Genomic DNA, 115,343 nt, shown 5'->3' on the forward strand with positions numbered 1-115,343 from the left:
TATTTATTTTATTCAATAAATAAACATTTCTATGGAATTATGATGGGACGAGATCCTACAAAAAACATACTGAAAGAGGGTTTAATTGAATGGATATTTGTATTGTAATAAAACTTAATTATCGATTGATTACCAGATTTTTATTATTAATTATACTTTATAACATTTGGTTTATGTAATAATTGTAGCTACTTTAAACAACACTTGGATAATTGAAGCAAAATCTAAAAACAGTTATAATCATTTAACTGTATCTATTTTAAATTGAGATACTTTGATAGCATCAAGTGAGAAAAAACACTTGATTCAACTCTTTCTAGCTTTTCACAAACTCAATATCAACTCCTTCTTTAGAACGTACATTCTTATTGCATCAATTTTCTTAGAATAAGCCATCATTTAACTAACGGCTATTCCTGTCGATAAATACAGTAGGAATAAACTTGGAATGTATGGAGGAAATCATTTTGAAATTAATTATTGGTGAACAAGTGATCGAGTGCAATAAACCAACAGCAGAAGACGTCATTGAACGGATAAATGAATGCGTAACAGGCGGGCACTATTTCAGTCATTTCATTGCTGATGGAACAGAAGTATATGACGAGCATGAAGAATTTTTGGAACAGAAATTAGAGTCCATTGAAGAGCTGCACGTAGTCATTAAGACGGAGAAGGAATTCATGAATGACGTTCTCTTGTCAGCAGAGGAGTATTTGCAACGGGCAATTCCTGAACTGAGTACACTGGCAGATGATTTCAACCGTGTTCCTACGGCTGATACATGGGATCGATTTGAACTATTGATAGGTGGAGCGGATTGGCTCAATGATATGTTAAAAGTAGTGAATAACAGCCAAGAACGCCCGTCAGATTGGAAGACGTTTCAGAAGCTGACGTCTACGCTACAAGCCGAAGTGTCCAAGCTTGGGAAGGCTTTAGAAAAGAAAAAGAATCGTGAAATTGCGTCTATCTTAAAGAATGGTTTCCTGCCAGTCTTTGAACAGCTAGAGAAGGCATTCGGTGAGACGATTGATTCGGAATTTATTCGTAAAAACTTGAATTAAGACGATGTGTTTTGGGCAGCTTCTATAGGCTGTCTACTTATTTTCTACACCACTAGCCACTATTAAACTTTGGATTTAAACATAATGAGATACATTTAGATTGCCCATCAACAATAATTGGTGAGCAATCTTTTTTATTCCCACAGATAGTAGCCAAGAAATGATATGCCATTGCCAACTCCAATGTTTTTCATTATTGTTAGAATATACATTTATACTTGAAGGAATGATTGCATGATTTACGAAATTCGAAAAGTAGATAAAGAAAATCATGAAGAAGTATTGTCTCTCCGTGTCACTGTTGAACAGCAAGGTTTCATCGAGTCTCCTGCAGAGTGTTTGAAGGATGCTGAGGAGTGGCCGGAGTTTCGGCCAGTTGGATTGTATGCTGATAAGCAGTTAGTCGGTTTTGCGATGTATGGTGCGCTGTTGGACAGTGTGGGCGGGCGGAATTTGTGGATGGATCGGCTTTTAATCGATGCACAGCATCAACGAAAGGGCTATGGCCGGCGGTTTACTGAACTGCTAATTGAGCGCATGCTATCTGAATATGGGGAGCAGCCGATTTACTTGAGTGTATATGAAGAGAACAAAGCAGCGATTCGTATGTATGAGGAATTTGGATTTGCTTTTATAGACGAATATGATTCGGATGGGGAGTTAATATTCAGAAGAGGCTAGCAGAGAGGAATGTGCACTCGATAGAGAAATACATAGAATTTGAAGGTTGTGTGCTTATTCAATATTTACGATTAGGCAAACTGGGTGAAACTCGGCAATTTAGATTTTGATAGCACAGCTGAAACAAGGAGGAATGAATGAAATGATGAAGAAAGCAATAAGGCCAACAAGGGAACAGTTGGAAATTTGGATGGATGCAATATTGCCAGATAAAGACTTGTTTTTTATTCGTGAAGAGGATCTTACCGTATTAGAGGAAAATCTAACAGGTACGCTTTTATTTCCACGTAAAGAATTTTTTAATCACTCTTCATATCAGCATGTTCAAATGGTAAGCAGCTATATGTATTGGACGATTGTTGCAGAAGCAGTTTATGTTGTCGTGGCAGAACCACGTTGGCTCACCGAATTAAATGACGAGACAAGGAGCTTCTTGCTTCTACAACAAACAGAACTTTGTAGTGGGTTGACGATCCCGCTTTCCAAGCTGCAAGATGTAGATTTGATTCCAAAAGAATATATCGTTTCTCAGGAAAGTGAATTATTTGTTGTTATCCGTCGTGCCATGTGGGATGCTCTCTCTTTTGAAGTGAAAGAGGAAATGATCAGATTAACGGGTCAGTTGTATGATGCTTGGGAAGGGAAGCCAGTTCCAGCTAATTTACCCGTTCATTTGAGGCGGTACGCGAATACTTTTTCTGACAAGTCCGGAGCGAACTGTTTGGCTGCTGTTCTTTTTGCAATTAGTACGGAGCCGGAATTGGAGGAATGGATCATCCATGAATGGGTGCATCCTGAGACGTTTGCACTTCACTTGCAACGCTCGGCGTTCGTTAAAACGGAGGATCGATTTATAGGAGGAGACGTTGTCGTCTGGGTGAATGATGAGGACGTTATTCAGCATGCTGCCTATTGCATTGATGGCGTGTTGTTCTTTAATAAAAGTGGTCAGATTTTTACTAACCCGTGGAAAATTGTTGATTGGTCGTATCTAGAAGAGGATTGGAAACGGTATACATCTATCGTTTATAGGAAACATCTTCCGTATCACAGTTAACACTCCCTCTAAAGTGTTAGGGTTTGTCATTTTGCAGAGTGGAGATTAAATCGTCAGAAGTCTGTTTTTATGTTAAAATGAGAAGGAATCGAATGAAAACTGTCGATTCTTGACAATTACACCTAAGGAACATCATATATAATCAATAAAAACAGAAGGAGGGATAAAAATGAGCCAAGTTGTCACCCAAGAAGTCATCTTACAAGCTATTCTCGAGTTAACTGCTCAAGTAAAAGCAAACAAAGATGAATGGAAGGCAGACATCAAAGAAGTAAAAGATGAAATAGGTCTGTTGAAGTCGGATGTAGCCTCGTTAAAAGAGGATGTAGCTACGTTAAAAGAAGATGTTGCCAGCATCAAGGACTGGATGGTAAAGATAGATGAACGTCTTGAAACCATCGATGCAAGATGGATGTCTTTACAAAAGGGTTGCTAGATACACAGGCTAAAGTCGTTAAATTGAAGAAAGTGTTGTAACAACGTGAAAAAGACTTTGCAGTTTCGTTAATTACTAGCCGTTATCTAGGAGAGAAGCCTGGAGTAACGGCTTTATTAATGGAACTAACCATTCTTAATGAAATAGAAAACGCCTGTTGCCATCGAACATGACGTTTCTAGTATGATCACAACAGATTCATTAACCTCTTGACTACATAAAAGTTATAGAAACAGCAATCACTCCCACTCATCCTCGTCATCCTCATCCCAATCAAAATACTGTTCTGGTCCTTCTCCTTTTTCCGCTAACACAAACGGTTCAATTCGATCTGTTCGCTCCCTATCAATTTGCTCAACTTCAACGATAAATGTCCATTCAGCTCCAAAATCATACACATAGAGAAAACGTTGGCCGACTTGTAAGCCGAGCGTATCGATGCGGATTAAGGAAGCATCTGTGTGTTCAAATTCATCGTTTGGAGAGCCAATGCAGTTGTGGGACCACTTTTTACCGTCCATGAAAAAACTGTATAAATGCCCATCTTCAAAGCCGTATGATTGGAGGATGAGTTGATGCAAATCATCCATTGTCGACTGGCCATTAAATACGAGTTTCCTCCATACCCGAGTCTCGTAAAGTACTTTGAATGTATAGGTCCCTTCTTGATAACGCTCCTGTTCACGAGGCAAGGTGTTTATTAATTCCCCTGCAGGAAAGTGTGGAATGAAAGGTTGATGGAACGGTTGATCGCTTTGATCGACTGATAAGTAATCATCCAGTTTGTCGTAATCCTCATCGTTTAGGAAAAATCCAATAATGTCTTCAGTTGGCGTGCCAGGAAACCAATCCGGTTCGTGGTTTTGTTTCCGATAAGCAATGTTCCATTGTTCCAAACTTCTTTTAAAAACAAGAATAGGCATGATTGCCGTCCCTAATTTGGTCAAAGTGATGCTCTTCGCAAAGTATGCGTCTTTCCGAAAGTACTGTTGAATCTGTTCTACATCGTCTTCACATTGCCATAAACCGAACCACTCTAAGTACAGTAAGAAATAATGCCAATTCCAAGTCGATGATTTAATCTCTTGACCTAATGGCGTTTTAGGGGGAGTAATCGAGACAGGCATGCCAGGACCAATTCGGTGTAGCGCAGCAAAAATGTAAGCGTGAGTTGCTTCAGGCGTAGCAGTCGTTAACGTTTGCCAATTCGTATCCACCCAGAAAATCTCTAGTAGAGCACAGTATTTTTCACTACGCGTCAACCGTTTGAATTGGTCAATACGTTCGGTGCTAAGAAGATAGGCACTTGCAGCGTTTCGCTTAATGAGTACCAGTCGGCCATTAATCGCTAAGTGATAAAGGAAATGAATGTAAGGATAAGATTTTTGATCAGAATGGACGGTCGCGAGCAGTGCTTTTACACTAAACAAATCATTCAAGGCTACCAAGTGTTTCCGCGTCATATATTCATTCGTTTTCGTCAAAGCAATCTTATGTTGTTGGCAATAGTCTATAAAACGTTCAAAGTCGGTAATCAAATCCTCTGGAAAATTGCCTTTCTCCTGATGCGTTATTTGAATAATCGGCTTTTCCACTTCGTCTTGAATTTCATCTAAAAATGATAATTGCTGAGGGTGCTTTCTCAATTGGCTACATCTCCTTATAGCATCTCGATGCGTTTTAGTTATGTACAGTTTAGCAATAGTACTCTATGAATTTCTACTACCCAATCAAATACCTAAATACGTTGACAATTTATTAACGTAAGATACTCTTGAATAAGAACGTACATTCCTGTAGGTGGTAAATTTATTCTAAGGATAAACACGTTCAAACATGCTATGATAAGTATAAAGAAAGTCGGACAAAAATTTGAAGGGAGGGAACCTGATGAACAACGAACTTAAAGAGATGTTGCAATCTGTCATTCATGAAGCCATTCAACCACTGTATGACCGATTTGACAAGTTGGAATCCAGGTTTGATGTGCTTGAATCCAGATTCGACCAATTTGAGACGTATACAAAAAACAAATTTGCCGAAGTGGATGCGAAACTTACGACGATTTCACAACAAGTTGCTCAGAACACTGAACAATTGGTGGATATGCGGGAACAGATGGGTATGAAGAGTGAATACATTCCGCAAATGGCCAGAATAAGTGCTCGCTTGGATGAGTTAGAAATTGATATGAAAATCCTTAAAAAAGTGATAGCGAATTAAATGAAATCTCTTCTTCCATTGCGGCTGCTCGCAGTGGTTTTTTTCTTCTTCAGACTATTATTCGAATTCTCCCTTACCACTCACATCATTTCACGATTTCTCCAACTATCAACCAATTCAGAACCTTCTTATGGTAAACTAGACTAAAAGATTCAGTAAAGAAGGTGATCGATACCAATGCAAGTGAAACCGGTCATACAATCGAAGCTTATGGCACCTATGCCAGCTGCTACGTATATGCGTAGAGCTTCATTCATAAAAAAGATGCGGCAAGCGGAGTACGTAAAGTTGACGCTTGTGCATAGTGGTGCGGGGTACGGAAAAAGTTCCGGGCTTTCGGCGTTCATTCATGATTTGAAAGCAGCGTCTAGCTGGTATTCTGTTGCGCAAGAAGATGATGACATCTTGCCGTTCCTCACCCATTTGACACATAGCATTCGCAGAGTCCATCCGGCATTGGATCGATCGCTTGTGGAATGGGAAGAGTCTGTCGTTCTGCCAAAAGACGTTGATATTGAGCAATGGCTCGCAAAATTCATGAATGCACTTTGTGAAATCGAAACACCGTTGTTTATCGTCATCGATGATTTTCATCACGTCGACCATGTGTTTACAATTAATTATATCCTCGAGAAACTCATTTCGTTATTGCCGCCACATGTCCACCTCGTCATCGCATCACGTACGCGGCCGAGGTGGTCGAGTCTCGTGAAATTAAAGTTGTCCGGGCAGTTATGTGAACTAACCGAAGCAGATCTGTTGTTTTCTGAAGATGAAGTTTCCGTGTTTTACGAAGACTATTTTCAACAACCGTTAACGACGGAAGAGGCGGCTTCCATTATACGATTGACAGAAGGATGGGCGATTGCGGTCAACTTATTGGCCATCCATCTGACAGGATCAAACGAAGACTTTTCCATTAAAATGAAACCCGCCTTACAAGACCTATTCGCGTATTTATCGGAAGAAGTGTTCAACCGGATGACACCGCACGAACAGGAATGTGCACTTGCGTTTTCCGTGTTCCAAACGTTTTCCCAAGACGTAATCGAAGCTTTTTATGGCGAGGAAGCAGTCATTGTTTTACGTGAACTTGCGAACCGCCACGTATTCATTCAATCGCTTGGTGAGGGGGTTTATCGTTATCATGCGCTGTTCCAACAATTTCTCGAACGTAAATGGCAATCGATTGATCCGTCTCAATACGTCACCATCCAAAAAAAAGCAGTCGCTTATTTTATTGACGAACGAGATGCGAACCAAGCCGTTTTACATGCTGTAAAGACTGGGGACGCGGATTTCATCGGAGCAGTCATTGTCGAAAATGGAGCTGCTCTCATTCAATCCGGCCAATTTGAATGGTTGCTTGATATTATAAAGACATTAGATGTGGAAATAAAAGACAAGCATTATCCGATTCACTTTTTTGAAGGGGAAGCACACCGCTACCGGGCTTTTTATGAAAAAGCACGTATCGCTTATACAAAATGCATCGACAACGCGACAGTTCAGCAAGATGATTACTATATCGGAAAAGCACATGCCGGGATTGCGCACATTTACTTAGATACGATTCAGCCAGGATTAGCGGACCCGCATTTATTAAATGCCATCGTCTATTCTGAAAAAAGCGAGCGGACCACTTGTTTGGAAAAAGAGCGGCTAAAACGGCAATTCGCTGAAAATCTCGTTAACTTAGGCAAAGCTCAAGCGGCGGAACAATGGGTAAACAGTGAAATCGCGGAGCAACAAATTTTACAAGAAGGAAATTTGGACGCCCGCATTGCATTGCGAACGGGAAAATTGACAGAAGCACAAGCGATCCTGACAACACGCGAACAGAATTCTAATTTACCCGATTCCCATCGAGAGTCCGATGTACTGTTATCGTTACTTTATTCGATGACGGGACAAGCGGAGCTGGCAATGGAATGTGCCGCAAACGGTATTCGATTAGGGGAGGAAGAAAAATCGGCTTTCATCGAAGCGGTCGGTTGGATACGAATGGGGCACGCGAAAGTTTTACATGATGCAAGTGAGACGGAAACTGCAAAAACGTATTATTTGCGGGCGATTGAACAGATGGATGATTTGAAAGTATCTCGTGGAAATGCCGAGCCGTATATGGGGTTATCGATTTTATTGGCAAGGCAAGGAAATTTTACGGAAGCAATTCAATATGGCAAAGCGGGCTTGTTGGAAACGGAACGCGTTCAAGATGGCTGGCTATCCGGCCTCATTCATATTGGACTGGCCATTGTCTATGTGTATGCACAGCAGGAAGATTTTGCGGAAGAACACTTGAAGAAAGCTGAAGCGCTCTTAATACAATGTGGTGATCGATATGGAGAAATGGTAACCGCATTTTGGTTCATGAAGATGTATGGCGCAGCTGGAACTGTCGATTCATTTTCAACTTACGCGAATCGCTTTTTCACAATCCTTGCAGAACGGAAATACGATTTTTATGTAACAACAGACACCATTTTTGGCCCATTTGATCGACAATCGATGCATCCGCTCGTTCTTCAAGCAGCAGAACAACTACCTGAACATGACGGCGTCCAGCATGCGATCCATGTCCTCCAATTACAAGACGTACAAACACATCCAGGTTACAAAGTGGATGTCAACATGTTGGGACCCTTTACTGTCCATCTAGGCATGGAGGAAGTGCATGAACGCAAGTGGCAGCGTGACAAAGCAAAAGAACTGTTCCTTTATTTATTGCTCAATAAAAATCGATTTGTCCCGAAAGAGGAAATCATGCTCGCGTTATGGACTGATGTCGAAGAGAAAACGGCTGATCGGGATTTCAAAGTCGCCCTCAATGCACTCTTAAAAGTACTGGAACCGAACCGGACAGCAAGGGAACCGTCCTTTTTCGTCCTACGGAAACAGACGATGTATCGATTGAACCCGAAAGCGGTCATACAAACAGACGTGGAACGGTTTAAAGTCTACATGGAGAGAGGATTAGCGGAAAAGTCGGCATCGAAAGTAGTAGAAGCTTTGCTGAAAGCCGCTTCGCTCTACAAAGGAAAACTTTTCGAGGAAAAAATGACGGTCGAATGGATTGTGCAGGAACGTGAACAAATGGAACAGCAATACATCCTCGTTCTCGAACGTATCGCGCAATCCTACACCCGTCTGCAGCAATACACCAAAACAATTGAATGGGCAGAAAAACTCGTCCGTCTTGATCCAACATGGGAAGAAGCCTACCGCTTGCTCATGTACGCCCATTACCAACTGCAAAACCGCCCTCAATCCATCAAGTGGTTCAAAAAATGTAAAGAAGTATTACAAAATGAGTACGCCATCAACCCGATGGAAACAACCGAACAAATGTATAAAATGATTATGAATGAACTGTAGGAAGCCTACTTACCGCTTCCTGCAGTTTAATGGAAATGAGAAAATACGCGTACAAAAACGTTAGCAATAGTTTAACAAACCTGTCCCATCAAAAACCGGGTAATGCATTAAAAACGAGCAAAACAAATAGAGAACCGCCAGCCTCGTCTATTGATTGTTTAACGAAATAAGAGTTTCACAATATGTTCTCACCTGTGCTCTTTACTTTCTTCCGTCAATCTCCGGATATCATTTCATACAGATACAACTCATCCCCGTCCAAAAACAGCAATTGATCCTCACGATTATTCACTAATTGTGGAATAACGGGTAGACCGTCTGGTTTTGTTAACTCAATTTTTCGGACAGTCTTAAATTCATTTTCTTTTCGTTTGAGCTCAAAAAGTATTCGTCCTCTAATTCCCTGGTGTGCTACAATTTTATCCCCTTTTACTGCAAATGCTCCTCTAAAAGCAATATCCTCGGTTGAATAGTACTCTGTCTGATTATCTTTTCGAATACCAAACTTTGCATCGATGCTGAAGAAAAAAATGATTTGTCCGTGTGCTGTACCATTCAGTGCTAAACATTCAAAAATAGCATATTGTTTGTCATCTTCTAATGAGTCGATTTGAACTCCAGATGCATTCCAACCGACTAAACCACTACGTCCAATTGGTTTCTCCCATCCGTAATTACCGAAAACACCTTCATCAAAGTACCCAGTCCAAATCTCTTGATCCTTAGTAACATAGACTTTTCCGATGCCGTCACCTAAACAAAATGAGCGTACGAAACTACCGTTCTTATCATAGACGCGAGCGTTTTCTTCAATATTGGATGCATCATGATAGTAAGATCTTGCACAAACCAGAAGTACATGATCATCATCAATGGGCTGTACGTGATGATAATTCCAAGTTTCATTTGGTAAATGAAGCACAGTCTTCTGTCCGTCTTTCACATGAATGACTTGATAATAGTAACTTTCTTCAGTAATCGTTGCAGGGAACGAACCGTTAACTAATGGTGGGTGCTCATTTACGAGTAGGATGTAAACATCATTATCGTGTCCTATTGCAATTGACAATGGTGTCATGTGTTTCAGCTCTTCTTGTAAGTTAGCTATGGGCTGTATAGGTATTTTGGTTATTGATACCAATCTTAATCAGCAACCTTTCATCTATTATTGGTAGGTCTTAGCAAAGCTTGAAAAGATGCGACTTATAAAACGTCCGCTTTGGCTTAGAAATTATTCATCATCTAGTTCAATAACTTCACCATCGTGTAATAACTACTTCCAGGGGGATAATCTTTCACTTCTCCAACGACAACATACCCGTGCAATTCATAAAATGTTTTTGCTTGAAAGTCAAACGTTGTTAACAGTACGTTAGTTGCGCCCTTTTTATAGGCAATGTCTTCGACTCTTTGTAATAACAAACGGCCCAATCCATTGCCACGTAAATTTGGATGGAGCCAAAAGTCATTAATTTCAACCCAATTCCAATAAACTTCCGCTGCAATTCCGCCAATCCAATTCCCGTCATCATCGCCTACAATCAAATGGATAGGTTGTATTGCACCTTGCTGTCTACTATTTTTATGATGGATCGAATGCTCATTATTAAACTCTCTAATTTTCGTTTTAAGAAAAGCCGAAAATTCCTCGTTGCTCTCCAATACGGTATCAATCGTGTAGTTCATCTCATTGTTCTCCAATCAAAGATTCATAGGTTGTTCATTCGAAAAACGACATATGCGGTTTCTCCTGCTTATAATAATCTATTCTTTCTTGCAAAGTACCTGTTTGAAATTCAAACTTGTGGCCATCAGGATCAGTAAAATAAATCGACTTTTTGTCTCGAGCATCTCGAGGTCGTCCTGAAAGAATCGTTACACCAAGCTTCTTCAACAGTTCATATGCATGCGTGAATTCAGCTTCTTCTATTGAAAACGCAATATGTGTATATGATTCGCTTATTTCATTTCGTGGAATATCCTTCTCTTCATTAAGCGCTAACCACAGCCCATTCAAATCAAAATAAGCAGTACTTTTTCCTTTAACGAGCAATTTTGCATTAAACACATCTTCATAAAACCGAATAGACTTCTCTAAATCGGAAACAGAAAACAATAAATGATTTAGACCTTTGACTTGCAATAAATTCACCTCATTTATTCACATATTTCAGCAATACGACAAACGTTTTTTTCAGTTTGATGTATCGTCCAAAGAGTAGAGAATTAATGAATTTGTGCTTAGAATTATTTAATGAGTATTTCTATTTGATCGCCATATTTTTCCATCAATTCATTTAGGTAGGCATTGTTTTTCTTATCAAATTCTTTTAGCTCTACTTCGTCAAAACTATCCGGATCACCAAAGGTTTCTCGGACATATGCATGTATATAGGCAATTTGTTCACTCCTACGTTCTACATAATTTGAATAATAATCTTCAGCATTCATCCCTAACTTCTTTGCTTGCGATGTAATAAATACTTGTATAGATTCTCGTAATGAATCGTTTTCATGTTGTGGTAGCTGCAACAACATTTCCTTTTGGGAAGCAATATCCTTAGAAACGTCTACCTTCATTTCTTTAGCTTCTTGAAGCAATAACTCGAGTTTCACAGCCCCTTCGATGTTTCCTATTACTTTTTCGTCTTCATACATAAACCGTAAATCGCCAATCGTAATTTCTTGTCCATTCACAATCGCAGCAATGTCCTCATCGTCATAATCGCTTAGATTACGACCGCTTCCTTGGCAACCCGCCAACGATATAAGTAATAAAAAAGTAATGACACTGTAGGCAAACCTTTTCATAATGCACCCCCAGTCCTTTGTTCAATTTAAATAATGAAAAGTTTCTCCATTTCAATTCCCGCAATTTTCAACTCCTCAGTTCACTAACTCCAATGTGTTTTTTGTTTCAATGAATGATTGCTAAGGAAGTAAAAGATTGTAATAACAACTGCGCAAACAAAAGGATAGCCAAAATAAACTGAAAAACGCATATGGTCCACTAAACTAAACTCTCCCCATTCAAGCCATAATCGCCAACCCATTCCTATGGAGCTTAGTATTAAGGCAAGCATAAAAACAACCCAAACTTTATCTAAAAATAAGCCTGCAAAAATATTAGCCGCAAGGAAATATAGGAATAATGTCAAACTCAAACTGAACAAGTTAAACCCTTTTAATCCTGGTATTACAAACGTGAATGTAATTCCCGAATAGAAAAGGATGATGCATACCGCGAGTAACAGAAATGCAGTTCTTGAATCTCCTACTCTTTCATAAAACTGTTCGCTTAACAAATGCAACCCCCCATACCTACTCTACATCGTCATTTCATTTGTATTGTACGTAACTTGCTCATTTCTTACACTCGAACGAATAGCTGCTCGTCACAGAATTATGGATTTCCAAAACAATACTTCCGCCAACCTCATAACACCCTTCACTCGCGAGTTTAATCTCTTTCGTATTAAAGTAACTCGTAGTCAATACCATAAACGCAACAATGAGCAATACAACTGCGCCCACTGACCATACTTTCGTCGTAACGGTTTTCCTTTGTTGCTCCATCTTTACCACTCCTTTCTCAGCAAGAACGTCAACAACAATAACTCTCCAATTTAACGGACAAACTTCTTACCATCTTCTACGTATTAAAATCATATAAGTTCCAATAATTCTTACGATAGTTAGCGGCATTGTTAATTTGGACATACCTTTATCTCGTAATTGTGTATAGAATTGTATTTTTCTTTTTTGGATTTCTTTCTAAGGATGTAATTTGAACATCACCAATCCCCTAATAGTTGAATGGAGCGAAAGGCGAAGTGCAAAGACGTGCTCTTTTGTTCGCAAGGCTGGAGCAAAACATGAAAATAGGCAGAAGTCAAATTTTTTATCATGCTTTTTTCTGCTTTTACAATGTTTCTTTTCGGTATTTAAGAGTGGATCGGAGCGGAAAAAGGCCGACTCCTGCGGGATTGTAGCGCGAATGTTGAGACCCCACAGGAAGCAAAGCGAAGCGACGCGGACGAGGAGGCTCAAGCGCGCCCCGCGGAAAGCGTGCCTTTTGGAGCGCAGAGGAACGGTTTTTTGAGCTTTGTCTTAGCCACTTTCAAGTGGGGGAAAAAGGGATAGGCAAGACCCTGCAGTGTCGTCCTCTGTAGCGTAAATCACCCTCCCTAGACTGGTATCTGTTCATTCTAAGACTTGCCTTAATTTCTGCACAGTTCGCAGAAATACGGCAAATCGAACCACCTTCGTGGTTCGATTTGTAACTGAAATGTAACTCGCATCCTTTACAGTAAGAACTAGAAAGAAAGCGGTTACAAAAACGACATGAAAAGAGGGGTTCACGTTGAAGAAAAAGCTATGGTTGTTCTCTTTACTTGCAATGATGCTCATCATCCTTGCCGCTTGTAACACTGACGAAGACACGGAAAAACCGGAAGCGTCCACTGGAGACGATAACGGTGAAGAAGTGCAAGGTACCATCAAAATCGGTGTCCTCGCTTCCTTGACCGGAGCACTTGAAGCGTATGGTAAGCAAACAAAACAAGGCTTCGAGTTAGGTCTTGAATATGCGACAGGCGGCACGATGGAAGTCGCAGGTAAGAAAATCGAAGTCGTCTTTGAGGACACAGAAACAAAGCCTGAAGTCGCTGTACAAAAAGCTACGAAACTATTAGAAGAAGACGAAGTGGACTTCATCGTCGGTTCTTCTAGCTCAGGGGATACATTGGCAGTTCTTCCGCTTGCTGAAGAATATGAAAAAATTATGATCGTTGAACCGGCTGTTGCGGACAGCATCACAGGTTCTGAATTCAACCCGTTTATCTTCCGTACAGCGCGTAACTCATCACAAGATGCTGTTGCTGGAGCTGCAGCTATTGCAGGACCGGGCGTGAAGATTGCTACGTTTGCACCGGATTATTCTTTCGGTTGGGATGGCGTCGCAGCGTTTAAAAAAGCAGCTGAAGATTTAGGGGCTGAAGTTGTCCTTGAAGAGTTTGCAGATCCTGCAGCTACAGACTTCACATCCAACCTACAAAAAATTATTGAAGAAGATCCAGATTTCTTGTATGTCGTATGGGCGGGTGCCAACTCCCCTTGGAACCAAATTGCAGATTTGAAGCTCCAGGAAAAAGGCATCAAGATTTCAACAGGTGCACCGGATATCGCGGCACTTTCTGTGATGGAACCACTTATCGGGATGGAAGGGTTCACGGTTTATTACCATACGCTGCCTGACAATGAAGTGAATGACTGGCTCGTGAAAGAACACAAAGAACGTTTTAATGGCGAAGTTCCGGATTTATTCACACCGGGGGGCATGTCAGCGGCGATTGCTATTGTTGAAGCGTTGAAGAAATCTGAAGGGGATGCAGACGGTAACAACTTGATTAGCATTATGGAAGGGATGTCCTTTGAAACTCCTAAAGGAACGATGACATTCCGAGAAGAAGACCACCAAGCGATGCAATCCCTGTATTCCATCAAGCTTGAAAAACAAGACGGTGTCCCTTATCCAGTGCCAGTTCTTATTCGAGAACTCACACCGGATGAGACGGAGCCACCGATTAATAACTAAATAAGATGGACAGTGCGCGTACTGTCCTTCTCAATCGGATGAACCGTGCATTCATCCGATTGAGAAGGATGGAACAGGTGGGAGGAGAGGGAAAGATGGATCCAATTTTAAAGACCGATCAGTTAACGATCCGTTTCGGCGGACATACAGCAGTTTCCAACGTCAGTTTTGAAATGCCTGCGCGACAATTAAAATCAATTATTGGCCCAAATGGTGCGGGCAAGACGACGTTTTTTAATTTGCTAAGTGGTGAATTAAAACCGACAGAAGGCGAAGTGTTCTTTAAAGGAAAACGGATTACAACGATGTCTGCAGTTGCACGCACACGTCTAGGACTTGGCCGTTCCTTTCAAATTACAAACGTCTTTCCGAATTTGACGGTGCTTGAAAACGTTCGGCTTGCTGTGCAATCAAAAAAGAATATCCGGTACCAGATGACGCGCCACTTCTTTCATTACAAGGCGTTAATGGAAGAAGCGCAACAGCTCATCGATCTCGTGTTGTTACAAGGTAGGGAGCACGCAATTGCGAGCCAATTGTCTCATGGGGAAAAGCGGAAATTGGAAATTGCGATGTTGTTAGCACTTGATACCGAAGTATTGTTGCTGGATGAACCGACGGCAGGGATGTCACTTGAAGAAGTGCCGGCTATTTTGGATGTCATTAAGAAAATCAAACAAAAAGGCGACAAGACGATTTTATTAATTGAGCACAAGATGGACATGATTCTTGATTTGTCGGATTCAATCATGGTGCTGTTTAACGGCAAATTACTTGCTGATGGCAGTCCGCAAGAAATTATGGACAACGAAACCGTGCAAAATGCGTATTTAGGAGGTCTCTATGATGAAAACGCTGTTGAAAGTTGACGATATCCATACGCATATTGGGCAGTACCATATTTTGCAAGGCATCTCGTTTGAAGCACGCGTTGGGGAAGTAAGTGTTTTGCTCGGCCGGAATGGAGCTGGCAAAACGACGACATTAAAAACGATTATGGGGCTAACGCCAGCTTCTAAAGGAAGTGTCACGTTTGACGAACGGGACATTACGAAACGGGCTACATACGACATTGCGAATTCAGGCATCGGTTACGTGCCGGAAGACCAGGGAATCTTCGGTGAGTTAACGGTCGAAGAAAATATGAAAGTTGCGATGCGAAAAGAGGACGACGAAACGTTGGCGAGACAAGAATATGTCCTGGAGTTATTCCCGGATCTAAAAACGTATTGGAAGAAAGACGGCGGACACTTGTCAGGTGGGCAAAAACAAATGCTCGCGATGGCGCGAGCGTTTGTACATGAAAACAAATTGCTGCTGATCGATGAACCATCGAAAGGGCTTGCCCCGATTGTCATTGAAAAAGTGATGGAAGCCATTATGGAAATGAAAAAGAAGACGACGATTGTCCTCGTTGAACAGAATTTCATCATGGCGAGTCGAATTGGGGATCGCTACACGTTGATCGATGACGGAGCGACTGTGCAAACGGGCGCCATGAAAGAACTGATTCATGATGAAGAAGTGAAACGCAAATATTTAGGGATTGGATGAAGGAGGCGGAACGATGGAGTTACTAATCAATTTGACGATAAATGGTTTAGCTACGGGGATGCTCATTTTTCTTCTCGCTTCCGGATTGACGTTGATTTTTGGCTTGATGAGTGTACTGAACTTTGCACATGGCGGCTTATTTGCTTGGGGAGCCTATTCGGGTGTGTGGTTTTACGCATTGACGGATAGTTTCGTGCTGGGCATTGTCGGTGCGATTATTACTGGAATCGTTCTAGGGTTTATTACAGAAAAGCTCATCATTACACCCGTGTATGGCAATCACGTTCAACAAATCCTTATTACACTCGGGTTCATGCTCGTGTTGACGGAGTTGCTGAAAGTTGTTTGGGGGCCCAATCAAATCGCAGCGAAAGTACCGCCTTATTTAGCGGGAAGTTGGGAGTTTGGGGATGTCCTCATTATTAAATACCGACTGTTCATCATCATCGTCGGCTTTGTCATTTTTGGTTTGTTTCAGTACATGTTACAAAAAACGAAAATTGGTCTCATTGTTCGTGCAGGGGTTATGAACAAAGAGATGGTGCAAGCACTCGGCATTAACATTAAACGCGTGTTCTTGTATGTGTTCATGGCTGGGGCTGCACTTGCGGCGTTAGGTGGAGCGTTAATGGCGCCGTATTCAGGTGTTGTGTACGCAGAGATGGGGTTTGAATTTGCGATTTTGGCTTTCATCGTCGTTGTTATCGGCGGTATGGGGAGCTTTCCGGGTTCATTGCTGGCGGCGATTCTTGTTGGTTTGGCAGGAAGCTATATGGCTTATTACGTTCCGGCACTTTCACTTGCGGTCAATATGATGCTCATGGCGATTGTATTAATATTCCGTCCGCAAGGGCTATTTACGGCAAAGGGGTGACGGCATGAAACAGAAATTTCAATGGAACAACTATTTACTTGGCGTTGTCGTTTTGGCACTTGTCATCTTCCCGTTCGTATCGGATTCCAGGACGTGGACGATCTTATTGACCCAAATCTTCATCTTTTCGATTCTAGCAATGAGTTACGATATTTTGCTTGGTTACACAGGGATCGTATCGTTCGGGCATGCGATGTTTTTCGGGATGGGTGCTTATACGACAGCCATTATGCTGAAAAAAGCAGAGCCGACGATGACCGTGTTTTTCCTGTCGATTGGGGTCGGCATGTTGTTGGCAGGCGTCATCAGTTTTTTTATCGGTTTGTTGACATTACGGTTGAAGAGTCACTTCTTTGCGATGCTTACACTCGCCGTATCGGGCTTGTTTTTGGTGCTTGCTGAAAAGTGGCGAACGTTAACGTATGGGAATGACGGCTTTACGTTTAAAGCCCCAGAATTTTTCAAAGACCGTATGATGTTTTATTTCTTAGTGCTCGCTATGTTAGTGCTTGTGTATATCTGCTTACGCCGATTTGTCAATTCGCCGTTTGGGCGCGTGCTTGTTGCGGTTCGTGAGAATGAACAACGGACACAATCACTCGGTTTTAACCCGCTGCATTACAAAGTGATTGCATCGGTCGTTGCTGGGGTTATCGCGAGTTTGGCAGGTTCGTTATATGCCGTTTCTTTACGGTTTGTCAATACGAGTGTGCTCGCAATGGACATTACGTTGGACGCGTTGCTGATGACAATCATCGGTGGTGTCGGTACGTTGATCGGCCCGATTGTCGGTGCGGGCATTATTGAGTTAACGCAACATTATTTGTCAGGCCTTGCAAAAGAGTATCCGATTTTTGAACGATGGATCATTTTCTTCGGCATCATTTATATTTTAGCCGTTATCTTCTTTCCGAGAGGTGTCGTCGGTACAATACGTGAAAAAATGTGGAAAAGGCAGGCGAAGAAGAGTGAAGTGAAACCGGTCACGAAGAAGGAGGGATTAGGATGACTGTGGGGATTGTCAGTACAGGCATGTATATTCCTTCTTCCAAAATGACTGGTGAGGAAATTGCTGAACGTGCGAATTTACCGATTGAAGTTGTGAAAACGAAGATGGGCATTTCGGAAAAGCCGATTCCGGGTGAACAAGATCATACGGTTGCGATGGCTATATGGGCTGCGCAGGACGCGATGCGAAAAGGCGGCGTTGATGCAAAAGAAATTGATGTCATCATTTACATTGGTGAAGAACATAAGGAATATCCATTATGGACGGCGGCTATTAAGATCCAAGAAGAAATTGGTGCCCATCATGCATGGGGATTTGACGTAGCACTTCGTTGTGGAACGACGATTATGGCGATGAAGGTCGCGAAAAGCCTACTACTCACGGATCCTTCCATTCAGACGGTCTTATTGGCGGGCGGTTATCGAAATGGCGATTTTATCGATTATGAAAATGAACGTACGCGCTTCATGTTCAATTTAGGTGCTGGTGGTGCTGCAATGATACTTCGCCGCGATCACCCGACGAACCTCATTTTAGAAGCAGAAATCATGACAGATGGGTCATTTTCAGAAGATGTCGTCGTTCCGATTGGTGGTACGAAGCACCCGTTGACACCGGCTGATTTGGCGAATGGCTTGTATCGATTGGATGTGTTAGATCCGGTCGGCATGAAAGAGCGGCTTGAACAGAAATCCATGCAAAACTTCTTAAAAGTCATCCGCAGTTCATTGCAAAAAAGTGGGTATCACGAAAAGGACCTCGATTATTTGGCCATTTTGCATATGAAGCGGTCTGCTCATGACTATGTGTTGCGAGAACTCGGTCTAGCGGATGAACAATCAATCTACTTGCACGAGTTCGGGCATATCGGCCAGATGGATCAAATCCTATCATTGGAGCTTGCGCAACAAGCAGGCAAACTGAAAGACGGAGACATTACAGTTCTTGTCAGTGCCGGAATCGGGTATGCTTGGGGGGCAGTCACTGTGAAATGGGGAGGAGAGAAATGATGGAATTGAAAAAAGTCGCTTTGGCAAATGGGGAACAGATTGCGTATCGTGAACGCGCTGGCGGTGAGCGAGTTGTCGTACTCGTCCACGGCAATATGACGTCTTCCAAGCATTGGGATATGCTCTTGGAAAAGTTGGACGACAAGTTTACGGTATTTGCACCAGATCTGCGTGGATTCGGGGAGTCTACGTATCATGAACGGATTACGAGTATAAGAGATTTCTCAGAGGACGTGCATCATGTAATTGAAGCGCTGAACTTGGAGAAATTCGACATGGTTGGCTGGTCGACAGGCGGTGCAGTAGCGATGCAATACATCGCGGATCATCCAGGAAAGTGTGAAAAACTCGTCTTACTCGCTTCTGCTTCGACACGCGGTTACCCGTTTTTCGGCACGAATGAAGACGGCAGTCCAAATTTAGAACGACGGTTAGTTTCACTTGCAGATGTCGAACAGGACGCTGGAAAAACAAAAGCGATTCAAGGCTTGTACGATTCCGCCAATCGAGAAGGGTTAAAAGCAGTTTGGAATGCGTTAATTTATACGCATAACACGCCAGACGCAGACAAGTACGAGGAGTACGTTGACGATATGTTGACACAGCGAAATTTGGCAGATGTGTATTATGCATTAAATACATTCAACATCAGTTCAATGCATAATGGAGTAACAGAAGGGTCAAATCAAGTGAAGGACATTCAAATACCGACACTTGTTTTAAGAGGCGATAGAGATTATGTGGTCACGGAACAAATGACGAATGAAATAATGGAAGATTTCGGAGACAATGCGCAATTTATCGCTTTAACGGATATGGGGCATTCTCCACTCGTCGATGATATAGATACGTTAACAAAAACCATTGAAACGTTTTTAGATTAAGGAGATGGCAACATGCGACTACAAGGGAAAGTAGCAATTATTACAGGTGGTGCAAACGGAATCGGCCTTGCTGCTTGTCACAGATTTGCTGAAGAAGGGGCTTCTGTCATGATGGCAGATTTTGATGAAACAGCAGGGAAGGAACAAGTTGCGGCTTGTAAGGAAAAGGGCTATGACGTAACGTTTTGCCAAGTAAATGTAGTGGATCGCGACAGTGTCGCACGATTAGTGGAAGAAACGATTGCTCGATTCGGCAAAATTGATGTGTTAATTAACAATGCGGGCATTACAAATGATGCAACGTTGTTGAAAATGGATCCGGCAGATTTTCAACGCGTGCTGGATGTGAATTTGACAGGAGTTTTTAATTGCACGCAAGCGGTTGTTCCGAAAATGATTGAAGCGGGTGCAGGGAAAATCATTAATACGTCTTCCGTCAGTGGCGTTTATGGGAATTTCGGACAGACGAATTACGCGGCGACGAAAGCGGCAGTCATCGGCATGACGAAAACGTGGGCAAAGGAATTTGGACGCAAGGGCATTAATGTCAATGCGGTCGCGCCTGGCTTTACTGCGACGGCAATGGTGAAGAAGATGCCTGAGAAAGTGATCGACCAAATGGCGTCTGCTGTTTCACTGCAACGACTTGGCAAGCCGGAAGACATTGCAAATGCGTATTTGTTTTTAGCGAGCAATGAATCGGATTATGTACATGGGCATGTGCTACACGTGGATGGCGGCATCATGATGTAATGGAAGGAGGAAGTCCAATGTTTCATACGTGTAACTGGATCATTGAAAGAACAGCGTTATCAACTGAACACATTGCTTTGATAGATATTCACACAGGTGAACGTGTGTCGTATGGCGTGTTACAAAATCGGATTGATCGATGGGCTTCCTTTTTCCATACGAAAGGGTTCACGAAGGGTGAACGGATTGCTGTTTATTCACCGAATAAGCCTGAGTTGTTTGCCATTTTGTTTGCATGTGAGCAAGTCGGTTTAATCTACGTGCCGTTGAACTGGCGATTGAGCCAAGCGGAGTTACAAGGTGTTTTGGACGATTGTAAACCAATTCTTACGCTATACGATGAGGGGTTCGAAGCATCCGTTCAGCAGTTAAAGATGAATGAGGCACATCGGTTAACGATCGTTGAGCAAGTGCCGATCACGACAGATTGGACCCCGAATGTACTTAATCAAGCTGAAGATCCGTGGATGATCATTTATACAGGCGGTACGACCGGTGCACCTAAAGGGGTAGTTCTCTCCTATACATCCATTAACTGGAATGCGTTAAATACGATTTCTACATGGGGATTAACAGAAAACGACGTGACGATCAATTACATGCCATTGTTTCATACAGGTGGATTAAACGCATTAAGTATTCCTTTATTCATGGCCGGTGGAACGGTTGCGATTGGCCACCAATTCGATGCTGAAGAAGCTTTACGTGCCACTAATCACTATGAAGCAACCATTTCGTTGTTCGTGCCAACGATGTACCAAATGATGATGCAGACGGATTATTTCAAGCATGCTTCCTTTCCGACCATGGATTGTTTTCTGTCGGGTGGAGCACCTTGTCCTGAAACCGTCTACCGTGCATTCCATAAAAAAGGATTGTGTTTTAAAGAAGGATACGGTTTGACGGAGGCGGGGCCAAACAACTTTTTCATCCGACCGGAAGATGCTGCGCGAAAAATAGGTTCGGTCGGCAAGAGCATGCTTTTTAACGAAACAGTTGTGCGAGATGAGAATGGTAACCGTTGTGCTCCCGGTGAGATTGGTGAACTTTTCGTGAAAGGTCCGCACATGTTCAGCGGTTATTGGAACAATCCCACGCAAACGTCAGAAACGATTCAAAATGGCTGGATACGGACGGGTGACTTGGCAAAAGTGGATGCAGACGGAGATACATACATTGTCGGCCGAAAAAAGGATATGATTATTACAGGCGGTGAAAACGTCTATCCGCAAGAAGTCGAACAGTGTTTGATCACTTTTGATGGAATTCGGGAAGTGGCTGTAGTTGGGATGTCAGACGACGTCTGGGGCGAAAAAGTCGTCGCATTCGTGGCTGTTTATGATGAGGTGGAAGTTGACCGAGAATCGCTCTTGTCGCATTGCAAACATAAATTGGCTGCATACAAGATTCCAAAAGAAGTTATCGTCGTACCCGAATTGCCGAAAACCCATGTCGGGAAAATCAATAAAAGTGAGTTGCTTGCACGGTTGTGAAACGCATGTCTATTTGTCAGTAGCCCTAAATGGTTACTGGCAATTTTTTGTCTGGATGTGCCAATGAAATAGGATGGCTTGTATGGTATCCTTATGCTAATTGCTGTCGACGTGAACGAGGATGGAAACAATATAGAATAGTAATATCAAATCGGAAAATTGGAGTGATAAAGATGAATCCCAATAACGAAAATACAATTATGCAAGCAATCATGCAATTATCCGGTCAACTGAAAGAGATGAAATTGGAGTTGATTGGGGAAATGCAAGCGATTAGACAAGATTTGAACAGGGTGGAGGAAAGACTTAGCCAAGATTTGAAAGAACTAGATGAAAAGGTTGACCTCGTTGATGCAAAACTGGATGTATTATCTAAAGCATTGATAACGACGCAAGCGGATGTTCTTCGATTAAAACAAGCGAAATAAATCAAATAGAAACTGCAACTACTTCTACCATTTGTCCTCGTGCCAATGGTGTTTTTTTAGCTAAAATAAATTGATTAAATGTTCGAATGGTTTACTATATAAGATACAACGATGAATAGTCTACTAGGGAGGGCTGCTCGTTTTTTAGTAAAAGGGGGAAAGTGTGTGAAGCCGATTATTGGGGTGACGACGGATGTGGATAATGCGGGAAACCACCTGACGAATGCGAGTTATATTGACGCGATTCTAAAAGCAGGAGGGGTACCAATTATCCTGCCGACTGGAATTGATCGAGATGTGCAACAGCTTTGCAACATGTTGGATGGTTTGCTATTGACGGGCGGAGGAGATGTCGATCCCGTCCATTTGGGTGAAGATCCCCATCCGAAATTAGGTGAGGTAACGCCTGAACGTGATTCTGTTGAATTGTTGCTAGCGCGGCAATTCTTGAATGCGAATAAACCGATTCTTGGAATTTGCCGGGGAATGCAATTGTTAAATATCGTTTTTGGCGGCGGGATTTATCAAGACATGCAAGCGCAGTATGACAAACCGTTACTCCAACATATACAGCAGTCAAAAAGGTGGTTTACTTCACATGAAGTGAAAGTGACACGGCAAACGAAGTTCCATGCGATTGTAGGAATGGATGTTATTCGAGTCAACTCTTTTCATCATCAAGCGGTTAAAGATATTGGTCGACCGCTCGTTGTATCGGCAATTGCAAATGATGGCATTGTTGAAGTGATTGAAAGTACAGCGCATGCATTTGTCATCGGGGTTCAATGGCATCCTGAAATGCTAATGATGAAGGGAGACGTTTATTCTAACCGTTTGTTCGATGCATTTGTGCGAGCGTGTAAAAAGTAGATTTGTAGACAACTTGGGGGAATGCATTATGGACTATTTATACAATCCGTTTCAAACGACTCGGCATGCAGCATTTGCAAGAAGAGGAATGGTGGCGACGTCTCAACCACTCGCTGCACAAGCAGGCATTGAAATAATGCGACGTGGCGGCAATGCAATTGACGCAGCGATCGCGACAGCTGCGACGTTGACCGTTGTAGAACCAACGTCTAACGGAATTGGCGGGGATGCGTTTGCACTCGTTTGGATGAAAGATCAGTTATATGGATTAAACGCATCTGGACCCGCGCCTGAATTACTCACAGTGGAAGCTGTGAAAGCAGCTGGTCACGAGAAAATTCCTACGTATGGCGTGGTGCCCATTACCGTACCAGGCGTTCCCGCAGCATGGGCAGAACTTTCGAGCAAGTTTGGTAGGCTTTCTTTGTTAGAAACATTGGAGCCTGCCATCCGCTATGCGGAAGAAGGTTTTCCATTAACGCCGATTCTCGGGAAGTATTGGGAAATTGCTTATCATAAATTCAAAAATGCGTGCAATGGTTCAGAATTTGAGGCGTGGTTTAATACGTTTGCTCCAAATGGACGTGCTCCTCAAACGGGGGAGATTTGGCGTTCGCCCGATCACGCGAAAACGTTACATGCAATTGGAGAGACGAATGCTAATGCATTTTATCATGGACATCTTGCGGATGAAATTGATGCTTTCATGCAACAGCACGGAGGGTTTTTGCGCAAAAGAGACTTGGCGAATTACAAAGTTGAGTGGGTTAAACCGCTTTCGGTGAACTATAAAGGGTATGACGTATGGGAGATGCCGCCGAACGGGCAAGGAATGATTACGTTAATGGCGCTCAACATCTTTTCTGAAATGAACTCCGCTGTCCCGAATGATGTGCGCTCGTTACATGAACAAATTGAAGCGATGAAACTCGCCTTTATCGATGGGAAAGCCTTCATTTCCGAAGAAACGGACATGCCTGTTTCGGTTAAGACGTTATTGTCACAGGCATATGCAAAACGGCGAGCTGCCGAAATTTCGGAGCGTGCGTCAATTCCGGCTCCCTATGATTTGCCAAAAGGAGGAACAGTCTATTTAGCGACAGCTGACGGGGAAGGGAATATGGTATCGTTGATCCAATCAAATTACATGGGATTTGGTTCTGGCGTTGTCGTACCGGGAACAGGTATTGCGCTACAAAACCGTGCCGTCGATTTTTCGCTTGAACCGGATCATCCGAATGTGTTGAAATCAGGCAAACGTTCCTATAACACGATTATTCCGGGGTTCTTATCGAAAGACGGACAAGCAATCGGACCGTTTGGCATCATGGGTGGATTCATGCAACCACAAGGTCATTTCCAAGTGATCATTAATACGCTGGACTACCAGTTGAATCCGCAAGCGACGCTGGATGCACCAAGGTGGCAATGGGTAAAAGAGAACGTGGTGCATGTTGAACCGAACTTCCCGAACCATTTGGCGCAAGCATTGACGCGCCTCGGCCACCAAGTCGTCCCGACACTCGATAGCGGATCGTTCGGCAGAGGGCAAATCATTTGGCGGAATCCTGCAACAGGCGTCCTGTCTGGAGGTACCGAATCGAGAACGGACGGCGCCATTGCTGTTTGGTGATAAATGCATATGAAAAACGCCTGGCGACAGAGTTTGGCTTGTCGCGCAGGCGTTTTTTGTTTGGGTTTTTCCAAGCTGTATGTGTGTGTGCGAGTTATTGATCGAGTTCACAATTTATTCGATTGGATACGCAGAGTTATCGGTCAAGTTCACAAAGTTATCGATCAAGTTCACAAAGTTGTCGCCAAATCGGGACCTTCCGACTACCAAAAATGTATTGCTTCCTCATAAAAAAACTCTCCTCAACGCTCCAACGGCCACTCAACCATCAAATCTTAAATTGTCGAATCGTTTTCGTTAGTTCTTCACTCAGGTCCGTCAGCGTTTCTGCGGCTTCTGTAACGGATTGAATTGCCCGTAACTGTTCATCTGTTGAGGCACTCACTTCTTCACAGGCGGCAGCCGTTTGCTGAGATGTTGCGGCCATCGTTTGAACGATGAGGGAGACGTCGTCTTTGTTTTGTGTCACTTTGTTAATTTCTTGTGTAACGGAATCGATAGATGCTTGCATGTCTTCCATTAATACTGTTAGTTCTTTAAAAGAAGCTTCCGTTTCTTCTACAACTTTCCCTTGGTTGCGGAATGACTCGATAGTTTCCGTCATTTCAGTGGAAACGAGTTTCGATTCGTTTTGAAGTTCTGTAACCGTTACTTTGACATCTTCTGTGGCAGCTGCAGATTGTTCGGCTAGTTTACGAACTTCCTCTGCAACAACTGCGAACCCTTTCCCGTGTTCTCCAGCCCGCGCTGCTTCGATGCTGGCATTCAAAGCGAGCAAGTTTGTTTGTGATGAAATGTCAGTAATTGTTTCCATCACCCCACCAATCGCTTTCACTTTTTCACCAAGTGTCATAATGGATTCGCTCATGGTTTGGAGTTTTAAGCCTGAAGAAGTAAACGTCTCTTTCAGTTCAGCCATCTGTTGTTGACCGTTTGCGTTCATTGTTCCAGTCTGCTGTGCGATGCCCGTCATATCATCTGCACGATTATTGATATCATTGATTTGACTACCTAGATGTTCAGTGCGCTCCGATACCATTTCAGAATCCTCCGCTGACTTAGCCGCACCTTCTGCAATTTCTGTCACGGCATGTGCCACTTGTGAGCTGGAAGCGTTCGTCTCTTCAGCTACGGCACTTAAATTCTCAGAGTTTGAACGGACTTGATCAGCTGAAGTGCTCACAACTGTAAGTATGCCTTTCATATTGGCAATCATCGTATTGAAATTGTCTCCGAGTTGCCCAATTTCATCTTTCGATTGAATATCCGACGTTACAGTCAAATCGCCTTTTGCCACGGTATCCATCAGCGTTTTAAGTTTACCAATCGGTTTAATCATTCGAGAAATGACGAAGTACATTGCTACAGATACGATGATGATCGTAATTAACGATATAATGAGCATGGACGTACGAAGATCGTTCGCCATTCCCATTAGCTTGTCTTTCTCATAAACTGCGATGACTTTCCATCCGAAGTCTGGAAGTGTCGTAAACACATCGACTTTATCAATTCCTTCTTCGTCTGTAAATTCAATATCGCCGTATTGATAGTCATATAACTTCTGAACATAAGGCGAATCCATTAAACTCTCACCGTTTTTAGTTGGGTGAGATAAAGCTACTCCATCATTATCTAATAAGATGGTGAAGCCGTCGAAAGGTAATTTGTTTTTATTCAACTCGGTGGTCAATTCAGTTAATAAAATATCGACACCAACAACCCCAACAATTGAGCCATTTTGTTGCACAGCGTGAGATGCGGTAATGACAAATTCTCCTGTAGAGCTATCAATATAGGCGTTTGACCAGTGGACTTCATTTGGAGAAGCCATCGCTTCTGTAAACCACAACCGTTCATTTACATTCAGGTTGCTCGTGTCCGCTGCTGGATAGATAGCAATTGAATTTGAAGGGGTTGCAAAATACGCGGATGATGCATCTGAATAGATTGCTTGGAAACTTTTCAATTCATTTACAAGATTCGTCTGTTTGGAAATCTCTTCCTCGTTTGCTGTAGAAGATTGAACAATCTCCGAATTTGCGAGCTGTCCAATTCCTTTAGCGTACTGCTCAAAATAATTTTCGATGGAACTACCAGCTTGTTGGATCGTGGACTCGCTCATGCTGATCACGCGTTCCACTGATCTTTTCTTCACTTGATCATTGGTCATGTAAACCATTAGAAAAATTCCGAGAAGAAATAGTAAAATTGCTGTAATAATGATTTTCGTGCGAATGGATTTAAACATGAAGGACTTCCTTTCTATACATATGTACATATGGTTCTTCGGTCGAAAAAGTGTAATGTTAACATGTAATAATTACTAATTTGTTTACAATGAAAATACATAACTGTTTAGATTAAGGAAATGGCTAGATTTGTTTATTCCAACGAGTGTGTCAGAAAAACGGTTTGTTTTTATCAGTTTTTGACTCAACAACTAAATCGATTTGCCGATAAAGAGAGTAATGGAGTGCTCACAAACGGGGAGGTTGACGTGTATGGTAAGTCGAATTGGGGGAAGTACTGGACCGCAACAAGCAGGAGCAATTGTGGATAGTACATTGACAGAAGCTACTTTAAAAGTTTCTGAAGTGCAAGCGACACCGCAACAAACTGAACAGCCGGTAGAAGACAAACAATTGCCGATTGAAAAAGCACAACAAATGACAGATAGTATGAATAAATTCTTGGAAAGTGCGAACACCCAACTGCGATTCAAGTTGCATAACGAACTGAATGAATATTATGTAACGATTGTCGATGCGAAAACAGACGAAGTGGTCCGAGAAATTCCTTCAAAAAAATTGATGGACATGCATGCAGCGATGAAGGAATTTGTCGGATTACTCATAGACCGCAAAATCTGAGGAGGATGAACGATGCGAATTAGTGGATTAGCAACAGGGATGGATACCGAACAAATTATTAAGGATATGATGACAGCTCATCGAATTCCGTTAGATAAAATAACCCAGAAGAAGCAATATTTGCAGTGGCAACTAGACGACTACCGCAGCATGAACCGAAACTTGCGCGATACGGCTTATAAAGTGTCCGATACGATGGGCCGTCAAGCGACGTTCATGCAGAAGACAGTGAGTATTTCAAATCCAGATGCTGTGGGGATTAAGGCTACGAGTGCTACTGGAGAGTTTTCTGGAACGATTGAAGTTAAACAGTTGGCGACGCAAGCGAGTTTGCAGGGGGGCGCATTAGTAAGAACAGACAATAACCCTACTACCGCTGATACAAAAATTTCGGATTTAAATGGTGTTCCATTAAGTGACAAAGCTTCTATTACAATTACTGCACCAAATGGCAAATCGGCAGAAATTGAAATTACTAATGACGATAATATTGGATCGGTAATTAAGAAAATCAATGGGAATGCGGAAACAGGTGTTACAGCGTTTTTTGACTCTCACACTGGAAAGATTGCCCTTACTTCCAAGGAGAGTGGAGCTGGTCAGATTAAGATAGCGGGTAACGGCGGTGCAGCTGATTTACTCAAATTAAGCAATGCTGAACCAAAGCCAACTGATGGAAACCTGGATAATAGTAAGGCATATTATTCCGAAGGTCAAAACGCACAATTCACCTTCAACGGCCTAACAACCGAGCGCTCCTCCAACACATTCAACATCAACGGCTTCGAAGTGAACTTGAAACAAGTCACAACAGGACCTGTTACATTCAGTTCTGCGCCTGACACGGACAAAATAATGGAATCGGTCGTGAAATTTGTCGATGATTATAATAAACTAATTGATGAATTACATGCGAAAATTCGTGAGCCGAAGTACCGTAATTTCCAACCGCTTTCAGATGAGCAGAAGAAAGAGATGAAGGAAAAGGAAATTGAACTGTGGGAAGAGAAGGCGAAGAGTGGTACGCTTCGTAATGATCCGACAGTTGCAAGTATGTTGACAGAACTGCGTCAAATGATGAGCAGTTCCGTGACGATGTCGGATGGTACAAAAATTAGTTTAAAAGATATTGGTATTGAACCGATTAAAGATTTTAAGGAAAATGGTAAGCTGAAGATTGATGAAGATAAGTTAAGAAAAGCAATCAGTGAAAATCCGAACCAAGTGTATGAAGTGTTCGGCAAGCCTGCTAAAGATGCCGACAAAGGCGGAATCGCGGCTCAATTCCGTAAGACGGTCGATAATACGATTTCAGTTATCTCTCAAAAGGCCGGGTCGACTGGGTCAGTAAGTGATTCGTTTACATTAGGGCGTACGATGAAGAGTATGGACAAGCAAATTGAACGCTTTGAAGATCGTTTGAAAATGACGGAAGACCGTTTGTGGCGCCAGTTTACGGCAATGGAACGTGCAATCCAACGTGCAAATGCGCAATCTGCAAGTTTGATGGGTGCTTTTGGTGGCGGCGGCATGTAAGAACGGCTTAGGTGATTGCTACTTGATTTTTGGCAAACCAATAAAAGGAGTTTTTAAAGAGCATGGCAATGAATAATCCATATGCAACGTATCAGAACAATTCGGTGAATACGTCGACTCCGGGAGAATTGACGCTGCTGTTATACAACGGATGCTTGAAATTCATTCAACAAGCAAAAAAGGCATTGGAAGCGGGTAATATTGAAGAGAAAAATACTGCTACGCAAAAAGCACAAGCAATTGTCTCAGAATTGATGGTGACATTGGATCAATCCGTCGCAATCTCGGAAAACATGATGGTCCTTTATGAATTTGTGAACCATCGTCTGTTAGAAGGGAACATAAAGAATGACCCTGTTCTTTATGATGAAGCGGCGAGTATCATTACGGAGTTTCGGGATACGTGGAAGCAAGTTATTCAAATCAATCGTACAAAGCAGTACGGGAAAATGGATGAAGTATGATTCGCGCATCACTGCTCCGTTGGCAGGAAGTGTCCCGACAAATTCTGACGGTTTCCGCGAATACGAGTGAAGAACAACGAGATGACGCGATTGAGAAAATCTCTAATTTGTTGGATGAACGTGACAGGTTACAAGCTGACATTGCACCACCGTTTACACAAGCGGAAGATGAATTAGGTCAATCTCTTATGCAACTCGAAAAGCAAGTGATGCAAGCTTTAGAACGGTACAAACAAACGATTCGTTCCTCCATTACAGCGACACAATCGAAAAAAGAACATGTGAAAAGCTACGTCAATCCTTACGCGAACGTATCGCGTGATGGGACGTTCTATGATACGAAGTCATAAAAAAAGTATGAATTAATTTTGACTATACACAAACCGACCATTATTTTGGTCGGTTTTTTCACAATTAGACAAATGACTATGTAGAAGAGTAATCAACAACTGCTACAATTTAACCAAATTATTTCGCACACTTCATTGATAATATGCAGAAAAAACAAAATGTTATAGTCTGATGAAAAAAGGGAAAGTAATTTGGAAACAGTAAATAAATAATCAATCAATCATTCATTCATCATACTTTTAAGACGTATAAATTCTCCGTGAACAATAGTTGTTCGAGTTTATGAGCACAAGGGGTACTAACATCTAAAGCGGAGCATAAAATTCAACAAATGCAGTCGGTCTTGGATCAATTCCATGTACAATTTCAACAGTTCGAGGTGAAAATGAAAGTGATTACGGATGAAACTTCCGATAGCGGTGAGATGACAACCAACTTTGCGGATTTGCTTGCTCAGTCGAGTGCATCGCTTGAAGAAGTGAATGCAACTGTGCACACTGCAGTTGAAGATAATGAACAAATCATTAGCACGTTAGAGGGAACAATGAAACGGACAAAAGCATTGGTTACTATTCGATAAAGTTGGTTTCATTTGGTATAATAAAGAGGAAGATTGGATGAAAAGTGAGGTACGGGATATGTACTATAAACGACACGAATATTTTAGGTATGAATTCGATGAGCCGTTGGAAGCAAACTTTAAAATGCTCTTGGCTGAAGGGGCGTTTGAATCCAATCCGGGGTTGTGCCGATTAGTGGATATAAGCCCAGGTGGTTGCAAAATGATCACCAATTACGAATTTCCTGACGTTCGTGGCGCCGTTCATTTACGATTGACGTGCACACTATTTAAAGAACCATTGACGATTGATGGCCAAATTGTATGGAAAAAGAAAGACAAGGAAGGCTATCAATATGGAATGGACTTTATTGAAAATCCGCTGATGGAAAAATTGATTGTCGACGAATTAAAGTTGCGCAGACAATCAGAAAAATAAAACGGCAATAAACAAATGTGATCCATTTCGTCACATTCTGACAAGATTTTAATTTTCCTTCAAAAAAAAGAAGGAGATTGAAATAGATATGTAGAAGTATACAGTAAGGTTAAACAAAGGAGGAGTTCATATGCTAGACTTTAACATCCGAGGGGAAAACCTTGAGGTAACTCCGGCAATTCGTGAGTACGTCGAGAAAAAGGTTCAAAAGCTTGAACGATACTTCACAGAGGGCGCAAATGCTACGGCCCACGTCAACCTGAAAGTGTATAATGACCGGCAGACTAAAGTGGAAATCACAATTCCTATGAAAAATTTGACACTCCGTGCAGAGGAACGACATGATGATATGTACGCTGCAATCGACTTGATTGTCGACAAATTGGAACGTCAAATCCGTAAATACAAAACGAGAGTAAACCGTAAGTTCCGTGAACGTGAAGGTGTAGCTGCCTTCCTACAATCGGTGGAGAAAGAGAAGAATGTGCAAGAGGAAGCTGCGCATGATGAGGCTGAGTTCCAAGTTGTTCGCACAAAACAATTTGACTTGAAACCGATGGACCAAGAGGAAGCAATCCTTCAAATGAATATGCTCGGTCATAGCTTCTTCATCTTTACTGATGCAGAGTCAGACGGCACACAAATCGTTTACAAACGCCGCGACGGAAAATACGGCTTGATTGAAACAAACTAATAAGGTTAACCCCTTTCCCTGGAGCAATCCAGGGTTTTTTTTGTTCAATTAACGTTTGCATGTAATTGGAGCAGATTGGAAAATTATTGTACAAAAAGGATTCCTCTATTTTACAAAAAGTGCACGGACTATTTGCACCGCGCTTTTTACAATGTTAAAATGAAGGGTGAACTTAATGAGGATGTGACTTGTATGCTTGGCGTATTGAATAAAATGTTTGATCCGAATAAGAGAGATTTAAAACGATTAGAAAAAATAGCTGATTCAGTAGAAGCGCTTGCCGGCGAGATGGAGCAATTGTCTGATGAACAGCTTGCCGCAAAAACAGCGGAGTTTAAAGAACGTGTTGCCAATGGTGAGACATTGGATGCGATTCAACCTGAGGCATTTGCAGTTGTTCGTGAAGCGGCAAAACGCGTGCTAGGGATGTATCCGTTCCGCGTCCAAATAATGGGTGCGGCCGCATTGCACGAAGGGAATATTGCAGAGATGAAGACCGGGGAAGGGAAGACGTTGACGTCGACACTTTCTGTTTATTTGAATGCGCTTGAAGCAAAAGGTGTACATGTTGTTACGGTGAACGAATACTTGGCGAGCCGTGATGCAAATGAGATGGGGCAGTTGTTTGAGTTCCTCGGATTGTCAGTAGGGTTGAACTTGAACAGTTTGTCCAAAGAAGAAAAGCGTGAAGCGTATGCAGCTGATATTACGTATACGACGAACAACGAACTTGGATTTGATTATTTACGAGACAATATGGTCTTGTATGAAGAACATAAAGTGCAACGTCCGCTCCATTATGCGGTCATTGACGAAGTCGACTCCATTTTAATCGATGAAGCACGAACACCGTTAATTATTTCAGGACAGGCGGCGAAATCGGCTGAGCTTTATCGATTGGCGAATCGTTTTGTCACGACGTTGAAGAAGGAAGAAGATTATTCGTATGACGAGTCGACGAAAGGTGTCGTCTTGACGGAAGCTGGAATTGAGAAAGCCGAAAAAGCGTTTGGCATTGAAAACTTGTTTGACTTAAAACATGTCACGTTGAATCATGCGATTAATCAATCGTTAAAGGCGCATGCTAGTATGCATATCGATGTGGACTATGTCGTTCAAGAAGGCGAAGTCGTCATTGTCGATTCATTCACAGGTCGATTAATGAAAGGTCGTCGGTATAGTGATGGATTGCACCAGGCGATTGAAGCGAAAGAAGGTTTGGAAGTCCAAAATGAAACGATGACTTTGGCGACGATTACGTTCCAAAACTTCTTCCGGATGTATGATAAGTTGTCCGGGATGACCGGTACAGCGAAGACGGAAGAGGAAGAGTTCCGCAATATTTACAACATGAATGTCATTGCAGTGCCTACAAACCGTCCGATTGCACGTGATGACCGTCCAGATTTGATTTATGCATCAATGGATGGGAAATATAAAGCAGTGGCTGAAGATATCCGCGAACGCCATAAAAATGGACAACCCGTCCTTGTCGGTACGGTTGCAATCGAGACTTCTGAAATCATTTCTAATTTCTTGAAGAAGTATGGCATTCCGCACAATGTCTTAAACGCGAAAAACCATGGACGAGAAGCTGAAATCATTTTGGAAGCGGGTCAACGCGGAGCAGTTACGATTGCGACGAACATGGCCGGCCGTGGTACAGATATTAAACTTGGCGAAGGTGTTCAAGAAGTTGGCGGACTAGCTGTTATCGGTACAGAGCGCCATGAATCGCGCCGTATTGATAATCAGTTACGTGGTCGTTCTGGTCGTCAAGGTGACCCAGGGGTAACTCAATTCTATCTCTCTCTTGAAGATGAGTTGATGCGCCGTTTCGGTTCCGAGCAAATGAAAGGCATGATGACGAAGCTCGGAATGGACGATACAACTCCAATCCAATCGAAAATGGTTTCACGCTCCGTTGAATCTGCTCAAAAGCGTGTGGAAGGGAACAACTTTGATTCCCGGAAGCGGTTGTTGCAATATGACGATGTTTTGCGTCAACAACGTGAAATCATTTATAAAGAACGGAATGAAGTGCTCGCGTCTGACAATATCCGTGAGGTGTTGGAAGGCATGTTGACGAGTGTCATCGATCGTGTCGTTGCGATGCACGCACCGGATGAGAAAGATGCAGAGTGGAAATTAAAAGGACTTGAAGATTTCCTCGGTGCCAATTTGTTACCGGAAGGTGCATTGACGGCAGCGGATATGGAAGGGAAATCTGAAGAGGAATTAAATAAATTGATTCACGATGCGGTCATTGAACGATATAATGAGAAAGAAGCGGAAATGTCCGAAGAGCGGATGCGCGAGTTTGAAAAAGTTGTCTTGCTTCGGGCAATTGATTCGAAATGGACGGATCATATCGATGCAATGGACCAGTTGCGTCATGGGATTCATTTGCGTGCATACGGTCAAACCGATCCGCTTCGTGCGTACCAGTCGGAAGGATTCGCGATGTTTGAAGACATGGTAACAGCTATCGAAAATGATGCTTCGAAATATGTCATGAAAGCAGAAATCCGCAACAACCTTGAACGTGAGGAAGTGGCGAAAGGGCAAGCGGTGAATCCAAAAGAAGACGGTGAAAAAGTGACGAAAAAGCCGGTTCGTCGTGCCGTTAATATTGGACGTAACGATCCGTGTCCTTGTGGCAGTGGCAAAAAGTATAAAAACTGTCATGGCAAGGCGTAAATGCCATGTAAAAAAGCAAAACTTGACTTCCCATCAGTGGCTCCGTCTGCTGATGGAAGTTTCATTTTTATTTTCAGGAGGAAACAACAATGATGGAATTATCCGATGTACGTAATGAGCTTGACAAAACAGCTAAGAAATTAGCGGACTTTAGGGGGTCTCTTTGACTTAGAAAACAAAGAGGCACGAATTCAAGAATTAGATGAAGTGATGCTAGACCCAAGTTTTTGGGATAGCCAAGATGCTGCACAGAAAGTGATTGCAGAGTCAAATGCCCTTAAAGATACAGTCGGCGAATTCAATGAGTTGAACAGTACACAGGAAAACCTGGAAATGACACTTGAGTTGCTTCGTGAAGAAAACGACGAAGATTTACAAGAAGAATTATTTGCAGAGTTGAAAAGCTTTAAAAAGAAAATGGAAGATTTCGATCTCCAAATGCTGTTAAGCGATGAGTACGATAAAAACAATGCGATTTTGGAAATTCATTCTGGTGCTGGTGGAACAGAGTCACAGGACTGGGCTTCCATGTTGTTGCGCATGTATACACGTTGGTCTGAAGATCAAGGCTTCAAAGTGGAAACCCTTGACTATCAAGCGGGTGATGAAGCAGGCGTGAAGTCTGTAACGTTATCCATTAAAGGCCATAACGCTTATGGGTACTTGAAAGCAGAAAAAGGCGTCCATCGTCTTGTCCGTATTTCCCCATTCGATTCATCCGGAAGACGTCATACATCGTTCTCATCTGTTGAAGTGATGCCGGAGTTTGACGGTGATGTAGACGTTGAATTAAAGATGGAAGACGTCAAAGTGGATACGTACCGTTCAAGTGGCGCAGGTGGACAGCACGTCAATACGACCGATTCAGCGGTACGGATGACGCATATTCCAACAGGTGCCATTGTAACGTGTCAAACAGAGCGTTCCCAAATTAAGAACCGTGAGCGTGCAATTAACCTATTGAAGGCGAAGATTTACCAACTTCGTTTGGAAGAAGAAGAAGCACGCTTGTTGGAAATCCGTGGAGAGCAAAAGGAAATCGGTTGGGGAAGTCAAATCCGTTCCTACGTTTTCCATCCGTATTCCATGGTAAAAGATCACCGTACGAACGAAGAGACTGGAAATGTCGGTGCTGTCATGGATGGTGAAATCGATATTTTCATCAATGCGTATTTACGTTCTCGAATTGCATAATGAATTGGAAAAACACACCTCGGTGTGTTTTTTTCATTTCATGTTTGAAATAAGTTAAGATGTGTATAGTAAAAGGTAAAGGCGAACTGGAATTGTACCTACTTAAAATGGGAAACAATGCGAAATGTCACCAATTTGATAAAATTGGATGCTAGGCTTGGCAGTGTACCTTTCCACTCCTTTGGTATACTAAGGGATGTAGCATAGTGAATATTGGATAGGAGGAAAAGAAGATGAAAAGCAAACTTTTAGCAGCACTTTTCGGCGCAACACTTGTCCTCGGTGCATGTGGCGGCGGAGACAAAGCGGACGACGGTGGCAATGGTGACACAGCAGCTGGTATTGACGCGGATAAAGTTTATCAAGCAAACTGTGCAACGTGTCACGGGGGTAATCTTGAAGGACGCGGAAGTGCTCCTTCTTTAGCGAATGCTGGATCTACACATTCTGAAGAGGAAATTCACGATATTATCCAAAATGGACAAGGCGGCATGCCACCAGGATTAATCCAAGGTGAAGAATTGGAAGCTGTAGCAAAATGGCTAGCTGAAAAGAAATAATTTTGATAAAAGCGCAATGGGTGCAAGGCAACCCGTTGCGTTTTTTTTGCGTTGTGGGGTTGATAATTGCGATACGAAGGCATTATGTTGTGATGCGGAGAGAGAGTATTGCGATACGAAGGCATTATGTTGTGATGCGGGGGAGCTTTGTGAAAGATTATATTATGACGCGATTACACGGAAGAGCTTTATCTTGTCAAGTGTTGCAGGGCACAATGAATGGATTGCTTAACTCCGTGAGTTTATCGTACAAAATACTTATGTATTAAAACGTGGGTAAATTTTATTGAGATTCCATCAAACAGTAGAAAGTTGACGTGAATACTATTACGAAAACATTACGTGGAAAATTCGTTTATCCGCTGGAAAGTTCTCGATCTTTCCTAGGAATTCTAGATGCCGTGCATAATCGACTTTTTGTAGTAAAATTCAAAAATCTAGCAAACGATGTCGAACCAAATGAAACATATCTGTAATACTAAGGAAGCAATGACATGTTATAATGAGATTGTTGGAGAAAAAAATGAGGTAGTAAATAATATTCAGGTGGTTTTTACATGATTGTGATGAAAGATGTATATAAGAAATACCCGAATGGTGTCATGGCAGCAAATGGCATCAATGTTGAAATTGGCCGTGGCGAGTTTGTGTATGTTGTCGGACCAAGTGGGGCGGGAAAATCGACGTTTATCAAAATGATGTATCGTGAGGAAGTTCCTACTAGTGGAGATATATTTATAAATGGCATCAATCTTGCAACGCTACGCAATAAGCGAGTGCCGTATTTAAGACGGCAAATTGGTGTAGTTTTTCAAGATTTTAAACTCTTACCGAAATTGAATGTTTACGAGAATGTAGCGTTTGCGCTTGAAGTAATCGAAGAAACGCCGAAGCAAATACGAAAAAAAGTGAATGATGTACTTGCGCTTGTTGGCTTAACGCAAAAAGCGCGCATGTTTCCAAATGAATTATCAGGCGGGGAGCAACAACGCGTTTCAATTGCTCGCTCGATTGTTAACGTCCCGAAAGTGGTCATTGCGGACGAACCTACTGGGAACCTTGACCCGGATACGTCATGGGACATTATGAAGATATTTGAACAAATTAATGCGCGCGGAACGACGATTGTTATGGCGACGCACAACAAAGAAATTGTCAACACGATCAGACACCGTGTCATTGCGGTTGAAGGTGGAATGATCACGAGAGACGAAAGTGAAGGAGTATACGGTTATGAAAGCTAGGACAGCGGGGCGACATGTTAGGGAAAGTTTGAAAAGCCTTGGTCGGAACAGCTGGATGACGTTTGCTTCGGTTAGTGCTGTAACGGTTACATTGTTACTTGTTGGTGTGTTCATCGTCATCATGATGAACTTAAATCAGTTAGCAGACAATCTTGAAAATGATGTCGAAATTAAAGTGATTGCCGATCCAGCTGCGAATGAAGAACAAGTGAAGAAATTGGAAAAAGAAGTTATTAAAACACCGGGTGTCGCGGAAGTCGTTTATTCTTCGAGAGACCAGGAATTAGATAAGATGATTAAATCTTTTGGCGATGAATTGAATTTGTACAAACAAAGCAATCCTTTAGGGGACGCATTTTACGTCCGTGCAGAGGATCCTCACCAAACAGCAGCGATTGCTAAGAAAATCGATACATACGATAACATCTATCAAGTCGAGTATGGTGAAGGAAAAATTGACAAATTATTTAATGTGTTAACGATGAGCAGGAATATTGGGCTTGCGCTCATTTTAGCCTTGCTGTTCACTGCGATGTTCTTAATTTCGAACACGATCCGTCTCACAATCGTTGCGAGAGGACGAGAGATTGAGATTATGAAACTTGTAGGAGCGACAAACGGTTTTGTCCGCATTCCGTTCGTATTAGAAGGGGTTTGGCTTGGAGTATTAGGTTCCATCATTCCAATGGCGGTTATCTCCTTCTCGTATTATGAACTGTACGCACAGTGGGAGCCGAGGTTGCAAAACGAATTATTCCAACTGTTAAGTGCAACGCCGTTCATCTTGCAAGTGAATGCATTGCTGCTCTTTATGGGTGTGTTCATCGGTGTATGGGGAAGTTTCATGTCCGTACGCAAGTTCCTAAGAGCATAATTGTCTATAAAACAATGTTGTTACAATGAAAAGTGACTGTGCCGATTGTAATGAAGGGGGAAAAAGAAGTTGAAGAAGAACCGATTCATGATGGCAGGTGTAATTGCTGTCCTTCTCTTATCATCGATTGTTGGAACAACTGATGCTATAGCCAATACTTTAGATGATTTGAAAAAAGAACAGAAACAGAATGACCAAAAAAAATCAGATTTAAAATCTTCAATCCAAACAAAAGACAATGCGATTAAAGCGACGAAAACAGAAATTCAAAAATTTCTAGATCAGATTTCCAAGCTGAATAAAGAAATAGAAGAAACGAATGCAAACATTAATCGTGTAATTGACAATATCAATAAGACGAATGAAGAAATCGAAGCACTTCGTGCATCCATTAAAGATTTGGAAAAGAAAATCGCTGAGCGCGATGAAGTGTTAAGAGAACGTGTACGTGCCATGCAAGTGAAGGGCGGAAAAGTGAGCTATGTCGATGTGTTACTTGGAGCAAACAGTTTTGCTGATTTCATCGACCGCTTCTCTGCAGTTACGACGTTAATGGACGCGGATCGCGATATTATGCGTAAGCAAAAAGAAGATATGGACCAACTTGAAGCTGAAAAAGCGCTTGTTGAAAAGAAATTAGCGGAGCTACAAGATAACAAAGCGCAACTTGAGAAGTTAAAAGCTGGCCTTGAAGCGAAGAAGCAAGAAAAGAATAAAGTCATCGACCAATTGGAAGCTGAACAAGAAAGACTGTCTAAGGAAAAGAAGAGTTTAGAAGAAGACTATCATGAAGCGATTGAAGTCGAAGCAGAGCTTGAAAAGAAAGTCATTGCAGAGCAAAAACGTATTGCTGAAATCGCTCGAAAAGAAGCAGAACGCAAACGCAAAGAACAGGAAGCTGCACAAGCAGGAAAACCGGGTTCATTGCCAAACGTATCGAATGGCTTTTGGACAAAACCGGCAAATGGAAGGTATTCATCTTCATTTGGTTGGAGAATCCATCCAATCTATGGAACGAAAAAGCAGCACCGTGGAGCGGATTTAGCAGCTCCGATTGGTACACCGGTTGTCGCAGCGGGTGATGGTGTTGTCAACTATGCTGGTAAAATGGGTGGTTACGGGAATGTCATCATGATTACGCATTCCAATAATGGCAACATTTTCACGACGGTGTATGCACATCTATCTCAAATTAATGTAAGTGTTGGACAAGTTGTTGATAAAGGCGGCAGAATTGGCGCAGTCGGGAATACGGGTGCATCAACAGGTCCTCACCTTCATTTTGAGATGCATATTGGAAACTGGACAGCATCTGGTCCGAGTGCAGTAAATCCATTACGTTATGTGTCGTTTTAATATGTAGTTGATTCAATAAAGTCGATATCTAATCCGCATGAAAGCAAGTAATCAATACTTGGCTTTCATGCGGATTTTTGTATTGGCGGGATAATCAATTTTGGGTTGTCAAAACTTAATATTCATAGCCAGAAATAGATTGGAATGTTGAATGATGTCGCTGTTCTTTCATTTGCTTAGATGTTAAACTATTGGATGATAAAGTAAGGAGTGAAAAAGATGGGAAGAGTACAAGATAAAGTAGCATTAGTAACAGGTGGAGCGTCAGGGATCGGTTTATCCGCATCGAATCTATTAGCAAAAGAAGGCGCAAAAGTCGTCATTTCTGATTTTAATGTGGAAGGTGCAGAACAAGCTGCAGAAGCACTTCGCACACAAGGGTATGAAGCATGTGCAGTATTTTTAGATGCAGGTAATGAACAGTCGATTATCGATGCAATTAATTTTACAGTAGAAAAGTATGGAACAATTACGGTTCTTTATAATAATGTCGGTTTGACAAACTTGCAAAAAGACTTGGATGTATTGAACATTGATTTGGACGAGTGGGATCGTTTGATGGATGTCAATGCGAAAAGCGTTCTGATCGGTAGTCGTTATGCAATTCCGCATATGCAAAAAGCGGGTGGCGGTTCGATCATTAATACGACGTCTATGGCGGGCTTTGCAGGAGATGTTGTCAGAACTGCATACGGTGCATCAAAAGCAGCTGTTGCAAATATGACGAAGTATATCGCTGCACAATACGGCAAAGACAATATCCGTTGCAACGCTGTAGCGCCTGGGTTGATTATGACGCCTGCTGCAGAAAGAAACATGCCGCAAGAAGTGCAAGACATTTTTGCGAAATTCAATGCACTTCCTTATCATGGTGAAGCGGATGATATCGGCTACACTGTATTATTCTTAGCTTCCGACGAGTCTAAATTTATTACAGGTCAAACGATTCAAGTTGAAGGTGGCCATTATATTGGAAACCCAAGTATGGCAGATTTCCAAGCGTTCTTGGCGAAAGTGCAAGGAAAATAATCGTCCATCATTTCGATGAGTAAAAAGAGATGAACTTGCTTCCTAGGTGAGCAGGTTCATCTTTTTGCATGACGAAATACTTATTTTTACTAAATGTGACGAGAATATGAAAGCGCTTTGTTATAAATCCTCATCTTGTAGGCACTTTTCTAGCAATAAGAAAAGAATTCCGATACCATAGCCCGTATATGGAGTAAAGGAGTTTACGCCAATGCCAGTAACGGAATATTATTTGATCGGTAGTATAACAGTGCCCTCGAATTGGGTGGCACTCATCGTCGGCTTCCTCGTTGCATATATTGCTATTCGAAAAAGGTATGGCAAACAGCTAGCTGAGCGCTTCAGTGATGCGGTGTTTTACATAATCATCATTTGGAAACTATCGGTCGTAATTACGGATTTCAGTACAGTCATCAAAGCACCTATGGCCATTGTGTATTTTAATGGTGGGATGATTGGTTTTTGTCTCGGATTGGTATTTGTAGCATTACGACTTCTGCTAGATGTGCGAAAAGAACGATTGGATACTTCGGGTGTCATTGGTTTATTTATGGGAGCGGTCGTTGTCCAAGCGGTGTATCAAGTAATGATGGCACTATTGAATGATGGCGGTTTAGTACCTAAAATTGTAACTGCAATCGGCTTTCTTAGTTTGGTCGTTTACCTATGGATTGTGGCTAAGAAGACGGAGGAAAACAGCATTTTACTGCCGATACTGTTCATGGCAGTACACTTTTTCGTCGCAACACTACAGCCTAGAGGGTTAACAGATTCGTCGTTTTTCGTAAGTATGTCAATTGGATTATTTTTTATTGTCTTATTTTGGAGAATGAATGCAAAAGTGATGAAACGGAGGGAATCCTTTGAATAAGAAAGTGATTGGGTATGTAATTGCCGCTTTAGTCATTGGCTCGATGGTTGTCATTATGATTAATAATACGGTGAAAAAGCCGGAGCCGGTGGATACGTCTGGTGTGATTGTGGATAAGCAAGATGGCGGTTCGAGTGATGTATCTGAAGCGCAAATTGGGATTGAGCAAGGGAATCTGCCACCGGATTTCGAGTTGACGACATTGGCTGGAGAACAAGTGAAACTGTCAGAGTTGAAGGGTAAGAAAGTAGTCTTGAATTTCTGGGCAACGTGGTGCCCGCCATGTAAAGCCGAAATGCCGCATATGGAAAATTACTATAACAATAACAAAGACAAAGAAAATGTTGAGATTCTTGCAGTGAACTTGACGAACAGTGAGAATCAAGGCGAAAAAGCTGTTCAGAGTTTTATTGATGCATACAACATTACGTTCCCAATTCCATTGGATGAGCAAGGTATTGTCGGTGAAACGTATCAAGCTTTCCAAATTCCTACAACGTATATGTTGAATACGGATGGTACGATTGCGCATAAGATCGTTGGACCGATGGATGAAGCAATCATGGAACAGTTAGTACAAGATTTAGATTAATAATTGCCGGATTTCTGTTGTCGTATCGACCGCACTCTGTTCATATAGTGAATGGAGGAGGGAAGGTATCGATGCGCAGAAGCCGGTTTTTTTTATTCGCCTTATTAGCAGTGTTGACGACAGGCGTATTTCTAGTGTTGGATGGATGCTCGGTCAGTGATAAGAAAAGTGCTGACACGGCCATGCCGGGCTCGTTTCCAGTCATTGACGAGGCGTATAGCATTATTCAGGAGAATGCAGTATACCCGGTCGAAGGGGACATGCTCGTTGAAGGTGCGTTAAGGGGGATGGCAGATGTGATAGGGGATCCGTATTCGACGTATTTGTCGGAGGAGGAGGCTGCATCTCACAAGGAATCATTGGCAGGAGAGAGAGTCGGGATTGGTGCTGAAATTACCCGTTCAGGTGGAAAATATATTATCGTTTCACCAATTAAAGGATCTCCTGCTGAAAAAGCTGGACTTCAGCCGTATGATGAAATTGTCCGTATTAACGGAGAGGCGTTAGGTGGCTTGAAGTTACAAGAAGTCGTTAAGAAGATTCGTGGCAAGGAAGGCTCGGCGTTGGAATTGACGATTTATCGTCCTGACTTAAATAAGCATCTTGAATTGAAAGTAGTTCGGGAAGTCATTCCTGTGAAAACAGTATCTGCTGAACTGATGGAAGTAAGGGGCGAAAAAATTGGTTACATAGCTCTGACAATGTTTGGCGATGAAACAGCGGATGAATGGAAGAAAGCGACCGACAAAGTGATTAAAGAAGGCGCGGAGGCACTCATTATTGATGTGCGTGGCAATCCAGGTGGATACTTGCGCGCTGTAGGTGAGGTTGCAGGGAGTTTATTGGCGGATGATACGGTTTTTGCCTATATGCAAAATGTCAAAGGGGAATTGACGCCACTCGTTGTAGAGCCGTCTGAAAAGTTTTCGTTTGACGGAAAGTTAAAAACGATGCCGGTTGTTTTATTGCAAGATAAAGGGAGTGCATCGGCAAGTGAAGTGTTAAGTGGGGCATTGAAAGATTTACGCCGCGGTTTCATTATTGGTGATGTGAGTTTTGGTAAAGGGACTGTGCAAGATACGATGGAGTTGTCAAATGGTGGCGAGATGAAGTTGTCCACGCACAAATGGCTGACACCCAAAGAGACATGGATTCATGGGAAAGGTGTCAACGTCGATTTGGCATCTGAGCAAGACAAATTGTTTACAGAGCATATCCGATTCTCTACCGATGTGTATGCGGAAGGCGATTATCATGAGGATATATCCTATGCTCAGCGGTTGCTCAGTGGGTTAGGGTATTCAGTTGGCAGGGATGATGGCTATTTTGATGAATCGACCGTTGAAGCTGTACGTGCATTTAGAATGGAAGCGAAAGTGTCTGAAGAAAATATTATGGATCGGAAGTTTTTTACGGCATTGCGTGAGAAAGTGGAGGGTTATCGGAAAGATAAGGAGAATGACAAGCAGTTGCAAGTTGCGATTGGGTATGTGCATCATTTGTTAAGTGAATGATTGATTGGATGGGCGCTCGTTTGAGAGGACGGGTGCTTTTTTGTTGTTTTTGGATATGGGGTGATTTCGGTGGTTATGCCGTGTTTTACGAAGTTATGAGCCGTTTGAGGGAAATATGCGGTGTTCTACGAAAATATGAGCTGTTTGAGGGGAATATGCTGAGTTATGGCTAAATATGCGGCGTTTGAGGCAATGCGGCGTTTTGAATAAATATGCCGCGTTTTACGAAGTTATGAGCCGATTGAGGGGAATATGCTGAGTTCTACGAAAATATGAGCTGTTTGAGGGGAATATGCTGAGTTATGGCTAAATATGCGGCGTTCTTAAAGATAATGAGCTGTTTTGACGGAATATGCTTTGTTTGAAAACTAGGATGAGGATTGGGGCGCGGGGAGGGGTTGTAGAGAGCGGTGATCTGTCGCGCTGAATGGGTTTTGACAAATCAGAGGGGTTTGGTTTTGTAAAAAGGAAAAAAATGATTGCTGTCTCACACGCAAGACGATTCTTTTGATACAATAAGGAATAATCATGTTTGTAGGATAGGACGGTGAGCGTGGATGAGTGAACATGTAGTAGTGGACGTGTTAAAAGCGGTCGGGCTATTTTTCTTGAATCCAGTTTGGTTGGTTGCTATTTTTGCAGCTGTTGGACTAGGGTATTTTCGGGTGAAAAATGAGAGGCGTAGTTTTCATGTTCGTTTGCATCCGGGACTGACGGAGTTGAAAAGGGTAATTAAAGAATCGTGGTTGCCTGCTTTGCTGTTATCACTTGTCGTTTCAGGTGTTGGATTGACGGTAGATGTTGGCTGGTTAGTTCTCTTGTCGGCCATTGCCATCGTCACGATGCTCACGTTTTATTATCAAGTGGCGTCACCGATTTATGCTGCCGCTCTCGCTTTTTTTGGTCTCGTTGCTGTGCAACAGTTTGTTGGTGATGTTACGGTTCGCGGATGGTCATTAACGTCAATTGACTTTATGGGTCAAATTGCAATTACCATTCCTGTCATAGCGGGGTTACTGTTGATTGTGGAAGGTTTCCTCGTTGGAACCGCAGCTCATTATGCATCATCTTTTTTGACGAAAACGAAAAGAGGCTTACGCGCAGCGGCTTTTAAGACAAAACGTCTTTGGTTATTGCCAGTGATTTTTCTCGTGCCGGGTGATTTTTTAACGGCTTTCACTCCTTACTGGCCACAATTTACTGTAGGTGCAACAGAATTCAGTTTCATACCTGTACCGATCGTCATTGGATTTTCTCAAGTTGCTCGGGCAAGTTTTGCGGATGATTTATTACCGAAAATGGGACGAGCAATCATATGGATAGGTGTGCTTGTTGCTGCAGTCGGGGTTCTTGCTTGGTGGATGCCGATTATGGGTTGGGTTGCACTAGTGATTGGTGTTGTCGGTCGCGCAGCACTTTCAATTGTCGTTGCTGTGCGCGAACGGCATGGTGGATTCGTTGGAGCACCACAATCGACAGGTGTCATGATTGCCGGGATTTTACCGGATTCGCCTGGTGAGAAGCTTGGATTGGTTCCGGGTGAGTGCATTCGTACAGTGAATGGCATTCAAGTGTCCAATGAAAAAGAATTGTATGATGCAATCCAAGTGAATGCTGCTCATTGTCGTTTGCAAGTAATTGGTCGCGATGGAGAAGTGAGGCTTATGCAACAAGTATTGTATAGACACGATCATCATCGGTTAGGGCTGCTTGTTGTCCGCTAATCCAGTAAGAAAGTTGGTTGTAAAATGGATATCGCCTTATTGGAAACGAAGATACTGCTCGCCTTGTTTTTGCCTGGTTTGCTCGTCGTTTTTTTCACACGCGTAACATTCCATCACTTCGTTGGCCTTGCGTTAACAGTTGCCCTTATAGCTGCGTCGATATATGCCGGATACACACATAATTGGCTGTTATACGTGGCAGACGCATTGTCGCTCACAATCGGCTTCTGGTATGCCACGCGGATGGTGAAGAAGGCGAGGAAACGCCAGCAAGGAGTGGATGAATAATGTTTGTGAAACCGCTCCAAGTTTGGGGCGGTTTTTTGAGTGCAATTGGTAGTCGTATCGTCAGGAGTAAATCGGTATATTTTGAACGGATTAGGTTGAAGTATGAACCTAGCTAAGGCTGGGAGATAAGTAGAAATTTTAGTGTGATTAATAAAAAGCTTATAAAATACTGCGTGACTTCAAGGATTTTGCAACTTGGATTCACGCAGTTTTCCGTATTGTTGACTGTTGTTCTAGTCCCTATTCTTATTAAGAAGGGATAGGCTTGGATGAATGCGGGTATGTACCATTGATAGAATAGGAGTTAATGACGCGATTAACCAAAAAAAAGAAAACCGCCGTGCATGGCAGTTTTCATGTTACATGAAGAGGCTATAGATGGCGAGAACGCCGATTGTGCCTAGGACGACGGGCATGAGGGTGCCGCCGAGGAAGGCGATGAGGAATGCGGTTGCTGCGCCGATGATGCCGAAGAGGATGTTGCCTTCTTGGACGAATAGGACGGCGGGAAAGATGAGTGCACCGAGGACGGCGTAGGGGATGTTGCTGAGGACGCCGCTAATAATTGGTGGGAGTTCTTTTCCGTCTAGTATGGTGAGTGGGATCATGCGTGGGATGTAGGTGACGAGCGCCATCCCAAAGAGCATCCACCAGTATGTAAGGCCCATTAGTTAGTCTTCCTTTCTTTGTACATGCCGGCTGCATTTTTGCCGCGGCGTGTGTAGATGATTTCGATGAAGATGGCGGATCCGAGTGTGGACACGAGGATTGCCCAGCCGGTCGTTAGCAGTTCTCCGAAGTAGAGGATGCAATGGATGACGGCTGCTGTTGTTGCGAGCATGACGACTTTTCGATTTCCTTTTGTCGCTGGGACGAGTAGACCGATGAACATGGCGTAAAGCGCAATGGACATGGCGATCTGCAGGAAGCCCGGTAAGTTGGCGCCGACGAAGTGGCCGACTGCTGTAAAGATGACCCAGCTACCGTAGGCGACAGAGGCGACACCGAATGCGAATGCGGATGTTATTTTGTCTTCTTCACGCGTCGCTAGGATGGAGAAGGTTTCGTCTGTAATGCCGAAAGCGTATGTAGCTTTTACCCATTTCGGTGCACGTTGCATCTTTTCATTCAGTGATGCCGTCATAAGGAAGTGACGGATGTTGACGACGAATGTGTTGATGACGATGGTGACGGGATCTACTCCAAGTTTGATGAGACTAAGGGTCATGTATTGAGAGGCGCCAGCGAATACGAACAAGCTCATGGCTGTTGCTTCAATGATGTTCAGTCCTGTTGTTTTGGCGAGTAGCCCGAATGTGAGTGCGACGGGAAAGTAGCCGATTGCGATGCTGATGCCTGCTTTCACGCCTGCTATAAACTGTTTGTTTCGCATTTTGTCACGTCTTTCTAATATGTATAGTTGAAATTATACTATATTTTGATGTTTCAGTGGTATTCTATAAGAAAAAAGGGAATAGTTGAGATAGGAATTGAGAATTGACCGAAGATGAGTCGATTTGTGGACAGGTGAGGGTGTATACATATGAGCGAATGGATGGATGTTGATAAAATTATTGAATTGGCGGAGCATTATAAGGCGCTTGGGCCGTTTATTGGTATTTTACTGCCATTTATTGAGGCTTTCTTGCCTTTTTTGCCGCTGTTTGTATTTGTTTTTGCGAATGCTGGTGCTTACGGATTATGGCTTGGTTTCATTTTGTCTTGGGCAGGAACAGTTGCGGGTTCATACGTAGTATTTCTCATTATTCGAAAGTATGGAAGGAATCGATTTTTGCGTTTTTTAACGAAGCACAAACGCGTTCAACAGCTCATCGGTTGGGTGGAACGAAATGGTTTTGGTCCGTTATTTTTGCTGCTTTGTTTTCCATTTACGCCGTCAGCGTTAGTCAATCTTGTTGCGGGTTTATCAAATATGAAGAAAAAAAACTATTTGATGATCTTGATGGCAGGAAAATTTGTCATGATCTTTACGATTAGTTTTATTGGATATGATTTAAAGGCGTTGCTGACGCAGCCGATTCGGACGGCCATTGTGATAGGGATTATTGTGATATTGTGGCTAGTTGGGAAATGGTTTGAGAAGCGACTTGAGAAACGGGTGGAGGAAGAGTCGAGTACGATTTTTCAGGGGGAAGATGAGTAGTAATTTGATATGCTTTTTGAGTTATGCGGCTTTCGGGGAGAAAATGTGGAGTTTCGCGGAGTTATGCTGCGTTTGAGGAGTTTATACGTTGTTTGGCGTTTTGGGTGGCGCGGGATAGTTGCGTTGCAGGGATTTGCTAGTCGCGCAGAATGCTTTTGACAAATCAACGGTTTCTGAAATTAGTAGCGTTATGCGGAGTTCTGAGGAGATATGCGGTTTTCGGGAAGAATATGCCGCGTTTCGAGGAGTTATGCCGCGTTTGAGGAGTTTATGCGTTGTTTGGCGTTTTTTAGTGGCGCGGGATGGTTGCGTTGCAGGGATTTGCTAGTCGCGCAGAAAGCTTTTGACAAATCAACGGTTTTGGAAATTAGTAGCGTTATGCGTTTTTCGGGGTGGATATGCTGCGTTTCGAGGAGTTATGCCGCGTTTGAGGAGTTTATGCGTTGTTTGGTGTTTTAGTGGCGCGGGTTGGTTTCGTTGCAAGGATTTGCTAGTCGCGCAGAATGCTTTTGACAAATCAACGGTTTTGGAAATTAGTAGCGTTATGCGGTTTTTGAGGCGAATATGTGGAGTTCTGAGGAGTTATGCGGTTTTCGTGATGACTATGCGGCGTTTCGAGGGGGGATGCTGCGTTTGAGGAGTTTATGCGTTGTTTGGCGTTTTTTAGTGGCGCGGGATGGTTTCGTTGCAGGGATTTGCTAGTCGCGAAGAATGCTTTGGACAAATGAATGGGTTGTTTGTGGATGTATTTAGTTCCTGTCCTCTTAAACTTTCGGTACAATGGAAGGAAGAGATGAGAGGGAATTTTTTATTGGTTGGAAGGGGGCGTTTTAGGATGACGTTGCGTTTTGTGACGGGACGAGCTGGGACTGGTAAGACGACGTTGATTGAGGGGGAGATTGCGGAGTCGTTGGAGCAGGATCCGCTTGGTCCTGCGATTATATTGCTTGTGCCTGACCAGATGTCGTATTCGATGGAGCATAGCTTGTCGGTGAATTTTGGCTTAAAGGGCATGATTCGTGCACAAGTTTCGACGTTTAAACGGCTTGCGTGGCGGGTGTTGCAAGAGACAGGTGGCATTACGCGTAAAGAGGTTGATGGTTTTGGTTATCGGATGCTTGTGCGAAGCGTGTTGGAGGAGAATCGTGAGGAGCTGAAACTGTTTCGGCAAGCTGCCAATAAAAGAGGATTTACGGAGAAGATTGGCGACTTGATGAAGGAATTCTCCCGGTATTGTTTGGACCAAGAGTTGCTTGGAAAACTGTTAGCGGAGTTGTCCGCGGGACAAGCACCGCGTACGTTGCAAGACAAGGTGAGCGATTTAACACTACTGCTTGGAAAGATAGAAGAAAAGCTCGGTACAGCGTATGTCGATAGTGAGGGCCATCTCGCTTTGCTTGCATCGCAAGTGCAGCATTCGGAGTTGATTCGTGATGCGGATATATATGTAGATGGTTTTGAGAGTTTTACTTCGCGAGAATACGAGATTTTGAAGGAGTTAATGAAGTACGGGAAAAGCGTGACGGTTGTATTGCCGATGGAAGCGGGTGTTTCGGGTCATGCAGACCATGAATTGTTTTTCAATCCAGTGCGGACGGCGTTAAAGTTGCGGGAGATTGCTCGGTTGGAATCGGTCGATGTGGAAGGCAACATGCATTTGGAAGAAGCGTTGCGTTTTCGAAATGCAGAATTACGGCACTTTGAGAAGGAGTTTGAGAAGTACCCGCCATCTGAAAGGGCTTCTGAAGGAGCTGTTACCCTTATTGAAGCGGCGGATCGGCGTGCGGAAGTACATGCTGTGGCGCGGCATATCCGTGAGCTGGTTAGGGATGGTGAGCGTTATAAACAGATTGCCATTTTGTACCGGCAGCCTGAAGTATATGATGAGCTCATTGAGACGATTTTTTCCCAGTATGACATACCGGTGTTCATTAGCCGTAAAAAACCAATGCTCCATCACCCGCTTATTGAGTTTTCACGATCCATTTTGGAAGTTGTGACGAATGGTTGGACGTACGAAGCAGTTTTTAGGGCGATTAAAACAGATTTGTTTTTCCCGCATCGTGAAGACAAGCAGTTATGGCGGGAGCGAGCGGATCGGTTGGAGAACTATGTGCTGGCAAATGGTATTTACGGGAATCGTTGGTATGACGAGGAACGTTGGAAAGTGAAACGATACCGGGGATTAGAGCTCCATACGACTGTACAGACGGACGAGGAATTGCAGTTGCAAAAAGAGTTGCATCTCATTCGTGACATCGTAAGGGATCCGCTTGTCCAGTTTGAAGGACGGTTAAAACGGGCTCGTAATGGACGGGATATCGCTGAGGCGTTGTTTTTATTCATGGAATCGTTGCAGATCTTCGATAAGATTGTTGACTTGCGGGCTGAGGAAGAACGTGCGGGTCGATTATTAAGTGCAGCGGAACACGACCAAGCATGGAATTCATGGATTAATGTGCTGGACCAATTTGTGCTTATGTTCGGGGAAAAGGATATGCCATTGAAAGAAGCTGCCCGTATTTTGGATGAAGGTTTGGATACGTTGGAATTTACACGCATTCCACCTTCTTTGGACCAAGTGACTGTTACGACAATTGAGCTGTCGAGTATGATGGATAGCGATGTTGTATTTGTAATGGGTGTCAATGACGGGGTACTGCCGCAACGGATGGATGCAGAGGGAATCTTATCCGATTGGGACCGGGAGTGGTTCAATCGGAGCGGTATTGAACTCGCTCCTTCATCCAAGACGAAATTAATGGATGAGTCGTATATGGCGTATCGTGCGTTCACTTCCGCAAAGGACAAGCTCTTTATTACGTACCCAATTGCCGACGAAGAAGGAAAATCCTTATTGCCTTCGTTGTATATCGCAAGAATCCAAACGATCGTGAAAGGAGTTCCTTTGCAAGTTGCAGTGACGGATCCATCGGAGTTGTTGGATCACGCCGATGAAGCGACTTACATTAGTCACCCTCGGACGGCATTGCCTTATGTTTCCATGAAAGTGAAAGAGGCTGCTCATCGCAATGAACTGGCGCCGCAATGGCAAGCGGTATTGACATATTACGAAGAAGATCCACTTTGGTCTTCTGTTCTGCATGATATTACGACGTCGATGAAAGAGCGGAACCGCACGGAACGGTTAGCACCTACGTTAACAGAAGGCTTGTATGGAAAATCGTTCGTATCGAGTGTTTCGCGCGTTGAATCGTATTATAGCTGTCCGTTCCAGCATTTTGCATCGTATGGATTAGGTTTACAGGAGCGGATGGAGTATACGTTGGAAGCTCCTTCAATCGGGGATTTGTTCCATGCGGCATTAAAATGGATTTCGGATGAAATGAATCGAAGTGGTAGGTCATGGGCGGAGTTGACGAAGGAAGATTGTTGGGCGCTAGCCAAGGGAGCGATGGACGCAATTACTCCGTTGTTTTTCAATCGGATATTACTGTCGACAAGCCGTTACCAGTATATCCGCCGGAAATTGACGCATATTTTGACGCGGACGATGTATGCGCTCGGCAAGCAGGCGACGACAAGCTCGTTCAAGCCGGTGGCAATTGAAGCGGCATTTGGGCCAGGAGAGCCGTTGCCGCCACTGTCAATTCCACTTCGTCGTGGCAATCAAATGAATTTACGCGGACGTATTGACCGAATTGACGCGACCGAAATTGATGGCAAGAAATACTTACGAATTGTCGACTACAAATCATCAGCAAAGCAGTTGGATTTGACCGATGTCTATTACGGTATCTCCTTGCAAATGTTGACGTATTTAGATGTAGCGGTTGAACATGCGGAAGAGTGGATTGGGTTTAAAGCGGATCCTGCGGGTGTCCTTTATTTGCATATCCATAACCCGATGCTTCGGTCCGAACTGGAAATGACCGAGGCAATGATAGAGCAGGAAATGATCAAGTCCTATAAGATGCGGGGCTATTTGTTAGATGAGCCTGAAGTTGTCATGGGAATGGATGCGCAAATTGGCAAGACTTCAGCTGTCATCCCTGCCGCATTTAAGACAGACGGTTCATTCACAAAAGCATCGAAAGTTTTGTCGACGGATGATTTGCATGTCGTCAGGAAATTTGTGCGACATCGGCACCAACAGGCGGGAGATGGCATGTTAGCGGGCGATACACGGGTCTATCCCTATAAATTGAAGGACCGGATGCCTTGTCAGTTTTGTTCGTATCAATCCGTTTGTCAATTCGATCCAACTGATCCTGAGCAGGCGTACAGGCAATATGATTCGATGGATGCCGAGCAAACACTTGAAAAGATGCGAGAGGATGTGAATGATGATGGACATTCCAATTAAACCGGCAGACGTGACGTTTACGGATGCACAGTGGAAAGCGATCTGGGCGACAGGGAAAGATGTGCTCGTGTCAGCTGCGGCTGGATCTGGGAAAACAAAAGTGTTGATTACCAGAATGATTCAGAAAGTATTGAATGAGCAAGACCCGATTGACGTCGACCAATTGCTCGTTGTCACATTCACGAATGCTGCGGCTGCAGAAATGCGTCATCGGATGGCAGGTGCGTTAGAAGAGGCGATTGCTGAAAAACCAGCGTCCATCCATTTACGACGACAGTTGAGTCTGTTGAATAAAGCCCAGATTTCCACTTTGCACTCGTTCTGTCTAAATGTAGTGCGTCAGTATGCCTATTTGATTGATATCGACCCAGGCTTTCGGATTGCAGATACAACGGAAGCAGCTTTGTTACGCGATGATACGATTGGGGAAGTGCTTGAGGATGCGTATAATGCCGACAATCCTGAAGCAATGTATCGTTTAGCGGATAGCTTTACGTCCGATCGGAACGACCAGTCAATTGAAAAACTGATCGACAAACTTTATGACTATTCAAGAGTGCATCCTTCTCCTGAACGATGGCTCCGCATGTTACCGATGCAATATGAAATTGGTGAAGGTGTCTCGATTGATGAATTAGCGTTCATTGACCCGTTGAAAACAGCGATTCGCCACACATTGGAAGAGGCAATTGCTTTGACGGAAGATATGAAACGGATCGCTTTGTTGCCTGAAGGTCCGGAACCACTCGCTGTAACGGCGGATGCGGACTTGCAATGGCTGTTGGAAGCGAAACGCCGGATAGATGAGGGGACTTGGGAAGATACGTACCATTTCTTCGGTTCGTTGACATGGGTGAAAGCGGGAACGATTCGCAAAAATACGTGTGATGAAGAACTGGCGAAGCGTGCGAAAGCGATACGTGATTCCGTTAAAAAAATCATCAATACGTTGAAAGAGTCCTATTTTACAAGAACACCGAAGCGTCTGCTCGATGAAATCCGATTAATGGCACCGAGTATGCATTCGCTTGTAGAGTTGGTCATCGATTTTGGTGAGCGGTATAAACAAGTGAAAATGGATCGGGGACTTGTAGACTTTTCCGATTTGGAGCATTTTGCGTTAATGATTCTCGCGGAAGAAAGAGACGGTGAATGGGTTCCTTCTGATATCGCGATGGACTACTTAAATCGTTTTGCGGAAGTGCTTGTGGATGAGTATCAAGATGTCAATTTATTACAGGAAGCGATTATCCAGCTTGTGAAACGGGGGAGCGAAGCGGATGGGAACTTGTTCATGGTTGGTGATGTGAAACAATCCATTTATCGGTTCCGTCTGGCAGAGCCTGGTTTATTCCTCGGGAAATATAATCGATTTACGACAGATGACGGCGAACAAGGACTAAAAATCGACTTGAACGCAAACTTCAGAAGTCGCAAGGAAGTGTTGGATGCGACAAATTATGTCTTTTCTCAAGTGATGGGGAAACGTGTCGGAGAAGTTGAATATGATGAGGCGGCTGCCTTGAAATATGGTGCCAAGTATCCCGAAAAGGAAACTGCAGCCACGCTTACGCTACTGTACGAAGCTGATGAAGAGGAGCTTGACGATGAAGCAACAGAGCTCGTTGGCCAAAGTTTAAAAAGTTCGCAAGCCGAAGCGCGTTATATGATTCAACGCATTAAAAGCTTGATGGCTTCGGGGGAAGAAGTGACGGATGCTTTTTCGGATAAACGGCGTCCGTTAAAATATAGTGATATTGTCATTCTTATGCGTTCGATGACGTGGTCTGGCGAAATAGCAGAAGAATTCAAGTTGGCAGGGATTCCGATTTACGCTGAATTGTCCCGTGGTTATTTTGAAGCGATTGAAGTGATGATTATGCTGAACACCTTGCGTGTCATTGATAATCCTTACCAAGATATTCCACTTGCTTCCGTCTTGCGTGCTCCGTTTGTCGGCATGACAGAGAATGAGTTGGCGCAAGTCCGATTAGCAGCGAAGAATAAACCTTTCTACGATGCATTAAAGCATTTTATGGCGACGGGAGGAGCAGGTATTGATCCCGTCACACAACAGAAATTGCAACGGTTTTTCTTGCAGTTTGAAGATTGGCGCAATTTAGCTCGTCGCGGTTCGTTGTCCGAGCTTATTTGGCAAGTGTACGCAGATACACACTATTACGAAATTGTTGGCGCAATGCCAAATGGCAAGCAACGGCAAGCGAACTTACGCGCCTTGCATGACCGTGCGATTGATTATGAAAAAACATCTTTCAGAGGATTGTTCCGTTTTCTTCGCTTCATCGACAGAATGCAAAAACGAGGAGATGACCTAGGAGCTGCTCGTTACGTTAGTGATACGGAAGATGTTGTGCGAATCATGACCATCCATTCATCCAAAGGGCTCGAATTCCCATATGTGTTCGTAGCAGGAACAGGTCGCCAATTTAATAAGATGGATTTCAATGAACCGTATTTATTTGACCAGCATTTTGGTCTTGCGGTAAAGGCAATCGATCCCGATTTACGCATTACGTATACATCGCTTCCGTTTTTAGCGATGAAGGAAAAAAAGCAATTGGAAATGCGGGCGGAAGAAATGCGTGTGTTATACGTAGCGATGACGCGGGCGAAAGAACATCTGGAACTTGTTGCCACTGTAAAAGACATTGAGAAGACGATGACGAAATGGCAAGATGCACAACTGATTGAGCCGGGTTCAATGTTACCGGAATATACGCGCTCAAGAGCAAACGGGTATTTGGATTGGATTGGACCTGCAGTTGCAAGGCATGCCGATTTTGAATTGTTCGGTGTAACGAATGGCGGTAGACTAATAGCGGATGATTCAAAATGGAAAATTGCAGCGTATCCGACGGCGTCTTTCTTAGAGCCGGCAGAAGAGGAAATTACCGTAGAAGAGAAAGAGATCGTTGGTTCGGAGGAAGTAAATGATGACTGGGTAGCCGAAGTGAAACGCAGATTCGATTACCGGTATCCGCATGGAGCATCTGTGCAGAAACGTTCAAAACAGACCGTTAGTGAACTGAAACGGTTAGCACAGCTTGAGCAAGATGGTACGTATGATAATTTCTTTTCTACATTGGATGATGAAGTGAGTACACCCTATTTGCATGCACGTCCATCGTTCATGCAAACGCGAGCATTATCGAGTGCGGAAATCGGATCAGCGATGCATACGATTATGCAACATATTGACCTCACTTCAAAGCCGACGGTTCAGGATGTTGCTCGATTTGTGACGGAATTGACTACACGGCAATTATTGACGCCTGAAGAAGCAAATGCTGTAGATGTGAATGCGATCGTAACATTCTTTTCGACGAACATGTATGATCGATTGTCCGCTTCGGCAACAGTCCTACGTGAAGTTCCGTTTACGTATGCGTATGATGCAGAAGACGGGGATCATCAGATATTACAAGGGATCGCGGATTGTTTATTCCAGGAAAAGGACGGATGGGTGCTGCTTGATTACAAAACCGATCGTGTCCGTGGGCAGCTTGCTTCCGTTGAGTCGTTAACAGTGGAGATGCAAAAACGATACGGCATACAGTTGAGCCTTTATAAAAAAGCGATCGAATCGATTGCGAAAATACACATAAAAGAAATGGTCCTCTACTTATTTGACGGGGAGAGGGTTGTGAATGTTCAGGAGGAATCTGTTTGAAAGTTTCACCAACATTGTTAGGGAATCGAATTGAGTCATTGGATATGTTGAGGGGTTTTGCACTCCTCGGTATCTTTATTGCAAATATGCTTACTTTCCATTCTCCCTATTTTTATATTGATCCACATACGTATTTCAGTACGCCTGGTGATCAATTTTCTTATAAAATTATTAGCATTTTCGTAGAAGCGAGTTTCTATCCGATTTTTGCGATGCTGTTCGGTTATGGTTTGCAAATGCAGTACGAAAAGTCTGTTGTGAATAAAACACCATTTGCGCCGATTATGGCAAAGCGTCTCGCAATTTTAATGGCATTCGGACTGATACACGCGCTATTCATATGGTCCGGTGATATTTTGTTTACGTATGCAATTATGGGGTTCATCATGATTGGGGTTGTGAGAATACCTAAAAAATGGCTCCTACCCATTGCGCTCGTCGTTTATTTAATTCCAACGTTTTTGCTCATTGGGGGGACTTATTTTGTAACAAAAATGTTTCCAGATGACCTGATGGAAGGCTATTCAGACATCCAACGCATTGAACAAGCGATTACAGCATACGGACATGGCTCGTATGTCGATGCACTATTGTTCCGGATTCCAGAATGGCTGCTAATAGGTTTGCCGGCGATGTTCATGGGTGTTTTTATGGTGCTTCCGTTAATTATGCTCGGTGCAGTATTTGCAAAGGTGAAGTTGTTTGAACGTGCAGCACAGTTCAAAGGCAGAATCGCACTTGTTACACTCCTTTCATTCGTTGTAGGTATTGTCATTAAATCATTGCCGTATCTTGATGAGCCGACGTACTACTACAAACTCACTCAGCAATTGATCGGTGGGCCGATTTTAGCGATCGGATATGCAGGTGTCATTTTGTTGTTATGTCAATTGCCGATTTTCCAAAAAGTATTCCGGCCAATTTCAAAAGCAGGTCGTATGTCTTTGACGACTTACTTGACGCAATCCATCGTTGCAACATTAATTTTCTACAATTATGGGTTCGGTTTGTATGGAAAAGTGGACATTGAGACGGGAACGTTAATGGCGATTGGCATCTTCATTCTACAAGTGATTTTTGCCGAATTGTGGCTGATGAAGTTTAAGATGGGTCCATTTGAATGGATATGGCGTAAAGTGACGTATGGAAAGAATCTGACGAAAAAAGAGGAGAAAGTGCAAGTTTTGTAGAAATAAAGGAGACAGCTACAGTCATCGTTAGCTAGTAGTTTGTGCAGGGAAGAAATCAAACAAGGAAGGTAGGGCTAGCACATGAAACTTTTATCGTTCCGGTATGAAGGGAACATCTTATTCGGTCCGAAAGTGAAGAAAGAGGAAGCGGTCTGGGATGTACGATCCATTGCAGAGGCTTTTGGCGAAACAGATTTCCCGACAACAATCATCGAGGGCATCAAAGAAGGGCTACAGTTTGTTGAGAAGGTGAGAAAACTGACTGAACAAGCGAAGACGAGTGAGAATCCGGAACAGTTCAAACATGACTTTACGAAAATCGAATGGTTATCGCCTGTGCCACGAACACCTAAAAACGTTTTGTGTGTCGGTAAGAACTATGCTGACCATGCAGCTGAAATGGGTAGTGATGCACCACCTGAGAAATTAATGATCTTCACGAAATCACCGACTGCAATTGCTGCAGATGAACAGGTGCTACCTGTCCATGCCGAAGTTACGCAAAACTTGGATTACGAAGGCGAGTTAGCTGTCGTTATCGGTAAGAAAGGACGCAATATCCCGAAACAACTTGCCTATGATTATGTTTTTGGGTATTCCATTGCAAATGACATTACAGCAAGAGATATCCAATCGGCTCATAAACAATATTTCTTAGGCAAGAGTTTAGACGGATCTTGTCCAATCGGGCCGTACATTGTGACCAAAGATGAGCTCCCAAATCCGCATAATCTTAGCATTGTGACAAAAGTGAATGATGAAGTACGCCAAAATGGCCATACAGCAAATATGATCTTTAAAATAGATGAATTGATTGTGGAGATATCGAAATACGTAACACTGGAACCGGGAGATGTTATTTTGACAGGTACGCCTGCTGGTGTCGGAAAAGGAATGAATCCACCGAAATTTTTGCGTGCTGGCGATACGGTGCAAATTGCTGTAGAGGGAATTGGCACACTTGTAAACCGCTTTGCCTAAGCGTATTTTAGTGCGATTAGGTTTGCGAATATGGTAGGATTAAAGGGTAAAGACAATAAATGAGGTGAATCACTTGGGCTTTTTATCAGACACGACCCATTTTCATATTTTCACATGGGTAGTCGGCATTATCGTTTTTCTCGTTGCTGCAGTGATGGCGAACGGGACAAAAGGCAAAAAAATTACACATATGATTGCACGCTTATTTTATGTGCTCATCCTTCTATCTGGCGTACTGCTATTCATTAAAGGAATGGATTACGGTAGAGGCGCAGAGTACGGCATCAAATTCCTGCTCGGCTTATTGACGATCGGCATGATGGAAATGGTGCTCGTTCGTTCTACAAAAGGGAAAAACGTTACCCTATTTTGGATTCTTTTCTTCGTATTCCTATTTGCAACAATGTTCTTCGGTTTTAAATTACCGATGGGCTGGGAGTTGTTTTAAGGTACAGAAGGTCCAACTCTATTGATGTACTGTGATCGAAAACCGTCAGCTAATCATGCTGACGGTTTTTACTTGGACAAAAATTGGAGACTGCTGACGTTTTCCTCCATTCACAAATTCGACTCAATTCCAGACGTCCGACATTTTTTTCATTTCATTACATGGCGTGGAAAGCATCCATTTGATAAAATGGCTAAAGATAGCTTGTCGAGGAGGCTTTTTTTGTGAAAGGTAAACGTATAAGTAGTGTTATCGCCATTTTTTTACTGTTCATTTCAACGATGCTGCCGACAGAAGCAGCTGCTTCTGCTGAACGCACGTTGAAGGATGAAAGTATATATGACTTATTAGTAGACCGGTTTAATAATGGGATCGGTACGAATGATGTAGACGTGGATGCAACAAATCGTCATGCGTTCAATGGTGGGGACTTTGCAGGGATCCAGTCGAGGTTGCAACATATTTCTGAAATGGGCTTCACGATGATTTCAATTGGGCCTGTGTTTGAAACGGACACGTATGATGGCACACAAGCACGGTCTTACGAAAAGTTGGAACCGCATTTTGGAACCGCTGAAGAATTAACAAGTTTAGTAAAAGCAGCACATGAAAAAGACATAAAGGTCATAGCAGATTTCCCCATGAATGACGTGAGTAAACAGCATGACTGGGTAAAGAATGAACAATTTTTATATACTGAAACGACTGACGGTACAATTCAATGGGATTCAAATGATGATGCCCTCCAGCAAGCGTTACTTCAAGCGGTCGTAGATTTTGTGACTACACACGATTTAGATGGGGTCCGATTGACAAAGTTGGAAGGCTATTCGGATGCATTTGTAAATGAAGTGATTGCAGTCGTCCATGAAACGAAAGCAGGCGCCTATGTTATCACAAATGAGGAGAGCGATGCGGACTTCGATGCGACGCGGCACATCGCTCAAGAAGATGCACTCCGCCAAGCATTTACGAAAACCGATGCGAACTCATCAGGTATTGATATTTTTACCGATGCAAATGCAACGAATATTATCCAACTTGACGATTTGTCCGGTTCCCGGTTAACGTATGAAATGGTTGAAGCAAGAATGTTCCCACCGACTCGATGGAAAGTAGCCGTAACGGCATTATTCACGTTGCCAGGGGTGCCTTTAATGACATATGGCTCGGAAATTGCAGTAAACGGTAAAGAAGCTCCAGATAGTCACCCATTGCTCAATTTTAAAACCGATATGGAATTAAAAGACTTGATCGGTAATTTAAATACGCTGCGAAACCAATCGGAAACGCTTCGCAATGGTGATTTCAAAATGTTGCACAATCAAGATGGTTTTATGGTTTACACAAGAACTTCAGAAGACGAAACGTGGTTAATTGCTGTTAATAACACGTCAAAAACGGTTGATATTAAAATTCCGGCAGAGCAAATCGGTGAGAAAAAGAAATTACGCGGCTTGCTGGACAGTGATTTGGTGAAAGAAACAGACGACGGGTATTTCCACGTCGTGTTAGACCGGGAACTAGCAGAAGTATATATTGCTGATGAAGACAAAGGATTTAATATACCGTATTTAATTGCCTCGCTTCTTGTTTATATACTCTTTTTAACGTTCCTTTTCCTTGTCATTAAGAAAGGAAGAGCGCGTAGAAAAGCGGAAGGATGAATAAACGCCTTTTCATGACAGGTGGCAAGCCTGTCTGAAAAGGCGTTTTTCTTTATGCGTTCATTTCTTTATTCAAAAAGAAGATGGCGATTGTGCCAGGGCCAGCGTGTGACCCGATGACGGAACCAATCATATGGATTTCAGTTGCTTTTGGCTTAAAACGTTCTTCGATGAGTGCTTGAACTTCTTTGGCGGTCTGTAAGTCATCACCATGACTGATGGCAATCGTTTGGTTGGCTAAATTTACTCCACGCTCATCCATAAGGTCGATCATCCGTTTTAATACTTTTTTGCGACCGCGATGTTTTTCAATCGGTACGAGTTTGCCGCTTTCTACATGAAGCAACGGTTTAATATTCAATAATCCACCGATGAATGCACTTGCTTTTGACACCCGTCCGCCTTTCGCCAAATAATCTAAATCCTCTACTGTAAATAAATGCTCCATATGAGCAGCCATATGGCGAATTTTGCGTTCGATTGTCCGGATATCGTCACCTGCATCCCGTAAACGAACAGCCTCTTTTACGAGAAGTCCATGGCCAAGCGAAGCGCATCGCGAATCAATGATAATCATATTCATACTCGGATTAACTTCTTTTACTTGGTCTCGCATCATGACTGCTGTATTGTACGTACCTGATAATTCGGATGAAAAAGCGATATACAGTCCATCTTCTCCGCTTTTTGCTAACTCCTTCCACGTATTGAGCAACAGTTCCGGAGAGGCTTGCGACGTTTTTGGATGCTTTCCACTACGTATTGCGGAGTAGATTTCTTGCGCATCAATTTCGGTAATATCATCAAACTCTTTGTCATCTACTAATACTTTCAATGGAATTAGCGTTACATTGTTTTCTTCAAAAAATGATTTCGGTAAATCTGAACCACTATCCGCAAAAATTCTCATAACTACCCCTCATTTCTATAGTTTTAAGCGTTCCTTTAAGAACGCTGCAATTCCATCTTCGTTGTTCGTCATCGTCACTTCATTTGCAATCGATTTTAATCGGTCAATTCCATTGCCCATGGCGACTCCCGTACCTGCATAATCGATCATTTCAAGGTCGTTGTCTTCATCGCCGAACGCGATGATCCGTTCCCGCGGGATGTCGAGCCATTTGGAAACATGTGAAATCCCAACCGCTTTGTTCAACCCGTGGCGGACAATTTCAATGACATCAAAAGGAGCTCCCCATCGTCTATGGTCAATCACTTCTGCATGCACATCTGCTAAATGGCGTCTGATCGGATCGACATTTTTCGAGTCTGCATGAATGAGTAAACTTGTTGGATCGACTTGTAATGAATTGCGTATATCACCTGCTGTAATAATCGGCTCTCCAAATGTCAGTACATCGAGCATCTTCTCGTCGTGCACTTGCATATACACATCGTCCATCACTTCAGCAATGATATTGTGAAAACGAAAATCCTGCATTGCATCGACGACGTCCCTTACGACAGGTAAGGAAATCGTTTCGTGAATGGTTTGCCAATTCGTATCCGTTGGATTATGGACAAACGCACCATTAAAATTGACAATAGGTGTTTGTAAACCGAGTTGCTTGTAATAGACAGCGCTCGCTCGATACGGTCGTCCTGTTGCAATCATAATCTGATGCCCTTGTTCTTCTGCCAATTTCAAAGTATGTGCAGTTTTTTCTGAGATGATTTTTTCATCTGTCAATAATGTCCCGTCCAAATCGAGGACAATTAAATGCGGTTTCATTGAGTCGTCCCCCTCGTTGTTAAATATGTTTTTGAGTAATTGGCTTAGGCGTGTTGATTAACCAATTTGTGTGATATAAGAATATTCAATTTTCCTTGTAATCCTCGGTAAACACCGGATTTCCGCTCCAGGCGGACGCGTTCCGCGGGCACGGCTTCAGCCGCTTCCCTCGCTTCGCTCAGTCCAGGGTCTTCAGCTCGCGCTGTTCCCGCAGGAGTCGCCGCCTTCTGCTCCAATCCTGTTGAGCATTTTTTAAGTTAAAAGGCAAATAAGTTGCAGGTACAAGCCAACGGATTCGAAGGAGTCTACTTGTAGTAATTGGTTAATCAACAGACCTGTAATTGACTCTTATTATCTACTGTTCAGTGTAGCGTTATCATAAGGCGTAAGTCAAAAAATTCCGCCACACGCCTATTTTTTGTTTTTCTAGTAAAACTTTGTTACGATTTACTAAAAAGGTATAGAAGGTGTTTGCATGATTGTTAGAGAGGAACAATGGGGCAAGACGAATATCCCTTTATTACATATTGTGGATGAATCCCTGCAAAATAGCAACATTCCAGCTGTAATCTTCTTACATGGATTTACAAGTGCGAAAGAGCACAATTTACATTACGCATATAACATGGCCAAGCAAGGGCTCCGTGTCCTTCTGCCTGAAGCGCATTTGCATGGCGTTCGCAGTGAGCAGTTAGATGAAGTGCAATTAAGCCTTCGTTTTTGGGAAATCGTGTTAACGTCGATTGAAGAAATGGCAGTGTTGCACAATGAACTGCAACAAAGAGGGGTAACGAAAATTGGCATGGGGGGCACTTCCATGGGAGGCATTACGACGCTCGGTTGTTTGACGGCTTATCCGTGGATTGATGTGGCAACAGTCATGATGGGGGCACCCGGTTACGTCGAATTGGCGAAAGCACAAATTGCGCAATTTGAGAGAAGAGGTTTCAAGTTACCTATTTCAGATGAAGACCGTCAATCGTTGCTCGATACATTAGCATTTTTTGATATGACGAAACAACGTGAAAAATTAGCTGGGCGACCTGTATTTTTCTGGCATGGAAAGAATGATACGACGGTGCCTTATGAACCGACGTTTAATTTCTACAATGCCGCTAAAAAAGATTACATCAACCGACCAGAACGGTTCGAATTCATGACCGATTCAGAAGCGGGACATGCTGTTTCTCGAACAGGCATGTTGCGTTCGGTCGATTGGCTCGCAAGTTATTTGAATGAATAGCATAACCTTGCTATGATGAAGGGACAACGAAACGAAAGGGGTATTTGAATGAGCGAGGATATGAAAGGCAGCTTGATGGGTGCTCTTGAAAATGTCATCGACCCTGAATTAGGGATCGATATTGTCAATCTAGGACTTGTTTATGATGCGGAGTTAAACGAAGAAGGTACGGCGATTGTTACGATGACGTTAACTTCAATGGGCTGTCCGATGGGACCGCAAATTGTAGCGAACATTAAACAAGAACTTATGGAGCTTCCTGAAGTAAAAGATGTAGATGTAAATATTGTCTGGAGTCCACCATGGTCCCGTGACAATATGTCCCGCTATGCAAAAATGGCACTTGGCGTGCGCTAATTATACACCGAAGAGACTGTTTGACGATATGTCATGCAGTCTTTTTTTACTAGCTAAGGAGGAAATTCAATGAAAACAACAGACTTGTTTGACCAATACGGTGAAGAATTGACGCTTTGCTCGCTCACGTTTCATTCATTCGGCAAGCAGAAGCGCTTTTTTGGACCAATTGAAACAGTGCGTGTGTTTGAAGATAACGTCCTTGTTAGGGAAACCCTTGAGCAAATGAATGAAGGAACAGTTCTTGTCGTAGACGGTGGAGGTTCTGTTAGATGTGCATTGCTTGGAGACCAATTGGCGCAAATTGCCGAAACACGTAAAGTAGCAGGTATCATCATGAATGGATGTGTGCGTGATACGGCCGAATTAGCAGCACTTGATGTAGGAATCCTGGCAATTGGAAAGAATCCGATTCGTAGTAAAAAGGAAGGGAAAGGCGAGCGGTCAGTTTCTTTGTTTTTTGGTGATGTCAATTGGACGCCCGGGCATTATGTTTATGCGGACGAGGATGGGGTACTCGTATCACCAAGAAAACTTCATTAACGATTTAACGCGTTCAGTACATGCAAAAAACTTTACGTTTTGATCATTTTTGACTATACTATAATTAATCAAAGATAGTCAAAGTCAAACAGTTGAGGTGATAGATGAATGAGAATGGATAGCGTACAAGAAGATCAAAAAACGCCGTTGGAACAATTTGGACGAAATTTAGTGGAAGACGTACGAAAAGGGAAGATGGATCCGGTCATTGGACGGGATGAAGAAATTCGCAATGTCATCCGGATTTTATCTAGAAAAACAAAAAACAACCCTGTCCTTATTGGAGAACCAGGCGTTGGGAAAACAGCAATTGTCGAAGGGCTTGCCCAACGGATTGTAAAAGGTGATGTGCCTGAAGGACTTAAAAATCGCCAAATTTTCGAGTTGGACATGAGCTCGCTCATTGCAGGAGCGAAATACCGTGGTGAATTTGAAGAGCGGTTAAAAGGTGTCCTGAAGCAAGTGAAAGAGAGCGAAGGGGAAATTATTCTCTTCATTGACGAAATCCATACAATTGTCGGCGCGGGTAAAACAGACGGTGCGATGGATGCCGGTAACATGTTAAAACCGATGCTTGCGCGTGGTGAACTGCATTGTATCGGTGCGACGACGCTTGATGAATACCGCATGTATATCGAAAAAGATCCAGCTCTCGAGCGTCGATTCCAACAAGTGCTCGTTCGTGAACCGTCTGTAGAGGATACGATTTCAATTTTACGTGGGTTGAAGGAACGCTTCGAACTCCATCATGGTGTCAGAATTCATGACCGTGCGCTTGTGGCGGCAGCAACATTATCTGACCGTTATTTGACGGAGCGTTTCATGCCGGACAAAGCGATTGACCTAATGGATGAGGCGAGTGCAATGATCCGGACTGAAATCGATTCAATGCCTCAAGAACTAGACTCGGTAACGCGGAGAATCATGCAGCTAGAAATTGAAGAACAAGCATTACGGAAAGAAAAAGATGCGATGAGTCAGACGCGTCTTGCAACATTACGGGATGAATTGCAGGAATTAAAGGATTCATCTGCCGAGATGCGAGAACAATGGGATAAAGAAAAAGAGGCGTTGAACAGTATCCAAACGAAGCGTGAACAACTCGATCGTTATCGTCGGGAGCTTGAAGATGCACAAAATCGTTTTGATTTGAATAAAGCGGCAGAACTCCAATACGGAAAAATTCCTAATTTGGAGAAGGAGTTACAAGAACTTGAAGCTTCTCTCGTCGATCAAGATTCAACCCGATTACTCCGAGAAGAAGTGACGGAAGAGGAAATCGCAACGATTGTCGCGAGATGGACTGGCATTCCTGTGACGAAACTTGTAGAAGGGGAAAGGGAAAAATTGCTTCGACTGCGTGAAACGTTGGAAGAACGTGTCGTTGGGCAAGACGATGCCGTGCAACTTGTAACAGAAGCAGTTTGGCGAGCGCGCGCAGGTATTAAAGACCCGAATAAGCCAATTGGTTCTTTCCTCTTCCTTGGGCCGACGGGAGTAGGGAAAACAGAATTGGCGAAAACGTTAGCGGCGACTCTTTTTGACTCAGAAGATCACTTCATTCGAATTGATATGTCGGAATACATGGAGAAGCATAGTGTGTCCCGTCTAGTCGGTGCACCTCCCGGTTATATCGGATATGAGGAAGGCGGACAGTTGACGGAAGCGGTTCGGCGCAACCCTTATTCCGTTGTGTTGCTCGACGAAATTGAAAAAGCACACCCGGATGTGTCGAACATCCTGCTTCAAATCTTAGACGACGGTCGCATAACCGATTCTCAAGGTAGACTTGTCAATTTTACAAATACCGTCGTTATCATGACATCGAACATCGGATCGACGTATTTACTAGACGGTCAGTTTGACTCGGATGAACATGCCGCAGAAGACTTAGTCATGGCGGAGTTGCGAAGACATTTCAAACCGGAGCTACTAAACCGAATGGATGACATTATCATTTTCCATTCATTATCTGGAGACACGTTCCGTTTGATCGCCGGTAAAATGCTTGATGATTTGGCGAAACGACTCGATTCACAAGATGTTGAGTTGGTGTTCGATGATGCGGTCCTAGATTGGATTGTAGATCAAGGGACCGACGCGGATTTTGGTGCTAGACCATTAAAACGGTTCATCCAACGCCATGTCGAAACGGCTGTGGCTAAAGAAATCATTAAAGGTGACTTGAAAGACGGGCAAAAGTTGATGCTTGAGATGGTCAACGGAGCGTTACAAGTGGAAAAAGTATAATGAAAAATGCTTGGGTAGTCGGTTCAAAGGCTATTCAAGCATTTTTTTGTACAAAAAAACCGCCCTCTGTAAGGACGGTTCCGGTTGCTCAGTAATCTGCTACTTCCTCATCTGACATAGTAGATGTAATAACGAGAATGATTGCTCCAAGAACAACAGAAGCGATGACACCACTCATGAAGTCGAAATGTGGGATTCCAGCGATTGATCCTGCAACATAATTCAACATGGTCACTAAAAGGAAAGACCATACGAAAGCCATAATATATTTCATCAGATTCACCTCGACAATACTTATTCATTAATTATCATACCATAGCCCATACATTCATCAAACAAAATAATGTACACTTTCCACATTCTTTGGCAAAATCGTGTCTGCATATTGAAAAGTATAGGCACATCTTTTATAATTAATACCAGGTACTAATAATAGATGATAAGGAACGGGGTATGTGAAATGAACGCAGGGTTGATAGGTGTCGGGAAGTATGTCCCTTCTCAAATTGTTACGAATAAAGACTTGGAAGCACGTATTGATACGACGGATGAATGGATTCGTACACGTACTGGAATTGAAGAAAGACGCATTGCTGAAGCAGATATGGATACATCAGATATGGCGTACCATGCAGCGGTAAGTGCAATTGAAAACGCAGGTCTTCAGCCTGAAGACATCGGCATGATTTTAGTGGCGACCGTAACAGGTGATCGTCCATTCCCGTCTGTTGCAACGATGATTCAAGAGCGTTTAGGGGCAAGAAATGCGGCCGCGATGGATGTATCTGCAGCTTGTGCAGGGTTCATGTATGGCGTTGTAACAGCGAAACATTTTGTCGAAGCAGGAACGTATAAGCATGTTCTTGTCGTCGGCGTAGAAAAGTTATCCAAAATTACGGATTGGGAAGATCGTAATACAGCAGTGCTATTTGGAGATGGAGCCGGTGCTGCAGTTGTAAGTGAAGTGAGTGAGGGCCGAGGAATCTTATCGTTTGAACTCGGTGCGGATGGTGTAGGCGGCAAATACCTTTACCAAGACAAATACATTCAAATGAATGGTCGTGAAGTGTTTAAATTTGCTGTTCGCCAAATGGGTGAGTCGGCTGTAAGTGTGACGGAAAAGGCCGGATTGACGACTGATGACGTTGATTATTTAATTCCTCACCAAGCAAATATCCGGATTATGGAAGCATCACGTGAGCGTTTAGGCCTGCCTGTTGAGAAAATGTCCAAAACCGTCCATAAATATGGCAACACGTCAGCTGCTTCAATACCTATTTCTTTGGTAGATGATTTAGCAGAAGGTCGCGTTAAAGACGATGACATTATCGTGTTGGTCGGTTTCGGCGGCGGATTGACTTGGGGCGCGCTTTGCATTAAATGGGGAAAATAAGTGAACATTATTATATAATGAATAAGAATTGAAAAGTCATCTAGGTGTACGACTTTAATCTACTTGCTTGTTGAGTAGGCTGAACGGTTAAATTTTGTTATTTAATTACTAGTTTTTAATGAAGGGGAGTTTTGAGTATGGAAAAACGTCGAGTTGTCGTAACGGGAATCGGAGCTGTCTCTCCTGTCGGAAATTCTGCTGAAGCATCTTGGGAAGCGGTCATTAATGGAAAATCTGGAATCGGGCCACTGACAAGACTAGATAGCGAGCAGTTCCCAGTGAAAGTAGCAGCAGAAGTGAAAGACTTTGACATTGAAGAATACTTACCACGGAAAGAAGCGCGAAAAATGGACCGTTTTACGCATTATGCAATGGCGGCATCCATTATGGCGATGAAAGATGCAAATCTTGAATTGGACGAGGAAACTGCTTACCGTACAGGCGTATGGATCGGTTCAGGAATTGGTGGAATGGAAACGCATGAACAGCAGTTTAAAACGTTTATGGAAAAAGGATATCGCCGTGTGAGTCCTTTCTTCGTCCCAATGATGATTCCGGATATGGCCTCTGGTCAAGTTTCCATCCATTTTGGCGCGAAAGGCATCAATTCGTGCACAGTAACTGCTTGTGCATCTGGAACGAACTCTATCGGTGATGCGTTTGAAGTGATTAAACGTGGAGATGCGGACGTCATGATCACAGGTGGAGCAGAAGCACCAATTACAACGATGTCTGTTGCTGGTTTCTGCGCAAACACTGCACTATCGTTAAACCCAGATCCTGCAACCGCATCCCGTCCATTTGATAAAGAGCGTGACGGATTTGTCATTGGTGAAGGTGCGGGTATCTTAATCCTTGAAGAATACGAGCACGCAGTAAAACGTGGCGCGAAAATTTACGCGGAATTAGTAGGTTACGGTTCTACAGGTGACGCGCATCACATTACGGCGCCAGCACCTGAAGGGGAAGGCGGCGCGCGTGCAATGCGACAAGCATTGGAAGAAGCTGAAATTACGCCTGAAAAAATCGATTACATTAATGCGCACGGTACGAGCACACCGTACAACGATCTATTTGAAACAATGGCTGCCAAAACCGTATTTGGCGAACATGCATACAAGCTTGCAATGAGCTCAACGAAGTCCATGACGGGTCACCTTTTAGGGGCAGCAGGTGGTTTGGAAGCAATCTTTACGGTAAAGGCTTTACAAGAAGGCATCTTGCCGCCAACGATGAATTATGTCAATGAAGATCCGGAATGCGATCTCGATTACGTTGTGAATGAAGCACGCAAAGTTGATATCGACTATGCAATGAGCAACTCACTCGGATTTGGCGGACATAACGCATCACTTGTGTTTAAGAAAATAGGATGAAGATCGACTGATTGACTGCAAACCTGATTTTTTGGGTTTGCAGTTTTTTTATGCTGGGATTCTGCTGCTAAGTTTGCGGCGTTCTTGGGGATTATGCGGCGAAACGTGGTTAGTATGCGGCGTTTTAGCTGATTATGCGGCAAACTCGGTCAATATGCTGTGTTTCCAGTGTTTATGAGCCGTTTGACAAAGTTATGAGCTGTTTTGAAGGAAAATGTTGAATACCGTTTTCCATTTTACAAAATGAATCATTGTCCAAATCTGAGTACTCTACCTGAATCAATCCATCTCCTATGACCCGATCCGCGGGCAAGCACCACGTCATACCCCACAAAAATTTGCGCCGAATGGTTTTTGACAAACTAAGTCTTTTCCTCACTGTAACAATTACATCTTTATTCCCAACAAAACAATCCCCTTTTAGATCAGTAGTCTAAAAGGGGATTGACCGTTCATACAATGGAAGAAAAAAGGGCGATGTACATGACGCGAATCTTTCTCTTTCTTCTCAGTTACGGACTCATTGTTGTAACCGTCTCGCACATGATTTTTTACTTCAACTATTTATCGTTAGGCTATAGCTGGAAGCAAATTTTCTTGTTCATCATTCAAACCGCAGACTTCACACTCTTTGTTTTGGCTGTTATCTTACTCCTATTGACCGTCTTCTTCCGAGCCCCATCGCAGACTCCATTTTTCTAAACGTCTCTGTTGCAATGGCATTCGCTTTTTCGGCGCCTTTATCCAAATAAGCATCCAGTTCCGGTGAGTTCAATAACTCCTCATACCTTTGTTGAATCGGTGTTAAGTGGTTAATGACTGCTTCTGCGACGCCCGCTTTAAACGCGCCGTAGCCAAGGCCTTCATACTTCGATTCAAGCTCTGCGATAGAAACACCGGTCAAAGCAGATTCAATCGTCAATAGATTGGATACGCCTGGTTTGTTTTCAACATCGTACTTCACAATACCGTCTGAATCCGTGACCGCACTTTTGATTTTCTTTTCAATTTGTTTTGGCGTGTCTAACAAGGAAATCGTTCCTTTTTTATTCGGATCAGATTTACTCATTTTTTTCAAAGGATCTTGTAAAGATTTAATACGTGCGCCACTTTTAGGAATGCGTACTTCAGGAATTGTCAGGACATTTCCGTAGCGCTTGTTAAAACGCTCCGCTAAGTCACGTGTTAACTCAACGTGTTGTTTTTGATCGTCCCCAACAGGCACAATATCCGTGTTGTAGATTAAGATATCGGCAGCCATGAGCGGTGGGTACGTAAGAAGTGCTGCAGAAACGCCTTCTTTTCCATCGGATTTATCTTTAAATTGTGTCATCCGTTCGAGCTCACCGATATACGAAATACATTGCATCATCCATCCAGCTTGCACATGTGCAGGCACTTCAGATTGGATGAACAGGATGGATTTCTCTGGGTCAATGCCACTCGCGATGTAAATTGCTGCGAGTGAACGAATTGTCCGTGCTAATTCGTCAGGGTCTTGTTGCACCGTAATTGCGTGTTGATCGACAATGCAAAAACGACATTCGTATTCGTGTTGGAGCTCTGTAAATTGCTTAAATGCCCCGATATAGTTCCCTAATGTCACTGTACCTGTAGGCTGTACGCCTGAGAAAATGGTTTTCATTAAAACGCCTCCTTAAAATAAAAAAAACACCAGTCATCCCTAAAAAAGGGACGACTGATGTGTATCAACCGTGGTACCACCCGAATTGACCTGTGTGCAGGCCACTCAACACCCTTAACGCGGGAAACGTGAAATGCTAATCAGGTGCGTACACCCTTTCACAAATCAAGCTCAGGAATCCACTTCTTCTTGTGTGTCCTACCTGTTTGCACCAACCACAGGCTCTCTTGAAAGTCACAACAAGCGTACTCTTTCCGTCTTTGCTTTTTGCAAGATAATTGTCAATAGTATAGTACGGCAACCGATACAATGCAATAGAAAAGTTTCGTTTAGTTAAATGGAATTTTATCCTTGTCACTCTTTCAATCGTTCTACTCGGCAAGAAAGGTGTTGATTCGCGAATAAAATAGGTTTTTCAACAAGAAATGTAGGGAATAGATGATTTAGTCTATTCAATGGAATTTCGCTTTGATAGAATGAGGGGAGAGAGGATGGGTGTCATGAGAAATTTGAAAATAGCAAGCTCTTTCGTACTTGCTGCATCTCTCGCATTGCCGATGAGTGTGCAAGCTACTGAACAAAAAGATTCCGATAGCAGTTTTGCTGAACGTACATACGGTTTTAACGGGATAGACGAAAATGTTGTAGCGAGTTCTCAATTATTCCGATATGATTCCGGTCTTGTTTTTGAATACCCTGATGCAGTAAGAGGCATCTATGTCACTGGGCATTCGGCAGGGGGGTCTCGTTTTGAAAGATTGTTAAAATTACTGGATTCGACAGATTTGAATGCGATGGTAATTGACGTGAAAGACGATTATGGGAACTTGACGTACAAACCAGCAGAGGACTCTCCGCTCTATAAAAAAGATATTGGCAAGCCCTATATTAAAGATCCTCGAAAAATGCTAGAAACATTGGAAAAGCAAAAGGTCTATCCAATTGCTCGCGTTGTAGTTTTTAAAGACAGTGTACTTGCTAAACAACAGCCTGAATTGTCATTTAAAGATGGTGATAAAGTATGGGAGAATGGTAGAAAAGAAGCTTTTGTAAATCCATTCATGAAAGAAGTTTGGGATCATAATGTTGAAATAGCCATTGAAGCTGCCAAGATGGGCTTCCAAGAAATTCAGTTCGACTATGTCCGTTTCCCAGAAGGGTTTGAGAAACGTCATGAAACCTTGCAATACTCGATGGGTACTTATGCTGAATCAGACTTAGACCCTGTTCAACGAAGAGTGCAAGCCGTAACAGATTTTGTAGCGTATGCCAAAGAAAAATTGAAACCGTATGACGTAGACGTCTCCGTTGACATATTTGGGTACTCTGCGACTTTGCCGGAAGCCCCTGGAATCGGACAAAACTTCTCCAAAATCTCAGAGAATGTTGATGTCATCTCTTCGATGATTTATCCGAGCCATTGGACATCTTATTTCGGTATTGCAAAACCTGATCTTGAACCGTATCGACTTATAACTGAATACGCGAAAGTGGAAAATGCAAAACTTGGTGAGCTGGAAAATCCGCCAGTTTCGCGGCCATGGTTACAAGATTTTAGTGCGCCTTGGTTAGGGGCAGGCAACTACCTTCGCTACGGGAAGAACGAAGTGGAAGCACAAATCAAAGCGTTGAAAGATAATGGCATTAATGAATATCTTTTATGGAATGCAACTAATAACTATACGGAAGGTGTAGATTATACACCGTAATGAGATTCCCAGAGTCGATTCAAAGATTCTGGGATTTTTTCATTGAAACCTGAAACTTTTTGGAATGTGTATACGTACTATTACGTGAGAAGTGATTTTTCATTCATACAATCTAAATGAGAAAAGAAAATATTTAAGGCTTGTATGTTTAAATGTTATTTTCGGCGGGTATAACAGTAAAGAGGTAAAAGTAGTACATAGATTGACGGGCTACAAACTTGGTTATATTGCGGAAATGTGACAGGTGAAAATGGTGTTTCACTTTTTTAGTAAAAAGTGTATTCATTGAGAATGAATATGTGTATAATAAGAAGTATGTATGATACATTAAAATTATTCTAATTTAGTTTAACTACAATACAAATGAGCAAGACAATTGAAAGGAAGTGTCAGCGAATGGGAGTTACATTATTTACCTCACCTAGTTGCACATCATGTAGAAAAGCGAAGGCATGGTTGGAAGAACATGATATTCCATATTCTGAGCGCAATATTTTTTCAGAGCCTTTGAATATTAATGAAATTAAACAAATTCTTCGAATGACGGAAGATGGAACCGATGAGATCATCTCAACACGTTCAAAAATCTTCCAGAAATTGAACGTCGATGTAGAAAGCTTGCCGTTGCAACGTTTGTATGAGTTAATTCAAGAACATCCTGGTCTTTTGAGAAGACCAATCATACTAGATGAAAAGAGGCTGCAGGTAGGGTATAATGAAGATGAAATCAGACGATTCCTACCTAGAAAAGTAAGGGCCTATCAGCTGCTTGAAGCGCGGCGCATGGTAAACTAACTGAAGAAATAGTAATGCTGATAGGGAGTTGACGGATAATTCGCCAAAACCTATCAGCTTTTTCATTTTCCCCTTGCTTTGCCGGCTGATGTTCACTACAATGCTAATATCATGTCTTAACAGAAGAGAAACCCTTTCAAAATGGAAAGGACGGACATATAGTAAGAATAAGCATTGCAGGTATATTGCAAAAATACAGAAATGGGCATAAGCCTGTTATTAAGGAAGGGAGAGAGAAGGGATGGAAATAGAGCGTATCAATGATAATACTGTAAAGTTTTATTTATCGTATATAGATATAGAAGAACGAGGATTTACGCGCGAAGAAGTTTGGTACAATCGCGATAAAAGTGAAGAATTGTTCTGGGAGATGATGGACGAAGTTAACGATGAAACTGAATTTGAAGTAGAAGGACCGTTGTGGATACAAGTCCATGCGATGAATAATGGGATAGAAGTAACGGTTACCCGAGCTCAGTTGAACGAAGACGATGAATCTGAAGAAAGCTTTGGTTTAGTCGATCCGCGTAAGCAATACCAGCCTGATCCAAGTCTGTTCGAGGATTCAGAGCAACTGCTAAAAGAATTGAATGATGATCCCGGTGTGTGGAACTCCGATATGTTCGTATTTGAAGACTTCGAGCATTTGATTCCACTATCGAAAAAAATTCCGCCTTACGCAGTCGAAACATCACTCTATTCATTTGAAAACAAATTCTACTTGTATGTAGTCTTTGATGACTCGACGATGGATGATGACGATAAATCTGATTTTGGCAGTATTCTATCAGAGTATGGTTCAATTTCCCAAGTGACGATTCACCGACTCGAAGAATATGGCAAACTGATTATCCAATCAGATGTCCTAGAAACAATTGACAAGCATTTTGAAACTTGAAGATCCATTCAGCTGTTACCAATGAGAAATACTTGGTAACAGCTGTTTTCTGTTTTCTAAACAAAGCTCTAACAATATCGTTGCAAAACCATCCAAACATTCGTACAATTGAGCGGAGAGGAGTGAGTGGACATATTAACTGCGCGTACAACGGATGGGCAACTTGTAATCTTGTCAAAAGATGATTGTCGCATTTCGTTACGGAATCGAAGAGACATGGAGACATTTTATTGTCCTCAATGTAAAAAACCTGTACACATGAAAGTAGGAGATTTTAAAGTACCTCATTTTGCGCATGCATTCAATTCTTCCTGTCAAAATTTATTTGCAGAAGGAGAGTCAGCTGAACATCTCCTCGGAAAACAATTATTGTATGAATGGTTGTTGCAAAAACGAAAGAGAGATGTCGTGTTAGAGCCGGTGATGAAGGCGATTCAACAACGCCCTGACTTGTTAGTGACATCCGATGAAGAATGTGTACCAATTGAATTTCAGTGCAGCACAATCCCGGTAAATCAACTCCAAAAACGTACGGATGGGTTTCGTACAATCGGGATGAATCCGATATGGATCTTACAGACACCTATCTCATTAGTAGATTGTCCCCAAGGTGTAAGTGTTTTGAGACTTTCAAAGTTTCAAGAGTGGTTTACTTTAAATCCCCCAATTGAAGGAGACGTCCTTCTGACCTTTTATCCCCACACAAAGACTTTTCACTACTACCATCATTTGTTACATCTAGCCGGTCAACGATATATAGGTATACATCACGTATTACCGATGCATTATCAAGTTTTTCCTTTGGCTCGTCCTAAGCTACTCAATGAAAATGCCTTGCGTTCTTACGCAGACATGTATAAGGCTTTCCGTGAGGACGATTTAAAGAAGCGGATACTGTTGAATAGAAAAGGCATTAAAGATCCATTCTTATTAAGCTGTTACAAGTTGCGGATCTTGCCTGTTGAGTTACCTTTGTGGATTGGCGTGCCAACGAAAGGGCACGATGCATTCCGAGAAGCGGACTATGAATGGCAACTACGTTTGCTTCATTTCTGTAAACAACATAGCTTGCCTGTCCAGCGTGTAGGTCGAACTTGGATAAGCCGCTTTGTCAACCAGTTTTCAAATCCTTCTACTGAAAAAGTGGAAGCCTGTAGAAATTATAGTCGATTTCTACGGCAACACAACTTCCAATCATTAGGAGAGGAAACTGATTTTAGTGAAAATGAGGTTTTGCAAATCATTTCAGAAAGATTTCTTGCAAAAGCAACGCAGAATTGAGAGAATGATAATGATTCGGATTACGAAGAAAGAGGATAGGGAGGATTTTGTATAATGAGTGAAGCGAAAAACAAAGTTTTGACGCGTGATCAGGTAAAAGTAGAAGAAACTTGGCGTCTTGAAGACATATTTGAAACGGATGAAGCTTGGGAACAAGCGTTTAAAGAAATCGAAACGTTAAGTGAGAAAGCGCCTTCATTTAAAGGGACGTTAGCGGACAGTCCTGAAGCCCTATACGATGCATTGGCCTATCGAGATAACTTGTATGAAAAGATCGGTAAATTATACACGTATGCTCATTTGAAAAGTGACCAAGACACGACGAACAGCTTCTATCAAGCGATGGAAAGCCGAGCAAAATCACTCGTTATCAAAGTGTCTACAGCGTTATCTTATTTAACACCTGAACTACTAACAATTCCTGAAGAGGAACTTAATCAATTCGTCGAAGAAAATGATCATTTAAAATTATACAAGCAAGAATTTGAAATTTTAAATGCACATCGTCCGCATGTACTACCTGCTGAACAGGAAGCATTGCTAGCGCAAATTGGTGAAGTGACAGGAAGTCCATCTGAAACGTTCAGCATGTTAAATAATGCGGATTTAACGTTCCCAATGGTGAAAGATGAGGACGGAGAAGAAGTGGAGCTGTCACACGGCCGTTATATCCGTTTCCTAGAAAGTAAAGAACCGAGAGTGCGTGAAGAGGCATTCAAAGCGATGTATAGCAAATATGGTGAGTTTAAAAATACCTTTGCATCAACATTAAGTGGAAATGTGAAAAGTCATAATGTAAACGCACGCATCCGGAATTATACATCTGCTCGCCATGCAGCACTGTCTCAAAATCATATTCCAGAGCAAGTGTATGATAACCTCGTTGAAACGATTAACAAAAATCTTGGATTGCATCATCGATACGTCGCACTGCGTAAGAAAGTGTTAGAACTTAACGAACTTCATATGTGGGACATGTTCGCTCCTATGGTCAAAGACGTAGAAATGAAAATTCCATATGAAGAAGCGAAAGAAACAATGTTGGACAGTTTCCATCCACTTGGTGAGGAATATGCTTCCATTGTGAAGGAAGGTCTTGAAAACCGTTGGGTCGATGTGCGAGAAAATAAAGGCAAGCGCTCGGGTGCGTATTCTTCAGGTTCATATGGCACAAATCCGTATGTCTTAATGAACTGGCAAGATAATGTAGACAACATGTTTACGTTGGCGCATGAATTTGGTCATAGTGTACACAGCTATTATTCACGTAAATCTCAACCGTATGTGTACAGTGGCTACTCCATTTTCGTCGCTGAAGTAGCGTCGACTGTGAATGAAGCGTTATTAAATGATCATCTGTTGAAAACAATAGATGATGAACAAAAGCGCATTTACTTGCTTAACCACTGGTTAGAAGGATTCCGTGGAACTGTTTTCCGTCAAACGATGTTTGCTGAGTTCGAGCATTTGATCCATCAGCTAGATCAGCAAGGGGTTGCACTGACAGCAGATAAGTTGTCAGAGGAATATGCAGCGTTGAACAAGAAGTATTTTGGAGACGCAGTAGAAGAAGATAAGGAAATTGCACTGGAATGGGCTCGAATTCCTCACTTCTACTACAATTACTACGTCTACCAATATGCAACGGGCTTCAGTGCAGCGATTGCGTTAAGCCATCAGATTTTAACGGAAGGACAGCCTGCAGTAGACCGTTACATTAATCAGTTCTTAAAAGCAGGATCTTCAGACTATCCAATTGAAGTGCTTAAAAAAGCGGGTGTCGATATGACAAGTAAAGAACCGATTGAAGAGGCATGCCGAGTATTTGAAGAGCGTTTAAATGAATTGGAAGTATTGCTGAATAAGCAGTAAAACAGAAAAATAGAGACTGACAAAGCATTTTTGGGTGCTGAGTCAGTCTTTTATTATTATCTTGAGAATTTTGTTATATTTATATAATGGAATAGATAGCGCTTTCATTTCTACAATTGTTTATATTTTGTTGGATTGAAAGAGTAAAACATTGGTAGGTAAAGGGTTTGTCTAAAAAATAATTTGTGACAGTCATGTGAATTTTAGCGTGAAATGTTGCTTGTACAATTATTTTATGATAAGTTATAGATGTGAAATAAATCACATACCAAACATACACCCCTTTTGTTTGAACGTGAACATTTCTCCCATTCCCTTTGTAAAGAGCATCCCTCTCCCCCAGGAGCGGATGCTCTTTTTGTATACTTCGAGCAGAAGTGTTACGAAGATCTATATTGTCTTCCTCGCAGCGCTTTCAAATAAGGATTTGTTAAGCATTTAAAAAGCTGTTTCAAGAAGGTACTTTCACTTCTTGAAACAGCTTTATGTTTTCGTCGATTTAATTTCTTTTTCTCCATAACGTCAAGTCTTGGCAAGTAACGCGCTCCACTTTTTGAAGAAGGAGTTGTTTTTTTAACTCGCGTTCTGCACACTTTTCCTGTAGCTGATAAATATCAGCAATCTCCTTTGTCGTTAACGAGTCAAATCGTTTAAACAAATCTTCCAAAGTTGGTGGGAGATCAGGTTCGATTGCATAGCCTACCATCTCTTCTAATATTTGCTCGTAAATTTCATAATGATGCAATCCATTTACTTTCAGCCCTTCATCTTCAATATTTTCATTGAAGAACACGAAAGAAGGAGCATTATCAACTTCCATTTCATTGGCCAAATACAAGTCTACTTGCAATGCACGCAATACGTTATTGGATGAAAAGTCTAGTATGAATTCATCTACATCCAAACCGATGCGTTCTGCAATGTCGACTAGTGTGTCAAATGAGAGGATGTTGCCAGCTTGCAAGTACGTATATTCAAAGAGTTTGGATAGAAAGCGGAAACCTGCTCGCTTACCTTGGAACTCCGCTGCTTTCATCGCGATGCTTGGAAAAGCGGGATGATGATTTTCACAAGAATTCGTTGTCTCTTTACTTCTCAAGCAAGAGAGATTCATCTTTGGCAACGAAGTGCGTAAAACGATTTTTAACGTAAAGTAGCGTTCGTATTCTACTTGTAGTTTGCGAAGTAATGGTGTTAATGTCCAACTTTCATTGCATAATGGATCCACAAATACATAGATTTCAATCGGCTTTGACAATGAAGCTGATGAACTAATGCTGCTTTCCAACATGGTCTCTCGATTCACTGCCCATCCTCCTCGCTTTTATTCACCATATGATTCGCAGTCAATACGAGTCTTTGATAATAGACGTCACGAAGAGGACCTTCTAGTCCGACATCATCCATTGCTTCCTCCATGCAGGAGAGCCAGGCTCTTGCACGAGTTGGTGTTATAGGAAAAGGCATATGACGCGCTTTCATCATCGGATGTCCGTGTTCTTCCGTGAATAAGTTCGGTCCGCCTAAGTATTGTGTTTGGAATTGTTTTTGCTTTCGTGCTGTTTCCGTCAGGTCTTTTGGGAAAATCGGATATAAGTCTGGATGGACAGCCACTTTTTCATAAAAACGATCAATGAGCTCTGATAATTTTGCAGCGCCGATTTCCTCATAAGGAATCAAAGGTTTTCGAGTCATGTATGTCAATCTCCTTTGCTCTGACTGTATGAGTATTTTAACAACCATACAATTCTTTCACAAATAAATCGCCTTCAAAGAACGATGGGGCGTTACCCGATGGAGCGATTATAATAGTTTAATACAGTGGCTACGTAACGTTGAGTTTCCTTGAAAGGAGGGATCCCTCCATACTTTTTGACATTACCGGGACCTGCATTATAGGCTGCTAATGCAAGTTCTACATCTCCGAATTGATTGAGCATTTGACGAAGGTATTTTGCCCCGCCCATAATATTTTGCTCCGGATCAAAACTATTTTTTACGCCGAGGTATTTTGCAGTCCCAGGCATAAGTTGCATTAAGCCTGTGGCACCTGCATGACTAATTGCATCTGGGTTGAAGTTCGACTCTTGTCGAATGACAGATGAAATGAGCTGTTCAGGCAAATTGTAGGCATCTGCTGCTTGCCGGATGACATGGGTAAACTGATTGTCGGTCATCGTAGTCTGCATATCTTCATGAACGGAATAATTCGTGTACCTTTCCAATCCATTTAATACAGCAGGCATATAAACTGCTTCCGGATTGCGAAAATGTAAGCTTTCCAATGTCTGCAAACTGCCAGACAGACCGAATGTGTTGTGCTGAAAATAGTTAGATTGCAGATTGTCATTACTTGTAGCGTTAAGTACTTCACTCAACATTGTGCTAAATAGAGATGTTTCGTAATTTATAGATTGTGATTGTACTGCACCAAGTGTCTGCATCGATTGTATGTCTAGTAAAGAACGTATTGCACGCGCGTCCATTTCATACCCTATCCCTTCCTGACTGTTGCAAACAGTTAACTCTCATTTAAGTATAACAAGTTCCTTCTAAAAACGCATGTTACAGACTGCATGAGTGCGTTTCATATGGTAGACTGAACGTATGATTAGTGAAAGGAAGAAGTCTGATGCGAATTCAAAACCGTATAAAAGAAGGACAAAAAGTAGGAAATGACATGCACTTCATATTAGAAGCAAACGAAAGTCATTCCATTGGCACACCTGCACAAAAAATGATTACCGACTCAGATGAAACAGCATTCGTTTATTTAATGGATGCAGATGAAGGCTACGCTTACATACACTTTCCGAGGGAGACATGGTCATCTATGTTGCAAGCATTGGATGGGGGTGCAGATCCTTACCTCGTCTGGAAGGATGAATCTATCCCTTTGAAGGGCTTTATCGAGGAGCTAACGATGCTTTTATACAATATTGAGGGGAACGACAATTATGGAGAGGCATTCACAACTGCAGTTGAGCAGGAGTTCGAGGCTTTCCTTCAACGTGTGAACTAACAGTCGGGAGGGCTAGTGATGAGGGAATGGAAACAATTTCTTGAGCCTTATAAGCAGGCAGTTGCAGAACTGAAAGTGAAACTAAAAGGATTACGGGCACAATACGAACTGGAAGGTGTTCATATGCCTGTCGAATTTGTGACAGGCCGTGTAAAGCCTCTTGCAAGCATATATGATAAAACACTGGAAAAAAGAATCCCATTCAAACCATCTGCTGAATTGGCAGAAGAGTTGCCAGACATAGCCGGTTTGCGTATCATGTGCCAATTTGTAGATGATATCGGAAAGGTTGTCACAACTTTACGTAAACGTACTGATCTTCGAGTGATCGAAGAAAGGGATTATATCTCCAATAAAAAACCGAGCGGCTATCGATCGTTCCACATAATCATTGAGTACCCTGTCCAAACGATTCATGGAGAGAAGACGATTCTTGCTGAGATTCAAATACGAACGCTTGCGATGAATTTTTGGGCTTCCATTGAGCATTCTCTGAATTACAAATACCAAGGTGAATTGCCAGATGAAATCCGTCATCGTTTGGAACGAGCTGCTGAAGCGGCTTTCAGATTGGATGAAGAAATGTCGTTAATACGGGATGAAATCCACGAAGCGCAACAATATTTTAGTGCATATAAGGAAACCGATGATCGTGATTATGGTGAGAACAAATGAAAGGAGCGTATGAGCGATGAAATTTGCGATTCAAAGCCGAAATGATGCCTTGTCTAATCGTTTGAAAGATGAAGCGGTCGACTATTTGACAGATTTCGGACTTGTTTTTGATGAAACGGAACCGGAAATTGTCCTTTCAATTGGTGGCGATGGTACATTATTGCATGCATTCCACAAACATATCCATCGTTTACAAGAGACTGCTTTTATCGGTATCCATACTGGACATTTAGGGTTTTATGCAGATTGGAAACCGGAAGAAATGGAAAAACTAGTGCTGTCAATTGCAAGGAAAGAATATAACGTCATCGAGTATCCTTTGCTTGAAGTGACGATCAATTACCGTCAAACAGAGAAAGCTACAACGTATTTGGCGCTCAATGAATCGACCGTGAAATCTCCTGAAGTGACGCTTGTAATGGACGTTGAACTGAACGGTGTGCACTTTGAAAGATTCCGTGGCGACGGACTTTGTATGTCGACTCCGTCAGGTTCAACAGCGTATAATAAGGCACTCGGTGGCGCAATAATCCATCCATCATTACCAGCTATCCAATTGACTGAGATGGCGTCGATTAATAATCGTGTGTTTAGAACAGTTGGGTCGCCTCTCATTTTGCCTGCCCATCATCGTTGTGTGTTGACACCTGTAAAAGGACCAGATTTCATGGTGACGATCGATCATTTGCAACTGTTGCATAAAGACGTTAAGTCGATTGAATACAAAGTTGCATCCGAAAAGGTACGATTTGGCCGGTTCAGACCATTCCCGTTTTGGACGAGAGTACATGATTCATTCATTTCCAGCGATGAATAATAATCCGTTCACCTTACAGTTCAGTGTCAAAGAAGACCACATACAATTGCGGGACTTCCTCCAGCGTCAAGGGATCTCCAAGCGAACATTGACAGCGGTGAAGTATGACGGTGGCAAGCTCCTCGTCAATGGCAATGAACAAACGGTTAGATATGCGCTTGTAGAAGGTGATACGGTAACGATTTGCTTCCCGATAGAACAGCCGAGTGAAGGGTTAACGCCGGAATCTGGACCGTTATCGATCGTGTACGAAGATGAAGCAATCGTCATCATCGATAAACCTGCGGGGCAAGGGACAATTCCATCGAGAGATCAATCCAGTGGAACAATCGCGAATGTTGTAGCAGGGAAATTCGCAGATGAGCGTGTCCCGTCTACCGTCCATGTTGTAACAAGGTTGGACAGAGATACATCTGGCCTCCTTTGCATCGCTAAAAATCGTCATATTCATCATTTGTTAAACGAACAAATGAGAATGACGGGTTTTTATCGTCAGTACATTGCTTTCGTTGAAGGTTGGGTGGCTTGGAATGAGCAAATGATTGAACAGCCCATTGGACGAAAAGATGGTAGCATTATTGAACGGATTGTAAGGGAGGATGGACAATACGCCAGAACGGACGCCAAAGTCTTTGGCCGTTTTGAATGTCTTGGCAGCCAATATACTGGCGTATCGCTTGTACTGCATACAGGGCGCACACATCAAATCCGTGTCCACATGCAATGGCTTGGCCATCCACTCGTTGGTGATGATTTATATGGTGGTACTCGCTCATTGTTGAACAGGCAAGCATTGCATTGTGCTTCCATTGGATTCCGCCATCCGTTAACAGGTGAACAACTGTCATTCACAAGTGGCATGCCTGTCGATATGAAAATGTTGAACGAGCATTTGATTACGCATCAAAAGATGTGAATTTTTCTGGAATGAATGGTTGCAAGGAAGGTACTGAAACAATCTCCATTTCTGGATAGCGTACTGCTGTTAACTTTCCACCAAACACACACCCGGTATCGATGTTTACTGTTCGCTGGACAAATCGGGCATCGAGGACGGGTGTGTGTCCATAAACAATCCAAGGTGTTCCTACGTAAGATTTTGCCCAATCCCTTCTGACAGGCCGTCCATCTGGATGTGTTTTACCTGTAATATCGCCGTACAGAACAAAAGTCTCCACTTTTTTCGAAAATGGTTCGCCTATCATATTTTCACGAATGCCCGCATGTGCGATAATGAGTTTCCCATCGTCAAGTGACACATACAAGGGTAGTGCTTCATAAAAGCGACGATATCGTTCGTAAAATTGTATTTTTTCACTTGGGGGTAGGGCCTCCAATTCAGCGACAGTCGTTTCAAGTCCATGTGTTTGCTGAACCTTATTCCCTTTAGCCAGACGATAGAATTTATTGCAATGATTGCCAGGAGAGTAAAGTAAGAGACCGTGATCTTGCATGTTGAATAGGAAAAGAAGTGTTTGGTAACTGTTTGGACCACGATCCATAGCATCACCGACAAATGCAAGACGTCTTCCATCCTTATGTACAGGAAGACCCGCCTCCATTGAATAACCAAGCTTTTCAATCAGTAGGAGCAATTCGTCATAACAGCCGTGAATATCGCCTATAATATCAAATTTCAATCGTATCACTCCTTGAATGTAAGGTTCTTATTCATTATCATACCAATAGAGTATAGAAACATGCATGTCGGAATGGAAGGAAGGTGTAGCCATGAGTATAAATGAAGATGTACGCGATGAAAGAGTCATCGATGAAGAAAAACTGATTGCTTCTTTGGAACAACAAGACATCAAATCATTTCGGGAAGAATATTTGATGCTTCACCCGTATGACCGGGCAGTTTTCTATGAAAAAGTGGATACCAACTATCGTAAAAGGATGTATTATTTCCTTTCGCCAAAAGAGTTGGCAGAGATTTTTGAGACGAGCGAAATCGATGAAGAAGAGTATAAAGAGTTCCTTCAGGAGATGGACACGACGTATGCTGCAGACATGATTTCCTATATGTTCGTTGACAACGCGGTAGATGTCCTGAAAGAGCTAGATAAATCGCACATCGCCAGTTATTTGACATTAATGAACAAAGAAGCGGCTACACAGATCAAGTCCCTTCTCCATTATGAAGAATACACGGCTGGTTCAATCATGACGACTGAATATGTGTCGGTTCCACAAAATTCAACTGTGCGATCCGCTATGACGATTTTGCGTAATGAAGCACCATCCGCTGAAACCATCTATTACGTATTCGTTGTAGATGAAGATAATCACCTTACAGGTGTCGTATCTTTACGTGACTTGATCATTACAGACGAAGATACATTAATCAAAAACATTATGAATGAACGGGTTGTCAGTGTACTCGTGTCTGCCGATCAAGAAGATGTTGCTCGGACGACACAGGACTACAACTTACTGGCAGTACCTGTCGTCGACTTCCAACAACATATGCTCGGGATTATTACCGTTGACGATATTATCGACGTCATTGATGAAGAAGCGTCAGATGACTACTCCAAACTCGCGGCCGTTTCCAATATGGATTCTTTCGACAAAACGTCCATATCAGCTGCAAAGAAAAGAATACCGTGGTTAATCATCCTACTCGTACTTGGAATGCTTACGGCCAATCTAATTGATCTTTTCACAGATACGATTTCACAAGTTGCAATACTTGCTGCTTTCATCCCACTCATTGCCGGAACTGCCGGGAATAGTGGAACGCAGGCATTAGCCGTTGCAGTCCGTGGGATTGCGACACGAGATGTTGAAGAGGAAAGTAAGTTTAAATTGCTTTTAAGGGAAGCAGGAACCGGGTTAATTACGGGGCTTGTCTGTGCAATTTTTGTCATCGGACTCATTTTCATTTGGAAACATGAATTCATCATTGCTTTATTAGTCGGTGCAGCGATCTTGGTTTCGATTTTCGTTGCAACCATTTCTGGCTCATTCATTCCATTGTTTATGCACAAAATGAAAATCGACCCTGCAGTTGCTTCAGGACCTTTTATTACAACGTTGAATGATGTCATCAGCATTATCATTTACTTAGGATTAGCAACAGTTTTCATAAGTAGTTTATAAAAACGAAAAAGAACTTCATCCAACATAGGCGCATATACTACGGAAAAAGGGGGAGTTATCATATCCACGAATGCTCCGTTATTATTTGTGCAAGGGCCACCTGTCTATGTAAAAGTGAAAGTCCTGGAAGAAGAAAGCACTTCCGTCTTTTTTATGAATGAGGAAGAAGTGAAAGAAACGATTGAAATCCAACCGTCGATGACACAAGCAGGAGATACAGACGAAGGAAACATAAGTATTCTCAATAAAATCAATTACTTAAGTGGACCGTTTCAAAAACAGGCGTATCAACCATTACAATTTGTAGTCGAAGGCCAAAAGGTGAAAGGGGACATCCAACGAGTACAAGGGAATGTTCTTTGGATTGAAACCGATCAAGATGTAAAAGAAATTGAAATTGAAAAGATTGAGGATATTTTGTGGAGAGGTCAATCGTTCAATACGAAAATTTAACATGTACAGAGGGAGCTTCTAAATGTAGAAGCTCCTTATTTGCGTATACTAAAATAAACAAGGCTGAAGGTATTAGGTTATTCAATCCTATTAGAAAAAGCCTGATCAGGTAAACTGATCAGGCAATATAAGCACCACAGGCATTGCGATTAGTCTTCGTCACAATCAATAAATACGTCTTTCACACATTGAATGCCACAGAAGCATTTCAAGTCTACAGTGACACACGTTCCAGTCGCTGTGAATCTTTCCACTTCACATACTGCGTCAAGATCCAACTTTCCGTGTTTAAATAAGTCAACTTTTCTACCTCTAGCGTCGCGAGGTTCAAGAACTTGTAATGTAGCACAGCAGTTATCAAAAATCTTTTGCACTCTGAAGAAGATTGAGAAACATGTAGCACACTCTCTACGACCTTGTTCGGAGGTCGTTGTGTCTTCTGTTTCAGCGAACCTTCTATTTCTCTTGAACAATGCTTTGAATGGATTACCTTTTTCATCCAACAACATGAAAACACGTGTATTTGCACGTTGTCTTGTAGGACTTACAAGGCTACCGAGCGGAGTCAGGAAACAGTCAGTTTTGCAATCGTCGCAGTCGAAATCATCTCTGATATCCTGCACGCGCTTAATGGCACGGACCACTTCACAAATACAACTGTCGTGGTGCCGTACATTTCCGACGTCATCATTTCTTCCACATCCCATTCATTCCACCTCCTTTTCTCAACTCCTTATACTTTATGCACCTGTTCATGTAGGGCTAGGGCAAACATCACGACTATGCATAAAAACAAATGCACAGTCCATACTGTTAAAAAAAGGGGCTGATGACGATTCGTCAACTACTACCCATTCTGTGTCTCGTGTTATTGTTGTCCGGGTGTATACCGAATGAATTTAGAGTTGAGAACGGGACGGAAGAAAATTCAAGTACAGCTGAACAAGTAATTAAAGACGAGTCCCGTGTGAAAGGAGCTGCTGTCCTTTTTCATGAAGATCATTTACTTGTCGGCATCCGCGTCAAAACATTTTCCAGGTTCAATAAGCGGAAAATTGCCTCGGCAATAGAAAAGGAATTGCAGGAAAAGTATCCGGAGTTGTCTGTTTTCGTGTCAGCAGATAGTAAGATCTTGACAGAAACGACGAAACTAATTCTGAATAAAGAGCAAATTGATGTACTCGAAGAAATCCACGAACTTATTGCCTTAGCGGAGGAACAGACATAATGGACAAGCAGAAGTACGCAAAAATCGAGCAAAGTATTACACCGAAGAAACCTCTATTGAAAAATTGTATTAAAGCATTCTTAACAGGTGGTTTTATCTGTCTAATCGCCCAATTCATTGCTGTTTTTTATATGCTATTTTTTAATTTCACTGAGCGGACAGCAAGCAATCCGACAGTCGCAACAATGATTTTCATTTCAATGCTATTGACAGGATTCGGTGTTTATAAAAAAATTGGACAGTTTGGTGGAGCGGGTGGGGCTGTTCCGATAACAGGTTTCGGAAATGCCGTCGTTTCAGCGGCAATTGAACACAAGTCTGAAGGGTTCGTACTCGGCGTTGGCGGAAACATGTTTAAATTGGCTGGTTCAGTCATTCTATTCGGCGTGTTCTCGGCATTTTTAGTTGCACTTGTTAAAACGATACTCGTGAAGTTAGGAGTCGTTTCATGGTGAAAGGCTTGCTGACATTCTCTTCAAAACCTTCCATTGTAGCGACAGGTGTAACAGCCGGTCCACTTGAAAAGAAAAGTCCATTTTCTCATCAATTTGACAAAATGTACGAAGATGAACGTTGTGAGATGAAAACGAATGAACAAGGCCATGCAAAGTTAGTCGAAGATGCTTGTATGATTGCACTAAGTAAACTTGAGAAAGTGCCGAGCCAAGCCGATTATTTATTAATTGGTGATTTAGTGAATCAAATGACACCATCAAATTTCGGGGCGACCACGCTTGGTATTCCATATATCGGGTTATTCTCAGCATGTGCAACTTCTGTTTCTTCATTACTAATGGGTGCACTTTTAACGGAAGCTGGTATGTCAAAACTTGCAATCGCCGGTTCTGCTAGTCAACATAACGCGATTGAAAGGCAATTCCGTTATCCGATTGAATATGGAGCACAAAAGGCGGATACCGCACAATGGACCGTTACTGCAGCGGGTATGGCCGCCGTCACTCCACATGAAAATGGTTTTCCTTCTATTGAATGTGGAACAATTGGCAAAGCAATTGATATGGGCATGACCGACCCTTTGAATATGGGAGCCGCAATGGCGCCGGCAGCTGCAGACACATTAAAGCGCCATTTTGATGGACATCAAACTTCTTCCACAGATTATGATTTGATCATGACAGGGGATTTAGGAAAGAATGGATTTGCGATCTTTCAAAAACTTGCTGGCAATCAAGGAATTACGAAGTTCGATAATTTCAGTGATGCAGGCATGGAGTTTTATGGAAATAATCCTGATTTTATGTCAGGAGCCAGTGGTGCAGGGTGTTCGGCTGCTGTTTATTTATCCGAGGTTTATAACAAGCTCGTGAAAAAAGAGTATAAGCGTGTGTTGCTCATAGCGACAGGTGCGTTATTGTCCCCATTGACCTTCCAGCAAGGCGATACGATTCCTTGTGTTGCACATGCAGTCGAAATAACGATGAAATGAGTGGTTCATTTGTTTTCAATTTATATAACTGCGTTCATAGTAGGTGGACTCATTTGCGTCATTGGTCAAATCATGTTTGATGTATTCAAGATGACTCCGGCACATACGCTATGCACATTAGTCGTAATTGGCTCCGTTTTAGACGGTTTTGGCTTATACGAGCCGCTTATTGACTTTGCCGGCACCGGTGCAACCATTCCCATTACTTCTTTTGGGAATGCATTAACACATGGGGCATTAGAGGAAGCTGAAAAACATGGACTAATTGGTGTGTTAACAGGGATGTTCGAAGTGACGAGCTCTGGAATCAGTTCTGCCATCCTATTCGCGTTCATCGCATCCTTCATTTTCAAACCAAAAGGCAATGTCTAAAATAATCTGTGCGAACGCCCCCTCTTTCTCTCCACTATCTGCATACGATAGATGGAAGGGAAGGAGGGATTTTTATGTACGGTGGATGCAATCCTTACGGCTACGGAGGATATGGCGGTTACGGAAAAGGCTCATACGGCGGTTCCACATTCGTTCTAATTGTAGTTCTCTTCATCTTGCTGATCATTGTGGGAGCGACCTTTTGCTAAGGGGGAGGATAGACAATATGAATGATTCTTTTTTCAAGAAGATTGAATCCAAAACGGGTGTGCCAATGGAAGAGGTATTCGCACTAGCGAACGCAATCCAACACGCAAACTTCAACGACGAACGGCAAGTCCGTAAAATCGTTCAGAAGGTAGGAAAACTCGCAAAGAAAAACGTCCCCCAACACATGGAAGACGAACTCGTCAAATCAATCGTCAAAAACGGCAGTTCCGTCAACATCAACGACATCCAAAAAATGATGGGGAACTAATCAAAAGCGGAAGGCGTCGTCTAGCCCCGACAGGCACTGGAAGACATGAAGTAAAGGCGTCCTTTGCCTTTAGCTTCATGTCTGAAGTGACCCGAGGGGCTGACGCCTGCAGCTGGATGTAACCAAAAGCGAAGAAAGGCGTTTAGCTCCGACAGGCACTGGAAGAAATGAAATAAAGGCGCTCTTTGCCTTTACTTTCATTTCTGAAGTGACCCGAGGGGCTGACGCCTGTAGCTGGATGTAACCAAAAGCGAAGAAAGGCGTTTAGCCGCGACAGGCGCTGGTCGACTAAGTGCGCCACGTCCTGTGGCAACGTCGACACTAGTACGTCGTGTACGTCGGAAGGCTAAGGACAATGGTGCGCTCTTTGCACCATTTCCATAGCCTGAAGCGACCCGAGCGGCTGCCTTTCGTAGCTGGATGTAACCAAAAGCGGAAGGCGTCGTTTAGCCCCGACATGCGCTGGTCGACTAAGTACGCCACGTCCTGTGGCAACGTCGACACTAGTACATCGTGTCCGTCGGAGGTCTTGAAATAAAGGCGCCCTTTGCCTTTATCTCAAGACCGAAGCGACTCGAGGGGCTGACGCCTGCAGCTGGATGTAACCTAAAGCGAAGAAAGGCGTTTAGCTCCGACAGGCACTGGTCGACTAAGTGCGCCACGTCCTGTGGCAACGTCGACACTAGTACGTCGTGTACGTCGGAAGGCTAAGGACAATGGTGAGCTCTTTGCACCATTTCCATAGACTGAAGTGACCCGAGGAGCTGCCTTTCGTCCGTAAAAAAACAGAGAGCGAGCCTCTCTGTTTTTTTACTTTTTACTTTATCTACAGTAAATTAATTCTTTATTCAAAAAATGTTTCATAGTGTAGAGAACGGGGAATAAGAAGTAAAACGTTTGAAAAGAGGTGTGGGTATGGGTTACATTTTACCATTTCAACCAATTCAATCTGAAATGTATGCGAATCGCATGAATGCCGGGCGGACTAATTTTGCTTATATTAATCGAGTCGAAAAAGTGAAGCTGGATCCAGAACAGTTAGGAAAGTTCAATGATACGTTATTGCAAGAACAGGAGAGGTTAATGGACGAGAATGAAAATCCGTCTTCAGCAAGTAATCACCCTCCTGCAATGAAAGGATTTATTTACCCAGACCCGACAAACTTGTCTCCCGAAATTGCCTATGTTGTTGGGAAAGGTCTTGCGGTGAATGCATATGTGTAAATGACCGCAGAAAATAATGACTTAGCTGCACAGATGATGAAAAAGAGAGCAGATTTGAAAACCGGCCACCCGGTTATCAAATCTGCTCTTTTCTGTACTAGTTAATTTCTTTCTCCATTGCCCGATGTGGGATATCAGCATCCATGAATTCTGGAGATGTGACGACATACCCAAGTTTCTCATAGAATGGCACTGCATAAGATTGCGCATTAAGCACAATTTTCGTCATGTTTTCAGAACGCGCGTACTTCTCGAGTTCTTCCATGATCAAAGAACCTAAGTGTTTTCCGCGAAATTCTTGTAAAATACAAACACGCTCCACTTTTGCAATCCCTTTGTTAATTTCACGAATACGACCTGCTCCAATCGGATTCTCATCAATGTATACAATAAAATGATTGGCTGTCTGATCATATTCATCTATTTCTAATGTAATAGGAACACCTTGTTCATCCACGAAAACTTTTTTACGCACATAAAAAGCATCATCCCGCTCTCTATCTGAGCGGGCAATTTTAACATCTATCAATTTCAGTTTTCCTCGTCAAGACGAAACGTTTCGTATACAGTCCACGATCCATCTTCAAGTTGATAGAGAAGGTGAATGCGGTCAATAATTTCCGTATGGTCAACTCCAACCATCTTCAATTGGCCGATAATATCGTCATGTTCACCTGAACTGAGCTTTTGTGCAATTGTAATATGTGGAACAAAAGAATATTCCGGTGCATTACCGAAGAAATCTTCGTTTAGGTCTTTGTGGAGTGCAAGTAACTCATCATTCTCTGTCACTTTAAAGAAAATGGTATTGGTAATAGGAGCGAATGTGCTCACTTTTGAAACGTTCAGTTCAAATGGTTTGTTTTTATTCGCAACTTCACGGATTGCTTTTGCAACATGTTCTATTTCTTTATCATCTGCTTCGAAAACGCCTTTGACTGTCATGTGTGGCGTAATTAGCGCATAATGTGGGTCATACCGTTTTCGATACCCATTTGCTACGTCTTGAAGTTTCTTGGATGGGAATGCTACGATACCATATTTCATACTAAATGACCTCCTCTTGGAATGTTTAAAACATACATCATATTGCTAATTATAGCAGAATGTATAACAATTTGTCCTCATTGACATCATTCATCTTGAAATGAATGCTGAATTGAACGACGAACATCCTTTTGCCAATGCTTCCACGTATGGTCTCCATCGAACTCTTCATAGAAGTACGAAAACCCTTTTTTCTTAATAAGGGTGTTCAATTGTTGATTCGGTGTAAGGAAATCTTGAACTCCATCCTCTGTTGTCTTCACTTCTGTTTCGTCTTTTCCGATGACATGGTATATGGAAAATGTAGACACATCCTTGTGTGCTTCGACTTTTTCCAATACACTATCATTTACAAATGGAGAATGAAGAATTACTTTCCCAAAGCAATTCGGATATTTTAAAGCGGTCAGCAAAGAAATAGTTGCTGCCAGTGAATCTCCTATTAAGCCTCTCCCCGCCCCAATTTGATACGTCGGATAGTGTTCATCGATATAAGGAACCAGTTCATGCGCTAAAAAACGAATATAATTTTCGTGTCGATCCCCGTCCGGGTGATACATTCTCCGCCGTTCGGATACACTTTTATAAGGAATGCCAACAACAATCATATTCCCAATTTCGCCATCATGAACGAGCTCATCCACCACACGGCCGATCCTTCCGTATTGAAAATAGTCTTTTCCGTCTGAAGCAAACAACACGGAGTATTTATATAGTGGAGAGTATTGTTGTGGTAAATGAATGAGCAGTTGCATGTCCTCATTCAGCGCATTGCTATAAAAATTCACTTCTTCAATTTTGCCGTATTTCATTGTCGGTTCCCTCCTAGTTGAGTGTGTACGAAGATTGTACCATAAGGGAGTGAACAGGTATAATGCTTGGACAGGCTATACACCTTTTGTATGGGCAACGAGTTGAATGAAGTGGACGGTACGTTAGAATGAACGTACAATGTAAAGATTTTTGTCATACTATAGTTGATAAATCGAAAGATCATCGAAGGAGGAATTACGTTATGTTTACTGGTAAAAATATTGTCCATTCCGATGTCGTTACAACAGCAACAAAAGAAGCATTGTTCCGAAGAGGCGTGACATTAGAAGACATCGCTAAAATTGTTTATGAAATGCAAGTCCCTTATCATGAGGGATTGGAATTGGATGAATGTGTGGACTCGGTAGAGCGCGTGTTAAGGAAACGTGAACTGCAACATGCAATTCTTGTGGGCATTGAACTCGATGAATTAGCCGAACAGGGAAAACTTTCAGCTCCATTGCAACAAATTGTTGTTTCAGATGAAGGACTGTTCGGAGTGGATGAAACGATTGCTTTAGGAGCCGTTTTTACATATGGTTCCATCGCTGTAACGACATTCGGCCATTTGGATAAAAACAAAATCGGCATTATAAATGATCTAGACACCAAAAAAGGGAACGGTGTTCATACATTTTTAGATGACTTAATTGCGAGTGTCGCATCGTGTGCAGCATCTCGACTTGCACACCGTAAACGTGATTTAGACGAAGCAGGCATAACATACTTGGAAGCGAATGCGCAAAAAGACAAACCTTCGCCGAATGAGTGAGAAACGGAAAGAAGAAGTAGGCAGTAATGATACTTCTTCTTTTTTTAGTCATAATGAAATCGGTTGCAAATTACTGAGTATTCCATAGAAAGATTGACAAGTGATTATATACTCATGGTAGAATAGTTGGGAGTTAGAAACTAGTACTCTACAAAAGGGGAGAGAGATTGTATGAATAAAAAAGGTATGCGTATACTTGCAATTATCTCAATGTTTGCATTGCTTGTTCTTTCAGCATGTGGTGGCAAAGATGATGCAAGTGGGGCCAAAACAAAAGAAGACTATGATTATCTGTCTTTATTGACGGGTGGAACACAAGGTACGTACTATGCGTTAGGTGGCGCACTAGCTGATATCATCTCATCTGAAACAGGTGTAAAAACGACTGCTGAAGTTTCACAAGCATCAGCTGCTAACATGACAGCATTAAAAGATGGAAAAGCTGAAATCGCTTTCGTACAAACAGACATCGCGTACTATGCCTCTAAAGGTGAAATGATGTTCGACGGAGAAGTGGTTGACCAAGTATCTGCTATTGGTGCACTTTATCCGGAAACTGTTCAATTGGTTACTACGGAGAAGTCAGGCATTAAGTCATTTGAAGATTTAAAAGGTAAGAAAGTTTCTGTAGGTGCACCAGGTTCAGGAACGTATGCGAACGCAGAGCAACTTCTTGAAATCCACGGTTTGTCTATGGATGATATCGAAAAACAAGACTTAGACTTCGGTGAGTCTCAAGAAAGTTTACAATCTGGCCAAATCGATGCAGCATTCATCACAGCAGGTACACCAACAGGAGCGGTTGAAAGCTTGAATGCTGTTGCAAAAGTTTTCATTGTCCCTGTTGCGGATGATAAAGCAGATGCGCTAATCGAAAAATATCAATATTACGCGAAAGAAGTCATTCCAGCTGGAACGTACGGAATTGCTGAAGATACACCGACAGTATCTGTTGGTGCAATGCTAGTCATTCAAAATGACGTACCAGAAGACTTGGCGTATGAAATTACAAAAGCAATTTATGACAACACGTCTAAATTGACGCATCCAAAAGGTGCATTGATCAAGAAAGAAACAGGACTTGATGGTATTGGCATTCCTGTTCATCCAGGTGCTCAGAAGTACTTTGATGAAAAATAAGTAAGTATTGACAAACTGCAAGTAGCGCGGGGCGGTGAAGCAATTAGCTTCAGCCGTCCCATTCTTCATTGCAAGTGAGAAAGGCGGATGGGGAGATGATGCAAAAGAGTGTATGGCTGCCCATTCTACTTCTTATTCTGCTTACCAGCCTCGTTTCTATTTTCTTACCCATACATAAGTCGTTCACCTTTACGGACTATCGATCTGATCATCCAAAGACGTATTATGTAGAACTGGAGAATGATAGGAATTTTCAAATCCGGTATGTTCACTCCATTTTTTTGACAGATGTCATTGAAAGTTATCAAGTCACAGAAACAGATAAACTTCAGTTCCTGTCCATGCAATATGAAGATGTCGGTATCGGTTTACCGGGTTATGCTGAAGAAGGTGAAACGTTGGTTATCGAAGATGGCGTATATACGCTTTCTTACGACGATAACCGTATCCAGTCGTTTGTTCTTTTTGTAGGTGATGTAGATGCTGATTTGGCATTTAAGTATCGTGATAAGGAAATCAACTTGAAAAACTATTTGGCACGGGGGGAGTCGTACAAATTTTGTGTGCAACGCCTATCTTGGTACCAGAAGATGAAAGGAGTTCAGATGAATGGCGAACAATAAAAAGCGGAACCCATCCCAACAGGAGACCGACATTTCATCACATGATACGTTAACTGAAGAACAACAGTTAGAATTACTACAAAAATATGATCCTGAGTCCAATACAAGAAACTTAACGGGTTTCTTCAAGATCATTGTATTTGCAGGATTGCTTGCATTTTCACTGTTTCAATTATACACATCCATCGGAACGCAATTTACTGCGTATATCCAACGTTCAGTCCATTTAGGTTTTGCATTGTCATTAATTTTCTTGCTATTTCCCGCGGTAAAAAAACCTGGTGTGAAACGAAACAAAGTTCCTTTTTATGACATACTCTTAGCGCTATTGGCGGTCGCGGTCGGTCTCTATTGGCCATTATTTTACAATGATTTAGTATACCGTGTCGGTCGCGTATCTGAAATGGATATGTTCATTGGTATCGTTGCTATTCTACTCACACTTGAAGCGGCAAGAAGAGCTGTTGGATTACCAATCACGATTATCTCAGTCGTCTTTATAATTTATGCATTCTTTGGTCGCCATTTCCCAGGTTTCTTAGCACATAGGGGACAAGATTTAGAATCATTGGTCCAACTTCTATTCTTTACGACAGATGGTATTTTAGGTACGCCGATCAGTGTATCTGCAACGTTCATCTTTGTGTTCTTACTCTTTGGTGCGTTTCTCGTTAAAACAGGCGTCGGGAATTATTTCAATGACTTAGCAGTTGTCCTTGCCGGGCGTTTGACAGGTGGACCTGCAAAAGTTGCGATATTCTCAAGTGCTTTGCAAGGGACTATTTCAGGAAGTTCCGTTGCGAACGTCGTAGGTTCCGGTTCGTATACGATTCCAATGATGAAAAAGTTAGGGTATCGAAAAGAATTCGCTGGAGGGGTAGAGGCAGCTGCTTCTACAGGTGGCCAAATCATGCCGCCGATTATGGGAGCTGCAGCCTTCCTAATGGTTGAGTTTATTGGTGGGGTAACTTATTGGGAGATTGCCAAAGCGGCTGCAATCCCAGCGTTACTCTACTTTACAGGAATATGGATTATGACGCATTTCGAAGCAAAACGTGTTGGCTTACAAGGAATGTCTCCTGAAGAGATGCCAGACAGAAAGGCGACCTTAAAGAAGATTTATCTGTTATTGCCGATAGTCGGGATCATTGTGTTCCTCCTATTAGGCGTACCAACGATGAAAGCTGCACTATACGGAATCGTTTTAACAATTGTCGTGAGTTTCTTTGATAAAGCAACGAGACTTGGATTTAAAGATATTATTGAAGCGCTAGTAGATGGTGCACGTACAGCTCTCGCAGTTGCTGCTGCAACAGCTTGCGCAGGGATCATCGTCGGTGTAGTCGTAAAGACTGGATTAGGCTTAAGTTTAGCGAACGGTCTCGTGTCAGCAGCTGGTGGGAATATTCTATTGACACTCATATTCACGATGTTGGCAGCAATTGTACTAGGAATGGGATCGCCGACAACTGCTAACTATGTCATTACGTCTACGATAGCAGCGCCAGCGATTATCTTATTACTAATGGGTGGAGAAATGGGTGCCGATACGACGGTGCCTGTCGTCATCGCCATTTCTGCTCATTTGTTCGTGTTCTATTTTGGAATTATTGCAGATATTACACCTCCGGTTGCATTGGCTGCATTTGCGGCATCCGGAATTTCTGGAGGCGATCCGATAAAAACAGGTGTCAATTCAGCAAAACTGGCCATTGCGGCGTTTATCATTCCATACATGTTTGTCTTCAATCCGGCCTTGTTAATGATTGATGCTTCATTGCTTGAAATTGTATGGGTCACTTTCACAGCAATTGTCGGGATGATCGCGATTGGTGCTGGAATGATCGGCTATTGGTATCGAAAATGTTATTGGATTGAACGGATTATCATCGTTGCGACAGGATTGCTCCTCATTTTCCCAGAAACGATTACGGATGTTGTGGGACTAGGCATGTTTGCACTTCTACTAGCAATCCAGCTCAAGACGAAAGATAAAAATAACAAAAACAAAGTGGCAGTTGCCTCTTAATTAAAAATAGCGAGAAGGGCTGTCCGGAAAATCATTGAACACTGATTTTCTGTGACAGCCCTTCTCTTATAAAATAAGTGAGGAAGATCTTCTCTCTATCGTTTCTTTACATTCCATGCAAAAGGCATTTTAAAAAAAGAAGAATCTGAGACAAGTTCTATAGCTTTATTTTGTTCTAAAGTCGTTTAATAGCCTTCTCTAATGTAACCTTATAGTTGAATCTATCCATAAAGCTCAAAAGCCTGATTGGTCAAAACCAATTTGGCGCGTCTATGCTATCCCTAAACTCGATGTTTCCCGCGTTCCAACAATCCTATTTCTGAAGCTAAAGATTCATTGAACAGATTAATTCCTTCAATTGATTAACGTTTCTTGCAAGCTATGATTAAAATAAATAGCTCTTTACAACGCAGCAAAATTCTGTTGAACGCGGCATACTTCCTCCAAACGCCGCATAAACGTTCAGAACGCAGCATACTTCCTCCAAACGCCGCATAAACCCACAGAACACAAATCAAACACCAACGAGTAGCAGTATGACCGGAATCGTCAATATGCTAATTATTGTCGTGACAAACGTCGTAAAAGAAACTAAATCAGGTTCAGTGCCGAATTGTAATGCAAACATTGTTGTGTTGGCTGCTGCAGGCATAGAAGCTTGAATGATCAGAACTGCTCGAAGTACATCATCAACCGGTAAAAATAACAATATAACAGCTGCAATTGCTGGAGATACGAACATGCGAATGATTGTCACTGCTGTTACATATTGATACTTCACTTTTTTTCTAACCATTGCGGCCAATTGCATACCAAGCACTAACATGACCGTTGGAATCGACGCATCAGCTATTAAACTAACCCCTTCCATCAACGTAGAAGGCAGTTCAACAGCAAGTAATTGCAGGATAATGCCAAGAAGTGCTGCATATATGAGTGGCATCCGAATTACACGCTGCAAGGCGTCTTGCCAAGTAGCCCGTTCGCTTGCTCCAATCGATGCAAAGAAAATGCCGAAAGAGTTCATTAGCAGAGATTGAAAAACCATCATGATGACAGCATAGTCGAAACCAATTTTACCGAGTGCGAATAAAACAACAGGTGCACCATAATTGCCGCTGTTCATAAATACCGAGCCTAAAATCATTGCGGATCTTTCAGAACGCGTTGCCTTCATCAATTTTGCTGTACTCCATACAACAATGAACAAAGCGATAGATAATAATAAGCTAAAAACGATTATGTACATATAATTCCAAGTTAACGGATTGCCGTAAAACGTGCGGAATGCTAAAAATGGTGACATTAAGTACAAAGCGGTCATTGAAATCGATTTAATGTCAAAACCTATTAGCTTTTGTCCAATATACCCAATCAAGAATATGAAAAAGACCGGGAAGATAATAAAGAGTAAATCCAACGTATGCCAACTCCTTCAACCGTAGAAATAGCAACCACTATGTTTAATACTATTGGAAAAAAGTTCGTCAGTCGAATGGTTTTTATCGTAACTTTGAAAATTCGTGATTTTATCTGGTGGCTACTAGCAACGATTATGAAAGGAGATTTAAAAGACTTAGAGTAAACCTATTGAAAAATTTTAAGATTTTACCTATAATAGAATGAGATTTCAGAAAGAAAAGACAATGGGGATAACAAATGCTTGTGATATAAAAAAGCAGATTTGTTGATTAACCAGATTGTGGTATTAAAGTGAGAGGAAAATAAGTTGTCGTCATAAACTAGGTGGCTGGAGTGCAGGCGCCGACTCCTGCGGGGGAATAGCACGAATGGTGAGACCCCGCAGGGAAAGCCGTTACGTAGAACGGCTTTTGCGAGCAAAAGTGTAGCGTTGGGAGCAAGGATGCCTTAATTTCCGCAAAGTACGCAGAAATACGGCAAATCGAACTCTTCGTTGTTCGATTGGCTCACCCGTGCCCCGCGGAAAGCGTGCGCCGGAACGCAAGCCAACGGGTCAAAAAATATACTTTTAAAAAAACGGTTAATCAACATGCCTGATAAAAAGGAATTTTTCTAAACTATTCCCATAAACTTTTTTACTCAAATGCGAAGACGTAAATGAACTAGTTAGAGAAAGGTAGGTAGAAGATTTGTTAAAATTATCAAATGTATCTATTGCATATCAACATAAAGTAATTTTAGATGAACTGGATTTAACCGCTCATAAAGGGGAAATTATCGGAGTAGTTGCCCCGAACGGTACGGGTAAGACTACACTATTTAATGTCATAGCCAACTTCGTCAAACCAGATAAAGGTCAAGTCGTCTTTGGAGGAAAGCATACGTATCGGAATGAACGTGAAGAATTACATATCCATAAACAGTTGGTCACATTTCCTGAGCAAAAAGATCTCTTTGAAGAGTTGTCAGGGATTGATCATCTAAAACTTTATGCAAAACTGTGGCAAGGGAATAGTAAAAATGTTCCTATGATTGTTGAGAGACTTCAGATGGGGCATTATGTAAAACGGAAAGTGGGAACCTATTCGCTTGGAATGCGCCAACGACTGTGTTTCGCTATGATGATGGCAGCTGATACACCGATGATGCTAATGGATGAGGTAATGAATGGTCTTGACGTGGACAATGTTGCCCTTCTTTCTGAATGCTTACTAGATATGAAGAGTGATAAATTGATTTTCGTTGCTTCGCATTTATTAGAAAACCTAGATTTGTATGCAGATCGTGTATTGTTTTTAAAAGATGGGACATTCATTCACGAGCAACGTTTCACAAGCCAAAATGAGTGCTTCCTTAAAATTGAAATGTCTCCGGAGCAATATACTGCTCTAAAGAAAGATCTTACGTTACCAAAAAAACATGTCTATGTAGCAAATCACTTATTATGTCTTCCGCTCGATGGGCTCAGTATGGAACAACAGACAGAATGGATGGAGATCATGTTACCATACAATGAGAAAGAGATGACAGTTGGGCCAATGGGGACGGCTGAATATTATGAAATGTACTATTCATCGTAAACATAAAAACGCTTCAATGATTCACAAAAAAGTGCTGATCGATAAAGCACTTTTTTTCTGTCTATACTACAATAGAAGTAACGAACTCATTGAAAGGAATTATCGATTTTGCAACTTACACTGACGTTTATCATTTTAGGCATTACCATTGTTTTATTCATGACAAATAAGCTTCGAGCCGATTTGGTTGCGATGCTTGCGTTATTGACCTTTGTCATTACCGGAATCCTAACACCTGTAGAAGCGTTATCCGGGTTTTCGAATTCTGTTGTCATCATGATAGCGGGCTTATTTATCATCGGTGCAGGTATTTATCGTACCGGTCTTGCGCAAATGGCAGGCACTCTTTTATTGCGCTATTCGGGAGAAAGTGAAAGCCGATTGTTCGTATTGTTACTCGTTATTGTCGCTTCAGTTGGTGCGTTCATGAGTAATACGGGTACGGTCGCTCTCATGTTGCCGATTGTCATTAGCATTGCAATGAGCATTAAAAGTAGTCCGTCGAAGTATTTGATTCCTCTTTCCTATATGGCAAGTTTTTCAGGATTGCTGACATTGATCGCTTCTCCACCCAATCTAATAGTGAGCCAATTACTTGTCGATAACGGCTATGAAAAATTAGGCTTTTTCCAAATCACGCCAATCGGTATTATCGGTGTTGTGGTTGGTATCGTCTATTTGTATGTTGTAAGCAATAAACTGCTTCCAAGTAGTTCTGCCTCTTCTACTACAAATGGCTATGCATCATTAGCAACAAAACAATTGGCCATTGATTATGAATTAGGTGGAAAGTTGTTCAAAGTGAAAGTACCTGAAGGCTCATCATTGGTAGGAAAACGTCTTGCACAATTAAAAATTCCGGCTACGTACCATTTATGCATTTTAAAAATTAGTCGTAAATCTGTTGAAGGTATGAACTTAATGCCTATGACGTATCAAGAAATGGCTGGTCCAAACAGTGTGATCCAAGAGAGAGACCGACTATATATCCAAGGAAGTGCAGCTAATCTCGAGAAATTCATCCAAGCGTTTGGGCTAGTTCGTGAAGAAGCGACTTCAGAAACGGAAGAACTTGTATCCAAACAGTTAGGCATTGCAGAAGTGTTATTGACGCCCCATTCTAAACTAATCAATGAAACAGTGCGAAGTATTAATTTTCGTGAAAAGTACAACTTGAATATTTTAGGGATTAATCGTCAAGGAGAATTTGTTGTCAAAGATATGTCCAAGCAAAAGCTGCGTTTTGGAGATGCCATTCTCGTGCAAGGTGCTTGGGATTCAATTGAATTGTTATCGAAAGAAACGAGGAATGTTGTTGTCATCGGCCAACCGAAAGAGCATGCAAGTGTCGCTTCTGCAAGCGGAAAGGCTGCAATTGCAGGAGGAATCATGGCACTTATCGTTCTGCTAATGGTGCTTGAAGTGTTTCCAGCAGTCATTTCGGTCTTAATAGGCGCAGCCTTAATGATCTTAACCGGCTGTGTACGCAATATGGATGATGCCTATGGACAAATTAACTGGGAGAGTATTTTGCTAATTGGTGCAATGTTACCGATGGCGACTGCACTTGAGAATACAGGAGGCATGGTGTTGCTTTCTGAAGGGATTATTCAACTCTTAGGCGGGGTAGGGCCAATGGGCGTCCTTGCAGGAATATTCTTTTTGACGATGCTGTTTGGGCAATTCATAAGCAATACAGCAACAGCGGTTCTGTTTGCTCCCATCGGAATGAGTGCAGCGTTAAGTATAGGCGTCAGTCCCTATCCATTCTTAATGGCTGTAGCGGTAGGAGCGAGTATGGCATTTTCCACACCAGTCGCTTCTCCAACGAATGCTCTAGTCATGACTGCGGGGAATTATAAGTTTAAGGATTTTGTAAAGATTGGCGTCCCGCTACAATTCATCATGTTCATTGTCATGATGATTGCCATTCCACTCTTGTTTCCGCTTAAATAAAACCTATGCTATGATAAATAAAACTACTTATCTGAAAAAGGAGTATGATTGTCATCGCTATCAATGCATATGTAACATTCAATGGAAATTGTCGACAAGCAGTGAAGTTTTATGCGGACGTATTTAATGTGGAAAAACCTGAATTCATGACATTTGGTCAAGCCCCACCGAATCCGGAGTACCCATTACCTGAAGAAGCGCATGATCGAATCATGCACACACGTTTGACAATAAACGATGATGTGATCATGTTTTCAGATACATTTCCAGGTTCACCCTATGTCGTTGGAAACAACGTAAGCTTAGTGTACGTGAGCAAAGATGAACAAGAATTACGAACCATCTTTCATAAGCTTAAACAAGGTGGCCACATAACAATGATGGATATTCAAGAGACTTTTTGGAGCAAGTGCTACGGCTCGGTAAAAGATCAATTTGGCATAGAATGGCAAGTAAGCCATTAAGAATAAAAAAGAGCCTGGGATAAATCATAAAAAAATGCATGAGGCAAATTCGCCGGCATGCATTTTTTTCTGTTTTTACAATGTTTCTTTTTCATATTCATGAGTGGATCGGAGCGGAAAAAGGCCGACTCCTCGAAAATGCTGACGCATTTCCTTCGTGCGATGCTTATTCGAGGAAGCCTATTCAATGTCCTGCGGGATTTTTGCGCGAATGTTGAGACCCACAGGAAAAGCGCAGCGTTGGGAGCAAGGATGCCTTAATTTCCGCAAAGTACGCAGAAATACGGCCAATCGAACTCTTCGTTGTTCGATTGGCTCAAGCGCGCCCCGCGGAAAGCGTGCCTTTTGGAGCGCAGAGGAACGGTCTATGAACCTGAATTCCATCAATGGATCGCAGACTTAAAAGCGGCGCCGTGTGTCTCTTGTATGTTCGTTATTGTCACAAAGGCTGACGGATCCATATCACGTACGATCTGCTTCAACTTGGAGATTTCCAAGCGGGTAATGACGACGTAAATAATTTCTTTTTCATTGTCGTTATAACCACCTTTACCGTGAAGCAATGTGACACTGCGGCCAAGTCTTTCCGTAATGGCTGCGCTCAATTCTTCGTATTCGTCAGATACGACTATGACCGCTTTCGTATCTTCCAACCCTTGTATAATGATATCAATTGCTTTTGAAGCAATGTAATATGTCAAAATGGAGTACATTGCTTTTTCCCACGTTAAGACAAAACCAGCCCATCCAAATATGAAAATATTAAAGAACATGACGAATTCGCCCACGGAAAAAGGGATTTTTCTTGTCAATAAAATACCAAGAATCTCTGTACCATCTAATGCCCCGCCATTTCGAATGACGAGTCCGACACCTGCACCTAGCAAAATTCCGCCAAAGACGGTCGCGAGCAAGGGATCGGTGACAAATGGACCTACCGATTTTAATGGGAATTCGATAACGGCTAATAATACAATCGCGACAGAAGAAGAAATGAAGAAGTTCTTGCCGATGTGTTTATACCCGAAGAAGAGAAACGGTAAATTGATGATGAGAATGAGAATACCAAACGGAATGCCCGTCATGAAATTCAAGATAAGTGAAATTCCGATGATTCCACCATCGATGACCGAGTTGGGTATTAGGAAGAGCTCCAACGCGACTGCTGCTAATGTAACCCCAATAAGTATGAAAAAGTAGCGTTGGATAAGACTGCGAAACGTTTCCTTTTTATGTTCTTTTTTCACGACAATAAGCTCCTTTTTAGCACTAGTTTAACTAGTTATATCGTACTATGTACCTCGAATCTCAATGTATTCTATACATTATTGTAGTATATCACTGAAATCGCTTTCAAAAAAACTATTGACTCCTTTTGAAAAACTGTATATTATTCTATTAACGACCAATTAGCGACAAATTTTAATTTTACAAAAAAATAATTATTTATTGGAGGGGTACCGATGAAACAACCAGAGAAAAAGAAGATTGGATTCTTCATGGCAATTTTGCCACTACTCATTATGATGGGTGTTATGCTTCTGACCGTCGTGAAACTGGAGCAAGGTCCACATATGCCTTTAATCGTCGGTACAACGACCGCAGCTTTAGTCGCTTGGCGATATGGATTTACGTGGAAAGAAATCGAAGAAATGATGTACAAGGGAATTAAGCTTGCATTACCTGCTGTCGTCATCATTATGCTAGTTGGATTGACAATTGGTTCATGGATGGGCGGCGGTATCGTTGCGACAATGATTTACTATGGTTTGCAAATCATTACACCGGGTTGGTTCTTAGTCGCAATTACAATCATTTGTGCAATTGTTTCCTTAGCAATTGGTAGCTCATGGTCTACAATGGGAACGATTGGTGTTGCAGGTATGGGAATCGGGTTAAGTATGGGAATTCCTGCCGGGATGGTCGCAGGAGCAATTATTTCAGGTTCTTATTTTGGTGATAAAATGTCACCGCTTTCAGATACGACGAACTTAGCATCAGGTTTGACGGGGACAGATCTTTTTGATCACATTAAGCACATGTTGTATACAACCGTTCCTGGTTTACTAATTGCACTTGGGGTTTATGGTTTTTTAGGAAGACGGTTTGCAGACAGCAATTTAAACTTGGAACAGATCGCACAAACGTCTTCAGTGTTACAAGAGAGTTTCCTCATTACGCCATGGTTACTGCTCATTCCGTTAGCAGTTATTGTGCTCGTTGCATTAAAAGTACCAGCAATCCCTGCACTTATTGTAGGTATTATCCTTGGATTCTTATCACAAATTTTTGTTCAAGGCGGTTCATTAGCAGGTGCGCTTGAAGCATTACAAAGTGGTTTTGCAATTGAAACAGGCAATATGATGGTCGATAAGCTGTTCAATGGCGGTGGCTTGGATTCCATGATGTATACGGTTTCAATGACGCTTGTCGCAATGACGTTCGGAGGAATACTTGAGTATTCAGGTATGCTTCAGTCAATTATTAATCAGCTCATGAAAGGTGTTAAATCATCTTTTTCCTTAATCACATCAACCATTGCAACTTGTATTTTTACAAATGCAACTTGTTCAGAACAGTATATTTCAGTCGTTGTTCCGTCAAGAATGTTTTCAAAGCTGTATAAAAAAATGGGGCTACACTCGAAAAACTTATCCCGTGCTTTGGAAGACGGTGGGACGATTACGTCAGTATTTATCCCTTGGAATACATGTGGGGTATTCATATTAGGTACATTAGGTGTTGGGGTTGCTCAATATGGTCCTTATGCAATACTCAATTTAGTTATTCCGTTGATTTCAATTATTTATGCGGCTACTGGTTTCTCTATTGTCAAAATGACGAAGGAAGAACTGGAAGCGGCAAAAAAAGAACAATTGGATGATAAAGTCCAAGTTGAAATGTAAAAAAAGAGGCTGTCCATTTGCCATTAGGCTAGGACGGCCTTTTGTTACATGTGAGTTGGAAAATTAAATTCATAGATCGCACGGGGTCTTCCTTGTTTGTACGTCATTTCCTCGCCCACGATTGTTATATAATCATACTCAATCAATTTCTTAATTGTGCGTTCTGCGGTTCTTCTGGATACATTCAAATAGATGGCTAAATCGTTAGCAGTAAATTGGTTTGTTGAACGTGATTTATTAAATGCAAGTAATTTCGAGATGTTTGCTGGCCCGAGTTTTGTTTTATCAGCCATGGACAATAATGTAGGATGATCGACTTTCATGTCCAGCACATCTTCCGTTTGTGGAAATGGCCCGTGCAGTTTTTTGTGAGCATCAAGAATGTAAAAACCACTTAGTTCTGTCGACCGGTTAAAATTTAAAGCAAGCCTTGCATGGTCTGCGGCAATCATTGTTGACTCACCACAACCGAATGCTATTTTTACAGTGGAGGGTAGTTGATTTACTAGTGCTGTAAATTGCGGATTTCTAATAGAGTACTCCAAATTTCCCATTGTCGTGAAGAGTGTGTATTCCCCTGCTGATTCATGCCAATGTGCATGTAATTGTTGAGCGAGTGTAGCGATAAAGTCTTGCATAGACGGATCTTGAGCTGTCACAATGCCGACAGCGATTTGAGCAGAAGTGCTCTGCTGAAGCATAGCTTGTTGACGGGCTTCGTAAAGGCTTCTTACGATAGAGCTTCCAGGGTCGATCATCATGCAAGCTTTTTTCCCGACAGCTTTTAACTGCTCGTACACAGCATGGACACTTGTAATAGCGATAGCTGTTTTTCCTTCATCCATTAGCTTACTGTGAAATGAAACGAGTGTTGCAATCGTGTCATCTTCTTGTAATTCATGGATAAAAGGAAGAGCAATGGTTCCGTTAACATCTTCAATCACATGATCCACATAAATTCGATTTGTGACGTCAATGGAAATACGATCACAAGGTAGTTGCTCGTTCGCTAACACATAGAGTAACGTAGTGGAGATAGCGGTTTCATCCTGTTGTAAAAAGATTGCTGGAACCGCGAATTGTTGAACCGCTTTTTGTGCGTACAAATAAGGCAGTGATCCGGAGAACACAATCGCATCACAAGGTTTAATCGTTTGAATGATAGCAGCTGCTTCTTGGGGCTCATCATAGATATGACATTCGATAGCCATATCGTCGTTTTCTTTGACGAGCTGTAAAACATGCGAACAAAAATGTTCTGAACCGATGATCGCAATTTTTATTCTCAACAAAAATCCCTCCAATTTTATAGCGACTATTTAACGACAGTGTTACAATTACTATAAAGGATGTTAAAACAGAAAGGAAGAAAAATGATGAAAATTACTGAAATTGAAATTTTTGCGATACACCTTCCGTTGGTTGAACCATTTGTAATCAGTTATGCAACTTATGATTATATGCCTTCAATTATTGTTAAAATGACGACCGATAGTGGGCATGTTGGATATGGAGAAGCGGTGGCAGATGAACATGTTACGGGAGAAAGCTGGGAGAGTACATTTGCAGTATTAAAAAATACACTAGCTCCTGCGCTCATTGGCATGGATCCAGCAGAAATGGAAAAGATTCATGAACGGATGGACAAGGAGATTTATAGTGTCCCGGCTGCCAAAGCTGCAATCGATATCGCTTGTTATGATGTAGTCGGTAAAGCGTTGGACGTTCCGGTGTATACGTTGTTAGGTGGAAGATACCATGACGAATTTCCAATTACACATGTGTTAAGCATTGCTTCCCCAGCACATATGGCAGACGAGGCAGAGCATCGAGTAGCAGAAGGGTACCGTTCATTGAAAATGAAGGTCGGTACGAATGTTATGGAAGATGTTAAACGAATCCAAGCAGTCCGTGAACGTGTTGGAGATGCCATTGCAATCCGTGTCGATGTAAATCAGGGGTGGGTAAATAGTGCAGCGACGTTACAAGCGTTGCGGAAACTTGAACAATGCGACCTTGACTGGTTAGAGCAACCTGTTAAAGCGGATGACATTGATGCGATGGTGGAAATTAAATCTAAAACTCCCGTACCTGTCATGATTGACGAAGGTTTGCGGGGTGTTCGCGAAATGCGTGAAATCATTGCAAAACGTGCAGCTGATAAGGTAAACATCAAGTTAATGAAATGTGGCGGTATTTATCCAGCCATGAAACTTGCGCATATGGCTGAAATGGCAGGAATTGAGTGTCAAGTTGGTTCGATGGTTGAGTCATCCATCGGGTCAGCGGCAGGCTTCCAAGTTGCTTTTTCAAAGAAAATCATGACAAGTGTTGAATTGACGGGTCCATTAAAGTTTAGTGAGGATGTTGGGAACTTGCACTACAATGTTCCGTTTATCCGTTTAACAGAAAAGCCTGGATTAGGCGTAGATGTAGATGAAAGTGTCTTAGCGAAACTTACAGTGTTTTCTGAGAAGGTGAAAGGATGAATACGGTACAAACACTTCCGAACGGGCAGACAATTCGAATTCAATCGTTGACGATGAATGATCTCTTGGCCATTCAAAGCTTACAAGAGAACGTCATCGCTGCTCTTCCGGATACGTCTTTCCTTCAACCGCTATCAGAGGAAGAGTTTCGATTCATTCTTAATGGAAATGGTAGTATGCTCGGTGCATTCCACGAGGAGGAGCTCATTGCATTTCGAGCGATGTTAGAACCTGAAATAGATGAAGAACATTTAGGGAGAGATGCGGGACTCTCAGAAAATGAGCTGCCATCCGTCTTATACTCTGAAATTTCCAATGTCCATCCTGCTTATCGAGGAAACGGCCTTCAAAAAATGCTTGGAAAAATGTTGATGAAGCAAGTAGATACGAGTCGTTTCCGATATGTCTGCACGACGGTCGCACCATTCAACATTGCAAGCTTAAAAGATAAATTTTCTTTAGGGATGCATATTATTTCCTTAAAAGTGAAGTATGGCAATCTCATTCGTTATACGATGATGAAAGAATTAACGGATGATCCAATCGAAGTGAATGATTTGGAAACAATCCTTATCGATATGTCTTACCTTGAAAGGCAACAGGCGTTACTAAAAGATGGTTGGATTGGTGTCGGCATGAGACAAGAAGCTGAAGAGTGGAAAGTCATCTTCAAAAAGAAGCGAACAGTTTAATAACGTAGGCAATCCAGTAAAACGGTCTCAATCTTTTAAATTGGGATCGTTTTTTTATGTTGGAATAGTCCTAAAGGTTTAGTGAGTTGTCGTCAGTATTTTTATTTACAAAACGATAAGTACTTCAGTCATTATTTTGGCAATCTACCTTTCTATATCACTGTGAAATTAGTATAGTAGAATATAGATGAAAAGGTTTACATAGGGGGATACAGATGAGATTTTCAGTGAGTAGGAAACTGTGGACTGGTTTTTTGACATTAGTCTTCCTAATGGTCATTGCAGGGATATTGAACTACTTGGCAATGGAGCGCGTGAGTGAAAAATATGAGTTCTTAATTGATGACCGAATGGAAAAAGTGATTGTGCTTGAACAAGTAGCGACAAATCAAAACGAATTGTCGAATGATTTACGTGGTTACTTGCTCTATAAGGAAGTTGTCTATTTGACGAATCGCCGCACACAAATCGAGTCATTCAATGAAAAAGTGAACCAACTAGAAACATCTCTAAAAGGGGAAGAGAGTATTGAACTGTTAGCGGAGCTAAAAGATGCTGGTGTTCGCTATAGCGAATTGACAGATTCCGCAATTAGTTCGTTCAACAATGGCAGAGATGCTGATGCCATTGCATTTGCTGATAAGGCAGAAGACTATCAAGCCATTATAACGAAACAAGCAAAGAAATTAATTGAAATCCAACGTGCTGAAATGGCTACAACGAAAAAAGAGCTTGCTGACACCCGTAAGTGGACGAGTATCTTCCTGTTCGGTGTCCTTGCTTTCAGTGCTGTCCTTAGTATTGTAATTGCTACTTTCATCAGTCGAAGCATTACAAAACCTGTTCGTGTCATGACACGATCATTAAAACGGATTGCAAAAGGTGATTTTGCAATGGAAGCATTACGTATAAAAAACAAAGATGAAATCGGTGAGATGGCGACAGCTTTCAATGAGATGACGACCGACTTGCGCGGAATCATTTCAAAAACGCGGGATGCCGCGCATCAGTTGGCAGCACAAGCTGAGCAATTGACGGCAAGTTCTGAAGAGAGTCTTGCAGCATCCGAAATGGTAGCAGAAATCGCTGAAAAGAACTTGATGGCAAGTGATATGCAAGTGAATCTCGTCAATGAGTCGGCTACTGCGATGGAAGAGATGGCAAACGGTGTCACGCAAATTACAGAAGACAACGAAGCGATGCTCACTTCATCGACAACAGTTTCAAGACTTGTCGGAGAGGGGTCTCAACTCATGAATGAGGTGACCGTTCAAATGTCAGAAATCTCAACGACGATTGAGCATTCTTCCACGATTATAAATGAACTCGCGGAACACTCGAAAAATATTCGGAATGTAACTGGGATGATTACCGGTATTGCAGAACAAACCAATTTGTTAGCTTTGAATGCGGCAATTGAAGCAGCACGGGCAGGAGAGCAAGGAAAAGGCTTTGCGGTCGTTGCAAATGAAGTGCGAAATCTTGCGGAGCAATCCAAAAATTCTGCGGAAGAGATTGAACGGATGATTGAAACGGTTATTCAAAATGTTTCATTGGCAGTCGATAGTGCAGATAATGGAAAGGAGAAAGTGAACGAGGGACTTGGTATCACGCAGCAGACGAGCCGTGTGTTTGAGCAGATTGAATTTGCTTCCAATGATGTAAGCGGAAAAGTGCAAACGGTAGCCGTTGCGATTGATCAGATTCGTTCGATGTCTGAACGTGTGTCAGCTAGTGCTAAAAAGGTTCAAGAACTAGCAGTACAAACTTCGGCAGAAGCACAATCAACAAGTGCTGCTACGGAAGAACAACTTGCATCCAATGAAGAAATCAGTTCAAGTGCCCAAACTTTATCAGAAGTGGCCGAAAAACTTCAAACGGATTTAGGGCGATTTACGGTATAAAGACAGAAGCTGACTGCATGTCCAGTCAGCTTTTTCTGTTATCTGAAAATAAACATTGCTCTCATGTCTGTAGAATGATACAATCAATCTCTGACTTAAATCCCCAACATCTCCCATCAACAATCGTAAGACGCCAATACACAAAATGGAGGACTGTCCAATGCAGAAACATCCTGATTTTGAGTTTGAATTGCAGCGCCTTGATTACACCAAACAGTACATGAAGAAGCTACTGGAAGAATCTCAACGTGATGTAAAATCCTCGCAAGATGAAATTCGCCATGCAATGGCGGATTTGGATTACTTAGATTCAAGTTTAAGTTATATTAATATTTTGACGAACACCCGCTTTTTTGAAATGGCCCGTTCCCAAAAAGAAGGGTTAGAAGCGATTCGTCAAAAACCCTATTTTGCACGCATCCATTTTCAGACACACGGAGAGAAGGATGAATTCCTGTACATTGGGAAAACCTCCGTCTTTCATCAGGAAACACAAGAACCGATCATTGTCGATTGGCGATCACCTGTTGCAAATGTCTATTATGACGGGCGATTAGGCGACATCTCTTATCCAGTGAGAGACGAAGAGATTACTGGACATCTATACTCGAAAAGACAGTACAAAATCGAGGAAGGCGAACTGCTGGATATACTCGATATTGACTTGACAACGAATGATGAATTGCTACAAGAAGCCCTTTCTGGGAAAGCTGATACGCGCTTGACGGAAATAGTATCGACCATTCAAGCGGAGCAGAATGAAATAATACGAGCAAACTTAAAGCAGCCGATTATCGTGCAAGGGGCAGCAGGAAGTGGGAAGACAACGATTGCGCTTCATCGGATTTCTTATTTCTTGTATACGATGGGAACGGACTTCCCTTCAGATAAACTAATGATCCTTGCACCGAGCAAGTTGTTCATGGAGTATATCGGGGATGTGCTGCCTGAACTAGGGGTAGGCCGTATTTGCCAAACAACTTATACAGAATACGTATTAAATGCTACTGGGCTGAAATTGAAGCTTGGGGACTCGAATAAGAAGTTGGAGAGTTTGACAGCGGACGGTACGATTGATGAAGAGAAGTTGTTTATCACAAAAGTGAAAGGTTCCCTTGACTATCGCCAAATGATGAATCGATATGTTCAAAAAATTGAACGAGCAACAGCATCGCTATTCGAGGATGTGTATATTGAAAAATATCGGATTATGCGTGCATCTCGTCTACGTAAATTGTTTTTGGAGGACTTCAAGTATATGCCGCTTGAGAAGCGCATAGTGCGCATCAAGCTTATCATGCAAACGGAAGTGAATCGTAAGCGTAAACAGCTTTATAAGCTTTTATCTGATAAGTATGAAGAGGCGCTGGATAAAGCACTTTATGGTATTCGAGATGACGAAAAGCGAAGAGCTAGAATTACAAGAATTATGGATGAGCGAGATGAACGTCTTCCTTTCATTGAAAAGGAAGGCAAGAAGACAGTCGCTTCCTACATGCGCCGGTTCAAGAAATTTTCGATCAAACAACTATATAGGGATTGGCTGACAGATCCTGAACTACATACAGAGTTGGCATGCCACTGGTCTGAATCAGAAAGGGATGCTTTTTTGAATGCTCATCAAAAGGAAATGTGGGAGCTGGAAGATTTGGCGGCGCTCTATTATTTGCATGCCAAATTGAAAGGAGTGTCCGACAAGTGGAAGATGCGTGTCGTATTCATTGATGAAGTGCAGGACTATAGTGAATTTCAGTTAGCGGCATTACAAGATGGATTGGAAACGGATATGTTCACAATGGTCGGCGATTTGGCGCAAGGAATTCATAGTTATCGTGCTTTGACTTCTTGGGATCCTGTCAAGGAGTTGTTCCCCCGTGCGACATATACGACATTGCAAAAGAGTTATCGGACAACAATTGAAATTATGCAGTTAGCGAACAAGGTGCTGGCGCAGATGGAGGAAGATCTCCCTTTAGTTGAACCTGTTGTGCGACATGGACAAGAACCGGATTTTTATGAAATGGAAAGTTTGGATCCTCATAAAATTCATGCGCTTTATAACGAGATAAAAGAAAGGAAGCATCGGTCGATAGCACTGATTTGTAAAACGAAAGCAGAAGCGTCAACGTTTTACAAAGTGTTATCTGAGCACGGAATGCCGGTTCAATTGGTTGGAGAAGATTCCGATTTAACAGCGGATTGTCTTCTAATTGTCCCAAGTCATTTATCAAAAGGATTAGAGTTTGACGCAGTCATGATAGGTGCTTTTCATGCGCCATTCAACGATAATGAGATCGATCGGAAATTGTTGTATGTCGCAATGACAAGACCGATGCACGAATTACATTTATTGACGAGTGGATTAAAGTCTCTCGTGATGACTATATAGGAGGCAAAATAGATGAACTCGACGAAGACAATTATTGAAAAATTGAAGTTGGATAAATATGAACAAATAGCGGTAATTCACAGCCCAGAAGACTTGGTTGAAGAGTTTGCTGCCATTACCTATGATGATGGGATCTTAAAGGATAAGTACAATTGTCTGTTCGTTTTCATTTACAATTTGGAAGAATTTAAGAGAGAAATTCGTTTGGTCATCGAAAAGAGTTTGCTTGAAAACAAAGGGTATTTGTTTTTCGCCTATCCTAAAAAAGGGAACAAGCAATACGATTCGTTCATTGACAGAGATGTGTTTTATAACGAACTACAAGTTGATGAAGATGGTTATGTAGATGGCAGTGATTTGAAATTTTCTAGAATGGTGAGCTTGAATGATGTATTTACAGTTGTCGGACTGAAGTGTGAACAGAAAAAAACGAAAACTAAATCGGCTAAAGCAAGTCAATGTGTAGATGATTACATCGATCGCATTGAAGATATTAGACGACACCTTCAAACAAACGAAGAAATATTACCAATCTATGATGCGCTGACTTTCGGTTACCAAAAAGATTGGGCAAGGTACGTGTACAGTGCAAAAAGGCAAGAAACACAAGAAAAGAGACTTGCTGAAATGGAGATGATTTTAGCGGAAGGCTATAAATCAAAAGATTTGTATCGACAGAACAGAAAATGAACTGTGAAATAGATGAAGGTTTCCTTAGGGAAGCCTTTTTATTTATTTTCAAACCTACAAACTTTTTGAAGACCATTTACGAATATACTTAAGAGAGACAATGATATGTGGAAAGCAAGTGGTGAACCATGGACAAAGAACAACGCTGGATTAAACAAATACAAACAAACGCCAGCGAATCGGCTGCGAATGCGCTCGTTTCAAAGTACTACAAAGAAATCTATGCTTTCTGTTTTAAGCAGACATTGAATCAGGATCTTTCGCTGGATTTGACGCAGGAAATTTTCATCAGTACTTTACAATCCATTCATACTTATGATAAAAAACGTGCATCTTTTCGGACTTGGCTTTATCGGTTAGCGGCGAATAAGATTGTTGACTATTACAGGTCTAAAACCTATCGGTATACACAATTCTCACAACCGATTGAAGACAGAGAGATTGTAGACGAACATGATTTGGTGCTATCACTTGAATACAAAGAAGATGTCGAACAAGTGAATGCAATCGTAAATAATTTGGAATCCAGTTCACAGCAAATTATGAGGCTAAACCTGTTTGGAGACTACACGCTAAAAGAAATAGCAGAGATGGAATCCATTCCTGTGTCGACAGTTAAAACAAGGTATTATGCAGCATTACGAAAAATACGAAAAGAAATGGAGGTTTAATGGGATGAGGAAAGAGAAATTACAAATTCCTAGTTTAGATGAGCATCTCGTCCAAATGGAAATCGACAAGATTGTAACGGCTGGAATTACACCGAAAGTGACGTTTCTCACTTACTTGAAGTCAATGATCCAGCAAGTTGGAATGCGTCATATTTTTTCGGATCGGTTAGAACTTGGCTTTCTCATTACCGTTGTAGCAGCCTTGCTAGCAATGTTAATCATTTCACCGTTTCAAGGACAAATCCAAGATATATACGGTTACATCTTTTTATTATCACCTATACTTTTCATGGTCTTATCAGTCTCAACTTATCTACGAAAAACGCAAAATAATACGTACGAAGTAGAAATGGCATGTAAGTATAATGTTTACCAAATTATTGCATGCAGAATGTTATTGTTTAGTTTGTTATCTGTTGTTCTGAATACGATTGCCATTGCGGCTGTGGCGATGCAATTTGAGGGGATTCATTTTTTAAGAGCTTTTTTACTATCATTAACCTCTCTGTTTGTGTTCTCAACCCTCTTATTATTTGCGTTAATGAGACGGAGAACTTCAGTAATTGTTGTCATGACTGTCATTGGATGGACGTTCGGAAATCTTTTATTACAAACAGTAAATGTCCAAGTATATAATGATTTTCTGCTCAAGTTGCCCACTGTTGTGAATGCAATTGTTCTACTCGGAATGGTATTCATTTATATACGTTGTGTAAAGAAACTAATTCAATTCAAACAGATGGAAGGGGTATTTTAATATGCTTGTTGTAAAAGACGTTAGTAAGCAATATGGGGATTTTACAGCTTTAGAATCAATCAATCTGGAATTCAGTACCGGCCTGTATGGATTGCTTGCTCCAAACGGTGCGGGGAAAACCACATTAATAAAGATGTTGGCGACATTAATTTCGCCCACAAAGGGAGAAATTCTTTACAACGGAAAAAATATTAGTGATATGGATGATCGCTATCGCGAACTACTTGGTTATTTACCGCAGCATTTCGGTTATTACAAAAATTATTCGCCAAAGCAATACCTTCTCTATTTGGCAGCGCTGAAAGGAATGGGAAAGAAAGAAGCACTCCATATAATTGAGGAGTTGTTGGAGAAAGTGGCGTTGAGTGATGTGATAAATAAAAAGATGAAGAAGTTTTCAGGTGGAATGATTCAGCGAGTTGGGATTGCGCAAGCATTGTTGAATAACCCCAAAATCTTAATTTTGGACGAGCCGACAGCTGGCCTTGACCCTAAAGAACGGGCACGCTTCCGGCACATGCTTACGGATCTTGCACGTGAAAGACTTGTCATAATCTCAACGCATATTGTTTCAGATATCGAATCGATTGCAAATGAAATAATAATGATTAAAAATAAACGGCTACTTTATAAAGATTCGGTTGAAAATATCTGTTCGTCGTTAATTGGAAATGTTTTCGAGACAACCATTGCTTATGATCAGTTGGAAGACTTCCGACTGAAACATAGCCTACTATCCGAAAAGCAGGAGTACGGAAATATGCGCGTCCGCTTTATTCATAAAGGGGAAGCAGAGAGAAATTGGACA

Annotated in this window: 110 protein-coding genes and 1 other annotated feature (1 of these 111 cut by a window edge); of the genes, 85 read left to right on the plus strand and 25 right to left on the minus strand. The window is 42.2% G+C overall.

Annotated elements, in window-relative coordinates:
• The first annotated feature begins 467 nt into the window (after positions 1 to 467).
• The 4 genes from NRI27_RS00765 (at position 468) to NRI27_RS00780 (ending at position 3,241) form a co-directional block, all read left to right on the plus strand.
• A complete protein-coding gene (locus tag NRI27_RS00765) occupies positions 468 to 1,067 on the plus strand; it encodes a hypothetical protein (protein ID WP_371389157.1) in 600 nt (199 codons plus the stop codon).
• A 234-nt stretch (positions 1,068 to 1,301) separates the two neighbouring features.
• A complete protein-coding gene (locus NRI27_RS00770; protein ID WP_371389158.1) occupies positions 1,302 to 1,748 on the plus strand; it encodes a GNAT family N-acetyltransferase in 447 nt (148 codons plus the stop codon).
• Between the two features lie 142 nt (positions 1,749 to 1,890).
• Positions 1,891 to 2,805: a hypothetical protein gene (locus tag NRI27_RS00775; RefSeq protein ID WP_371389159.1), complete on the plus strand. Its 915-nt coding sequence runs from the start codon at positions 1,891 to 1,893 to the stop codon at positions 2,803 to 2,805.
• 169 nt (positions 2,806 to 2,974) lie between these two features.
• Entirely contained in the window at positions 2,975 to 3,241 is a 267-nt protein-coding gene (locus NRI27_RS00780) for a hypothetical protein (RefSeq protein ID WP_371389160.1), read from the plus strand.
• A 239-nt stretch (positions 3,242 to 3,480) separates the two neighbouring features.
• Here the strand turns inward: NRI27_RS00780 and NRI27_RS00785 are convergent, their stop codons facing one another.
• On the minus strand, positions 3,481 to 4,887 hold the full coding sequence (locus tag NRI27_RS00785; protein WP_371389161.1) for a plasmid pRiA4b ORF-3 family protein: 1,407 nt from the start codon (positions 4,885 to 4,887) through the stop codon (positions 3,481 to 3,483).
• Between the two features lie 244 nt (positions 4,888 to 5,131).
• Here NRI27_RS00785 and NRI27_RS00790 point away from each other — a divergent pair, with 244 nt between their 5' ends.
• Both NRI27_RS00790 and NRI27_RS00795 read left to right on the plus strand, forming a co-directional pair.
• Entirely contained in the window at positions 5,132 to 5,464 is a 333-nt protein-coding gene (locus tag NRI27_RS00790) for a hypothetical protein (protein WP_371389162.1), read from the plus strand.
• Between the two features lie 177 nt (positions 5,465 to 5,641).
• Positions 5,642 to 8,842: an AfsR/SARP family transcriptional regulator gene (locus NRI27_RS00795; RefSeq protein ID WP_371389163.1), complete on the plus strand. Its 3,201-nt coding sequence runs from the start codon at positions 5,642 to 5,644 to the stop codon at positions 8,840 to 8,842.
• A gap of 214 nt (positions 8,843 to 9,056) precedes the next feature.
• Here the strand turns inward: NRI27_RS00795 and NRI27_RS00800 are convergent, their stop codons facing one another.
• The 6 genes from NRI27_RS00800 to NRI27_RS00825 all read right to left on the minus strand — a co-directional run bounded on the left by NRI27_RS00800 (position 9,057) and on the right by NRI27_RS00825 (position 12,418).
• Entirely contained in the window at positions 9,057 to 9,920 is an 864-nt protein-coding gene (locus tag NRI27_RS00800) for a hypothetical protein (protein WP_371389164.1), read from the minus strand.
• Between the two features lie 164 nt (positions 9,921 to 10,084).
• Positions 10,085 to 10,528, minus strand: a complete 444-nt coding sequence (locus tag NRI27_RS00805) for a GNAT family N-acetyltransferase (protein WP_371389165.1) — start codon at positions 10,526 to 10,528, stop codon at positions 10,085 to 10,087.
• 34 nt (positions 10,529 to 10,562) lie between these two features.
• Positions 10,563 to 10,985: a FosM family fosfomycin resistance protein gene (gene fosM / locus NRI27_RS00810; protein WP_371389166.1), complete on the minus strand. Its 423-nt coding sequence runs from the start codon at positions 10,983 to 10,985 to the stop codon at positions 10,563 to 10,565.
• 104 nt (positions 10,986 to 11,089) lie between these two features.
• The gene (locus NRI27_RS00815; RefSeq protein ID WP_371389167.1) at positions 11,090 to 11,653 is read right to left on the minus strand and encodes a hypothetical protein; all 564 of its coding nucleotides are present in this window, start codon (positions 11,651 to 11,653) and stop codon (positions 11,090 to 11,092) included.
• An 83-nt stretch (positions 11,654 to 11,736) separates the two neighbouring features.
• Positions 11,737 to 12,147, minus strand: a complete 411-nt coding sequence (locus NRI27_RS00820) for an ABC transporter permease (protein WP_371389168.1) — start codon at positions 12,145 to 12,147, stop codon at positions 11,737 to 11,739.
• A gap of 58 nt (positions 12,148 to 12,205) precedes the next feature.
• The gene (locus NRI27_RS00825) at positions 12,206 to 12,418 is read right to left on the minus strand and encodes a hypothetical protein (RefSeq protein WP_371389169.1); all 213 of its coding nucleotides are present in this window, start codon (positions 12,416 to 12,418) and stop codon (positions 12,206 to 12,208) included.
• Positions 12,419 to 13,241: 823 nt separating this feature from the next.
• Between NRI27_RS00825 and NRI27_RS00830 the strand changes: the two genes are divergently transcribed.
• The 12 genes from NRI27_RS00830 to NRI27_RS00885 all read left to right on the plus strand — a co-directional run bounded on the left by NRI27_RS00830 (position 13,242) and on the right by NRI27_RS00885 (position 24,946).
• Complete coding sequence (locus NRI27_RS00830; RefSeq protein ID WP_371389655.1) at positions 13,242 to 14,438, plus strand: substrate-binding domain-containing protein; 1,197 nt, start codon at positions 13,242 to 13,244, stop codon at positions 14,436 to 14,438.
• Positions 14,439 to 14,533: 95 nt separating this feature from the next.
• A complete protein-coding gene (locus NRI27_RS00835; RefSeq protein WP_371389170.1) occupies positions 14,534 to 15,307 on the plus strand; it encodes an ABC transporter ATP-binding protein in 774 nt (257 codons plus the stop codon).
• Positions 15,285 to 15,992: an ABC transporter ATP-binding protein gene (locus NRI27_RS00840; RefSeq protein WP_371389171.1), complete on the plus strand. Its 708-nt coding sequence runs from the start codon at positions 15,285 to 15,287 to the stop codon at positions 15,990 to 15,992. The genes NRI27_RS00835 and NRI27_RS00840 overlap by 23 nt, the downstream gene beginning before the upstream one ends.
• 13 nt (positions 15,993 to 16,005) lie before the next feature.
• Complete coding sequence (locus NRI27_RS00845; protein ID WP_317942505.1) at positions 16,006 to 16,866, plus strand: branched-chain amino acid ABC transporter permease; 861 nt, start codon at positions 16,006 to 16,008, stop codon at positions 16,864 to 16,866.
• Positions 16,867 to 16,870: 4 nt separating this feature from the next.
• The gene (locus NRI27_RS00850; protein ID WP_371389172.1) at positions 16,871 to 17,875 is read left to right on the plus strand and encodes a branched-chain amino acid ABC transporter permease; all 1,005 of its coding nucleotides are present in this window, start codon (positions 16,871 to 16,873) and stop codon (positions 17,873 to 17,875) included.
• Entirely contained in the window at positions 17,872 to 18,885 is a 1,014-nt protein-coding gene (locus NRI27_RS00855; RefSeq protein WP_371389173.1) for a 3-oxoacyl-ACP synthase, read from the plus strand. Before NRI27_RS00850 ends, NRI27_RS00855 begins: the two co-directional genes overlap by 4 nt.
• The gene (gene phaZ, locus NRI27_RS00860; RefSeq protein WP_371389656.1) at positions 18,885 to 19,769 is read left to right on the plus strand and encodes an intracellular short-chain-length polyhydroxyalkanoate depolymerase; all 885 of its coding nucleotides are present in this window, start codon (positions 18,885 to 18,887) and stop codon (positions 19,767 to 19,769) included. The genes NRI27_RS00855 and phaZ overlap by 1 nt, the downstream gene beginning before the upstream one ends.
• Positions 19,770 to 19,781: 12 nt before the next feature.
• Complete coding sequence (gene fabG, locus NRI27_RS00865; protein WP_371389174.1) at positions 19,782 to 20,522, plus strand: 3-oxoacyl-ACP reductase FabG; 741 nt, start codon at positions 19,782 to 19,784, stop codon at positions 20,520 to 20,522.
• A gap of 17 nt (positions 20,523 to 20,539) precedes the next feature.
• Positions 20,540 to 22,015 (plus strand): class I adenylate-forming enzyme family protein, encoded by a 1,476-nt coding sequence (locus NRI27_RS00870; protein ID WP_371389175.1) that lies wholly within the window; start codon positions 20,540 to 20,542, stop codon positions 22,013 to 22,015.
• Between the two features lie 173 nt (positions 22,016 to 22,188).
• Positions 22,189 to 22,443 carry a hypothetical protein gene (locus NRI27_RS00875; RefSeq protein ID WP_371389176.1) on the plus strand — a complete coding sequence of 85 codons (255 nt, stop codon included), beginning with the start codon at positions 22,189 to 22,191 and terminating at the stop codon, positions 22,441 to 22,443.
• Between the two features lie 165 nt (positions 22,444 to 22,608).
• The gene (locus NRI27_RS00880) at positions 22,609 to 23,313 is read left to right on the plus strand and encodes a gamma-glutamyl-gamma-aminobutyrate hydrolase family protein (protein WP_317942511.1); all 705 of its coding nucleotides are present in this window, start codon (positions 22,609 to 22,611) and stop codon (positions 23,311 to 23,313) included.
• Positions 23,314 to 23,341: 28 nt separating this feature from the next.
• Positions 23,342 to 24,946: a gamma-glutamyltransferase family protein gene (locus NRI27_RS00885; RefSeq protein ID WP_371389177.1), complete on the plus strand. Its 1,605-nt coding sequence runs from the start codon at positions 23,342 to 23,344 to the stop codon at positions 24,944 to 24,946.
• Positions 24,947 to 25,214: 268 nt separating this feature from the next.
• Here NRI27_RS00885 and NRI27_RS00890 read toward each other — a convergent pair whose 3' ends face one another.
• The gene (locus NRI27_RS00890; RefSeq protein ID WP_371389178.1) at positions 25,215 to 27,197 is read right to left on the minus strand and encodes a methyl-accepting chemotaxis protein; all 1,983 of its coding nucleotides are present in this window, start codon (positions 27,195 to 27,197) and stop codon (positions 25,215 to 25,217) included.
• Positions 27,198 to 27,450: 253 nt separating this feature from the next.
• Between NRI27_RS00890 and flaG the strand changes: the two genes are divergently transcribed.
• The 19 genes from flaG (at position 27,451) to NRI27_RS00985 (ending at position 45,808) form a co-directional block, all read left to right on the plus strand.
• Positions 27,451 to 27,819: a flagellar protein FlaG gene (gene flaG / locus NRI27_RS00895; RefSeq protein WP_371389179.1), complete on the plus strand. Its 369-nt coding sequence runs from the start codon at positions 27,451 to 27,453 to the stop codon at positions 27,817 to 27,819.
• Between the two features lie 12 nt (positions 27,820 to 27,831).
• Entirely contained in the window at positions 27,832 to 29,355 is a 1,524-nt protein-coding gene (locus NRI27_RS00900; protein ID WP_371389180.1) for a flagellar hook-associated protein 2, read from the plus strand.
• Positions 29,356 to 29,417: 62 nt separating this feature from the next.
• A complete protein-coding gene (gene fliS / locus NRI27_RS00905; protein WP_317942516.1) occupies positions 29,418 to 29,819 on the plus strand; it encodes a flagellar export chaperone FliS in 402 nt (133 codons plus the stop codon).
• Positions 29,816 to 30,169 (plus strand): flagellar protein FliT, encoded by a 354-nt coding sequence (gene fliT, locus NRI27_RS00910; RefSeq protein ID WP_371389181.1) that lies wholly within the window; start codon positions 29,816 to 29,818, stop codon positions 30,167 to 30,169. Before fliS ends, fliT begins: the two co-directional genes overlap by 4 nt.
• Positions 30,170 to 30,555: 386 nt before the next feature.
• Positions 30,556 to 30,750 carry a hypothetical protein gene (locus NRI27_RS00915; protein WP_371389182.1) on the plus strand — a complete coding sequence of 65 codons (195 nt, stop codon included), beginning with the start codon at positions 30,556 to 30,558 and terminating at the stop codon, positions 30,748 to 30,750.
• A 37-nt stretch (positions 30,751 to 30,787) separates the two neighbouring features.
• Complete coding sequence (locus NRI27_RS00920; RefSeq protein ID WP_371389183.1) at positions 30,788 to 31,168, plus strand: PilZ domain-containing protein; 381 nt, start codon at positions 30,788 to 30,790, stop codon at positions 31,166 to 31,168.
• A 130-nt stretch (positions 31,169 to 31,298) separates the two neighbouring features.
• Positions 31,299 to 31,862, plus strand: a complete 564-nt coding sequence (hpf, locus tag NRI27_RS00925) for a ribosome hibernation-promoting factor, HPF/YfiA family (protein ID WP_371389184.1) — start codon at positions 31,299 to 31,301, stop codon at positions 31,860 to 31,862.
• Positions 31,863 to 32,054: 192 nt separating this feature from the next.
• Positions 32,055 to 34,562: a preprotein translocase subunit SecA gene (secA, locus tag NRI27_RS00930; RefSeq protein WP_371389185.1), complete on the plus strand. Its 2,508-nt coding sequence runs from the start codon at positions 32,055 to 32,057 to the stop codon at positions 34,560 to 34,562.
• Positions 34,563 to 34,654: 92 nt separating this feature from the next.
• Positions 34,655 to 35,756 (plus strand): peptide chain release factor 2 gene (gene prfB / locus NRI27_RS00935; RefSeq protein ID WP_371389657.1). Its coding sequence is split into 2 segments (ribosomal slippage): positions 34,655 to 34,726 and positions 34,728 to 35,756, totalling 1,101 coding nucleotides; the frame shifts between segments, so codons are not numbered across the junction.
• Positions 35,757 to 35,989: 233 nt separating this feature from the next.
• Entirely contained in the window at positions 35,990 to 36,316 is a 327-nt protein-coding gene (cccB, locus tag NRI27_RS00940) for a cytochrome c551 (protein WP_371389186.1), read from the plus strand.
• Positions 36,317 to 36,873: 557 nt separating this feature from the next.
• Positions 36,874 to 37,560 (plus strand): cell division ATP-binding protein FtsE, encoded by a 687-nt coding sequence (gene ftsE / locus NRI27_RS00945; RefSeq protein WP_371389187.1) that lies wholly within the window; start codon positions 36,874 to 36,876, stop codon positions 37,558 to 37,560.
• Positions 37,550 to 38,434, plus strand: coding sequence for a permease-like cell division protein FtsX (ftsX, locus tag NRI27_RS00950; RefSeq protein ID WP_317942523.1), 885 nt, complete (start codon positions 37,550 to 37,552; stop codon positions 38,432 to 38,434). Before ftsE ends, ftsX begins: the two co-directional genes overlap by 11 nt.
• A gap of 69 nt (positions 38,435 to 38,503) precedes the next feature.
• Positions 38,504 to 39,790 carry a murein hydrolase activator EnvC family protein gene (locus tag NRI27_RS00955; protein WP_371389188.1) on the plus strand — a complete coding sequence of 429 codons (1,287 nt, stop codon included), beginning with the start codon at positions 38,504 to 38,506 and terminating at the stop codon, positions 39,788 to 39,790.
• A 219-nt stretch (positions 39,791 to 40,009) separates the two neighbouring features.
• Positions 40,010 to 40,819, plus strand: coding sequence for an SDR family NAD(P)-dependent oxidoreductase (locus NRI27_RS00960; RefSeq protein ID WP_371389189.1), 810 nt, complete (start codon positions 40,010 to 40,012; stop codon positions 40,817 to 40,819).
• A gap of 211 nt (positions 40,820 to 41,030) precedes the next feature.
• Positions 41,031 to 41,690 (plus strand): hypothetical protein, encoded by a 660-nt coding sequence (locus NRI27_RS00965; RefSeq protein ID WP_371389190.1) that lies wholly within the window; start codon positions 41,031 to 41,033, stop codon positions 41,688 to 41,690.
• The gene (locus NRI27_RS00970) at positions 41,683 to 42,282 is read left to right on the plus strand and encodes a peroxiredoxin family protein (protein WP_371389191.1); all 600 of its coding nucleotides are present in this window, start codon (positions 41,683 to 41,685) and stop codon (positions 42,280 to 42,282) included. The genes NRI27_RS00965 and NRI27_RS00970 overlap by 8 nt, the downstream gene beginning before the upstream one ends.
• Before the next feature lie 71 nt (positions 42,283 to 42,353).
• A complete protein-coding gene (locus NRI27_RS00975) occupies positions 42,354 to 43,796 on the plus strand; it encodes a S41 family peptidase (RefSeq protein WP_371389192.1) in 1,443 nt (480 codons plus the stop codon).
• Positions 43,797 to 44,353: 557 nt separating this feature from the next.
• The gene (locus NRI27_RS00980) at positions 44,354 to 45,520 is read left to right on the plus strand and encodes a PDZ domain-containing protein (protein ID WP_371389193.1); all 1,167 of its coding nucleotides are present in this window, start codon (positions 44,354 to 44,356) and stop codon (positions 45,518 to 45,520) included.
• A 24-nt stretch (positions 45,521 to 45,544) separates the two neighbouring features.
• Complete coding sequence (locus NRI27_RS00985) at positions 45,545 to 45,808, plus strand: CsbA family protein (protein ID WP_371389194.1); 264 nt, start codon at positions 45,545 to 45,547, stop codon at positions 45,806 to 45,808.
• 359 nt (positions 45,809 to 46,167) lie between these two features.
• Here the strand turns inward: NRI27_RS00985 and NRI27_RS00990 are convergent, their stop codons facing one another.
• Both NRI27_RS00990 and NRI27_RS00995 read right to left on the minus strand, forming a co-directional pair.
• Positions 46,168 to 46,476 carry an AzlD domain-containing protein gene (locus NRI27_RS00990; RefSeq protein ID WP_371389195.1) on the minus strand — a complete coding sequence of 103 codons (309 nt, stop codon included), beginning with the start codon at positions 46,474 to 46,476 and terminating at the stop codon, positions 46,168 to 46,170.
• Positions 46,476 to 47,201 (minus strand): AzlC family ABC transporter permease, encoded by a 726-nt coding sequence (locus tag NRI27_RS00995; protein ID WP_371389196.1) that lies wholly within the window; start codon positions 47,199 to 47,201, stop codon positions 46,476 to 46,478. Before NRI27_RS00995 ends, NRI27_RS00990 begins: the two co-directional genes overlap by 1 nt.
• 150 nt (positions 47,202 to 47,351) lie before the next feature.
• On the opposite strand from NRI27_RS00995, the gene NRI27_RS01000 reads away from it, so the two are divergent.
• The 7 genes from NRI27_RS01000 (at position 47,352) to NRI27_RS01030 (ending at position 60,276) form a co-directional block, all read left to right on the plus strand.
• Positions 47,352 to 47,972, plus strand: a complete 621-nt coding sequence (locus tag NRI27_RS01000) for a TVP38/TMEM64 family protein (RefSeq protein ID WP_317942531.1) — start codon at positions 47,352 to 47,354, stop codon at positions 47,970 to 47,972.
• A gap of 835 nt (positions 47,973 to 48,807) precedes the next feature.
• Positions 48,808 to 52,299 (plus strand): helicase-exonuclease AddAB subunit AddB, encoded by a 3,492-nt coding sequence (gene addB, locus NRI27_RS01005; RefSeq protein ID WP_371389197.1) that lies wholly within the window; start codon positions 48,808 to 48,810, stop codon positions 52,297 to 52,299.
• Positions 52,277 to 55,990 carry a helicase-exonuclease AddAB subunit AddA gene (addA, locus tag NRI27_RS01010; RefSeq protein WP_371389198.1) on the plus strand — a complete coding sequence of 1,238 codons (3,714 nt, stop codon included), beginning with the start codon at positions 52,277 to 52,279 and terminating at the stop codon, positions 55,988 to 55,990. Before addB ends, addA begins: the two co-directional genes overlap by 23 nt.
• Positions 55,987 to 57,180, plus strand: a complete 1,194-nt coding sequence (locus NRI27_RS01015) for a DUF418 domain-containing protein (protein ID WP_371389199.1) — start codon at positions 55,987 to 55,989, stop codon at positions 57,178 to 57,180. Before addA ends, NRI27_RS01015 begins: the two co-directional genes overlap by 4 nt.
• An 81-nt stretch (positions 57,181 to 57,261) precedes the next feature.
• Positions 57,262 to 58,161, plus strand: coding sequence for a fumarylacetoacetate hydrolase family protein (locus NRI27_RS01020; protein WP_371389200.1), 900 nt, complete (start codon positions 57,262 to 57,264; stop codon positions 58,159 to 58,161).
• A gap of 73 nt (positions 58,162 to 58,234) precedes the next feature.
• On the plus strand, positions 58,235 to 58,609 hold the full coding sequence (locus tag NRI27_RS01025; protein ID WP_317942536.1) for a YisL family protein: 375 nt from the start codon (positions 58,235 to 58,237) through the stop codon (positions 58,607 to 58,609).
• Between the two features lie 224 nt (positions 58,610 to 58,833).
• Positions 58,834 to 60,276 carry an alpha-amylase family glycosyl hydrolase gene (locus tag NRI27_RS01030; RefSeq protein WP_371389201.1) on the plus strand — a complete coding sequence of 481 codons (1,443 nt, stop codon included), beginning with the start codon at positions 58,834 to 58,836 and terminating at the stop codon, positions 60,274 to 60,276.
• A gap of 52 nt (positions 60,277 to 60,328) precedes the next feature.
• Here NRI27_RS01030 and NRI27_RS01035 read toward each other — a convergent pair whose 3' ends face one another.
• Together NRI27_RS01035 and NRI27_RS01040 are read right to left on the minus strand one after the other, a co-directional pair.
• A complete protein-coding gene (locus NRI27_RS01035) occupies positions 60,329 to 61,186 on the minus strand; it encodes a DegV family protein (protein ID WP_371389202.1) in 858 nt (285 codons plus the stop codon).
• A 15-nt stretch (positions 61,187 to 61,201) separates the two neighbouring features.
• Complete coding sequence (locus NRI27_RS01040; protein WP_371389203.1) at positions 61,202 to 62,008, minus strand: Cof-type HAD-IIB family hydrolase; 807 nt, start codon at positions 62,006 to 62,008, stop codon at positions 61,202 to 61,204.
• A gap of 475 nt (positions 62,009 to 62,483) precedes the next feature.
• On the opposite strand from NRI27_RS01040, the gene NRI27_RS01045 reads away from it, so the two are divergent.
• From NRI27_RS01045 to NRI27_RS01060, 4 genes are all read left to right on the plus strand, one after another.
• The gene (locus tag NRI27_RS01045; protein ID WP_371389204.1) at positions 62,484 to 63,251 is read left to right on the plus strand and encodes a prolyl oligopeptidase family serine peptidase; all 768 of its coding nucleotides are present in this window, start codon (positions 62,484 to 62,486) and stop codon (positions 63,249 to 63,251) included.
• Positions 63,252 to 63,299: 48 nt separating this feature from the next.
• Positions 63,300 to 63,608, plus strand: coding sequence for a metal-sulfur cluster assembly factor (locus tag NRI27_RS01050; RefSeq protein WP_317942541.1), 309 nt, complete (start codon positions 63,300 to 63,302; stop codon positions 63,606 to 63,608).
• A 69-nt stretch (positions 63,609 to 63,677) separates the two neighbouring features.
• Positions 63,678 to 64,151, plus strand: a complete 474-nt coding sequence (rraA, locus tag NRI27_RS01055) for a ribonuclease E activity regulator RraA (RefSeq protein ID WP_371389205.1) — start codon at positions 63,678 to 63,680, stop codon at positions 64,149 to 64,151.
• A gap of 114 nt (positions 64,152 to 64,265) precedes the next feature.
• A complete protein-coding gene (locus tag NRI27_RS01060) occupies positions 64,266 to 66,401 on the plus strand; it encodes an ATP-dependent Clp protease ATP-binding subunit (protein WP_371389658.1) in 2,136 nt (711 codons plus the stop codon).
• A gap of 88 nt (positions 66,402 to 66,489) precedes the next feature.
• Here the strand turns inward: NRI27_RS01060 and NRI27_RS01065 are convergent, their stop codons facing one another.
• Positions 66,490 to 66,675: a DUF2929 family protein gene (locus NRI27_RS01065; protein WP_317942543.1), complete on the minus strand. Its 186-nt coding sequence runs from the start codon at positions 66,673 to 66,675 to the stop codon at positions 66,490 to 66,492.
• A gap of 186 nt (positions 66,676 to 66,861) precedes the next feature.
• On the opposite strand from NRI27_RS01065, the gene NRI27_RS01070 reads away from it, so the two are divergent.
• From NRI27_RS01070 to NRI27_RS18035, 3 genes are all read left to right on the plus strand, one after another.
• A complete protein-coding gene (locus NRI27_RS01070; protein WP_371389206.1) occupies positions 66,862 to 67,794 on the plus strand; it encodes a beta-ketoacyl-ACP synthase III in 933 nt (310 codons plus the stop codon).
• Positions 67,795 to 67,931: 137 nt separating this feature from the next.
• Entirely contained in the window at positions 67,932 to 69,170 is a 1,239-nt protein-coding gene (gene fabF, locus NRI27_RS01075) for a beta-ketoacyl-ACP synthase II (protein ID WP_317942545.1), read from the plus strand.
• A 483-nt stretch (positions 69,171 to 69,653) separates the two neighbouring features.
• Positions 69,654 to 69,872 (plus strand): YuzI family membrane protein, encoded by a 219-nt coding sequence (locus NRI27_RS18035; RefSeq protein WP_483316073.1) that lies wholly within the window; start codon positions 69,654 to 69,656, stop codon positions 69,870 to 69,872.
• Here the strand turns inward: NRI27_RS18035 and trpS are convergent.
• A complete protein-coding gene (gene trpS / locus NRI27_RS01080; protein WP_371389207.1) occupies positions 69,814 to 70,815 on the minus strand; it encodes a tryptophan--tRNA ligase in 1,002 nt (333 codons plus the stop codon). The genes NRI27_RS18035 and trpS overlap by 59 nt on opposite strands.
• A 43-nt stretch (positions 70,816 to 70,858) precedes the next feature.
• Positions 70,859 to 71,085: a binding site (T-box leader), on the minus strand.
• Positions 71,086 to 71,315: 230 nt separating this feature from the next.
• On the opposite strand from trpS, the gene NRI27_RS01085 reads away from it, so the two are divergent.
• From NRI27_RS01085 to pepF, 5 genes are all read left to right on the plus strand, one after another.
• Positions 71,316 to 72,524 (plus strand): putative glycoside hydrolase, encoded by a 1,209-nt coding sequence (locus NRI27_RS01085; protein ID WP_371389208.1) that lies wholly within the window; start codon positions 71,316 to 71,318, stop codon positions 72,522 to 72,524.
• Between the two features lie 396 nt (positions 72,525 to 72,920).
• Entirely contained in the window at positions 72,921 to 73,319 is a 399-nt protein-coding gene (gene spxA / locus NRI27_RS01090) for a transcriptional regulator SpxA (protein WP_317942548.1), read from the plus strand.
• 241 nt (positions 73,320 to 73,560) lie between these two features.
• Positions 73,561 to 74,217 carry an adaptor protein MecA gene (mecA, locus tag NRI27_RS01095; protein WP_371389209.1) on the plus strand — a complete coding sequence of 219 codons (657 nt, stop codon included), beginning with the start codon at positions 73,561 to 73,563 and terminating at the stop codon, positions 74,215 to 74,217.
• A gap of 126 nt (positions 74,218 to 74,343) precedes the next feature.
• Positions 74,344 to 75,498, plus strand: a complete 1,155-nt coding sequence (locus tag NRI27_RS01100; RefSeq protein WP_371389210.1) for a competence protein CoiA — start codon at positions 74,344 to 74,346, stop codon at positions 75,496 to 75,498.
• A 54-nt stretch (positions 75,499 to 75,552) separates the two neighbouring features.
• The gene (pepF, locus tag NRI27_RS01105; protein ID WP_371389211.1) at positions 75,553 to 77,370 is read left to right on the plus strand and encodes an oligoendopeptidase F; all 1,818 of its coding nucleotides are present in this window, start codon (positions 75,553 to 75,555) and stop codon (positions 77,368 to 77,370) included.
• Between the two features lie 499 nt (positions 77,371 to 77,869).
• Here pepF and NRI27_RS01110 read toward each other — a convergent pair whose 3' ends face one another.
• The 3 genes from NRI27_RS01110 to NRI27_RS01120 form a co-directional block, all read right to left on the minus strand.
• Complete coding sequence (locus NRI27_RS01110; protein ID WP_317942552.1) at positions 77,870 to 78,676, minus strand: DsbA family protein; 807 nt, start codon at positions 78,674 to 78,676, stop codon at positions 77,870 to 77,872.
• Positions 78,673 to 79,065, minus strand: a complete 393-nt coding sequence (locus tag NRI27_RS01115; protein ID WP_317942553.1) for a globin domain-containing protein — start codon at positions 79,063 to 79,065, stop codon at positions 78,673 to 78,675. The genes NRI27_RS01110 and NRI27_RS01115 overlap by 4 nt, the downstream gene beginning before the upstream one ends.
• A 92-nt stretch (positions 79,066 to 79,157) precedes the next feature.
• A complete protein-coding gene (locus NRI27_RS01120; RefSeq protein WP_371389212.1) occupies positions 79,158 to 79,856 on the minus strand; it encodes a lytic transglycosylase domain-containing protein in 699 nt (232 codons plus the stop codon).
• A 146-nt stretch (positions 79,857 to 80,002) separates the two neighbouring features.
• Here NRI27_RS01120 and NRI27_RS01125 point away from each other — a divergent pair, with 146 nt between their 5' ends.
• Genes NRI27_RS01125 through NRI27_RS01140 form a run of 4 tightly spaced genes read left to right on the plus strand, consistent with a single transcriptional unit; the run spans position 80,003 to position 82,800 of the window.
• Positions 80,003 to 80,392, plus strand: a complete 390-nt coding sequence (locus NRI27_RS01125) for a UPF0738 family protein (RefSeq protein ID WP_371389213.1) — start codon at positions 80,003 to 80,005, stop codon at positions 80,390 to 80,392.
• An 18-nt stretch (positions 80,393 to 80,410) separates the two neighbouring features.
• Positions 80,411 to 81,067, plus strand: a complete 657-nt coding sequence (yjbM, locus tag NRI27_RS01130) for a GTP diphosphokinase (protein WP_371389214.1) — start codon at positions 80,411 to 80,413, stop codon at positions 81,065 to 81,067.
• Positions 81,068 to 81,083: 16 nt separating this feature from the next.
• Entirely contained in the window at positions 81,084 to 81,884 is an 801-nt protein-coding gene (locus tag NRI27_RS01135) for an NAD kinase (protein WP_317942557.1), read from the plus strand.
• Positions 81,856 to 82,800 carry an RluA family pseudouridine synthase gene (locus tag NRI27_RS01140; RefSeq protein WP_371389215.1) on the plus strand — a complete coding sequence of 315 codons (945 nt, stop codon included), beginning with the start codon at positions 81,856 to 81,858 and terminating at the stop codon, positions 82,798 to 82,800. The genes NRI27_RS01135 and NRI27_RS01140 overlap by 29 nt, the downstream gene beginning before the upstream one ends.
• Here the strand turns inward: NRI27_RS01140 and prpE are convergent.
• A complete protein-coding gene (gene prpE / locus NRI27_RS01145; RefSeq protein WP_371389216.1) occupies positions 82,781 to 83,524 on the minus strand; it encodes a bis(5'-nucleosyl)-tetraphosphatase PrpE in 744 nt (247 codons plus the stop codon). The two genes, NRI27_RS01140 and prpE, sit on opposite strands and share 20 nt — an antisense overlap.
• Positions 83,525 to 83,615: 91 nt before the next feature.
• Here prpE and mgtE point away from each other — a divergent pair, with 91 nt between their 5' ends.
• Together mgtE and NRI27_RS01155 are read left to right on the plus strand one after the other, a co-directional pair.
• Positions 83,616 to 84,989, plus strand: a complete 1,374-nt coding sequence (gene mgtE / locus NRI27_RS01150) for a magnesium transporter (protein WP_317942622.1) — start codon at positions 83,616 to 83,618, stop codon at positions 84,987 to 84,989.
• A gap of 168 nt (positions 84,990 to 85,157) precedes the next feature.
• The gene (locus NRI27_RS01155) at positions 85,158 to 85,442 is read left to right on the plus strand and encodes a hypothetical protein (protein WP_371389217.1); all 285 of its coding nucleotides are present in this window, start codon (positions 85,158 to 85,160) and stop codon (positions 85,440 to 85,442) included.
• Between the two features lie 149 nt (positions 85,443 to 85,591).
• Here NRI27_RS01155 and NRI27_RS01160 read toward each other — a convergent pair whose 3' ends face one another.
• Positions 85,592 to 86,149 (minus strand): CotY/CotZ family spore coat protein, encoded by a 558-nt coding sequence (locus NRI27_RS01160; protein WP_317942561.1) that lies wholly within the window; start codon positions 86,147 to 86,149, stop codon positions 85,592 to 85,594.
• A gap of 122 nt (positions 86,150 to 86,271) precedes the next feature.
• Between NRI27_RS01160 and NRI27_RS01165 the strand changes: the two genes are divergently transcribed.
• The 7 genes from NRI27_RS01165 (at position 86,272) to NRI27_RS01195 (ending at position 90,191) form a co-directional block, all read left to right on the plus strand.
• A complete protein-coding gene (locus NRI27_RS01165; RefSeq protein ID WP_371389218.1) occupies positions 86,272 to 86,670 on the plus strand; it encodes a hypothetical protein in 399 nt (132 codons plus the stop codon).
• Positions 86,670 to 87,125, plus strand: coding sequence for a stage V sporulation protein AC (spoVAC, locus tag NRI27_RS01170; protein WP_317942563.1), 456 nt, complete (start codon positions 86,670 to 86,672; stop codon positions 87,123 to 87,125). The genes NRI27_RS01165 and spoVAC overlap by 1 nt, the downstream gene beginning before the upstream one ends.
• The gene (locus tag NRI27_RS01175) at positions 87,119 to 88,117 is read left to right on the plus strand and encodes a stage V sporulation protein AD (protein WP_371389219.1); all 999 of its coding nucleotides are present in this window, start codon (positions 87,119 to 87,121) and stop codon (positions 88,115 to 88,117) included. Before spoVAC ends, NRI27_RS01175 begins: the two co-directional genes overlap by 7 nt.
• A 9-nt stretch (positions 88,118 to 88,126) precedes the next feature.
• The gene (gene spoVAE, locus NRI27_RS01180) at positions 88,127 to 88,489 is read left to right on the plus strand and encodes a stage V sporulation protein AE (protein ID WP_317942565.1); all 363 of its coding nucleotides are present in this window, start codon (positions 88,127 to 88,129) and stop codon (positions 88,487 to 88,489) included.
• A 74-nt stretch (positions 88,490 to 88,563) separates the two neighbouring features.
• Positions 88,564 to 88,698 (plus strand): YjcZ family sporulation protein, encoded by a 135-nt coding sequence (locus NRI27_RS01185; RefSeq protein ID WP_317942566.1) that lies wholly within the window; start codon positions 88,564 to 88,566, stop codon positions 88,696 to 88,698.
• 17 nt (positions 88,699 to 88,715) lie between these two features.
• Positions 88,716 to 88,967 (plus strand): stage VI sporulation protein F, encoded by a 252-nt coding sequence (locus tag NRI27_RS01190; protein ID WP_317942567.1) that lies wholly within the window; start codon positions 88,716 to 88,718, stop codon positions 88,965 to 88,967.
• A 915-nt stretch (positions 88,968 to 89,882) separates the two neighbouring features.
• Positions 89,883 to 90,191: a hypothetical protein gene (locus NRI27_RS01195; protein WP_371389220.1), complete on the plus strand. Its 309-nt coding sequence runs from the start codon at positions 89,883 to 89,885 to the stop codon at positions 90,189 to 90,191.
• Positions 90,192 to 90,288: 97 nt separating this feature from the next.
• On the opposite strand, the gene NRI27_RS01200 is transcribed toward NRI27_RS01195, so the two are convergent.
• The 3 genes from NRI27_RS01200 to NRI27_RS01210 form a co-directional block, all read right to left on the minus strand.
• Entirely contained in the window at positions 90,289 to 90,720 is a 432-nt protein-coding gene (locus NRI27_RS01200) for a GNAT family N-acetyltransferase (protein ID WP_317942569.1), read from the minus strand.
• 2 nt (positions 90,721 to 90,722) lie between these two features.
• Entirely contained in the window at positions 90,723 to 91,238 is a 516-nt protein-coding gene (locus tag NRI27_RS01205) for a YjcG family protein (RefSeq protein ID WP_317942570.1), read from the minus strand.
• A gap of 86 nt (positions 91,239 to 91,324) precedes the next feature.
• Positions 91,325 to 92,050, minus strand: a complete 726-nt coding sequence (locus NRI27_RS01210) for an alpha/beta hydrolase (RefSeq protein ID WP_371389221.1) — start codon at positions 92,048 to 92,050, stop codon at positions 91,325 to 91,327.
• 203 nt (positions 92,051 to 92,253) lie between these two features.
• Here NRI27_RS01210 and NRI27_RS01215 point away from each other — a divergent pair, with 203 nt between their 5' ends.
• The 4 genes from NRI27_RS01215 (at position 92,254) to NRI27_RS01230 (ending at position 96,615) form a co-directional block, all read left to right on the plus strand.
• The gene (locus tag NRI27_RS01215; RefSeq protein WP_317942572.1) at positions 92,254 to 92,823 is read left to right on the plus strand and encodes a phosphatidylglycerophosphatase A family protein; all 570 of its coding nucleotides are present in this window, start codon (positions 92,254 to 92,256) and stop codon (positions 92,821 to 92,823) included.
• A 171-nt stretch (positions 92,824 to 92,994) separates the two neighbouring features.
• Positions 92,995 to 93,963 (plus strand): TAXI family TRAP transporter solute-binding subunit, encoded by a 969-nt coding sequence (locus tag NRI27_RS01220; protein ID WP_371389222.1) that lies wholly within the window; start codon positions 92,995 to 92,997, stop codon positions 93,961 to 93,963.
• Between the two features lie 95 nt (positions 93,964 to 94,058).
• The gene (locus NRI27_RS01225) at positions 94,059 to 94,586 is read left to right on the plus strand and encodes a DUF1850 domain-containing protein (protein WP_371389223.1); all 528 of its coding nucleotides are present in this window, start codon (positions 94,059 to 94,061) and stop codon (positions 94,584 to 94,586) included.
• Positions 94,573 to 96,615 carry a TRAP transporter permease gene (locus NRI27_RS01230; RefSeq protein ID WP_371389224.1) on the plus strand — a complete coding sequence of 681 codons (2,043 nt, stop codon included), beginning with the start codon at positions 94,573 to 94,575 and terminating at the stop codon, positions 96,613 to 96,615. The genes NRI27_RS01225 and NRI27_RS01230 overlap by 14 nt, the downstream gene beginning before the upstream one ends.
• Before the next feature lie 514 nt (positions 96,616 to 97,129).
• Here the strand turns inward: NRI27_RS01230 and NRI27_RS01235 are convergent.
• Positions 97,130 to 98,035 carry an AEC family transporter gene (locus tag NRI27_RS01235; protein WP_371389225.1) on the minus strand — a complete coding sequence of 302 codons (906 nt, stop codon included), beginning with the start codon at positions 98,033 to 98,035 and terminating at the stop codon, positions 97,130 to 97,132.
• Positions 98,036 to 98,726: 691 nt separating this feature from the next.
• Between NRI27_RS01235 and NRI27_RS01240 the strand changes: the two genes are divergently transcribed.
• The 3 genes from NRI27_RS01240 (at position 98,727) to NRI27_RS01250 (ending at position 102,037) form a co-directional block, all read left to right on the plus strand.
• A complete protein-coding gene (locus tag NRI27_RS01240; protein ID WP_371389226.1) occupies positions 98,727 to 99,617 on the plus strand; it encodes an ATP-binding cassette domain-containing protein in 891 nt (296 codons plus the stop codon).
• Positions 99,618 to 99,776: 159 nt separating this feature from the next.
• A complete protein-coding gene (locus NRI27_RS01245; protein WP_371389660.1) occupies positions 99,777 to 101,573 on the plus strand; it encodes an SLC13 family permease in 1,797 nt (598 codons plus the stop codon).
• A gap of 44 nt (positions 101,574 to 101,617) precedes the next feature.
• A complete protein-coding gene (locus NRI27_RS01250; RefSeq protein ID WP_371389227.1) occupies positions 101,618 to 102,037 on the plus strand; it encodes a VOC family protein in 420 nt (139 codons plus the stop codon).
• Positions 102,038 to 102,420: 383 nt separating this feature from the next.
• Here the strand turns inward: NRI27_RS01250 and NRI27_RS01255 are convergent, their stop codons facing one another.
• Positions 102,421 to 103,284 carry a YitT family protein gene (locus tag NRI27_RS01255; RefSeq protein WP_317942580.1) on the minus strand — a complete coding sequence of 288 codons (864 nt, stop codon included), beginning with the start codon at positions 103,282 to 103,284 and terminating at the stop codon, positions 102,421 to 102,423.
• A 216-nt stretch (positions 103,285 to 103,500) separates the two neighbouring features.
• Between NRI27_RS01255 and nhaC the strand changes: the two genes are divergently transcribed.
• Positions 103,501 to 104,943 carry a Na+/H+ antiporter NhaC gene (gene nhaC, locus NRI27_RS01260; RefSeq protein ID WP_371389228.1) on the plus strand — a complete coding sequence of 481 codons (1,443 nt, stop codon included), beginning with the start codon at positions 103,501 to 103,503 and terminating at the stop codon, positions 104,941 to 104,943.
• A gap of 44 nt (positions 104,944 to 104,987) precedes the next feature.
• Here the strand turns inward: nhaC and NRI27_RS01265 are convergent, their stop codons facing one another.
• The gene (locus NRI27_RS01265) at positions 104,988 to 106,232 is read right to left on the minus strand and encodes an HTH domain-containing protein (protein WP_371389229.1); all 1,245 of its coding nucleotides are present in this window, start codon (positions 106,230 to 106,232) and stop codon (positions 104,988 to 104,990) included.
• Positions 106,233 to 106,319: 87 nt separating this feature from the next.
• On the opposite strand from NRI27_RS01265, the gene NRI27_RS01270 reads away from it, so the two are divergent.
• From NRI27_RS01270 to NRI27_RS01305, 8 genes are all read left to right on the plus strand, one after another.
• Entirely contained in the window at positions 106,320 to 107,432 is a 1,113-nt protein-coding gene (locus NRI27_RS01270; protein ID WP_371389230.1) for a mandelate racemase/muconate lactonizing enzyme family protein, read from the plus strand.
• The gene (locus NRI27_RS01275; protein WP_371389231.1) at positions 107,429 to 108,124 is read left to right on the plus strand and encodes a GNAT family N-acetyltransferase; all 696 of its coding nucleotides are present in this window, start codon (positions 107,429 to 107,431) and stop codon (positions 108,122 to 108,124) included. The genes NRI27_RS01270 and NRI27_RS01275 overlap by 4 nt, the downstream gene beginning before the upstream one ends.
• Before the next feature lie 215 nt (positions 108,125 to 108,339).
• The gene (locus NRI27_RS01280) at positions 108,340 to 110,028 is read left to right on the plus strand and encodes a methyl-accepting chemotaxis protein (protein WP_371389232.1); all 1,689 of its coding nucleotides are present in this window, start codon (positions 108,340 to 108,342) and stop codon (positions 110,026 to 110,028) included.
• A 160-nt stretch (positions 110,029 to 110,188) separates the two neighbouring features.
• Positions 110,189 to 112,417, plus strand: coding sequence for an RNA polymerase recycling motor HelD (gene helD / locus NRI27_RS01285; RefSeq protein WP_371389233.1), 2,229 nt, complete (start codon positions 110,189 to 110,191; stop codon positions 112,415 to 112,417).
• 12 nt (positions 112,418 to 112,429) lie between these two features.
• Entirely contained in the window at positions 112,430 to 113,107 is a 678-nt protein-coding gene (locus NRI27_RS01290; protein ID WP_371389234.1) for a YdeI/OmpD-associated family protein, read from the plus strand.
• 128 nt (positions 113,108 to 113,235) lie between these two features.
• On the plus strand, positions 113,236 to 113,778 hold the full coding sequence (locus NRI27_RS01295; RefSeq protein WP_371389235.1) for an RNA polymerase sigma factor: 543 nt from the start codon (positions 113,236 to 113,238) through the stop codon (positions 113,776 to 113,778).
• 4 nt (positions 113,779 to 113,782) lie between these two features.
• Positions 113,783 to 114,535 carry a hypothetical protein gene (locus NRI27_RS01300; protein ID WP_371389236.1) on the plus strand — a complete coding sequence of 251 codons (753 nt, stop codon included), beginning with the start codon at positions 113,783 to 113,785 and terminating at the stop codon, positions 114,533 to 114,535.
• A gap of 1 nt (position 114,536) precedes the next feature.
• A protein-coding gene (locus tag NRI27_RS01305; RefSeq protein ID WP_371389237.1) for an ABC transporter ATP-binding protein crosses the window boundary here: on the plus strand, positions 114,537 to 115,343 show its 5' portion. The gene runs 69 nt beyond the window's last position; only the first 807 of its 876 coding nucleotides appear in the window; the start codon lies at positions 114,537 to 114,539; its stop codon lies beyond the right edge, outside the window.

It is taken from the genome of Sporosarcina sp. OR05, from assembly GCF_041414805.1.
GTDB lineage: Bacteria > Bacillota > Bacilli > Bacillales_A > Planococcaceae > Sporosarcina > Sporosarcina saromensis.

What these genes read in the sequence shown, in the direction of transcription:
- NRI27_RS00875 (WP_371389176.1), top strand. Translation starts at nt 22,189, where the DNA reads ATGAATCCCAATAACGAAAATACAATTATGCAAGCAATCATGCAATTA.
- NRI27_RS01040 (WP_371389203.1), bottom strand. Translation starts at nt 62,008, where the DNA reads ATGAAACCGCATTTAATTGTCCTCGATTTGGACGGGACATTATTGACA.
- rraA (WP_371389205.1), top strand. Translation starts at nt 63,678, where the DNA reads ATGAAAACAACAGACTTGTTTGACCAATACGGTGAAGAATTGACGCTT.
- NRI27_RS00850 (WP_371389172.1), top strand. Translation starts at nt 16,871, where the DNA reads ATGAAACAGAAATTTCAATGGAACAACTATTTACTTGGCGTTGTCGTT.
- NRI27_RS01160 (WP_317942561.1), bottom strand. Translation starts at nt 86,149, where the DNA reads ATGGGATGTGGAAGAAATGATGACGTCGGAAATGTACGGCACCACGAC.
- NRI27_RS01120 (WP_371389212.1), bottom strand. Translation starts at nt 79,856, where the DNA reads ATGGACGCGCGTGCAATACGTTCTTTACTAGACATACAATCGATGCAG.
- addA (WP_371389198.1), top strand. Translation starts at nt 52,277, where the DNA reads ATGATGATGGACATTCCAATTAAACCGGCAGACGTGACGTTTACGGAT.
- mgtE (WP_317942622.1), top strand. Translation starts at nt 83,616, where the DNA reads ATGAGTATAAATGAAGATGTACGCGATGAAAGAGTCATCGATGAAGAA.
- pepF (WP_371389211.1), top strand. Translation starts at nt 75,553, where the DNA reads ATGAGTGAAGCGAAAAACAAAGTTTTGACGCGTGATCAGGTAAAAGTA.
- NRI27_RS18035 (WP_483316073.1), top strand. Translation starts at nt 69,654, where the DNA reads ATGACGCGAATCTTTCTCTTTCTTCTCAGTTACGGACTCATTGTTGTA.
- NRI27_RS00920 (WP_371389183.1), top strand. Translation starts at nt 30,788, where the DNA reads ATGAAAAGTGAGGTACGGGATATGTACTATAAACGACACGAATATTTT.
- NRI27_RS00980 (WP_371389193.1), top strand. Translation starts at nt 44,354, where the DNA reads ATGAGTGAACATGTAGTAGTGGACGTGTTAAAAGCGGTCGGGCTATTT.
- secA (WP_371389185.1), top strand. Translation starts at nt 32,055, where the DNA reads ATGCTTGGCGTATTGAATAAAATGTTTGATCCGAATAAGAGAGATTTA.
- fliS (WP_317942516.1), top strand. Translation starts at nt 29,418, where the DNA reads ATGGCAATGAATAATCCATATGCAACGTATCAGAACAATTCGGTGAAT.
- NRI27_RS00995 (WP_371389196.1), bottom strand. Translation starts at nt 47,201, where the DNA reads ATGCGAAACAAACAGTTTATAGCAGGCGTGAAAGCAGGCATCAGCATC.
- NRI27_RS01085 (WP_371389208.1), top strand. Translation starts at nt 71,316, where the DNA reads ATGAGAAATTTGAAAATAGCAAGCTCTTTCGTACTTGCTGCATCTCTC.
- fabG (WP_371389174.1), top strand. Translation starts at nt 19,782, where the DNA reads ATGCGACTACAAGGGAAAGTAGCAATTATTACAGGTGGTGCAAACGGA.
- NRI27_RS01185 (WP_317942566.1), top strand. Translation starts at nt 88,564, where the DNA reads ATGTACGGTGGATGCAATCCTTACGGCTACGGAGGATATGGCGGTTAC.
- ftsE (WP_371389187.1), top strand. Translation starts at nt 36,874, where the DNA reads ATGATTGTGATGAAAGATGTATATAAGAAATACCCGAATGGTGTCATG.
- NRI27_RS00965 (WP_371389190.1), top strand. Translation starts at nt 41,031, where the DNA reads ATGCCAGTAACGGAATATTATTTGATCGGTAGTATAACAGTGCCCTCG.
- fabF (WP_317942545.1), top strand. Translation starts at nt 67,932, where the DNA reads ATGGAAAAACGTCGAGTTGTCGTAACGGGAATCGGAGCTGTCTCTCCT.
- spoVAC (WP_317942563.1), top strand. Translation starts at nt 86,670, where the DNA reads ATGGACAAGCAGAAGTACGCAAAAATCGAGCAAAGTATTACACCGAAG.
- NRI27_RS01250 (WP_371389227.1), top strand. Translation starts at nt 101,618, where the DNA reads ATGATTGTCATCGCTATCAATGCATATGTAACATTCAATGGAAATTGT.
- NRI27_RS01175 (WP_371389219.1), top strand. Translation starts at nt 87,119, where the DNA reads ATGGTGAAAGGCTTGCTGACATTCTCTTCAAAACCTTCCATTGTAGCG.
- NRI27_RS01000 (WP_317942531.1), top strand. Translation starts at nt 47,352, where the DNA reads ATGAGCGAATGGATGGATGTTGATAAAATTATTGAATTGGCGGAGCAT.
- NRI27_RS00975 (WP_371389192.1), top strand. Translation starts at nt 42,354, where the DNA reads ATGCGCAGAAGCCGGTTTTTTTTATTCGCCTTATTAGCAGTGTTGACG.
- NRI27_RS00790 (WP_371389162.1), top strand. Translation starts at nt 5,132, where the DNA reads ATGAACAACGAACTTAAAGAGATGTTGCAATCTGTCATTCATGAAGCC.
- NRI27_RS01125 (WP_371389213.1), top strand. Translation starts at nt 80,003, where the DNA reads ATGCGAATTCAAAACCGTATAAAAGAAGGACAAAAAGTAGGAAATGAC.
- spxA (WP_317942548.1), top strand. Translation starts at nt 72,921, where the DNA reads ATGGGAGTTACATTATTTACCTCACCTAGTTGCACATCATGTAGAAAA.
- NRI27_RS00985 (WP_371389194.1), top strand. Translation starts at nt 45,545, where the DNA reads ATGGATATCGCCTTATTGGAAACGAAGATACTGCTCGCCTTGTTTTTG.
- NRI27_RS01165 (WP_371389218.1), top strand. Translation starts at nt 86,272, where the DNA reads ATGACGATTCGTCAACTACTACCCATTCTGTGTCTCGTGTTATTGTTG.
- NRI27_RS01225 (WP_371389223.1), top strand. Translation starts at nt 94,059, where the DNA reads ATGATGCAAAAGAGTGTATGGCTGCCCATTCTACTTCTTATTCTGCTT.
- NRI27_RS01115 (WP_317942553.1), bottom strand. Translation starts at nt 79,065, where the DNA reads ATGACTCGAAAACCTTTGATTCCTTATGAGGAAATCGGCGCTGCAAAA.
- NRI27_RS01020 (WP_371389200.1), top strand. Translation starts at nt 57,262, where the DNA reads ATGAAACTTTTATCGTTCCGGTATGAAGGGAACATCTTATTCGGTCCG.
- NRI27_RS00815 (WP_371389167.1), bottom strand. Translation starts at nt 11,653, where the DNA reads ATGAAAAGGTTTGCCTACAGTGTCATTACTTTTTTATTACTTATATCG.
- NRI27_RS00915 (WP_371389182.1), top strand. Translation starts at nt 30,556, where the DNA reads ATGAAAGTGATTACGGATGAAACTTCCGATAGCGGTGAGATGACAACC.
- NRI27_RS00960 (WP_371389189.1), top strand. Translation starts at nt 40,010, where the DNA reads ATGGGAAGAGTACAAGATAAAGTAGCATTAGTAACAGGTGGAGCGTCA.
- NRI27_RS01070 (WP_371389206.1), top strand. Translation starts at nt 66,862, where the DNA reads ATGAACGCAGGGTTGATAGGTGTCGGGAAGTATGTCCCTTCTCAAATT.
- fliT (WP_371389181.1), top strand. Translation starts at nt 29,816, where the DNA reads ATGATTCGCGCATCACTGCTCCGTTGGCAGGAAGTGTCCCGACAAATT.
- mecA (WP_371389209.1), top strand. Translation starts at nt 73,561, where the DNA reads ATGGAAATAGAGCGTATCAATGATAATACTGTAAAGTTTTATTTATCG.
- NRI27_RS00900 (WP_371389180.1), top strand. Translation starts at nt 27,832, where the DNA reads ATGCGAATTAGTGGATTAGCAACAGGGATGGATACCGAACAAATTATT.
- NRI27_RS01245 (WP_371389660.1), top strand. Translation starts at nt 99,777, where the DNA reads ATGACAAATAAGCTTCGAGCCGATTTGGTTGCGATGCTTGCGTTATTG.
- NRI27_RS01215 (WP_317942572.1), top strand. Translation starts at nt 92,254, where the DNA reads ATGTTTACTGGTAAAAATATTGTCCATTCCGATGTCGTTACAACAGCA.
- NRI27_RS00855 (WP_371389173.1), top strand. Translation starts at nt 17,872, where the DNA reads ATGACTGTGGGGATTGTCAGTACAGGCATGTATATTCCTTCTTCCAAA.
- NRI27_RS01290 (WP_371389234.1), top strand. Translation starts at nt 112,430, where the DNA reads ATGAACTCGACGAAGACAATTATTGAAAAATTGAAGTTGGATAAATAT.
- NRI27_RS01035 (WP_371389202.1), bottom strand. Translation starts at nt 61,186, where the DNA reads ATGAGAATTTTTGCGGATAGTGGTTCAGATTTACCGAAATCATTTTTT.
- NRI27_RS01065 (WP_317942543.1), bottom strand. Translation starts at nt 66,675, where the DNA reads ATGAAATATATTATGGCTTTCGTATGGTCTTTCCTTTTAGTGACCATG.
- helD (WP_371389233.1), top strand. Translation starts at nt 110,189, where the DNA reads ATGCAGAAACATCCTGATTTTGAGTTTGAATTGCAGCGCCTTGATTAC.
- NRI27_RS00830 (WP_371389655.1), top strand. Translation starts at nt 13,242, where the DNA reads ATGATGCTCATCATCCTTGCCGCTTGTAACACTGACGAAGACACGGAA.
- phaZ (WP_371389656.1), top strand. Translation starts at nt 18,885, where the DNA reads ATGGAATTGAAAAAAGTCGCTTTGGCAAATGGGGAACAGATTGCGTAT.
- NRI27_RS01270 (WP_371389230.1), top strand. Translation starts at nt 106,320, where the DNA reads ATGAAAATTACTGAAATTGAAATTTTTGCGATACACCTTCCGTTGGTT.
- NRI27_RS00835 (WP_371389170.1), top strand. Translation starts at nt 14,534, where the DNA reads ATGGATCCAATTTTAAAGACCGATCAGTTAACGATCCGTTTCGGCGGA.
- NRI27_RS01045 (WP_371389204.1), top strand. Translation starts at nt 62,484, where the DNA reads ATGATTGTTAGAGAGGAACAATGGGGCAAGACGAATATCCCTTTATTA.
- NRI27_RS00805 (WP_371389165.1), bottom strand. Translation starts at nt 10,528, where the DNA reads ATGAACTACACGATTGATACCGTATTGGAGAGCAACGAGGAATTTTCG.
- NRI27_RS00780 (WP_371389160.1), top strand. Translation starts at nt 2,975, where the DNA reads ATGAGCCAAGTTGTCACCCAAGAAGTCATCTTACAAGCTATTCTCGAG.
- hpf (WP_371389184.1), top strand. Translation starts at nt 31,299, where the DNA reads ATGCTAGACTTTAACATCCGAGGGGAAAACCTTGAGGTAACTCCGGCA.
- cccB (WP_371389186.1), top strand. Translation starts at nt 35,990, where the DNA reads ATGAAAAGCAAACTTTTAGCAGCACTTTTCGGCGCAACACTTGTCCTC.
- NRI27_RS00870 (WP_371389175.1), top strand. Translation starts at nt 20,540, where the DNA reads ATGTTTCATACGTGTAACTGGATCATTGAAAGAACAGCGTTATCAACT.
- NRI27_RS01190 (WP_317942567.1), top strand. Translation starts at nt 88,716, where the DNA reads ATGAATGATTCTTTTTTCAAGAAGATTGAATCCAAAACGGGTGTGCCA.
- nhaC (WP_371389228.1), top strand. Translation starts at nt 103,501, where the DNA reads ATGAAACAACCAGAGAAAAAGAAGATTGGATTCTTCATGGCAATTTTG.
- NRI27_RS01230 (WP_371389224.1), top strand. Translation starts at nt 94,573, where the DNA reads ATGGCGAACAATAAAAAGCGGAACCCATCCCAACAGGAGACCGACATT.
- NRI27_RS00775 (WP_371389159.1), top strand. Translation starts at nt 1,891, where the DNA reads ATGATGAAGAAAGCAATAAGGCCAACAAGGGAACAGTTGGAAATTTGG.
- addB (WP_371389197.1), top strand. Translation starts at nt 48,808, where the DNA reads ATGACGTTGCGTTTTGTGACGGGACGAGCTGGGACTGGTAAGACGACG.
- NRI27_RS00825 (WP_371389169.1), bottom strand. Translation starts at nt 12,418, where the DNA reads ATGGAGCAACAAAGGAAAACCGTTACGACGAAAGTATGGTCAGTGGGC.
- flaG (WP_371389179.1), top strand. Translation starts at nt 27,451, where the DNA reads ATGGTAAGTCGAATTGGGGGAAGTACTGGACCGCAACAAGCAGGAGCA.
- NRI27_RS01210 (WP_371389221.1), bottom strand. Translation starts at nt 92,050, where the DNA reads ATGAAATACGGCAAAATTGAAGAAGTGAATTTTTATAGCAATGCGCTG.
- NRI27_RS00990 (WP_371389195.1), bottom strand. Translation starts at nt 46,476, where the DNA reads ATGGGCCTTACATACTGGTGGATGCTCTTTGGGATGGCGCTCGTCACC.
- NRI27_RS01280 (WP_371389232.1), top strand. Translation starts at nt 108,340, where the DNA reads ATGAGATTTTCAGTGAGTAGGAAACTGTGGACTGGTTTTTTGACATTA.
- trpS (WP_371389207.1), bottom strand. Translation starts at nt 70,815, where the DNA reads ATGAAAACCATTTTCTCAGGCGTACAGCCTACAGGTACAGTGACATTA.
- NRI27_RS00890 (WP_371389178.1), bottom strand. Translation starts at nt 27,197, where the DNA reads ATGTTTAAATCCATTCGCACGAAAATCATTATTACAGCAATTTTACTA.
- NRI27_RS01060 (WP_371389658.1), top strand. Translation starts at nt 64,266, where the DNA reads ATGGATAGCGTACAAGAAGATCAAAAAACGCCGTTGGAACAATTTGGA.
- yjbM (WP_371389214.1), top strand. Translation starts at nt 80,411, where the DNA reads ATGAGGGAATGGAAACAATTTCTTGAGCCTTATAAGCAGGCAGTTGCA.
- NRI27_RS00840 (WP_371389171.1), top strand. Translation starts at nt 15,285, where the DNA reads ATGAAAACGCTGTTGAAAGTTGACGATATCCATACGCATATTGGGCAG.
- NRI27_RS00770 (WP_371389158.1), top strand. Translation starts at nt 1,302, where the DNA reads ATGATTTACGAAATTCGAAAAGTAGATAAAGAAAATCATGAAGAAGTA.
- NRI27_RS01220 (WP_371389222.1), top strand. Translation starts at nt 92,995, where the DNA reads ATGAATAAAAAAGGTATGCGTATACTTGCAATTATCTCAATGTTTGCA.
- NRI27_RS01050 (WP_317942541.1), top strand. Translation starts at nt 63,300, where the DNA reads ATGAGCGAGGATATGAAAGGCAGCTTGATGGGTGCTCTTGAAAATGTC.
- NRI27_RS00795 (WP_371389163.1), top strand. Translation starts at nt 5,642, where the DNA reads ATGCAAGTGAAACCGGTCATACAATCGAAGCTTATGGCACCTATGCCA.
- NRI27_RS01300 (WP_371389236.1), top strand. Translation starts at nt 113,783, where the DNA reads ATGAGGAAAGAGAAATTACAAATTCCTAGTTTAGATGAGCATCTCGTC.
- NRI27_RS01140 (WP_371389215.1), top strand. Translation starts at nt 81,856, where the DNA reads ATGATTCATTCATTTCCAGCGATGAATAATAATCCGTTCACCTTACAG.
- NRI27_RS01275 (WP_371389231.1), top strand. Translation starts at nt 107,429, where the DNA reads ATGAATACGGTACAAACACTTCCGAACGGGCAGACAATTCGAATTCAA.
- NRI27_RS00885 (WP_371389177.1), top strand. Translation starts at nt 23,342, where the DNA reads ATGGACTATTTATACAATCCGTTTCAAACGACTCGGCATGCAGCATTT.
- NRI27_RS01135 (WP_317942557.1), top strand. Translation starts at nt 81,084, where the DNA reads ATGAAATTTGCGATTCAAAGCCGAAATGATGCCTTGTCTAATCGTTTG.
- NRI27_RS01295 (WP_371389235.1), top strand. Translation starts at nt 113,236, where the DNA reads ATGGACAAAGAACAACGCTGGATTAAACAAATACAAACAAACGCCAGC.
- NRI27_RS01205 (WP_317942570.1), bottom strand. Translation starts at nt 91,238, where the DNA reads ATGAAATATGGTATCGTAGCATTCCCATCCAAGAAACTTCAAGACGTA.
- NRI27_RS00800 (WP_371389164.1), bottom strand. Translation starts at nt 9,920, where the DNA reads ATGACACCATTGTCAATTGCAATAGGACACGATAATGATGTTTACATC.
- ftsX (WP_317942523.1), top strand. Translation starts at nt 37,550, where the DNA reads ATGAAAGCTAGGACAGCGGGGCGACATGTTAGGGAAAGTTTGAAAAGC.
- NRI27_RS01195 (WP_371389220.1), top strand. Translation starts at nt 89,883, where the DNA reads ATGGGTTACATTTTACCATTTCAACCAATTCAATCTGAAATGTATGCG.
- NRI27_RS00845 (WP_317942505.1), top strand. Translation starts at nt 16,006, where the DNA reads ATGGAGTTACTAATCAATTTGACGATAAATGGTTTAGCTACGGGGATG.